Source organism: Nocardioides piscis (assembly GCF_011300215.1).
GTDB classification, from domain to species: Bacteria; Actinomycetota; Actinomycetes; order Propionibacteriales; family Nocardioidaceae; genus Nocardioides; species Nocardioides piscis.
The window spans coordinates 678,412-791,416 of sequence record NZ_CP049866.1 but is presented as its reverse complement, the minus strand read 5'-3'; the positions used below and the strand labels follow the sequence as shown (position 1 = coordinate 791,416).

108 protein-coding genes, 5 tRNA genes, 1 other RNA gene and 2 pseudogenes (2 of these 116 running past the window's edge) are annotated in these 113,005 nt (G+C 69.5%); 64 read left to right on the top strand and 52 right to left on the bottom strand.

Features of this window, described 5'->3' with window-relative positions; translation table 11 throughout:
* The gene (locus G7071_RS04000) for an IS3 family transposase (RefSeq protein ID WP_166315155.1) occupies positions 1-213 on the bottom strand; it reaches 980 nt to the left of the window's first position. Within the gene, positions 1-213 belong to an annotated coding region that runs on past the window's edge; the region does not span the whole gene.
* A gap of 224 nt (positions 214-437) precedes the next feature.
* On the opposite strand from G7071_RS04000, the gene G7071_RS03995 reads away from it, so the two are divergent.
* The 4 genes from G7071_RS03995 to G7071_RS03980 all read left to right on the top strand — a co-directional run bounded on the left by G7071_RS03995 (position 438) and on the right by G7071_RS03980 (position 3,856).
* The gene (locus tag G7071_RS03995) at positions 438-1,970 is read left to right on the top strand and encodes a PIN domain-containing protein (protein WP_166315152.1); all 1,533 of its coding nucleotides are present in this window, start codon (positions 438-440) and stop codon (positions 1,968-1,970) included.
* Positions 1,971-1,975: 5 nt separating this feature from the next.
* Positions 1,976-2,419 (top strand): ASCH domain-containing protein, encoded by a 444-nt coding sequence (locus G7071_RS03990; protein ID WP_206062897.1) that lies wholly within the window; start codon positions 1,976-1,978, stop codon positions 2,417-2,419.
* Positions 2,420-2,542: 123 nt separating this feature from the next.
* A complete protein-coding gene (locus tag G7071_RS03985; RefSeq protein WP_166315149.1) occupies positions 2,543-3,055 on the top strand; it encodes a hypothetical protein in 513 nt (170 codons plus the stop codon).
* 132 nt (positions 3,056-3,187) lie between these two features.
* Positions 3,188-3,856 carry a hypothetical protein gene (locus G7071_RS03980; RefSeq protein ID WP_166315146.1) on the top strand — a complete coding sequence of 223 codons (669 nt, stop codon included), beginning with the start codon at positions 3,188-3,190 and terminating at the stop codon, positions 3,854-3,856.
* Positions 3,857-4,220: 364 nt separating this feature from the next.
* On the opposite strand, the gene G7071_RS03975 is transcribed toward G7071_RS03980, so the two are convergent.
* From G7071_RS03975 to G7071_RS03940, 8 genes are all read right to left on the bottom strand, one after another.
* A complete protein-coding gene (locus tag G7071_RS03975; RefSeq protein ID WP_166315143.1) occupies positions 4,221-7,910 on the bottom strand; it encodes a hypothetical protein in 3,690 nt (1,229 codons plus the stop codon).
* Between the two features lie 1,143 nt (positions 7,911-9,053).
* Positions 9,054-9,386 (bottom strand): hypothetical protein, encoded by a 333-nt coding sequence (locus G7071_RS03970; protein ID WP_166315140.1) that lies wholly within the window; start codon positions 9,384-9,386, stop codon positions 9,054-9,056.
* Between the two features lie 261 nt (positions 9,387-9,647).
* Entirely contained in the window at positions 9,648-9,950 is a 303-nt protein-coding gene (locus G7071_RS03965) for a hypothetical protein (protein WP_166315137.1), read from the bottom strand.
* A 125-nt stretch (positions 9,951-10,075) separates the two neighbouring features.
* Positions 10,076-10,243 (bottom strand): hypothetical protein, encoded by a 168-nt coding sequence (locus G7071_RS03960; RefSeq protein WP_166315134.1) that lies wholly within the window; start codon positions 10,241-10,243, stop codon positions 10,076-10,078.
* 65 nt (positions 10,244-10,308) lie between these two features.
* Positions 10,309-10,779, bottom strand: a complete 471-nt coding sequence (locus tag G7071_RS03955; RefSeq protein ID WP_166315131.1) for a recombinase family protein — start codon at positions 10,777-10,779, stop codon at positions 10,309-10,311.
* The gene (locus G7071_RS03950; protein WP_166315128.1) at positions 10,776-12,119 is read right to left on the bottom strand and encodes a site-specific integrase; all 1,344 of its coding nucleotides are present in this window, start codon (positions 12,117-12,119) and stop codon (positions 10,776-10,778) included. Before G7071_RS03950 ends, G7071_RS03955 begins: the two co-directional genes overlap by 4 nt.
* Before the next feature lie 167 nt (positions 12,120-12,286).
* Positions 12,287-12,463, bottom strand: coding sequence for a helix-turn-helix domain-containing protein (locus G7071_RS03945; protein ID WP_166315125.1), 177 nt, complete (start codon positions 12,461-12,463; stop codon positions 12,287-12,289).
* 260 nt (positions 12,464-12,723) lie between these two features.
* Positions 12,724-12,796, bottom strand: a tRNA-Arg gene (locus G7071_RS03940).
* Positions 12,797-12,942: 146 nt separating this feature from the next.
* On the opposite strand from G7071_RS03940, the gene G7071_RS03935 reads away from it, so the two are divergent.
* The 6 genes from G7071_RS03935 to G7071_RS03910 all read left to right on the top strand — a co-directional run bounded on the left by G7071_RS03935 (position 12,943) and on the right by G7071_RS03910 (position 22,444).
* Positions 12,943-14,781 carry a phosphoenolpyruvate carboxykinase (GTP) gene (locus tag G7071_RS03935; protein ID WP_166315122.1) on the top strand — a complete coding sequence of 613 codons (1,839 nt, stop codon included), beginning with the start codon at positions 12,943-12,945 and terminating at the stop codon, positions 14,779-14,781.
* A 9-nt stretch (positions 14,782-14,790) separates the two neighbouring features.
* Positions 14,791-15,084: a hypothetical protein gene (locus tag G7071_RS03930; protein ID WP_166315119.1), complete on the top strand. Its 294-nt coding sequence runs from the start codon at positions 14,791-14,793 to the stop codon at positions 15,082-15,084.
* Positions 15,081-17,009, top strand: coding sequence for a putative bifunctional diguanylate cyclase/phosphodiesterase (locus G7071_RS03925; protein ID WP_166315116.1), 1,929 nt, complete (start codon positions 15,081-15,083; stop codon positions 17,007-17,009). Before G7071_RS03930 ends, G7071_RS03925 begins: the two co-directional genes overlap by 4 nt.
* Before the next feature lie 7 nt (positions 17,010-17,016).
* Positions 17,017-19,278, top strand: coding sequence for a putative bifunctional diguanylate cyclase/phosphodiesterase (locus tag G7071_RS03920; RefSeq protein ID WP_166315113.1), 2,262 nt, complete (start codon positions 17,017-17,019; stop codon positions 19,276-19,278).
* Positions 19,279-19,488: 210 nt separating this feature from the next.
* Positions 19,489-21,321, top strand: a complete 1,833-nt coding sequence (locus G7071_RS03915) for a phosphoenolpyruvate carboxykinase (GTP) (protein ID WP_166315110.1) — start codon at positions 19,489-19,491, stop codon at positions 21,319-21,321.
* A gap of 97 nt (positions 21,322-21,418) precedes the next feature.
* The gene (locus tag G7071_RS03910) at positions 21,419-22,444 is read left to right on the top strand and encodes a TrmB family transcriptional regulator (protein ID WP_166315107.1); all 1,026 of its coding nucleotides are present in this window, start codon (positions 21,419-21,421) and stop codon (positions 22,442-22,444) included.
* A gap of 4 nt (positions 22,445-22,448) precedes the next feature.
* Here G7071_RS03910 and G7071_RS03905 read toward each other — a convergent pair whose 3' ends face one another.
* Positions 22,449-22,601, bottom strand: a complete 153-nt coding sequence (locus G7071_RS03905; RefSeq protein ID WP_166315104.1) for a hypothetical protein — start codon at positions 22,599-22,601, stop codon at positions 22,449-22,451.
* Between the two features lie 162 nt (positions 22,602-22,763).
* Here G7071_RS03905 and G7071_RS03900 point away from each other — a divergent pair, with 162 nt between their 5' ends.
* Positions 22,764-23,600, top strand: coding sequence for a DUF3592 domain-containing protein (locus G7071_RS03900; RefSeq protein ID WP_166315101.1), 837 nt, complete (start codon positions 22,764-22,766; stop codon positions 23,598-23,600).
* A 79-nt stretch (positions 23,601-23,679) separates the two neighbouring features.
* On the opposite strand, the gene G7071_RS03895 is transcribed toward G7071_RS03900, so the two are convergent.
* Together G7071_RS03895 and G7071_RS03890 are read right to left on the bottom strand one after the other, a co-directional pair.
* Positions 23,680-23,773, bottom strand: a tRNA-Ser gene (locus G7071_RS03895).
* 89 nt (positions 23,774-23,862) lie between these two features.
* Positions 23,863-24,312 carry a hypothetical protein gene (locus tag G7071_RS03890; RefSeq protein WP_166315098.1) on the bottom strand — a complete coding sequence of 150 codons (450 nt, stop codon included), beginning with the start codon at positions 24,310-24,312 and terminating at the stop codon, positions 23,863-23,865.
* A gap of 124 nt (positions 24,313-24,436) precedes the next feature.
* Here G7071_RS03890 and G7071_RS03885 point away from each other — a divergent pair, with 124 nt between their 5' ends.
* From G7071_RS03885 to G7071_RS03870, 4 genes are all read left to right on the top strand, one after another.
* Positions 24,437-24,808, top strand: a complete 372-nt coding sequence (locus tag G7071_RS03885; protein ID WP_166315095.1) for a hypothetical protein — start codon at positions 24,437-24,439, stop codon at positions 24,806-24,808.
* A 46-nt stretch (positions 24,809-24,854) separates the two neighbouring features.
* A tRNA-Ser gene (locus G7071_RS03880) sits at positions 24,855-24,942 on the top strand.
* A 27-nt stretch (positions 24,943-24,969) separates the two neighbouring features.
* Complete coding sequence (locus G7071_RS03875; RefSeq protein WP_166315092.1) at positions 24,970-25,836, top strand: AAA family ATPase; 867 nt, start codon at positions 24,970-24,972, stop codon at positions 25,834-25,836.
* On the top strand, positions 25,833-27,266 hold the full coding sequence (locus G7071_RS03870; protein WP_166315089.1) for a vWA domain-containing protein: 1,434 nt from the start codon (positions 25,833-25,835) through the stop codon (positions 27,264-27,266). The genes G7071_RS03875 and G7071_RS03870 overlap by 4 nt, the downstream gene beginning before the upstream one ends.
* Here the strand turns inward: G7071_RS03870 and G7071_RS03865 are convergent.
* The 3 genes from G7071_RS03865 to G7071_RS03855 are packed head-to-tail and all read right to left on the bottom strand — an operon-like array spanning position 27,251 to position 29,857.
* On the bottom strand, positions 27,251-28,555 hold the full coding sequence (locus G7071_RS03865) for a hypothetical protein (protein WP_166315086.1): 1,305 nt from the start codon (positions 28,553-28,555) through the stop codon (positions 27,251-27,253). The genes G7071_RS03870 and G7071_RS03865 overlap by 16 nt on opposite strands.
* On the bottom strand, positions 28,552-29,484 hold the full coding sequence (locus tag G7071_RS03860) for a hypothetical protein (RefSeq protein ID WP_166315083.1): 933 nt from the start codon (positions 29,482-29,484) through the stop codon (positions 28,552-28,554). Before G7071_RS03860 ends, G7071_RS03865 begins: the two co-directional genes overlap by 4 nt.
* A gap of 1 nt (position 29,485) precedes the next feature.
* Positions 29,486-29,857: a hypothetical protein gene (locus tag G7071_RS03855; RefSeq protein ID WP_166315080.1), complete on the bottom strand. Its 372-nt coding sequence runs from the start codon at positions 29,855-29,857 to the stop codon at positions 29,486-29,488.
* A gap of 135 nt (positions 29,858-29,992) precedes the next feature.
* Between G7071_RS03855 and G7071_RS03850 the strand changes: the two genes are divergently transcribed.
* Positions 29,993-31,267, top strand: a complete 1,275-nt coding sequence (locus G7071_RS03850) for a YncE family protein (protein WP_166315077.1) — start codon at positions 29,993-29,995, stop codon at positions 31,265-31,267.
* Between the two features lie 7 nt (positions 31,268-31,274).
* Here the strand turns inward: G7071_RS03850 and G7071_RS03845 are convergent, their stop codons facing one another.
* Together G7071_RS03845 and G7071_RS03840 are read right to left on the bottom strand one after the other, a co-directional pair.
* Positions 31,275-32,405, bottom strand: coding sequence for a pyridoxal phosphate-dependent aminotransferase (locus tag G7071_RS03845; RefSeq protein WP_246210355.1), 1,131 nt, complete (start codon positions 32,403-32,405; stop codon positions 31,275-31,277).
* 74 nt (positions 32,406-32,479) lie between these two features.
* Positions 32,480-33,943, bottom strand: coding sequence for an FAD-binding protein (locus tag G7071_RS03840; protein WP_166315074.1), 1,464 nt, complete (start codon positions 33,941-33,943; stop codon positions 32,480-32,482).
* A 99-nt stretch (positions 33,944-34,042) separates the two neighbouring features.
* Here G7071_RS03840 and G7071_RS03835 point away from each other — a divergent pair, with 99 nt between their 5' ends.
* A complete protein-coding gene (locus G7071_RS03835) occupies positions 34,043-35,551 on the top strand; it encodes a potassium/proton antiporter (protein ID WP_166315071.1) in 1,509 nt (502 codons plus the stop codon).
* Here the strand turns inward: G7071_RS03835 and G7071_RS03830 are convergent, their stop codons facing one another.
* Together G7071_RS03830 and G7071_RS03825 are read right to left on the bottom strand one after the other, a co-directional pair.
* On the bottom strand, positions 35,552-36,052 hold the full coding sequence (locus tag G7071_RS03830; RefSeq protein ID WP_166315068.1) for a LytR C-terminal domain-containing protein: 501 nt from the start codon (positions 36,050-36,052) through the stop codon (positions 35,552-35,554).
* Positions 36,049-36,348, bottom strand: coding sequence for a type II toxin-antitoxin system VapB family antitoxin (locus G7071_RS03825; RefSeq protein WP_166315065.1), 300 nt, complete (start codon positions 36,346-36,348; stop codon positions 36,049-36,051). The genes G7071_RS03830 and G7071_RS03825 overlap by 4 nt, the downstream gene beginning before the upstream one ends.
* Positions 36,349-36,424: 76 nt before the next feature.
* Here G7071_RS03825 and G7071_RS03820 point away from each other — a divergent pair, with 76 nt between their 5' ends.
* The 4 genes from G7071_RS03820 to G7071_RS18645 all read left to right on the top strand — a co-directional run bounded on the left by G7071_RS03820 (position 36,425) and on the right by G7071_RS18645 (position 40,181).
* Positions 36,425-38,008, top strand: a complete 1,584-nt coding sequence (locus G7071_RS03820; RefSeq protein ID WP_166315062.1) for a helicase HerA-like domain-containing protein — start codon at positions 36,425-36,427, stop codon at positions 38,006-38,008.
* Between the two features lie 7 nt (positions 38,009-38,015).
* On the top strand, positions 38,016-38,486 hold the full coding sequence (locus G7071_RS03815; RefSeq protein ID WP_246210354.1) for a nuclear transport factor 2 family protein: 471 nt from the start codon (positions 38,016-38,018) through the stop codon (positions 38,484-38,486).
* 202 nt (positions 38,487-38,688) lie between these two features.
* Complete coding sequence (locus tag G7071_RS03810; protein WP_166313513.1) at positions 38,689-39,522, top strand: hypothetical protein; 834 nt, start codon at positions 38,689-38,691, stop codon at positions 39,520-39,522.
* A complete protein-coding gene (locus G7071_RS18645) occupies positions 39,522-40,181 on the top strand; it encodes a class F sortase (protein ID WP_206062896.1) in 660 nt (219 codons plus the stop codon). Before G7071_RS03810 ends, G7071_RS18645 begins: the two co-directional genes overlap by 1 nt.
* A gap of 69 nt (positions 40,182-40,250) precedes the next feature.
* On the opposite strand, the gene G7071_RS03800 is transcribed toward G7071_RS18645, so the two are convergent.
* Positions 40,251-41,825, bottom strand: a complete 1,575-nt coding sequence (locus tag G7071_RS03800; protein WP_166315059.1) for an LVIVD repeat-containing protein — start codon at positions 41,823-41,825, stop codon at positions 40,251-40,253.
* Positions 41,826-41,893: 68 nt separating this feature from the next.
* On the opposite strand from G7071_RS03800, the gene G7071_RS03795 reads away from it, so the two are divergent.
* Positions 41,894-42,601 (top strand): DUF305 domain-containing protein, encoded by a 708-nt coding sequence (locus tag G7071_RS03795; RefSeq protein ID WP_166315056.1) that lies wholly within the window; start codon positions 41,894-41,896, stop codon positions 42,599-42,601.
* 9 nt (positions 42,602-42,610) lie between these two features.
* On the opposite strand, the gene trhA is transcribed toward G7071_RS03795, so the two are convergent.
* The 3 genes from trhA to eccCa form a co-directional block, all read right to left on the bottom strand.
* Positions 42,611-43,339, bottom strand: a complete 729-nt coding sequence (gene trhA, locus G7071_RS03790; protein WP_166315053.1) for a PAQR family membrane homeostasis protein TrhA — start codon at positions 43,337-43,339, stop codon at positions 42,611-42,613.
* 64 nt (positions 43,340-43,403) lie between these two features.
* Positions 43,404-45,398: a type VII secretion protein EccCb gene (eccCb, locus tag G7071_RS18980; protein WP_246210353.1), complete on the bottom strand. Its 1,995-nt coding sequence runs from the start codon at positions 45,396-45,398 to the stop codon at positions 43,404-43,406.
* Positions 45,350-47,401: a type VII secretion protein EccCa gene (gene eccCa, locus G7071_RS18975; protein ID WP_246210352.1), complete on the bottom strand. Its 2,052-nt coding sequence runs from the start codon at positions 47,399-47,401 to the stop codon at positions 45,350-45,352. Before eccCa ends, eccCb begins: the two co-directional genes overlap by 49 nt.
* A 151-nt stretch (positions 47,402-47,552) precedes the next feature.
* On the opposite strand from eccCa, the gene G7071_RS03780 reads away from it, so the two are divergent.
* The 6 genes from G7071_RS03780 to G7071_RS03755 all read left to right on the top strand — a co-directional run bounded on the left by G7071_RS03780 (position 47,553) and on the right by G7071_RS03755 (position 53,950).
* On the top strand, positions 47,553-48,911 hold the full coding sequence (locus tag G7071_RS03780) for a hypothetical protein (RefSeq protein WP_166315050.1): 1,359 nt from the start codon (positions 47,553-47,555) through the stop codon (positions 48,909-48,911).
* Positions 48,912-49,077: 166 nt separating this feature from the next.
* Positions 49,078-49,386 carry a WXG100 family type VII secretion target gene (locus G7071_RS03775; RefSeq protein ID WP_166315046.1) on the top strand — a complete coding sequence of 103 codons (309 nt, stop codon included), beginning with the start codon at positions 49,078-49,080 and terminating at the stop codon, positions 49,384-49,386.
* 35 nt (positions 49,387-49,421) lie between these two features.
* Complete coding sequence (locus G7071_RS03770; protein ID WP_166315043.1) at positions 49,422-49,712, top strand: WXG100 family type VII secretion target; 291 nt, start codon at positions 49,422-49,424, stop codon at positions 49,710-49,712.
* Positions 49,713-49,868: 156 nt separating this feature from the next.
* Positions 49,869-51,251, top strand: coding sequence for a type VII secretion integral membrane protein EccD (gene eccD, locus G7071_RS03765; protein ID WP_166315040.1), 1,383 nt, complete (start codon positions 49,869-49,871; stop codon positions 51,249-51,251).
* Positions 51,252-51,254: 3 nt separating this feature from the next.
* On the top strand, positions 51,255-52,670 hold the full coding sequence (locus G7071_RS03760; RefSeq protein WP_166315037.1) for a type VII secretion protein EccB: 1,416 nt from the start codon (positions 51,255-51,257) through the stop codon (positions 52,668-52,670).
* Entirely contained in the window at positions 52,667-53,950 is a 1,284-nt protein-coding gene (locus G7071_RS03755) for a S8 family serine peptidase (protein WP_166315034.1), read from the top strand. Before G7071_RS03760 ends, G7071_RS03755 begins: the two co-directional genes overlap by 4 nt.
* A 43-nt stretch (positions 53,951-53,993) precedes the next feature.
* Here G7071_RS03755 and G7071_RS03750 read toward each other — a convergent pair.
* A tRNA-Ser gene (locus tag G7071_RS03750) sits at positions 53,994-54,081 on the bottom strand.
* Positions 54,082-54,205: 124 nt separating this feature from the next.
* On the opposite strand from G7071_RS03750, the gene ffs reads away from it, so the two are divergent.
* The 7 genes and pseudogenes from ffs to G7071_RS03715 all read left to right on the top strand — a co-directional run bounded on the left by ffs (position 54,206) and on the right by G7071_RS03715 (position 60,704).
* Positions 54,206-54,296: signal recognition particle sRNA small type (ffs, locus tag G7071_RS03745), an RNA gene on the top strand.
* 80 nt (positions 54,297-54,376) lie between these two features.
* Positions 54,377-56,539: a DNA polymerase III subunit gamma and tau gene (locus tag G7071_RS03740; RefSeq protein WP_206062895.1), complete on the top strand. Its 2,163-nt coding sequence runs from the start codon at positions 54,377-54,379 to the stop codon at positions 56,537-56,539.
* 38 nt (positions 56,540-56,577) lie between these two features.
* Positions 56,578-56,991, top strand: coding sequence for a YbaB/EbfC family nucleoid-associated protein (locus tag G7071_RS03735; protein ID WP_166315031.1), 414 nt, complete (start codon positions 56,578-56,580; stop codon positions 56,989-56,991).
* Between the two features lie 9 nt (positions 56,992-57,000).
* Positions 57,001-57,600 carry a recombination mediator RecR gene (gene recR, locus G7071_RS03730; protein WP_166315028.1) on the top strand — a complete coding sequence of 200 codons (600 nt, stop codon included), beginning with the start codon at positions 57,001-57,003 and terminating at the stop codon, positions 57,598-57,600.
* Entirely contained in the window at positions 57,593-58,186 is a 594-nt protein-coding gene (locus G7071_RS03725; protein ID WP_166315025.1) for a DUF5063 domain-containing protein, read from the top strand. The genes recR and G7071_RS03725 overlap by 8 nt, the downstream gene beginning before the upstream one ends.
* A gap of 142 nt (positions 58,187-58,328) precedes the next feature.
* A complete protein-coding gene (locus G7071_RS03720; RefSeq protein WP_166315022.1) occupies positions 58,329-59,600 on the top strand; it encodes an aspartate kinase in 1,272 nt (423 codons plus the stop codon).
* Between the two features lie 49 nt (positions 59,601-59,649).
* Positions 59,650-60,704 (top strand): annotated as a pseudogene (locus tag G7071_RS03715) (aspartate-semialdehyde dehydrogenase).
* On the opposite strand, the gene G7071_RS03710 reads toward G7071_RS03715, so the two are convergent.
* From G7071_RS03710 to G7071_RS03700, 3 genes and pseudogenes are all read right to left on the bottom strand, one after another.
* Entirely contained in the window at positions 60,701-61,537 is an 837-nt protein-coding gene (locus tag G7071_RS03710; RefSeq protein ID WP_166315019.1) for a hypothetical protein, read from the bottom strand. The pseudogene G7071_RS03715 and the gene G7071_RS03710 sit on opposite strands and share 4 nt — an antisense overlap.
* A 231-nt stretch (positions 61,538-61,768) precedes the next feature.
* Positions 61,769-61,845, bottom strand: a tRNA-Pro gene (locus tag G7071_RS03705).
* A 117-nt stretch (positions 61,846-61,962) separates the two neighbouring features.
* Positions 61,963-62,894 (bottom strand): annotated as a pseudogene (locus tag G7071_RS03700) (metallophosphoesterase).
* Between the two features lie 79 nt (positions 62,895-62,973).
* On the opposite strand from G7071_RS03700, the gene G7071_RS03695 reads away from it, so the two are divergent.
* Both G7071_RS03695 and G7071_RS03690 read left to right on the top strand, forming a co-directional pair.
* Positions 62,974-63,309 carry a hypothetical protein gene (locus G7071_RS03695; protein WP_166315016.1) on the top strand — a complete coding sequence of 112 codons (336 nt, stop codon included), beginning with the start codon at positions 62,974-62,976 and terminating at the stop codon, positions 63,307-63,309.
* 37 nt (positions 63,310-63,346) lie between these two features.
* On the top strand, positions 63,347-63,805 hold the full coding sequence (locus G7071_RS03690; protein WP_166315013.1) for a GatB/YqeY domain-containing protein: 459 nt from the start codon (positions 63,347-63,349) through the stop codon (positions 63,803-63,805).
* Here G7071_RS03690 and G7071_RS03685 read toward each other — a convergent pair whose 3' ends face one another.
* On the bottom strand, positions 63,806-66,127 hold the full coding sequence (locus G7071_RS03685) for a transglycosylase domain-containing protein (RefSeq protein WP_166315011.1): 2,322 nt from the start codon (positions 66,125-66,127) through the stop codon (positions 63,806-63,808).
* Between the two features lie 215 nt (positions 66,128-66,342).
* Between G7071_RS03685 and G7071_RS03680 the strand changes: the two genes are divergently transcribed.
* Complete coding sequence (locus G7071_RS03680; RefSeq protein ID WP_166320919.1) at positions 66,343-66,630, top strand: WhiB family transcriptional regulator; 288 nt, start codon at positions 66,343-66,345, stop codon at positions 66,628-66,630.
* A gap of 36 nt (positions 66,631-66,666) precedes the next feature.
* Here the strand turns inward: G7071_RS03680 and bagB are convergent, their stop codons facing one another.
* Both bagB and bagA read right to left on the bottom strand, forming a co-directional pair.
* Positions 66,667-67,851: an ArsA family ATPase gene (gene bagB, locus G7071_RS03675; RefSeq protein ID WP_166315008.1), complete on the bottom strand. Its 1,185-nt coding sequence runs from the start codon at positions 67,849-67,851 to the stop codon at positions 66,667-66,669.
* Complete coding sequence (gene bagA / locus G7071_RS03670; RefSeq protein WP_246210350.1) at positions 67,848-68,873, bottom strand: ATPase BagA; 1,026 nt, start codon at positions 68,871-68,873, stop codon at positions 67,848-67,850. Before bagA ends, bagB begins: the two co-directional genes overlap by 4 nt.
* A 107-nt stretch (positions 68,874-68,980) precedes the next feature.
* On the opposite strand from bagA, the gene G7071_RS03665 reads away from it, so the two are divergent.
* Positions 68,981-69,745, top strand: a complete 765-nt coding sequence (locus G7071_RS03665; protein WP_166315005.1) for a CoA transferase subunit A — start codon at positions 68,981-68,983, stop codon at positions 69,743-69,745.
* The gene (locus G7071_RS03660; protein ID WP_166315002.1) at positions 69,742-70,410 is read left to right on the top strand and encodes a 3-oxoacid CoA-transferase subunit B; all 669 of its coding nucleotides are present in this window, start codon (positions 69,742-69,744) and stop codon (positions 70,408-70,410) included. Before G7071_RS03665 ends, G7071_RS03660 begins: the two co-directional genes overlap by 4 nt.
* Here G7071_RS03660 and G7071_RS03655 read toward each other — a convergent pair.
* Positions 70,364-71,764, bottom strand: a complete 1,401-nt coding sequence (locus tag G7071_RS03655; protein WP_246210611.1) for an MFS transporter — start codon at positions 71,762-71,764, stop codon at positions 70,364-70,366. The two genes, G7071_RS03660 and G7071_RS03655, sit on opposite strands and share 47 nt — an antisense overlap.
* Positions 71,765-71,846: 82 nt before the next feature.
* Here G7071_RS03655 and G7071_RS03650 point away from each other — a divergent pair, with 82 nt between their 5' ends.
* The 5 genes from G7071_RS03650 to G7071_RS03630 are packed head-to-tail and all read left to right on the top strand — an operon-like array spanning position 71,847 to position 75,203.
* On the top strand, positions 71,847-72,884 hold the full coding sequence (locus G7071_RS03650) for an LLM class flavin-dependent oxidoreductase (protein WP_166314999.1): 1,038 nt from the start codon (positions 71,847-71,849) through the stop codon (positions 72,882-72,884).
* Positions 72,885-72,921: 37 nt separating this feature from the next.
* Positions 72,922-73,077 (top strand): Sp36 family protein, encoded by a 156-nt coding sequence (gene sp36, locus G7071_RS03645; protein WP_166314996.1) that lies wholly within the window; start codon positions 72,922-72,924, stop codon positions 73,075-73,077.
* Positions 73,077-73,538 carry a RidA family protein gene (locus G7071_RS03640; RefSeq protein ID WP_425489413.1) on the top strand — a complete coding sequence of 154 codons (462 nt, stop codon included), beginning with the start codon at positions 73,077-73,079 and terminating at the stop codon, positions 73,536-73,538. The genes sp36 and G7071_RS03640 overlap by 1 nt, the downstream gene beginning before the upstream one ends.
* Before the next feature lies 1 nt (position 73,539).
* Positions 73,540-74,406 (top strand): NUDIX hydrolase, encoded by an 867-nt coding sequence (locus G7071_RS03635; RefSeq protein ID WP_246210349.1) that lies wholly within the window; start codon positions 73,540-73,542, stop codon positions 74,404-74,406.
* A complete protein-coding gene (locus tag G7071_RS03630) occupies positions 74,403-75,203 on the top strand; it encodes an MBL fold metallo-hydrolase (protein ID WP_246210348.1) in 801 nt (266 codons plus the stop codon). Before G7071_RS03635 ends, G7071_RS03630 begins: the two co-directional genes overlap by 4 nt.
* 4 nt (positions 75,204-75,207) lie before the next feature.
* Here the strand turns inward: G7071_RS03630 and G7071_RS18805 are convergent, their stop codons facing one another.
* Positions 75,208-75,660, bottom strand: coding sequence for a hypothetical protein (locus G7071_RS18805; protein ID WP_215727635.1), 453 nt, complete (start codon positions 75,658-75,660; stop codon positions 75,208-75,210).
* A 120-nt stretch (positions 75,661-75,780) separates the two neighbouring features.
* On the opposite strand from G7071_RS18805, the gene G7071_RS18800 reads away from it, so the two are divergent.
* Positions 75,781-76,194: a hypothetical protein gene (locus G7071_RS18800; RefSeq protein WP_215727634.1), complete on the top strand. Its 414-nt coding sequence runs from the start codon at positions 75,781-75,783 to the stop codon at positions 76,192-76,194.
* 400 nt (positions 76,195-76,594) lie between these two features.
* Here the strand turns inward: G7071_RS18800 and G7071_RS03615 are convergent, their stop codons facing one another.
* Both G7071_RS03615 and G7071_RS03610 read right to left on the bottom strand, forming a co-directional pair.
* Complete coding sequence (locus G7071_RS03615) at positions 76,595-77,086, bottom strand: SigE family RNA polymerase sigma factor (protein WP_166314989.1); 492 nt, start codon at positions 77,084-77,086, stop codon at positions 76,595-76,597.
* Positions 77,087-77,154: 68 nt separating this feature from the next.
* Entirely contained in the window at positions 77,155-77,832 is a 678-nt protein-coding gene (locus G7071_RS03610; protein WP_166314987.1) for a Crp/Fnr family transcriptional regulator, read from the bottom strand.
* A 190-nt stretch (positions 77,833-78,022) separates the two neighbouring features.
* On the opposite strand from G7071_RS03610, the gene nth reads away from it, so the two are divergent.
* Genes nth through G7071_RS03590 form a run of 4 tightly spaced genes read left to right on the top strand, consistent with a single transcriptional unit; the run spans position 78,023 to position 81,134 of the window.
* Positions 78,023-78,748 (top strand): endonuclease III, encoded by a 726-nt coding sequence (nth, locus tag G7071_RS03605; protein WP_246210347.1) that lies wholly within the window; start codon positions 78,023-78,025, stop codon positions 78,746-78,748.
* The gene (locus G7071_RS03600) at positions 78,745-79,254 is read left to right on the top strand and encodes a TlpA family protein disulfide reductase (protein WP_166314985.1); all 510 of its coding nucleotides are present in this window, start codon (positions 78,745-78,747) and stop codon (positions 79,252-79,254) included. The genes nth and G7071_RS03600 overlap by 4 nt, the downstream gene beginning before the upstream one ends.
* On the top strand, positions 79,251-79,952 hold the full coding sequence (locus tag G7071_RS03595) for an NUDIX hydrolase (RefSeq protein WP_246210346.1): 702 nt from the start codon (positions 79,251-79,253) through the stop codon (positions 79,950-79,952). Before G7071_RS03600 ends, G7071_RS03595 begins: the two co-directional genes overlap by 4 nt.
* Positions 79,953-79,958: 6 nt before the next feature.
* Positions 79,959-81,134 carry a MarP family serine protease gene (locus G7071_RS03590; protein ID WP_166314983.1) on the top strand — a complete coding sequence of 392 codons (1,176 nt, stop codon included), beginning with the start codon at positions 79,959-79,961 and terminating at the stop codon, positions 81,132-81,134.
* 25 nt (positions 81,135-81,159) lie between these two features.
* Here G7071_RS03590 and G7071_RS03585 read toward each other — a convergent pair whose 3' ends face one another.
* Positions 81,160-81,558 carry a phage holin family protein gene (locus G7071_RS03585; protein ID WP_166314981.1) on the bottom strand — a complete coding sequence of 133 codons (399 nt, stop codon included), beginning with the start codon at positions 81,556-81,558 and terminating at the stop codon, positions 81,160-81,162.
* Between the two features lie 169 nt (positions 81,559-81,727).
* Here G7071_RS03585 and nhaA point away from each other — a divergent pair, with 169 nt between their 5' ends.
* Complete coding sequence (nhaA, locus tag G7071_RS03580; RefSeq protein WP_166314979.1) at positions 81,728-83,098, top strand: Na+/H+ antiporter NhaA; 1,371 nt, start codon at positions 81,728-81,730, stop codon at positions 83,096-83,098.
* Positions 83,099-83,210: 112 nt separating this feature from the next.
* Here nhaA and acs read toward each other — a convergent pair whose 3' ends face one another.
* From acs to G7071_RS03560, 5 genes are all read right to left on the bottom strand, one after another.
* Positions 83,211-85,190, bottom strand: a complete 1,980-nt coding sequence (gene acs / locus G7071_RS03575) for an acetate--CoA ligase (protein WP_166314977.1) — start codon at positions 85,188-85,190, stop codon at positions 83,211-83,213.
* 91 nt (positions 85,191-85,281) lie between these two features.
* A complete protein-coding gene (locus tag G7071_RS19930; protein ID WP_425489412.1) occupies positions 85,282-85,827 on the bottom strand; it encodes a solute symporter family protein in 546 nt (181 codons plus the stop codon).
* 35 nt (positions 85,828-85,862) lie between these two features.
* Positions 85,863-86,888, bottom strand: coding sequence for a solute symporter family protein (locus tag G7071_RS19925; protein ID WP_425489411.1), 1,026 nt, complete (start codon positions 86,886-86,888; stop codon positions 85,863-85,865).
* Complete coding sequence (locus tag G7071_RS03565; protein WP_166314975.1) at positions 86,885-87,253, bottom strand: DUF485 domain-containing protein; 369 nt, start codon at positions 87,251-87,253, stop codon at positions 86,885-86,887. Before G7071_RS03565 ends, G7071_RS19925 begins: the two co-directional genes overlap by 4 nt.
* Positions 87,254-87,414: 161 nt before the next feature.
* Positions 87,415-88,143 (bottom strand): hypothetical protein, encoded by a 729-nt coding sequence (locus tag G7071_RS03560; RefSeq protein WP_166314972.1) that lies wholly within the window; start codon positions 88,141-88,143, stop codon positions 87,415-87,417.
* A 163-nt stretch (positions 88,144-88,306) separates the two neighbouring features.
* On the opposite strand from G7071_RS03560, the gene G7071_RS03555 reads away from it, so the two are divergent.
* Entirely contained in the window at positions 88,307-89,557 is a 1,251-nt protein-coding gene (locus G7071_RS03555) for an HNH endonuclease signature motif containing protein (RefSeq protein WP_166314969.1), read from the top strand.
* A 200-nt stretch (positions 89,558-89,757) separates the two neighbouring features.
* On the opposite strand, the gene G7071_RS03550 is transcribed toward G7071_RS03555, so the two are convergent.
* The 3 genes from G7071_RS03550 to G7071_RS03540 all read right to left on the bottom strand — a co-directional run bounded on the left by G7071_RS03550 (position 89,758) and on the right by G7071_RS03540 (position 92,875).
* Complete coding sequence (locus G7071_RS03550; protein ID WP_166314966.1) at positions 89,758-90,234, bottom strand: cupin domain-containing protein; 477 nt, start codon at positions 90,232-90,234, stop codon at positions 89,758-89,760.
* A gap of 297 nt (positions 90,235-90,531) precedes the next feature.
* Positions 90,532-91,143: a DUF1294 domain-containing protein gene (locus G7071_RS03545; protein ID WP_166314963.1), complete on the bottom strand. Its 612-nt coding sequence runs from the start codon at positions 91,141-91,143 to the stop codon at positions 90,532-90,534.
* 130 nt (positions 91,144-91,273) lie between these two features.
* A complete protein-coding gene (locus tag G7071_RS03540) occupies positions 91,274-92,875 on the bottom strand; it encodes a fused MFS/spermidine synthase (protein WP_206062893.1) in 1,602 nt (533 codons plus the stop codon).
* A 321-nt stretch (positions 92,876-93,196) separates the two neighbouring features.
* Here G7071_RS03540 and G7071_RS03535 point away from each other — a divergent pair, with 321 nt between their 5' ends.
* Positions 93,197-94,414 carry an IS110 family RNA-guided transposase gene (locus G7071_RS03535; protein WP_206062790.1) on the top strand — a complete coding sequence of 406 codons (1,218 nt, stop codon included), beginning with the start codon at positions 93,197-93,199 and terminating at the stop codon, positions 94,412-94,414.
* A gap of 153 nt (positions 94,415-94,567) precedes the next feature.
* Positions 94,568-94,777: a hypothetical protein gene (locus G7071_RS03530; protein WP_166314960.1), complete on the top strand. Its 210-nt coding sequence runs from the start codon at positions 94,568-94,570 to the stop codon at positions 94,775-94,777.
* 149 nt (positions 94,778-94,926) lie between these two features.
* Here G7071_RS03530 and G7071_RS03525 read toward each other — a convergent pair whose 3' ends face one another.
* Genes G7071_RS03525 through G7071_RS03500 form a run of 6 tightly spaced genes read right to left on the bottom strand, consistent with a single transcriptional unit; the run spans position 94,927 to position 101,086 of the window.
* Positions 94,927-96,480, bottom strand: coding sequence for a sodium/solute symporter (locus tag G7071_RS03525; RefSeq protein ID WP_246210345.1), 1,554 nt, complete (start codon positions 96,478-96,480; stop codon positions 94,927-94,929).
* Positions 96,477-96,851, bottom strand: a complete 375-nt coding sequence (locus G7071_RS03520) for a DUF485 domain-containing protein (RefSeq protein ID WP_166314957.1) — start codon at positions 96,849-96,851, stop codon at positions 96,477-96,479. Before G7071_RS03520 ends, G7071_RS03525 begins: the two co-directional genes overlap by 4 nt.
* A gap of 7 nt (positions 96,852-96,858) precedes the next feature.
* On the bottom strand, positions 96,859-97,569 hold the full coding sequence (locus tag G7071_RS03515; protein ID WP_166314954.1) for a LytR/AlgR family response regulator transcription factor: 711 nt from the start codon (positions 97,567-97,569) through the stop codon (positions 96,859-96,861).
* On the bottom strand, positions 97,566-98,696 hold the full coding sequence (locus tag G7071_RS03510) for a sensor histidine kinase (protein ID WP_166314951.1): 1,131 nt from the start codon (positions 98,694-98,696) through the stop codon (positions 97,566-97,568). Before G7071_RS03510 ends, G7071_RS03515 begins: the two co-directional genes overlap by 4 nt.
* A 36-nt stretch (positions 98,697-98,732) precedes the next feature.
* Positions 98,733-100,196, bottom strand: a complete 1,464-nt coding sequence (locus tag G7071_RS03505; RefSeq protein WP_166314948.1) for a calcium-binding protein — start codon at positions 100,194-100,196, stop codon at positions 98,733-98,735.
* A 23-nt stretch (positions 100,197-100,219) separates the two neighbouring features.
* Positions 100,220-101,086, bottom strand: a complete 867-nt coding sequence (locus tag G7071_RS03500) for a class I SAM-dependent methyltransferase (RefSeq protein WP_166314945.1) — start codon at positions 101,084-101,086, stop codon at positions 100,220-100,222.
* 272 nt (positions 101,087-101,358) lie between these two features.
* Here G7071_RS03500 and G7071_RS03495 point away from each other — a divergent pair, with 272 nt between their 5' ends.
* A complete protein-coding gene (locus G7071_RS03495; protein ID WP_246210344.1) occupies positions 101,359-101,850 on the top strand; it encodes a Fic family protein in 492 nt (163 codons plus the stop codon).
* 24 nt (positions 101,851-101,874) lie between these two features.
* On the opposite strand, the gene G7071_RS03490 is transcribed toward G7071_RS03495, so the two are convergent.
* The gene (locus G7071_RS03490; RefSeq protein ID WP_166314942.1) at positions 101,875-102,570 is read right to left on the bottom strand and encodes a response regulator; all 696 of its coding nucleotides are present in this window, start codon (positions 102,568-102,570) and stop codon (positions 101,875-101,877) included.
* The gene (locus tag G7071_RS03485) at positions 102,570-104,198 is read right to left on the bottom strand and encodes an ATP-binding protein (protein ID WP_166314939.1); all 1,629 of its coding nucleotides are present in this window, start codon (positions 104,196-104,198) and stop codon (positions 102,570-102,572) included. Before G7071_RS03485 ends, G7071_RS03490 begins: the two co-directional genes overlap by 1 nt.
* A 168-nt stretch (positions 104,199-104,366) precedes the next feature.
* On the opposite strand from G7071_RS03485, the gene G7071_RS03480 reads away from it, so the two are divergent.
* Genes G7071_RS03480 through G7071_RS03465 form a run of 4 tightly spaced genes read left to right on the top strand, consistent with a single transcriptional unit; the run spans position 104,367 to position 107,866 of the window.
* Positions 104,367-105,377 carry a Bug family tripartite tricarboxylate transporter substrate binding protein gene (locus G7071_RS03480; RefSeq protein WP_166314936.1) on the top strand — a complete coding sequence of 337 codons (1,011 nt, stop codon included), beginning with the start codon at positions 104,367-104,369 and terminating at the stop codon, positions 105,375-105,377.
* 2 nt (positions 105,378-105,379) lie between these two features.
* Entirely contained in the window at positions 105,380-105,910 is a 531-nt protein-coding gene (locus G7071_RS03475) for a tripartite tricarboxylate transporter TctB family protein (protein WP_166314933.1), read from the top strand.
* Positions 105,903-107,471 (top strand): tripartite tricarboxylate transporter permease, encoded by a 1,569-nt coding sequence (locus G7071_RS03470; protein ID WP_166314930.1) that lies wholly within the window; start codon positions 105,903-105,905, stop codon positions 107,469-107,471. Before G7071_RS03475 ends, G7071_RS03470 begins: the two co-directional genes overlap by 8 nt.
* Positions 107,468-107,866 carry a universal stress protein gene (locus G7071_RS03465; RefSeq protein ID WP_166314927.1) on the top strand — a complete coding sequence of 133 codons (399 nt, stop codon included), beginning with the start codon at positions 107,468-107,470 and terminating at the stop codon, positions 107,864-107,866. The genes G7071_RS03470 and G7071_RS03465 overlap by 4 nt, the downstream gene beginning before the upstream one ends.
* Positions 107,867-108,133: 267 nt before the next feature.
* On the opposite strand, the gene G7071_RS03460 is transcribed toward G7071_RS03465, so the two are convergent.
* Entirely contained in the window at positions 108,134-108,928 is a 795-nt protein-coding gene (locus G7071_RS03460) for an HAD family hydrolase (protein WP_166314924.1), read from the bottom strand.
* A gap of 132 nt (positions 108,929-109,060) precedes the next feature.
* Between G7071_RS03460 and ssd the strand changes: the two genes are divergently transcribed.
* From ssd to G7071_RS03435, 5 genes are all read left to right on the top strand, one after another.
* Positions 109,061-110,080, top strand: coding sequence for a septum site-determining protein Ssd (gene ssd / locus G7071_RS03455; protein WP_166314921.1), 1,020 nt, complete (start codon positions 109,061-109,063; stop codon positions 110,078-110,080).
* A 106-nt stretch (positions 110,081-110,186) separates the two neighbouring features.
* Positions 110,187-111,248, top strand: a complete 1,062-nt coding sequence (locus tag G7071_RS03450) for a TadA family conjugal transfer-associated ATPase (protein ID WP_166314918.1) — start codon at positions 110,187-110,189, stop codon at positions 111,246-111,248.
* Positions 111,245-112,012: a type II secretion system F family protein gene (locus G7071_RS03445; protein WP_166314916.1), complete on the top strand. Its 768-nt coding sequence runs from the start codon at positions 111,245-111,247 to the stop codon at positions 112,010-112,012. Before G7071_RS03450 ends, G7071_RS03445 begins: the two co-directional genes overlap by 4 nt.
* On the top strand, positions 112,009-112,722 hold the full coding sequence (locus tag G7071_RS03440; protein WP_246210343.1) for a type II secretion system F family protein: 714 nt from the start codon (positions 112,009-112,011) through the stop codon (positions 112,720-112,722). Before G7071_RS03445 ends, G7071_RS03440 begins: the two co-directional genes overlap by 4 nt.
* Before the next feature lie 149 nt (positions 112,723-112,871).
* Positions 112,872-113,005 carry the 5' portion of a DUF4244 domain-containing protein gene (locus G7071_RS03435; protein ID WP_166314914.1) on the top strand. It continues 58 nt past the right edge of the window, so the window shows 134 of its 192 coding nt (coding positions 1-134); the start codon lies at positions 112,872-112,874; the stop codon falls past the right edge of the window.

Genomic DNA, 113,005 nt, shown 5'->3' with positions numbered 1-113,005 from the left:
CCGCGTGTTCGCCTCACGCAGCGCATCGGACTCAGCCGCCGCGCTCGTGCGACCTGATGATCGTGACGAGTTCCGCTCGTCGATCGAAAGCCACCGCTTCAGGCACGACGGCGAGATGCCGAAGTCCTTCGCGACCTGGGCCATCGAGGCATCCGAGTCCTTGAAGACCCGGATCACGTCCTCGCGGAACTCCTTGGGGAACGCCTTTGGCATGGTGCACATCCTTCCAGCGCCGACACATCGACGCAGATTCAGATGTCACCTATCCGTGCAGCAGTCCCGCGTGTTCATTGCCAAAGACATCCGCGCTGCAACTCGAAGTAATGCCCGAATTACCAAGGGTCCGTGAGTTGCGTCTGACGTCGGCGGCACATTCGGCGTGACATTAGCGCGCGATGTCCACCTACCGGCGTCCAAGATCGCGCACTATGAGTTTCATGACTGGTGCCCCCGGACGGCCACCGCGCCTAAGGCTGCTCCTGGACTCCAACGTCGTCATTGCGGCTGAGCCATACTCTGGCTTTCTGGAACCGGGGATGCGGAGCGGGGCGAGGCTGCTGCGGTTGGCCAACGAGCAAGGGCACCTGGTCTGCGTTGCCCGGGCGACGCAAGACGAAATCCTGGGGGCGAAGGACCCCGCCAAGCGATCACAACGCCTCGCGGAGCTCGAGAAGTTTCACCTCCTAGAGGAAGTCCCGATCCCAGATGTTCTCGTTGAGCTCGCCGGTGAGAGCGCTGAGGGAACCAACGACCATCGGGACTTGCGCATCATCGCGGCTCTCTATGCCGGGGCCGCAACTCACTTGGTCAGTGACGACTACCGACTGCGACGCCGTGCCGAACGCGCAGGTCTCGCGGAGCGAGTCATGGCTCTTGAAGACGCCGTTGCTTTAGTTGCACAGTTCGAGCCGACGGAGGTTCCACCTCCACCGCGCGTGAGCAAGCCAGCTACCTACACTCTTCGCACCGATGACCCAATCTTCGACAGTCTTCGCGCTGACTACAACGCTGCGGATTTCGATGCTTGGTTCGCCAAGGTACGAGCCGAGAGCGAGACCCGCTCGTGCTATCTAATCGATGAGGGTGACAGGCATGCAGCGCTGGCGATCCTGAAGCCTGAGCCCGACTGCGAATACGAACTGGCACAGCCGGTTGTCAAGATCTGTACCTTCAAGGTGTCCGCCGAACATCCCGACGTGAAGTTCGGCGAGCTACTCCTCAAGGCAATCCTTATGGACGCTGCTGAGTCGACTACGGCGACCATGTACGTCGAAGTTCTTCCAAGCCATCCCGAAGTCCTTGGCTTTCTCGAGAACTTCGGCTTCGTCGACACCGGCGAGACCAATGCCCGGGGTGAACTCGTACTGGCGAAGTCTCTAATCCCTTACGGCGCAGCCGACGAGCTGCTCCCCGACCTCGACTTCCATATCCGCTACGGACCCCCGGCCCTGCGGTGTCGCCAACAGGTGTTCGTGATCCCCATCGAACCTCGATGGCACGACCAACTGTTCCCCGAGAAGGCGCCCGAGCGTCGATCGGAACAGCTGGAGCTGTTCGCCACCGGCACACCTGTCACACAACCGTGGGGCAATGCGCTACGCAAGGCGTACCTGTGTAACAGCCCTACCAGCCAGATCAAGCCGGGCGACGTCCTGCTCTTTTACAGGTCGAGGGACGAGCAAAGCATCAGCGCCGTTGGCATAGTTGAGGAGACGCTACGGTCCGCCGACCCGGACGAGGTCGTCAGGTTCGTAGGCAGACGGACGGTCTACTCGCCGCAGGAGATCACATGGATGGCACGGAGTGTCCGGGGCATCCTGGCCCTCCGATTCAGGCAAGATCGCTTCCAGGAACCGCCCTGGACGTACGAAGAGTTGCGAGCAGCTCAGGTGTTGCGTGGACGTCCGCAGTCGATCACCAAGTTGGATGGAGCTAGAGCCGAATGGGTGAGGGAACGACTGGTCGAGTAGCCCTCATGGCGATCCAGCCTCCCTACGCACACGCCATCCTCGCGGGCGTGAAGACGGTTGAGTTCCGCAAGCGTGCACTCGCGTCCGACGTCGTCACGGTCCTTATCTACGAGACCGCACCGACGCAACGGATCGTCGGCATGTTCACGGTCGCAGATACGGTCCGGCTGACCCCGAGCGGACTCTGGCGGCGTTTCGGTTCTGTCGGGTCGATCACACGGCCCGACTTCATGAACTACTACGCGGCACACGAGAGAGCGGTCGGCCTCGTAGTGGGGTCCGTCGTCAGGTTCGCGGTTCCGGTGGTGCTCGGAGACCTGAGCCCGCGGCCGGCAGTTCCGCAGAGCTTCAGCTACCTACCAGCCGGCGTTCTCAAACAGATCACCTCGCTCCAGGAAGCCGCAATGGCTGAGGATGCAGACGCGTCAACTCAGTTGGTCTCTGCGTAGCCACCGCCGTCGCTTGGAGTCTCAGGGACAACAGCTGCGCAGCCCAGGCAGGTGGGGCCGTCCGACTTGCGGCGGAATGTCGCACAGTCCCGTCTCCGAGTAGCTCGTACGAAAGTCGCTGACATGCGCCGTCTGACTGTGCAAGATGTGCGGATGGCTTCGGAATGGGTGGGACCGACCGGTACCGCGATCGTTGGCTTCGCCGGCATCTTCTTCACATGGTGGAGCGGAGCGCAGGGACGGGCCCACGCGGAGCAAGTCGTTCGGTTAAACCAGAAGGCGCAGGACCATGCACGCATACTCCAAGAGAAGCGTGACGCCTACATCGCAGCGCTCGAAACCGGCGAGCTTGAGTCGCACCGGCGGCGCTATGCGCAGAAGGGACGGCAAGACAAGCTCGACAAGCTCGAAGAGACCTTCCCCAAGGGGGAACGCGTGCGAATGAGCATCAAGGCGCGGGCGGGCCTCGAGGCGTTCGGAAGCGAGGAGGTACGAGGGCTCGTGGAGCATTGGCGTGAGGCCGGTAGCGCTGGAGATCACGCTGAGCTGGACAAGATCTACGGCCGCCTTCGCGATCAGATGAGAACCGAGCTTGGCGAGTCCGTCGATCTGCCTAAGCCCCACCGGTCACGCTGACACGCGGCGGTATGACGCACCGCGCGAAGCGTCGACATCGGTCGGCCCACGACGGGGACGTCCCGGGTGCGACCATGCGGCATGCATATATGGAACATCGCAGCGTCCGCATCGTCTTCTGGGGCGAGCTGGGTGACCGTAGCGATCACGGCTGGCGGGATTCTCTTGGGTGTAATCCTGACGGTTTTTGGATCTTTATACGTGGCGAACAAGCGCATCACAGAACTAGAGATAACTCACGCTCAGAAGCTACAAGAGGTGTTCTTGTCGAACGCTCGGGACTACCTGGAATCCGTATATCTCCCGCTGCACCTGGCCCAGGCACATCTTGCCTCGGCGTATCGGCTCTTCCAACTGGACGACGCTCGAAGCTCTCAGTCATCCGATGACGCTCCTGATGGGGCCCGGCTTGCCGTGGACATTCAGGAGTATCTCGAACTCGTGGACGGCTTGATGGATCGGGCAGCAGGCGCGTTCCTGTCGCCCCAACTCGAGGACGAACTGGGAGACCTGAACTCATTCCTACGAGCCTCGCTTACTGCACGGGCCGTCAAGCGACGGATCACCTTCACAATCCGACTTTACGGAACGCGGATGAGTCGGGTCGTGGAGTCGACCGCCAGGGTCTGGCCAACCAACATCGGCCTCTTGGGTGTCGGGTCGTCAGTAGAGATCACAAAGGTCTTGGCGGCGCCGCTCGCGAGCAAAGAGTTTGAGGAGCAGTTCGTCGTCTCCACGGCCCGGGTGAGGGGGCTGATCAAGGAGGTGACTCTCGGAGCGCACGCGCGTGTCCGGGGCTAGAGCGGCGGGTGACCAGTTTGGCGTCCAGTTTGCGGCGAAGAGGCGCAAGCTCTCATCGGGCTGTGGGGCGGAATGATCGTTGGCGAGTCGTCCGGCAAGAACCCAATCTGCGTTTCACTGCGATGGCAGACTGCCGGGATGCCACGCGAGATTCTGGTCGTCGCCGGTCCGGCTCGGCCGTCGACTTCGTCGAGGTAACGACGGCGATGCTGCGATGGCTGCCGCGGTTGACGCCAACGCGGCGAGCCAAGAACCTGAATCTACGTCCGTACATCCTCTACGCCAGGCTGTTGTACGACGCGTCGAGGCATCCGATCCGGTCAGGATCTCTCGAACCACGTAAACGCTTACAGGTTGGGCGCGATCAGTGGAGTCCGCGCCTGAACCGTTCGGCGTCACCCTCGTTGCGCCGCGCATCGCTTTCGTACGAGGCGGCGAGTCGTCGAAACAAAGCGGCCATTCGAGGTGCGCTATCCGCCAGCACCTCGGCCTTGGCCCGGTAGTCAGCGGCCAGCTTGAGTTCTTGATCGCCGCCATCCTCGAGGCCGCGGCTGGTGATGCCGCGGCCATTCACGATATGCAGGTAGAGGCCTGTCTCGATGTGCTCGAGCTGCACGTCTTCCAGAAGGTCCCGCACCACGACGCCGGGCCAAGTGCCGTCCGGGTCCGGTGGCGTGTGGCCAAGGACCTGCCCGAACTGTTGCAGGCCGACTTCTGTCCGGCCACGTTCCGATAGGAGCTCCACTGCCCTGTCGAGCCAGGCTCGAAGCACCCCGGCGTCCATAGCGCCATCGACGAGCCCGGGCGGCGAATCCCATGCATTGAGGAGGCGGTAGGCATTGGTTGCCATCGATGCATCGCGCTGCTCGTCGTCCGCCTGATCCTCGGCTTCCTCCTCGTCCTCCGACTCGGGTCGAGCCCGAAACACAAGGCACACCATGCCGACGAACTCCGCAGGGTCATTGGCCAGACTTTCGGACAGCGCCGGGATCTTTGCGTCGTAGCCCAGCGCAGGAAGGTATGCCCACTGGAGTCGAACAAGGTCGCCGGGCTCAAGATGGTCGCGCATGGCTTCGAGGTAGGCGAACAACCGCTGAAAGTCGTAGGTCTGCAAGCCGCCCGCGGCGGCAGATTGGGCTTGGTTCGCTAAAAGTCCGTCCAGCGCTCGCACGATGAGTCTTGCTGCCTCCGGGCGTGGCCCGTCCTCCGTATGGGAGTACATGCTCAAGAGGTGCAGGACGTCGGCATGGCGGCCGGCAAGGATCAATCGATCGGCAACTTCGTCGAGCTTGTCGAAATCGTGACCCAGGCCGAGCGGCTGAAACGCCGTCCAGTAACGAGTGTCAAGCTCCTGGTCCGCAGCAGCTAGGGCCCACACTTCCGGAAGGTTGTCTCGTGCAACCAGCAGGAGTCGTGCCCTCTGCTCGATAGTTAGGTCGACCTGTGCGAGGAGGCTTGTTATGAGGTCGAACCCTTCGAGCGCGTAGCGGGCTGAAAAGTAGGACATCGCGGTCCCGGCGAGATCATCTGGACCCTCGATCGCCAACCAAGCAAGTAGTTCTGCGTCATGCGACGAGCCAACGTTCGCGAGGGCGACGCCAACGGCCCCATACACGGTCGCGTCGCGTGCCAACTTCGTGATGGCGTCCAAGCCGCCTTCGGCTTCGATCTCCTTAATCGCTTCGACGCGTTGGCGCCCAAGCTCGCGTTCGAAGCCTTCGTGGTCATCGAATCGACGAGCGCCGATGTACGGCCTGTATGACTGGAACAGTCCCACCAGTCGGAGATAGGCAGACACGGGCTGATAGCCCGTCGCAAGTGCGTCGAGCTTGGCCAGCTCATCATCGGGCAGTGACCAGGCGGCATCTGGGAACTCTCGATGGCGGCCGATGACGTCGACCAACCTTCGCCACACTGAATCCCTGAAGGCAGGTGAAACCCCGGGCTGGTCGGCGAGCGCATGCAGTGCCGCGACCACAAGCTCACGATCCGCTGGCGGCATCGCTGAGGTGTGATCAAGGATCGTTGCCCACCGCTCAGCGTCTGTATCCGCATCCTCGATGCAGCGCTCGACTGCGGCCGTCGTCATCTTCCATATCTCGCCGTACGTCACTGACTGCTGGTCCGGCTTCCAGGTCCGGAAGGTCGGCGCGCTTACCGGAAAGTGAGTCCCCCCGTGGGTCTCGGGAAGCATGCTGCACTCCAGCTTCCACGCAGCGTCAGGATGCCTGCGACGCAACGCATCGAGCACAGCGAGGCGTCGATCGGGATCGACAGACGAGTCGGGATGCCACGGTCGATAGATCGCAGCGAGCGACGCGGCCGGGCGGTTCGACATTCGGCCACCGGGATCGATCTCGTCGAGGCGTGCAAGAAGAGCGACCGCACGTCCGAAGTAATCGGGGCACCAGGACAGGCACTCGAGCGCCCAGAGCAGATTGGTATGAGGAGTGCCGCCAGAGAAGAGACCGGATTCGTCGGCGCTGTCTTGAAACATGGTTGCCAACACCGGTTCGTCGCCCGCGGCTGCCGCGCTCACGGCATCGAGGAACGCCTCTGGCCCAGCCTCAGCCAGAAGCGGCAAGATGTCGGCCAGAGATTGCCAGGCTTGTCCTGTGGAGTCTGCCGATGCCCACTCCAGCAGTTTTCTAACTAGGTAGTTGGCGAACACTGAGCCCGATGCTCCGCCAGACCAGGTGACGGTCCCGCCGTACACGCCCAACAGGGCCAGCGACTGAGCGAGGCCGCGACGGAGATCGCCCGTATAACGTCGCGTCCTGCCGTCGATCGATGCTCGCCAGCGCTGGTCACGCGGCAGGTCCAGGGCCGGGTCCCCCTCGGCCAAGACCATCTCAACAACGGTCTCGAATCGCTGCATGTCGTCGTACGTCAGCTTTGACACCAGCAGCATCCAGGCATCTACGGCTGAGACGAGATGCCATGCTCCGTCGGTACGGATCGCCAGGGGGTCGGTGGGATGATCGACGATCCCCGTGATCGACTCCCTGAACGTCTCGTAGTCGCCACCGGCTAGTGCCTCAACTATCGAACGATCGCCCGCTGCGTTGTCTCCCCACGAGCCAGCCAACAGGATCGATCGGACGTTTCGTGTCGGAGTTGTGTCCGCCCACGTCGGTCGATGGAGGGCGGCCTTCACGGCAACGTTTCGACGCAGCGCGGTCAAGCTACTACGTCCGAGTCTTCCGAGAGCGTCGGCCTTTTCCCTGTCCGCAATCCCCCCGGCCTGCAGCGCGGCCGCCAACTCGGAGGCGTCCAACGAGGGGAGAATGACGTCCGCGCCCTCCTCGGCGAGGACCGGCACGCAGAAGCTGTGGATTGTTCCCGTCGGAATCTCGCTCGCCAACTCGGGCGTGCGAGGGACCAGGACGAGCGGCTGAGACGAGGCGGTCAGCTGCCTCCATGTGGATATGTCGTCGACGAATGCGAGTCGAGCGAGCATCTTTCCCTTGCCCTGTTCGTCGCGGTTCACGGCGACCGCAGCGACGAAGGCGCAGACCTCTTCCATCGACGCGCCGGCCACCGTCGTGATCGAACCGGACGACGCCAGTCGGTCCTCGAAGTCCTGCACAGCATCTGCTCGGCCCGCGAGTACGACTTCCGGTGTCAATGCCGGATTCGTTTGGGCTGCCCAGTCGCGCCACCACGTCAAACCGGTTCGAAGGCCGTACGGCGAAAGCCCTAATTCCTCGGAAAGCCAGGCCCAAGTGATTGGCGCTGCTTCTAGCCACGTCTCGATGTCATCCAGGCCCAGTGCCCTAACGTCTCTCCAAACCTTTGCATCACGCTTACCCGTCGCCCAAGAAGCGCGGGCTGTCCACGGCCGCAAGATCGCTTCGACGTAGGTGCAGTCTCCGGTTGCCGTGCCATCGGGGGTGTCGGCGCGCTTGGCGTAATCCTCGTCCGCCTTTTTGTTCGGGCTCGAATTGACGGACAGCTCCCAGACGGACAGGCCTTCAGGAACCCATGCTGTCGCTTCCGTTGTCCGTATGGAACCGTCCCAATCGCCAGCAGCTACGCCCTCGCCAGCGGGCATACCAAGCTCCACCAAGCCAGGTGTGGTCTCGAGAACCAGGCGCCGCACAAGACGCGGAAACTCCGACTGCGATGGGCGTGTGTCGGCCCAGTTCTGGAGCTTGCTGCGATCGACGTATCCAGGTCGAGTCACCGTCGGCCCAGCAACTCAAGTTGAAGTTCGTCAGCAGTCACACAAATGATGCTAGTTAATGTTGGCGCCCGGGCCTAGGAACTGCGCGCTTGATCGTGCACCGCTCAGGAGACCGCGGGTACCGGCGCCTTTGAGATGCGGCCCCCACGTGGTCGAGGTCGAGCGCATATCTCATCCGGAAGAACCTCCGTGGGGAACCGGTACGTGCCCCATTCTGGGCGGAGTGAGCGTCTCGACCTTGCGGTGCAACACTCATGACTGACCTTCGGTGCGATCACGCGCGTTCTGGCGCTGACGTCTGCTTCGTCGCTCGCTGTTGGTGCGCCATGATCCCCATGCAAACGGTATGCAGAGCATGGGCCCTCCGGGGCATAGTTGTGGGCCCCCCTCCCAAATACCCGGAAGCACCCAGGGCCCCCGGGCAGCGTTCAGCGGCCGGCGACGTTTGACGTGGTCGGCTGTGTCGCTCACCCGAGGCGCGTTGATCACACACGACCTCGAGGGCCCCGCCCGGTTGCAGGGCCTGGCTTCCAGGTACACCGGCCCATCCTGATTAGCGGCGGGGGTGGGGTGAGAAACGCCGTCGTGCAGGCTCCTGCAGGGAACCTGAATGGTCTATCGGCATCTTCTGGGACCGCTTGAACCCATCCGGGTGGATTCTTGGCGACTGTCGATGGGTGGAGGCCGACGAGCGTTTGACAGCACACGCGGAACGATCACAACGGCAACAACGGCAACAGCGGAGGGGACGTTCGGGAACTGGCCGCGGGGTCCACGACTCTTGGAACCGCCTGCCGAACGTTGAGCTCTCCGGTCCCGTCCGCTCGCCAGCGAGCAATGGACCCGGCGGCCTCGTCCCGGCAGTCCTCGCAGTCGCAGTCGTAGACGTTCTAGGCGCTGGGTGGGGTCGGATTGATCTCAGCCTCACGCGGCGTGTGGCTGACGAACTGCTCACCGCCTGACACGCCGGCGGCGGTGCGGGTGGGAGCTCATGGCTGGTAGGTCCCCGGATCAGCCCAACTCGGCACGTCGCCGGATCAGGATGGCGAAGTGGTTGGCGAGCGCGTCCTGCTCGGTAGCCGCCAAAACGACTTCACCGTCTACTGGGGCCGCGCTGTGGTCGGTGCGCGTGATGGTGCTGAAGATGAGCGGCTCCTCGCCACCTACGCCTCCGGTTCGCTGGTCAGTGCCGCGCCATGCAGTGACAACCTGCTGCTCGCCAGCTTGATCACGACCCACCAGCGGGTAGTCGGCGTGTGCCTGTAACCGTGCGTGACCGTCAGCGTCGATGGGCTGACCGTTGCGGTCGTAGTAGGTCTGATCGTGGGCGGGAACGCTGGTCATGACGTGATTGTGCCTGCCCACCCGGACAGGTCGGTGGTGTGAGGTAGGGGCGGTAAGGAACGCGCTGCTGCCTCACCGTGTCTATCACTGGTCCTCGTCTGGTGCGTCAGCGTTTCCCTTGAGCATCGTCACGCACACGCCCGAGGTTCTCAGTCGTCGGACTGGCGTCGCAGATTGAACCACCCCCGCCAGGTAATTGGTCCGCGCTGCTCGTTCAACGGCGCGGAAGATCACGCGTAATTCGGGCGGGGTTCCGACCGGCTAGGCGGGGACGTTTTCGGGCGGGTTCGGGTGGGTCGCTCCATTGGCTTGGAGGGCGGCCGCCTCGATGCCTCGCGCGACTCCGGCGATGAAGTCGCGGAGGAGTTCAGGATCGGTGATATCGGACAGAGCGTTCAGGTACTGGTCACCGACGTCGATGGCGTCGCGCGGAGTGTGACGCTGTCCGCGGAGGGCCTCGACGGCGCAGTAGGCGTACTGACGGCCGAGACGGTATTCAGGCAACTCGCCGTGGGGTGTTGCTGCGTCGATGTGTTCGTGGATCAGGGGCTGGGGTTGGTTCATGACGTGGTCCTTCGTGAGGTTGGCTGGGCATGAAGTCGAAGGCTGACCCTTGGGTCGCGGGGCATGGCCGGGTCCGTTGGCGAGCAGGCCGTTTGCGGCTGGGTGGGTCTCCCGAGGGGCCATCTTCAATGGGATGAGCCGGTGGGTGGTGCGCTGGCCAGGGCGAGGAACCGATCGAGGAAACCGGGCACGTGGAGAACGCGGGTCCCGGCAGCGTCGGCGACGGCGCCGGCGGGCGCGGTGAGGGTCGCGGACTCGGGGGGTGTGAGCGAGGAAATGGTGGTGTTGGTCATGAGGTGTCTCCTGTGGTGTGAACGGATGTGTTGGTGGCTGAGGGCGTCGTGTGGATGGGCTCGGTTCATGGGCTCTGGTGTGGCCGATTGACGGGGCCCTCGCAGGTATCGACCGGTCGCTCCTTTGGCTTGACGCTGACGCTGAGGAAGTCGATGCCGTGGCTGCGGTGCAGGGACAACAGGACGGCCATGTCAACCCACCGGCGGGTGATCCGCGTGATGTCGGTGCTCATCACCAAGTCGACGGCGTCGGCGCGGATCAGGGAGGCCACCCGATCCCAGCCCGGGCGCGAGCTGCTTAGGTCGCCCAACGCCCCGACGTCGCTCGCCTCCGCAACGACGGTGATTGCCCGCCGTTGTGCTTCTCGCCGGCACTCGTCGATCTGCGATTTCACGGCATGGAGAGACGGGCCGCGCGCGTAGATGACGGCACGGCGGACTCTCTCGGGACCGTCGGGGGTGCGGTCGGGGGCGTGCTCGAGTTGGCGGCTGGATACCGCTGCAGCGGCCTCGTCGCGAGGATCGGGGGTCGTCATGAGGCTTGCCGCCCTTCAGTGATCCGGGGGACCTCCCCGGCAAGCGGGGGCCGGCCGGCGGATGTCGCTTCTCGCGCCAAACGGAGCAGGTCCGCCTCCACAGCCCATGTCGCTGACGCTCGACTGGCGTAGTACAACCTCATGACCTCCTCGGTGTGACCGGCCCAGTCCGCAGCCACGGTCGGAGCGACACCGCTCTCGAGCCACCAGGTGATGGCGGTCTTGCGCAAGATCTTTGGCGTCGCGCTGACGAGCGCATCCTTGGCGGTGCCAGCGAAGACGCGCTCCAGTGCCGGACGCCAATGGGTGTCGCGAATGTTGTGCCAGTCGAGGTGCCCGCGTCCCGTACGGCTCAACCAGGTCCTTTCCACGCTGCCGTAGCCACGTTCCAGGTGCAGGTGTAGCGCCTCGAGCACCTCCGGGAGCGCCGGGACATCTCGGTGCTCGTCCTCGTCTCGGTGTTTGAGTCCCTTCTCGCGCCGCCCTGGGGATCCTTCCTTCGCGTTGTAGACGGCTGCCTCGGTCTTGGCGAAACGCACCAGGGGTGGGCCGGCACACCACACCCACTCGGGGCGGTGGGCAACGAGTTCGCCGGGTCGCGCTCCGAGCGTCCCGCCAGCCAGGACGAGGCTGCGGAATCGCTCGCCGGTCCGTCTGCCGTCGGGCATGAGTGCTCCCAGTTCCGCGAACGCGTCTGCCAGGTCGAACAACTCGTCGATGGTCGGTACGAGACGGGCGCCTACCTTGGAGGGTTTGGGCTTGGGGGCGAGCGCCATCACGCCACGCATCGGATCGCTGTGCACGTATTCGCTGGCGGTGGCGGCCTTGATGATCATGCCGACGGTGACGGCAAAGGCACGGACAGTTCCGACGGATGCCACCTCGGGGATCAGGGCGATATCCACCACCTCGGCATCGTCAGCGGGCGCTGCGCTGAGGAGTCGGGCGTTCGCGGCTGCCGTGCGCCCGTTGATGGAGCGCCGCTGCACGACGGCCCACCTGAGGTCGTCGGAGACCAGGTCTGCGAGGGCGATGGACTGACCGGCCACGCGGGTTGAGTCAATCCGCAGGTCCCCTCGCCGTGCGCCGTAGCGGAGCAGGGCGACGGCCACCTCGGCATTGCGTCGATGGCCCAGTCGGTTCTTGTCCTCGAAGGTGTCCTTGAGGGTCGGCCACCACACATCCCAGACGTACGACTCGAAGGTGTGGGTGCGGGCGACCGCGGCGGTGGCAGGCCCGTTGCCGAAGTCTGCCAGCGGCTCGGGTGCGGTCAGGGGAGTGGACGGATCCACCGGCCAGCCGCGATCGTCTGCCGGCCACGCGAACAATCGTGCCTTCATCAGTTCGTCGTGGAAGGTCTTGGCGTAACCCTTCTGCCGGAACGTTCGACGGTGTTCCGCACCGTCGACTCGCCACCGGACGAACCAAGCCTGAGCGGCGCGGTCGCCGGCTGTGGTGTGCGTCCCGTCGGGGAGTCGGCCCTGCACGCTGTACACGCCCCAAGTGCTCATTCGACGGCCTTGCCTTCCAGCCACGCGCGCACGTCCATGGGACGGAAGCGGATCTGGCCGTTGACTCGGTAGAAGCGCGGCAAGCGGCCAGAGGCCGGGCCTGCCTGCGCCCACTTCTTGACCGACGACGTCGACACCTTCAACCACAGGGCTAGGTCACTGACGTCGATCATGGGCTCGCCGAGGACAGACTCGGGGTTCGTGGGGTGGCGGTTCATAACGTCGCTATCGGCACCTTTGTGCCGCTGTGGAACGGTCACGATCTGACCGCGCAATGCGGGTACCGGTGGTAGGGACCGGCCAGACGCGTGTGTCCACTCCGTGTCCAGCCCCTCGTAGCTCTGGGGGTTCGTCATCGGGTCGACCCGCCCGAAGGGCTCCCAAATGCACGAAACCGCAGGTCAGCGGTGCTGACCTGCGGTTCCGTGTCTTGTGCGCCTGTAGGGATTCGAACCCCAAACCTTCTGATCCGTAGTCAGATGCTCTATCCGTTGAGCTACAGGCGCTCGTCGGCTGCACGCAGCGCGACCGGACGAGAATAGCCGACTGTGGGACCCAGGCCGAATCCGGCCCCGCGCGCGGCTATGGTGACGACCACTCACCGGTCGATGGCACACGATCGCCTCGACACCTCACGAGAGGCAGTTTGCGAATGAACGATGTCGAGGCGGCGCTGGATGCGGCAGGACTCACGAACCCGGAGGTTCGGGCGTTCGTCAAGGAATACGCCGAGCTGACCGGGGCGGCGCGGGTCGAGGTGGTCAATGCCTCCGACGACGCGCGGTTGCTGGAGGAGGCAGTCGAGGCGGGTGAGCTCGAGCGGGCCGGCGAGGGGCGCTACTACTCCCGCAGCTATCACAAGGACACCGCCCGCTCGGAGGAGCGGACGATCGTCGCGACCAACAACGAGTCCGACCGCGGGGTCTACAACAACTGGCGCCCGGCCTCGGAGATGAAGCCGATGCTCCACGACCGGATGCGTGGTGCCAGCGAGGGCAAGACGATGTATGTCGTCCCCTACCTGATGGCGCCGGCGGGCAACACGCTCGCTCCGTGGGCGACCGGCGTCGAGCTGACCGACGCGCGCACCGTGGTGCTGCACATGATCCGGATGGCTCGTGTCGGCGTGCAGTTCGTCAACGAGCTCGACGACCCGGCCTCGTTCGTGCGCGCCGTCCACGTCACCGGCGACCTGGAGCACCTCGGCCAGGGCACCGACGCCGACCAGCGCTACTTCGTGACCGTCGCCGACGAGCGCACGATCCTGCACTTCGGGTCGTCCTACGGCGGCAACGCCCTGCTCGGCAAGATCGCCCACGGCCTGCGCCAGGGCGCCTACGACGGCTGGGCGAGCAAGAAGTTCCTCGCGGAGCAATACATGCTGATCGGGATCCACGACAAGGAGACCGGCAAGGACTACCACATCTGCGGCGGCTTCCCGAGCGCCTCGGGCAAGACCAACCTCGCGATGATGGCGGCCCCCGACGCACTGGGCGATCGCTACCACGTGTCCTTCTACGGCGACGACATCGCGTGGCTGTGGGTGGACGAGGAGTCCGGCCGTCTCTACGGCATGAACCCCGAGTACGGGGTCTTCGGCGTCGCCAAGGACACCAACGAGAACACCAACCCCAACGCGCTCGCCTCGGTCGCCGAGGGCACCGACTGCATCTTCACCAACATCGCGTTCAACCCGTCGACCGGTGAGGTCTGGTGGGAGGGGCGCACCAAGGAACCGCCGGCGGACCGGCACGGCTGGCTCGACTGGACCGGCGCGCCGATCGCTGACCGCAAGGACAACGACACCGCACCGTGGGCCCACCCCAACAGCCGCTTCACCACGACGCTCGACAACGTCCCCAACATCGCCGACGACTACGACGCTCCGGCCGGCGTGCCGATCGACGCGATCATCTTCGGTGGTCGCACCCGCGACCGCGAGCCGCTGATCCGCGCCATCACCGACCTCGCCGAAGGCGTCTACGACGGGCTGACCCTGGGTGCCGAGGCCACCTCCGCGGCCGAGGGCAAGGAGGGCGTGCTGCGCTACGACCCGATGTCCAACCGCCCCTTCATGGCGTACGGCGAGGGCGACTATGCCCAGCACTACCTCGACGTCGTGGGTGCTGCGAGCGAGCAGCCGATCTTCGCGCACGTCAACTGGTTCCAGCGCGACGCCGAGGACGGCCACTTCCTGTGGCCCGGATATCGCGACAACCTGCGTCCGCTCCTGTGGCTGCTGCAGCTCAAGAACGGCGAGGTGAAGGGCCGTTCGACCGCGGTGGGCATCATCCCGACCGAGGAGGAGCTCAACCTCGAGGGGATGGACATCCCGGCAGCGGACCTGGAGCGGATCCTGTCGATCGACAAGCCGCGCTGGCAGCAGGAGATGGGCTTCCGCGAGGAGCACCTGGGGCAGTTCGAGCGGATGCCGGAGGCGATCTGGGAGGCCCACAGGCGGGTGGCGTCTGCTCTCGACGACGAGGCCTGAGAGCAGCTGATGCCACGCCCGCGGATACCCGGCTTCACCTCGGTCGAGCGGCGCGCTGCCGCGATCGCCCTGCCGTGGGCGATCATGACCGCGATCGGCCTCGTGTCCGTCTGGGTGCCGCCCTATCCGCAGGGCTGGATCGTGCCTGTTCTGGCGACCCTGATCGCGATCGGCGCAGGGCTCATGTATGTCCTGAGCCAGCGATTCGCCGAGGGCGGCTGGCTCGAGCTCGTCACCGCCTTCGTGCCCTTCCTCTACGTCGCGGTCGTGCGCCACGGCACGGGGGCGGCGACTCACCGATGACGGCTCTGCTGCTGTTGCAGATCCTGGGGTTCGCCCTGACCGGGACGCGCCTTCAGCTGTGGGCGTGCACCGCGGCTGTCCTGGCGACGCTGACCTTCCCCGTCCTGGTGTTCGGCGCGCCGCTCTATGAGTGGGACTGGCGGACCCTGTTGCTGTGGACCGGCATCTCCCTTGTCGTCGCCCCCGTCGTCCAGAGGATGGTGGAACGCCTCGACGAGGAGCGCCGGCTGGTGCACACCGCCAACACCCGCGTCGAGCGTCTCTTCGACGACGCGCCCCACGGCGTCGCGCTGCTCAACTCCAAGGGTCGGATCCTTCGGGCCAACACCGCGCTGGCCGCCCTGGTCGGGGTGACCCCGGACGACATGGTCCGGCACCCGTTCACTGCCTATCAGCCCCCGGAGAACGACGAGATCGCCGACCACCTCGAGCGGCTCGTCCACGAACCCGATGCGATAGCGATCTCCGAGTGCACACTGCGCGACGCGACCGGCAACGACGTCGACGTCGCCCTGAGCAGCCGGATCCTGCCGGACGAGTCGCTCGGCAACATCGTGATGGTCAACGTCCTCGACATCTCCGAGCAGCGGCGCTACCAGGACCGGTTGGCCCACCTGGTCGACCACGACGTGCTGACGGGTCTGGCCAACCGGCGGCTGTTCGACCTGGAGTTGCAGCGTCACCTGGAGCGGTGTCGGCGTTATGAGCCGACGGGGGCGGTGCTGCTGCTGGACCTGGACAACTTCAAGCAGGTCAATGACTCGCTGGGCCACAACGCGGGCGATGAGCTGTTGGTGAACATCGGCAGTGTGTTGCGTCGTGCGGTTCGCAGCACCGATGTGGTGGCCAGGTTGGGCGGTGACGAGTTCGGGGTGATCGTCACCGACGGTGACCAGCCGGCTGCTGCGGTGGTGGCCCAGAACATCGTGGATCGGATCCGGGAGCATGCCGCGACGTTGGACGGTGTGAGTCGTCGGGTCACGGCCAGTGTCGGTGCGGTCACGTTCAAGGCGGCGAGTGACCACTCGGTCGACATCCTCGCGCTGGCCGACATGACGATGTATGACGCGAAGGAGGCCGGGCGCAACCAGGTGGCCCTGCTGCCCGAGGGCGAGGCGCGGCCGCCCAAGATGTCGGCCCGGTTGCAGTGGCAGGACCGGATCGAGGCAGCCCTCGAGGACGACCGCTTCGAGCTCCTCCTCCAGCCGGTGATGGACATGCGGTCGGGTCGCGTCGGGATGGCCGAAGCCCTGTTGAGGTTGCGCGGAGAGAACGGCGAGCTGGTCCCGCCGGCTCGGTTCCTCTACATCGCCGAACGAGCTGGCTTGATGCCGCAGGTGGATGCCTGGGTGATCGAGCGGAGCATCGCCATACTCGCCGAGGTCCGCCACGAGGTTCCCGACTTCTGCCTCGAGGTCAACCTGTCCGGCCACTCCATCGGCGACGAGGCAGTGGAGCGGGCCATCCACCAGGCCCTGTCCCAGCACCAGGTGGACCCGCACGCGCTGATCCTGGAGATCACCGAGACCGCCGCCGTGGCTGACGTCGCCCTGGCGCGGGACTTCGCGATGCGACTGGCGGAGGTGGGGTGCCGCTTCGCCCTGGATGACTTCGGTGCCGGGTTCGGGTCGTTCTACTACCTCAAGCACCTCATCTTCGACTACGTGAAGATCGACGGTGAGTTCGTCGCGAACGTCCACACCTCCCAGGTGGATCGCACGATCCTGCGCTCGATCGTCGGGATCGCGCGCGACCTCGGCAAGCAGACGGTGGCGGAGTTCGTCTCGGCGCCCGAGATCCTCGAGGTGATCCGTGAGGAGGGCGTCGACTACGCCCAGGGCTACCTCATCGGCAAGCCGATCCCGTTGGCCGACTTCCGTCAGGAGTTCCTGCTCACCGACGCGCCTCGGATCCTCGAGGGCTGACGCTCACATGTCAGCTCTCGAGAGAGCGCTCGAGAGAGTGCTGGCAGTCCGCGCCGAGTTCGATCGGACCCGCCCGTCGCTGCGCCTCATGCGACCGTTCGGCATCGCCCTCGGCGTCGCTCTCGTCGCGGTCCTGATCCCGCCTCACGACACGTCCGGCGCGCTCATCGTGGTGCTGTCGGTCATCTACGCGACGATCCTGTTCGCCTTCATCTACAGCAGCCTGAGCGAGGAACGCACCTGGGTCGCACCGGCGGCGGTGTTCCTGGTCATCCCCTACCTCGCTCTCCTGCGCGAGGCGGGCGGTGGCCATGGGTCAGGCTACGAGCCCCTGTTCGTCGCGCCCGTCGTGTGGCTGGCCATCACCGGGTCGAAGCGTGAGATGTATGCCGCGAGCCTGCTCATCGCCGCTGCCATCCTTGCCCCGGTGTGGCTGATCGGCGGCCCCCGCTACCCCGTGGACGACCTGCGGCTGCTCCTGGTGTTCGCCGTCAGCGCGTTCGTCATCGGGCGGGTGGTGCAGCGGATCATGGTCCGCCTCGAGCGCGAGACCCGCACAGCAAGGGCAGCCAACGAGCGCAGCGCCCGCCTCTTCCTGGACGCGCCGCACGGGGTGGCAGTCCTTGACCTCCACGGCACCATCGTGCTCGCAAACGGTGCCCTGGGCGCCATCGTCGGCATCCGCGGCAGGGACATGATCGGTCAGTCGCTGGCCGCCTTCAGTGCTCCCGGTGACGACTCGGTCGAGGCCCACGTGACCCGGGCGCTCGAGTCCGAAGCCGACTCCGGTGTCTCCGAGTGCGTCCTGCGCAACGACCTCGGGCAGGACGTGCACGTCTCGCTCAGCAGCCGAGTGCTGCGGCACGGGGACGTGGAGGAGCCCGACATCCTCCTGGTCAACGTCGTCGACGTCTCCGAGCAGCGCCGCTATCACGACCGGTTGGCCCACCTGGTCGACCACGACGTGCTGACGGGTCTGGCCAACCGGCGGTTGTTCGACCTGGAGCTGCAGCGTCACCTGGAGCGGTGTCGGCGTTATGGGCCGACGGGGGCGGTGCTGCTGCTGGACCTGGACAACTTCAAGCAGGTCAACGACTCGCTGGGCCACAACGCGGGCGATGAGCTGTTGGTGAACATCGGCAGTGTGTTGCGTCGTGCGGTTCGCAGCACCGATGTGGTGGCCAGGTTGGGCGGTGACGAGTTCGGGGTGATCGTCACCGACGGTGACCAGCCGGCTGCTGCGGTGGTGGCCCAGAACATCGTGGATCGGATCCGGGAGCATGCCGCGACGTTGGACGGTGTGAGTCGTCGGGTCACGGCCAGTGTCGGTGCGGTCACGTTCAAGGCGGCGAGTGACCACTCGGTCGACATCCTCGCGCTGGCCGACATGACGATGTATGACGCGAAGGAGGCCGGGCGCAACCAGGTGGCCCTGCTGCCCGAGGGCGAGGCCCGGCAGCCGCGGTTGTCGGCCCGGTTGCAGTGGCAGGACCGGATCGAGGCAGCCCTCGCCGACGACCGCTTCGAGCTGATGCTCCAACCCATCATGCATGTGGAGACAGGGCTGGTGGACTCGGCCGAGGCCCTGCTGAGGCTGAGGAGCGAGGACGGCGAGCTGGTCCCGCCCGGGCGTTTCGTCTACATCGCCGAGCGAGCTGGCCTGATGCCGCAGGTGGACGCCTGGGTGGTCGAGCGGAGCATCGCGATGCTGGCCGAGATCCGCCGGGACGTCCCGGGCTTCTGCCTCGAGGTCAACCTGTCGGGTCACTCCATCGGCGACGCCATGGTCGAGCAGACGATCCGCGATTCGCTCGCTCGCCACGACGTCGAGGCGCGCGCGCTGATCCTGGAGATCACCGAGACCGCCGCGGTCGCTGACGTCGCCCTGGCGCGAGAGTTCGCGATGCGACTAGCGGAGCTGGGGTGCCGCTTCGCCCTGGACGACTTCGGTGCCGGGTTCGGGTCGTTCTACTACCTCAAGCACCTGATCTTCGACTACGTGAAGATCGACGGCGAGTTCGTCGCCAACGTCCACACCTCCCAGGTGGATCGCACGATCCTGCGCTCGATCGTCGGGATCGCGCGCGACCTCGGCAAGGAGACGGTGGCGGAGTTCGTCTCGGCGCCCGAGATCCTCGAGGTGATCCGTGAGGAGGGCGTCGACTACGCCCAGGGCTATCTCATCGGCAGGCCGATCCCGCTCGAGGAGTTCCGCCAGGAGTTCCTCCTGCCCAGACCGGCCGACGCGCCCGGTGCCCTCGAGCCCTGACCCGCTCCACCGCAAGCCTGAGCCCAAACTGGATCGATCCAATATGAGGGGTCCGGGCCGGAGGCTAGCCTCGGCGCCAACCGTCGCCGCAACGATGCCGGACGGGGTCCACTCAACTCCACGACTCACCGTCGATGCGCTCGACGGCCGGTGGCTCCTTCGCAAGTCTTCGAAGTGACCACCGCGAATGCGCGAGAGGGAAACGCAGGCATGACCGCTACCACTGAAACTTCGGCCGCGACGACACACCAGGGGATCCTGGCCTGGGTCAACGAGATCGCAGAGCTCACCCAGCCCGACTCCATCCACTGGTGCACCGGCTCTGACGAGGAGTGGGAGCAGCTCACCTCGGCCCTCGAGGGCACCGGCACGTTCACGCGCCTCAACCCCGAGATCAAGCCCAACTCGTTCTATGCGGCCTCCGACCCCACCGACGTGGCGCGCGTCGAGGACCGCACCTACATCTGCAGCGTGGACGAGAAGGACTGCGGGCCCACCAACAACTGGATGGACCCCGAGGAGATGAAGACCCTCATGCGCGGCCTCTACGCCGGGTGCATGAAGGGCCGCACGATGTACGTCATCCCGTTCGTCATGGGTCACCTCGACGCGGAGAAGCCGATGTTCGGCATCGAGCTCACCGACTCGGCATACGTCACCGTCTCGATGCGCGTCATGGCCCGCATGGGCACCGAGGTCCTTCGCCGGATCGAGGAGCTCGCCGCCAATGGGACCGAAGACGTCCAGTGGGTCCCCGCGCTGCACTCGGTGGGCAAGCCGCTCGCCGACGGCGAGGCCGACGTGGCCTGGCCGTGCAACGACACCAAGTACATCGTCCAGTTCCCCGAGGAGCGGATGATCTGGTCCTTCGGCTCCGGGTACGGCGGCAACGCCCTGCTGGGCAAGAAGTGCTACGCGCTCCGCATCGCCAGCGTGATGGCACGTGACGAGGGCTGGATGGCCGAGCACATGCTCATCCTCAAGCTCACCTCGCCGCACGGCGTGACCAAGTACATCGCCGCGGCCTTCCCCAGCGCCTGCGGCAAGACCAATCTGGCCATGCTCAAGCCCACCATCCCCGGCTGGAAGGTCGAGGCGATCGGTGACGACATCGCGTGGATGCGCATCGGTGAGGACGGCCGGCTGTGGGCGGTCAACCCTGAGTTCGGGTTCTTCGGTGTCGCCCCCGGCACCAACGAGCACACCAACCCCAACGCGATGGCGACGATCAACAAGGGCAACTCGGTCTTCACCAACGTCGCGCTCACCGAGGACGGTGACGTGTGGTGGGAAGGCCTCGAGAACACCCCAGCCAGGGCCACCTCCTGGAAGGGCCAGCCGTGGACGCCGGACAGCGAGGAGCTGTCCAGCCACCCCAACAGCCGTTACTGCACCCCGATCAAGCAGTGCGACATGCTGGCCGCCGAATACGACGACCCGCGCGGCGTGCCGATCGACGCGATCCTGTTCGGCGGTCGCCGCAAGACGACCATCCCGCTGGTCACCGAGGCCCGCGACTGGACGCACGGCACCTTCATGGGCGCCACCCTCTCCTCGGAGACGACCGCTGCCGCGGTCGGCGCGGTGGGCATCGTGCGCCGCGACCCGATGGCGATGCTGCCGTTCATCGGCTACAACGCCGGTGACTACTTCACCCACTGGATCAACATGGGCAAGGACAACGACGAGTCCAAGATGCCCCGCATCTTCTACGTCAACTGGTTCCGCCGCGACGAGGACGGGGGCTTCCTGTGGCCCGGCTTCGGCGAGAACTCGCGCGTCCTCAAGTGGGTCATCGAGCGCCTCGAGGGCCAGGCTGCCGCCGTCGAGACCCCGATCGGTCACGTGCCGGCCCCGGGTGCGCTCGACGTCGACGGGCTCGACATGACGCCTGCGGCCATCGAGGCCGCGCTGGCGGTCGACGTCGAGGAGTGGAAGGCCGAGATCCCGCAGATCACCGAGTGGTTCGAGAAGTTCGGCGACGACCTGCCCGCCGTGTTCTGGACCGAGCTCGACGGTCTCAAGGAGCGCCTGGGCGCCTGAGCCCCGCCAGTCTCTCGTCGGCCCACCAGGACGCGGTCCCGGTGGGCCGACGGCGTCCGTGTGCGAGGATCTGGCGGGAGCAGCGGGAGGTGCAGCAATGACGTACGGCCCGGAGGAACGCAAGGTCTTCGAGGCCGCGGCCAGCGATCTGTACGACGAGCTCGTGGCCCAGGGCGGGCTCGCGGCCGACGATGCGCGGATCACTGACGCCGGTGTCGTCGCAGACGCGTTCGCCCTGCTCACGGAGATCGGCCTGGTCACCTTCGACCGTGCCGAGAAGCGCTGGCTGCCGGTCGATCCATCGATCGTGCAGTCGCGGGTGGTGTCCCCGCTCGGCCAGCGCGGAGCCGAGCTGCTCGCCGAGTCGGCAAGCTGGGCGGAGACCTTCCAGCGTCTCTCGCAGTCCTGGCGCCGCTCACCCGACGCGCTGCGGGGCCCCTTCTCCGAGCTCCGGGGCCATGCCCTGACAGGCTTCATCAGCTCGGTCGTCGCGGATGCGAGCGAAGAGCTGCTGACCGCACAGCCGCAGACCAACCGGGCCACCAAGCAGCTGCCCGAGGCCATCGAGCGCGAGGTCGCGGCGCTGCGGCGGGGTGTCACCATGCGCACCCTCTACCAGCACGCGGCCCGCCGCTCGGCAGCCACGAGCAAGTACGTCGCAGCCGTCACGGCCGAGGGCGCGCAGGTCCGTACGCTCGATGAGTTCTTCAACCGGCTGATCGTGGTCGATCGGCGGATCGCCATCATCCCCGGGCACGAACCACGGACGGCGGTCGTCGTGCGCGAGCCGTCGTTGATCGCCTATCTCAGCGACATCTTCGAACGGTCGTGGGAACGGGGACGGCCCTTCACCAACAAGGACACCTCGGTCGTGCGCGACATCGCCGCCGAGCAGCGGGCGATGACGATCCGCATGCTGATCGGCGGTCATGCCGACCCGAGCGGCGCGGCGAGGCTCGGCGTCAGCCCCCGTACGTATGCGGCCTACGTCTCTGAGCTCAAGCAGGAGTTCGAGGTGGAGACGCGGTTCCAGCTCGGCTACGAGATGGGGCGACGGGCCATCACCGGCCGGGACCACCCCCCTGGCGAGGGTGTGGGCCCGGCACCGGATGCCGGCTTCTAGGACATCAGCGGGTCGAGGGCGCCGGCTTGACCTTGGTCGTGTCCACGAAGGTCGGCCAGGTGGTGTCCTTGGCCTCGGCCGGTCCGGCGATGAGGCCGATCGAGCCGAGGGACATGGTGGCGGTCAGCAGGGCAGCAGCAATACGACGTCCGGTCATGGTTCTCCACCTTCGGGTCAGGGGCCCGATCAGGGTCGGGTGCACACAGTGTCTCCTGCACCCGCGCGCGCGTCATCACTGCGGAGGTGCAAGAACCTGCAGTGCAGCAACCTGCAAAGACGGCGCTGATCTCCGACCGGGCTCCACAGTAGGCTCGCCGCCGTGCTCCTCGCCAGAGGTGGAGCTGACCTGTCTGGGGGCGACATGACCTTGCTGTGGATCGTCGTGGGGCTGTGCCTCCTCCTCCCGAGCCTCTGGCTCGCGGGGCGCATCCTGTGGCGGTGGCGGACCTGGACCCGGGTCGAGGCCAAGGTCTTTCGCATCACCAAGGACAAGGCGGCCAAGATGACCTACCTCGTCGATGGGCGCCAGCGGACCGCCGTGACCAAGTGGGCCTTCGGGGCCGAGGTCGCAGATGTGTTCGTCGTCCGGTACGACCCCGAGCAACCTCTTCGTCACGAGATCGACCGGCCCGTATGGCGAGCGGTGCGCCTGGTCGCTCTCGCGCTCGTGGCGAGCGCCGGTGTGGGCTTCATCATCGACGGCGCCCGGACCGGGTCGCTGTGGGACGACAGCCTCGACGTGCCGTGGTTCGTGTGGATCGGGCTGGGGCTGGTGTCACTCGCGATCGCGAGCACTCTCGCGACCCACCAGCGCGGACGCCGGGGGTGGCAGCAGGCAGACGGCGCCGTCACGGCCGTGCGCGAGCACAAGATCGAGGATCGCGACGGTTCGGTCTCCGTCACCTACCGGGTCGCCTACGAGTTCGTCGACACCACCGGGACCCCTCGCACGGCGACGGCCGAGACATGGTCGCGCAGCCACGAGAAGGGTCAGACCCTGCCGGTTCGGTATGACCCTGACAACCCGTCGCGCAGCGACATCTCCACGCCGCGCGTGCGGACGACCTGGTGGGCCGCGGCCGCGGCTCTCTCGCTGCTCGGCGTCGGGTCGGCCGCGCTGGGATGGCTCGCCGCCATCCGGCAGGACGCCTGGTGAGCGACGGCCGAGGGAGATGACAGCTCCCGGGCCCACGGTCGTGGGTCCGGGAGCTTCCGATGTCTGCCAGGACATCAGTTGGCGGAGGCGGAGGGATTTGAACCCTCGATGGGGTTGTAGCCCCAAACCCGCTTAGCAGGCGGGCGCCATAGACCGGACTAGGCGACGCCTCCACGCTCGTCCCGGGGGACGAGCGGGGTCAGGTTACTAGGCCGGTCGAGCCTTTGCCGAATCGCACCTGTCGGGGAGCGGCGGGCGTGCGTCAGAACGGGCGGAGGCCCTGCCCCTGCTGCAGGTGACGCTGCAGGTCGCGGACGAACTCCTCGCGGTCGCCGGCGATGAAGTCGACCGGGATCGTCGTGGTGTCGCCGTTGCGCAGGCGCAGCACCACCACGGGCGAGCCGGCCGACGTGGTCGTCACCGCGTCCTCGACCTCTGTCCAGCGGGCGGCCGGGACGCCGACTCCTCTGACCCACTGCACGCGATAGCCCTCGTCGGTCAGGCGCACCACCCAGCCGCGACGACTGAGCACGACGGCAGCGGCCACCAGCGCGGCCAGGCCGACCAGGGCCGGGACGAGCAGCAGCGAGGTGTGCAGGTCGAAGACCGCGACGACGCCGGTGGTGACCAGGACCAGCAGGGCGACGGCGATGGTGAGGAGTCCCACCAGTCGGGCAGCGATCTGGGGGGCTACTCGATATTCGGACGGCACGGGGTGATTGAACACAGCGGCCGCCGGTTGCGCCAATCCACCCCTTGTCGCCCGGGCCGTCGCGCGTCACACTCGGATCACCCCCAACCATCCAGCCCGAGACCGCGCTTCGCGGGAGGCCGTCATGACCAGTGCAGCTGATGCCCTCGCAGAGCTGCACCGAGCGTTGGAGGCCCCCCGCGACGGCGTGGTCTCCACCGGCAGCTGGCGGTGGAACGTCCGACAACGCATGACCCGGGTCCGCGACCTGTTGATCCGCGAGTCGGAGCACCCGGACGAGGCCTGGTTGAGTGCCCGTCGCGGCTCCGCGCTGCGCGAACGACAGGCTCTCCTCGCGCGCATGGGTGCACTCGGCCCCGAGGTCCTCGAGAACCCCGACCTGGAGCAGGTGCGCGAGCACGGTCTGCGGCTCCTCTCCGACATCGACCACCACCTGCAACGCCTGCGTGACCTGGCCTATGACGACGTGGCTCTGGAACTGGGCGGCTCGGAGTGATCGCCACCTCCTAGACTGTGTCCCGTGCCGTCCTCGGGCGGCGCAAGGAGGGGTGCCGGAGCGGCCGATCGGAACCGCCTTGAAAGCGGTCGTAGGGAGACCTACCGCGGGTTCGAATCCCGCCCCCTCTGCCAAGGTGAGCGAAGGACTAGGCTCCCACGGTGACTTGGTTCAGCAGCCCCGACGACGCGAGCTCCCGCCTCCATGGGGCGGGTTATCTCGCCGATGCAGCCACCGCGACCACGACCTTCCTGGCTGGGGCGCTGGAGAAGCCGCTGCTGATCGAGGGGCCAGCGGGGGTCGGCAAGACCGAGCTGGCCAAGGCGGTCGCTCGAGCCACGGGAGCCGACCTGATCCGCTTGCAGTGCTACGAAGGTCTCGACGAGGCTCGGGCGCTGTATGAGTGGAACTACAAGAAGCAGCTGCTCCGCATCCAGGCCAGCAGCGGCGACGAGGGGTGGAGCGAGACCCACGACGACATCTTCACCGACGAGTTCCTGCTGTCGCGGCCGCTCCTGACGGCGATCCGCCGCGACGAGCCGACCGTGCTCCTGATCGACGAGGTTGACAAGACCGACGTGGAGGTGGAGGGCCTGCTGCTCGAGGTCCTCTCGGACTTCCAGGTCACGATCCCCGAGCTCGGCACCGTGGCCGCCACCCGGCGACCGTTCGTCGTCCTCACCTCCAACGCCACGCGCGAGCTCTCCGAGGCGGTGAAGCGTCGCTGTCTCTATCTCCACCTCGACTATCCCGACGCCGCCCGCGAGCGCGAGATCGTCACCTCGCAGGTCCCGGGCCTCGACGACGCGGTCGCCGGCCAGCTCGTCGACGTGGTGGCACGCCTGCGGGAGCTGGAGCTGAAGAAGGCTCCGTCGATCGCGGAGTCGGTCGACTGGGCGCGCACCCTGATCGCCCTGGAGATCGACGACCTCGACGAGGCCGCTGTGCGCCAGACGTTGGGTGTGGTCCTCAAGCACGCCTCCGACCACGCCCGCGCGGTCAAAGAGCTGAGACTGGCGAGTCGGTGAGCCTCCTCGACCGCCACATCGGCTTCCTCGAGGCGTTGCGCTCGGCGGGGCTGTCGGTGTCGCTGGCCGAGGGGCTGGACGCGATCGAGGCGCTGCACCACATCGGCTGGGACGAACGGGAGGTCGTGCGCACGGCGTACGCCGCCACGCTGGTCAAGAAGCAGTCACAGCGCGTCACCTTCGACGCGATCTTCGATCTCTACTACCCACGCCTCGTCGGGGACGGCGATCGCCGACGCAGCGAGGAGTCGCTGGACCGCGCCCTGCAGGGCGACGCCGAGGAACCCGGTGTCCGGGACAACGGGGCGGCCCTCGCCGCGTTCACCGACGAGCTGGCCGAGGCGATGTCCGGGGCCGAGGGCGGCGAACAGGCAGAGCTGCTCGACCTTGCCGTCGAGGCGATCGCCCGGTTCGGAGCCATGCCGGGTCGTGGACCGGGGCTGTCGAGCTGGTCGGCATACACCGCACTGCAGCGGGTCGCGCCCCACCAGCTGATGTCTCAGCTCGTCGCGGGACTGATGGCCGACGGCCTGGTCGAGGAGGACGCCGAGCGCGTCGCGACGCGCAGGGTCGACCAGTTCTCACGGCTGGTGGAGGCCGAGGCGCGACGCCGGATCGCGGAGGAGAAGGGGGCCGAGCACGTCGCCGACATCGTCGTCCGTCCGACCATCGACCGGCTGGACTTCACCGCCGCCCGGCGAGCAGACATCGCCGAGATGCGACGCGAGATCTATCCGCTCGCCCGCCGGCTCGCGACCCGGCTGACCAAGCAGCAGCATGCGCGCCGCCGCGGGGCGCTCGACTTCCGGCGCACCGTCCGCGCGTCGCTCTCCACCGGTGGTGTGCCGCTCGAGACCCACCACCGCCCCAAGCGTCCGCACCGCACCGAGCTCGTCGTGCTGTGCGACGTCAGCGGCTCGGTGGCCAACTTCGCCCAGTTCACCCTGCTGCTCGTCTTCGCACTCCGCGAGCAGTTCCACAAGGTGCGCGCGTTCACCTTTGTCGACCAGGTGCACGAGGTGACCCATCACTTCACGCCCGGCGGTGACGTCGTGGAGGTGATGGAGAACCTCGCCGCCAGCACCGCCCACGCCGCGCTGTGGGGGCGGACCAACTATGGGCGGGCGTTCACCCGGTTCGCCGAGGAGCATCCGGATGCTCTGGGCCCGAAGACGTCGCTGCTGATCCTGGGTGATGCGCGGTCCAACTACAGCGACCTGTCGCTACCGGTGCTGCGTGAGCTCGCGGGCTCGGTCAAGCACGCGTGGTGGCTCAACCCCGAGCACCCGCGCCACTGGGGGACGGGCGACAGTGCGGCTCCCAGCTATGGCGAGATCGTGCCCATGGTGGAGTGTCGCAACCTCACCCAGCTCGAGGAGTTCGTCTCGCAGATATCCATGGGAGGAACCGGGCGTCAGCCCGCGAGGTAGCCGAGCTGCTGCATGCGCCTGATCTCGGCCCGCAGGCCTGGGTGGGGCGCCTCGTCGGCCGCGCGACCGCCGGTGACGTAGGGCTCGGTGTCGCTCCCGGACCCGTCATAGACGACCGTGACGCGGTTGGCCACGTCGGTGTTGATCAGTGATCCCAGCAGCGCGACGGGGTCGGCGCGGTCCTCGAGGGAGAGAACCCGGGTCTGCTCGGGAATGGGCGGCACCTGCGCCGACGGTGCTCCGGCCGTGATCACCTGGTCCACGACGAAGGCGTCCGACATGGTGACGGCGGCGATCTCCGCTGCGGCGTGGCCGCCGTACGACGACCCGACGAGCATCACCCGTGCGTCCGGCTCGCCCGCGACGGCGTTCTCGATCGCGCGCACGACCTGCTGGACGTAGGAGCTGTTGGTCGCCCCGACGAGCCGGAGCCGGCCACCCTCGTGGGTCTTGTTGCCCGGGAGATAGGCGATGAACCGGCCGGCGCCGATGCGCTGGACGCTGATCCGCCGGTCGGCGGTGACCAGGGTGGTCATCAGCTCCTCGATGGAGCTCGGCACCGTGGCCGAGCCGGCCGTCGGGGTGATGGGTGGCTCGTCGTCGGGCGCCTCGTCGAACCCTGCCGCAGCGTCGCGCAGCGCCGCCGTCGCGTCGACGGGGAAACCCGCGACGCCGATGGCTCGCAGTCCGCCGCGGGCTGCTGCTCCGCCCCGGCCCGTGGCCATGACGCCGGCCGTCAGGAGCGAGCGCATCTGCATGCCGTCGAGGAGTCCACCGCCGTCAGCCATGTGGTCCATCAGCTCGGGGTTGCTCTCGGCGAGCTCGTTGAGATAGGCGGCGACACCGTCGCGGTCGAGGGAGTCGGTCTCGATCAGGCCGGCCGAGACGATGGCGCCACCGAGGGCGACCTCCGGCGCGAGATAGCCGATGGCGCGCCCGGCGATGGAGCCGAGGGTCTTGAACGCCGCCTGCTGCAGCTCGTCGATCCAGCGATAGGTCAACACCGTGGCGCGGACGACGAGAGCATCGGCGTCGAGCTCGATGGATCGGGTGAGCAGGCCCTGCTTGCCGGTCGTCGCGGCGCGGATGTCCTCCTCTGCCTGGGCGAAGGTCGTCGGTGACAGCTCCGCGGACTCGACGAGGTCGTCGTCGGCCAGGATGTCGGTGCCGAGCCGCGCGCGCTCTCGCAGGTCGGCGGCGCACGCGTCGAACGAATCGGCGAGGGCCAGCATCTGGTGATACTTGTCGGCGTCCATGGCCGCGTCGGTCGCGGGTCGCTCGTTGATCATGCGTTCACCTGGGCCAGGACGGGCGCCAGCTCGGTGGCCAGCGCGTCGGGGTTCGTACGGCGGATGACGAGTCTCGACTCGTCCTCGAGCTGGTGTGGGACCAGGCTGTGCCAGCCGTCAGCCAGCAGCACCCAGGAGACCAGGCCGACGGCCCGGGTCGCCTCGTCGGCGACGCGGGCCGCCAGGACCCGGAGGCGACCCTGCCCCTCGGTGTGGATGCCGGCGATGGCGGTCGCAGCCTCCGCGCTGGTCAGGGAGTTGCCCCCGACGCCCGTCAGCCCAGCGCCGTGTCGCTCCAGCAGGACCGGGACCAGGTCCGAGCGCCCTGAGCGCAGGGCCTCGCCGACGGAGTCCACGAGATGGAAGGGGAGGTCGATCTCGTCGGGCAGCGCCGATGTGCTGAGACGGACGTCTTCGGGGATCGCCGCCACGCGGGCGAGCTCGGCGGGCCACTGGTCGACAGCGAACCAGGCCAGCTCGAAGACCACGCCGTCGCAGGTGGCCAGGGTGGCCACGGCGTTGGCGGCCTCGCGGTGCCATGCCTTGACGTGGGTGCCCCTGACCGACACGTCGATGTCCAGGGCCAGCTCGGGCGTCGCCAACAGGCCGATCGCGCCGGCCAGGCGGGCATCGACCCCGTCCTCGCCGATCAGGCCACGGCGGCGAAGGGTCTCCATCGGGTCGTGGAGCGACGACAGGGCCGCGGCATAGGCCTGGTCATCCGTGCTGGCTCCGGTGTGTCCCAGTCGTCCCTGGAGCCCGCTGCTGGTCGGTTCGGCGGGGTCGACCAGGTCGAAGGGGAGCGGCGCGTCGCCGGCGAGCTGCGCGACCTGGCGCAGCTCCGGGAGGGTGAGGGTGAGCCGTCGAGGCAGCCCCTCGAGGAAGCTCGTGGGCGGTGGTGGTGGAGTGGTCAGGTCGATGGTCACCATGTCAGGGCCCCGGTGTCTCGATGGTCAGCCAGTCCTTGTGACCGGACGGAGGAAGATCGAAGGTCGCGAGCTCGGCACGCTCGGCGACGAGCGCGGTCGTCCGGCGCTGGATGCCGTCGATGGCCTCCTTGCGCGCGTCGACCTCGTTGACGTGTCGAGCGAGCGAGTCGGCCGCGTTCTCGTGGTGCGCGGCAGCCGCCCTCAGGTGGTTGGCGCGCTCCTTGATCCGCGTCCGCATGGCATCAGCTGCCCGGCCGTGCCACGGGACGCTCTCGGCCTGGGCGACCAGTCGGTCGGCTGCGGCCCGGATGTCGCCGCCCTGCTCGCGCAGCTGGGCGGCGCGCTTGCGTGATGCGGCGGAGTCGCCGTACATCGTCGCTCCTTCGGTTCGGTCACTGGGTTCACAGATCAGCAGCGCCCTACCCACCATCGCGGCCGCCTAAACCAAACGATCGCGTAACCCTCGGGGACGTGATGTCGTTGGAACGGCGATGGAGGGAAGATCGACATGACAGCTCTACTGCGTGTGAGCGCCACGGCGCTGGCGTCCGTGCTGGTGACGGCCCTGCTGGGGACGGCACCGGCGAGCGCCGGCGGCGACAAGCAGCAGCCCGTGGGCGACGTGCGCAAGGCCGTGTTCGTCGGCAACAACTGGGACGGCACAGCCAGCGTCCTCGGCCCGCGCAGGCTCGCCTCGCTGGGGCGGATCAACATCATCCCGGACAAGGACGCCCGGATGGCAGAGATCATGCTCAACCCCTATCGCGCTGCCTACTTCCTCGCCATCCGCGAGCTCGTCGGCGAGGGCCACGACCAGTTCGTCGACGACCTCTACACCTCCAACGACGGATCGCTCCTCATCGTGAGCAGGCCGTCGTTCGCCGACGTGGTGGGGATCAGCCTCAAGACGCACGAGATCGTCTGGCGCTTCCCTGTCGCCGGTGTGCGCTCTGACCACATGGCCATGTCGCCCGACGGCAAGCGGGTCGTCGTCAGTGCCTCCACCGCCAACCTCGTCCACGTCCTCGACGTGGCGACCGGCAAGGAGGTCGGGACCTTCCCCTCGGGTGGATCACCGCACGAGAGCATCTTCTTCGACAACGGCAAGAAGATCCTGCACGCCTCGATCGGCATGGTCTACAGCCCGCTCGACGACCCCGCCCTGGACGAGACCAAGGACGACCGGGTGCTGCAGATCGTGGACGCGCGCACCTTCGAGGTGCTTCGACGCATCGACGTCCGCAAGGCCCTCGACGAGCGTGGGATGACCAAGGTGTCCACCGCCGTGCGACCGCTGACGATGTCCCCGGACAGCAAGTCGCTCTACTTCCAGCTCTCCTTCTTCCACGGCTTCGTGGAGATGGAGCGCCGCAGCGGCCGCATCACCCGGGTCAGGGAGCTGCCCAACCTCGTCCCGGACACGCCGCGGGAGGCCTATCTCCTCGACTCCGCCCACCACGGGATCGCGATCAACCCGGACGGCACGAAGCTCTGCGTCGCCGGGACCATGTCGGACTACGCCACGGTCGTGCGGCGCGACAACTTCAAGCGAGGTCGGCTGATCAAGGGCGGGAAGAAGCCCTACTGGGTGACGCCCAGCTATGACGGTCGCTACTGCTACATCTCCTGGAGCGGGTCGGACACGGTCTCACGGATCTCCTACCGCACCCGCAAGCTCGACAAGACCGTCCCGGTGGGCTACCACCCCCAGCGCATCCGCAACGGCTTCGTCCGGCGCGACCTGGTCGCCGGGCTGCCGGACCACACGCCCCCGCCCGGCTGAGGCCTGGTCACGCCAACCAGTCGCCCAGGCGCTGCAGCCCGAGCTCGATGTCGGCCTGCGGCCCGGCGAAGCTCAGCCGCACGTGGTGCTGGCCGGCCTCGGTGTCGAAGTCGATGCCGGGGGCCAGGGCCACGCCGGTCTCCGCGAGCAGCCGTCGGGTGAACGCCATCGAGTCCTGGGTGAGGTGCCCGACGTCGGCATAGGCGTAGAACGCGCCGTCGGCCGGCGCGAGGCGGTCGATGCCGATGGCTGCCAGCCCGTCGAGGAGCAGCTGACGGTTGGTGGCGTAGCGCGCGACGTGTGAGTCGAGCTCGGCGTACGACGCATCGGTGAACGCCGCGACGCAGGCCCACTGGGCGATGACGGGTGGACAGATCGTGAAGTTGCCCGTGAGCACGTCGACCGCTCGCCGCAACCGCTCGGGGACCAGCATCCAGCCGATCCGCCACCCGGTCATGGAGAAGTACTTCGAGAACGAGCTGAAGACGATGGCCTCTCGCGACGTCTCCCAGGCGCTGCGGGCCAGGGTGGGGGAGGCGTACTCGATGCCGTGATAGATCTCGTCGGAGACGAGCTGGACGCCGCGGACCTCGCACCAGTCGGCGATTGCTGCAAGCTCGGCGGGCAGGAGCATGGTGCCGGTCGGGTTGGCAGGGCTGGCGATGACCAGGCCCTTGACGTCGCCGAGCTCCTCGAGCTGGTCGATGGTCGGCTGGAAGCGGTTCTCGGGGCCGCAGGGGATCTCCACGACCTCACAGCCGAGTGCGGTGAGCACGTTGCGGTAGCAGGGATATCCCGGTCGGGCCATGGCGACGCGGTCGCCGGGCTCGAAGGCTGCGAGGAAGGCGAGCAGGAAGCCGCCGCTCGATCCGGTGGTCACGATGACGTCGTCGGCCGTGACCTCGATGCCGTGCTGGCGCCGGTGGTGGGTGGCGATCGCAGTGCGCAGCTCCGGGACGCCCGCCGCGACCGTGTAGCCCAACGGATCGGTGCCCTGCAGCAGACGGATCGCCTCCTCCCGAACCGGGGCGGGGGCGCCGGTGCTGGGCTGGCCCGCGACGAGGTTGACCAGGTCGCCGTGCGTGCGCTGACGCTCCGCCGAAGCCGCCAGCAGGTCCATGACGTGGAACGGCGGCACGTTGGCCCGCTGGGCCACCGAGTAGCGAGCAGCGGGGTCTCGGGGGCGGCGGTCTCGTTGGGCACGTGACGAATCTAGGCGCGCGCCGCCCGTCGTCCCACCCGACGGCCGAAGTAGGAGCCCTCTCCGAGCTGGGTGCCGGAGGAGTAGCCGGCACCGTCCTGGGCGATGTTGGCAGCACAGGCGCCGGCGGCGAAGAGCCCCTCGATGACGGCACCCCCCTCGGAAAGCACCCGACCGTCGAGGTCGCACGCCATGCCGCCCAGGGTGAAGCCGGCATAGAGCGCCGTGCCGAGCGTCAGGTCGAAGGCACCCCATGGGCCCTGGTCCTGGGGAGCAAGGTAGTCGGGGTGCTTGTGGAAGTCGGGATCCTCGCCGGCCGCCGCGTGCTTGTTGTAGGCCGTGAGCGTTTCGACCAGTGCCCCCTCGGGCAACCCGAGCCCGGCCTCCATGTCCTCAGGCGTCTCCCAGCCGTCGATCAGCGGGCACAACGGCATCGACGGCTCGTCCATGTGGGCGCTGTCGAGGATCAGGTAGGCGGCCGAGTCGGTCTGCTTCATCACGTGATAGCTCGTGCGGGAATGGTAGGAGTCCTCGGCGACGAAGCGCTTGCCCTCCTTGTTGACCACGATCCCCTTGACGAAGTCGGACGGTGGATAGAACGGGGCGGTGATGAAGGCTTCGTCCATGTGATGCCACGCGGCACCGGCCGACTTGCCCAGACGCAGGCCCAGCCCGTCGTCAAAGGTCGAGCCGAGGGTGAACAGCTTCGAGCCGAGGGACGGAGTGTGCTCGGCGACCATGTCGGGGTTCATCACGAACCCACCAGCGGCGATCACGACCGACCGGGCGCGGACGAAGCCCGACGTGTCGAAGCTCTTCCAGGCGACGCCGACCACCGCCCCCGAGGCGTTGGCGACCAGGTTGGTCACTCCCGTCTCGAACCGCACCTCGGTGTCGGTCTCGGCGATGCGCTCGGCCAGCAGGTCGAGCACGATGCTGGCGCCACCTGTGTCACCGGGCTTGGGCACCTTGTGTCCACGAGGCGCTGGTGGGACCTGGTCGCGGAACGGCCAGACCTTCTCGTTGCCGGTGAACATCAGGCCCTCGGTGCCCGGCTGGATGACTGCCTTGTGGGGATAGAAGGACCGCTCGAACTCGAAGCCGAGGTCCTCGAGCCAGTCGAGGTGCGAGGCCGCGTCGTCGGCATACGCGCGGATCTTCGCCACGTCGGGCTGGGGGGTGACGGCCATCAGGTAGTCGAACATCGCGTCGGGGGTGTCGGCCTGACCCGTCGCGCGTTGTACGGCGGTGCCGCCACCGAGATAGAAGTGGCCCCCGGCCATGGACGAGGTGCCGCCGTGCACGGCCGCGCGTTCGAGCAGCAGCACCCGCGCGCCGGCCCTGCTCGCCTCGAGCGCTGCGCAGGCGCCCGCCATCCCGAAGCCGACGACCACGACATCGAAGCCTTCGGCGCCGTCGAGCACGGTGTCGTGGAGCAGGTCGGGCAGGGCGGTGCCCTTGGTCTCGTCGGCCATGCGGCCAGACTAGAACACGTTTCAGTTTGCTGCGAGCCCTGTGGTGGTCCCGGCCCCGGATAGGATCAGCCCCCAGCCGAGACGAAGAGCGAGGTGGCCGTGACCTTTGATGTCCACCAGCTCGACTCGTTCGTGCTCGTGGGCTCGCTGGTCACCCTTGTCGCGATCCTCGCCGTGCGGCTCTCGGCCACGGTCGGACTGCCCAGCCTGTTGTTCTACCTCTTCATGGGGGTGCTGCTCGGCGAGGCAGGCCTGGGGATCCAGTTCGAGGACGCCCAGATGGCGCACGCGCTGGGGTTCGGTGCGCTGGCGCTGATCCTCGCCGAGGGTGGACTGACCACGAGCTGGCGCGACATGCGTCCCTCGATCCGGCTGGGGGTCTCGCTGGCCACCCTCGGGGTGGCGGTCTCGGTCGCCGTCGTCGCCGTGGGTGCCCACTATCTCCTCGGTCTCCCGTGGGAGCTGGCCATCCTCCTCGGGGCGGTCTGCTCGCCCACCGATGCGGCAGCGGTGTTCTCGGTGCTGCGTATCGTTCCGCTGCCCAAACGACTGACCGGCGTGCTGGAGGCCGAGTCGGGTCTCAACGATGCGCCCACCGTCGTGCTCGTCTCGATCATCTCCACCGGGGTGGCGTTGGAGAGCGGGGTGCTGAGCGTCGCCGGCACGATCGTCTTCGAGCTCGCCGTCGGTGCCACCATCGGTGTCCTCGCCGGGATGGGTGGGGCGTGGATGCTGCGGCGGATAGCACTGCCGTCCTCGGGGCTCTATCCGCTGTCCGTTCTGTGCCTCGCCTTCCTCGGGTATGGCGCTGCGACGGCCGTCCACGCCTCCGGCTTCGCGGCGGTCTATGTCGCGGCCCTGATCCTCGGCAACCAGGAGCTTCCGCACCGGGCGGCGACGCGCTCCTTCGCCGAGGGCCTGGCCTCCCTGGCCCAGATCGGCCTCTTCGTCATGCTCGGGCTGCTGCTCTCGCCGGCCAGGATCAACCTCGACGTGGTCGTCCTGGCCATCGTCACCGGACTGATCCTCACCTTCGTCGCGCGACCGGTCTCGGTGCTGCTGAGCTCGCTCGCCCAGCCGATGCCCTGGCGTGAGCTGACCTTCATCTCATGGGCCGGGCTGCGCGGCGCCGTCCCGATCGTGCTGACGACGATCCCGCTGGCCGAAGGAGTCGAGGGAGCCGACCGGCTCTTCGACATCGTCTTCGTCATGGTGGTGATCTACACCCTCCTCACCGGACCCACGCTGCCGCTGGTGGCGCGGATCCTGCGGGTCGCGCGACGCTCCGAGCCACGTGGGCTGGACGTGGAGGCTGCCCCGCTCGAGCGCGTGGCGGCCGACATGCTGCAGGTCTCGATCGCGGAGACCTCACGCATGCACGGCGTCGAGGTCGGTGAGCTGCGGCTGCCGCCCGGAGCGTCGGTCTCCCTGGTGATCAGGCAGGGCGAGACGCTCGTCCCCGAGCGACGCACGGTGCTGCGCAGGGGCGACGACGTCCTGGTGGTCACGCCACGCAAGGTCCGGGTCGAGACGGAGGAGCGGCTGCGCCAGGTGTCAGCAGGTGGCCGGCTCGCGCAGTGGCGGTCGGATTCGCGCAAGCCCCGCTGATCAGCTGCCGCCGGGGCTGCAGAAGGTCGAGTCGGCGACGGCCGTCACCGACTCGACGTCCTTCTTCCTCAGGTCCTTGAAGGCCGCACCCACGACGACGTTCACGCCACGCCCGAGCTCCGGGCCGGAGACGATCTTGGCCCCCTTGAACTGTCGTGCCACGAGGCGTACGGCGGCGTTGCGTGGCTCGTCGGACCAGATCTCCACAGTCTTGACCTGCTTGGGCGCGTTGTCTGAGTCTGCGGCGACGAAACCTCGCGCCACCAGCTTCTCCAGGGTGGTGCCGGCCAGTCCGTTGCGGGTGCTGCCGTTGAAGACGCTGACCGCGACCTGGTCGGTGAACACCTTCTCGCCGGCGGGGATCGTCCTCTCCGTGCACAGCGGCGGCGGGTCCTCGCTCGGCAGCGGCTCGGTGGCGGCCTGCCATCCCCACATGACCGCGAGCAGGCAGATGGCGGACAGGGTCAGCAAGGTGAGAGCCGACCGGACGGAGTCGCTCATGGGGTGCTCACCTCGTGGACCCGGGCGTGCAGCACGTTTCGCTGGTGGAGCGCCGCTCGCAGCGCGCGGTGGAGCCCGTCCTCGAGATAGAGGTCCCCTTTCCACGACACCACGTGGGCGAAGAGGTCGCCATAGAAGGTGGAGTCCTCGTCGAGCAGGGCAGCCAGCTGCAGCGTGTCCTTGGTGGTGATCAGCTCGTCGAGGCGCACCTGCCGGGGCGGGACCCGCGCCCAGTCGCGCGGTTCCAGGCCGTGGGCGGGGTAGGGACGTCCCTCGCCCACACGCTTGAAGATCACGTCGCGACTATATAGAGCGCGTGCAGGGGGCCGGATCGAGCGTTGCGGGACCGGGACGCTGACTAGGCTCGGGTGCATGACGCAGACCCCTGACGCCGCCGACCCGGCTCCGGCCGACCCGATCTCGGCAGCCGTGGCGCCCGGCTACCAGTTCGAAGGGCCGGCGCTCGAGCTGGGTGGGTTGATGCTCAACGCCACCGACCTCTCGGACGTGCGCATCAAGATCCCGTTGGGGATGCTCAACCGCCACGGTCTCGTCGCCGGCGCCACCGGCACCGGGAAGACCAAGACCCTCCAGCTGCTGGCCGAGCAGCTCTCGGCCAACGGCGTGCCGGTCTTCGCCGCCGACATCAAGGGCGACCTGTCCGGGATCAGCGTCCCCGGCGAGTCGAGTGACAAGCTCGCCGAGCGCACCGCCAGCGTGGGTCAGGACTGGCAGCCCACCGGCTTCCCCGTCGAGTTCTATGCCATCGGCGGCGAGGGCATCGGCATACCTGTGCGGGTGACGATGTCGGCGTTCGGACCGACGCTGCTCGCCAAGGTCCTCGACCTCAACGACACCCAGGAGTCGTCCCTCGGCCTGGTCTTCTACTACTGCGACCAGAACGGGCTGCCGCTGCTCGACCTGGCAGACCTGCGCGCTGTGCTGTCGTTCCTCACCGGCGACGAGCAGGGGAAGGCGGAGCTGAAGAAGATCGGCGGACTGTCGTCCCAGACCGCGGGGGTGATCCTGCGCGAGCTCGTGGCCTTCGAGGCGCAGGGCGCCGGCGTGTTCTTCGGCGAGCCTGAGTTCGAGACCAGCGACTTCCTCCGGGTGGGCGAGGACGGGCGCGGCATCGTCAGCCTGCTCGAGCTGCCCAACCTGCAGGACCGGCCAGCGCTGTTCTCCACCTTCTTGATGTGGCTGCTCGCCGACCTCTTCCACGACCTCCCCGAGGAGGGTGACCTCGACAAGCCCAAGCTGGTCTTCTTCTTCGACGAGGCACACCTCCTCTTCAACGACGCCTCCGAGGCGTTCCTCGACCAGATCGCGCAGACGGTCCGGCTGATCCGGTCGAAGGGGGTCGGCGTCTTCTTCGTGACGCAGTCGCCCACCGACGTCCCGGACGAGGTGCTCGGACAGCTCGGGTCGCGCATCCAGCACCAGCTCCGCGCCCACACCCCCAACGACGCCAAGGCACTCAGGGCGACGGTCAACACCTATCCCAACAGTGCCTATGACGACCTCGGCGAGGTGATCACCAGTCTCGGCATCGGCGAGGCCGTGGTGACGGTGATGAACGAGCGCGGAGCGCCCACCCCGGTGGCCTGGACCCGGCTGCAGGCCCCCGAGTCGTTGATGGACCCCGCGCCCGCGACGGAGATGGAGGCAGCCGTCCGGGCCTCGCCGCTGCATGCCAAGTATGCCGAGGCCATCGACCGCGAGTCGGCCAGGGAGAAGCTGGCGGCCAAGCTCGAGGAGGGTGCCCGCAAGGCCGAGGAGGACGCTCGGGTCAAGGAGATGGCGCGCGAGCAGAAGAACGAGCGGGTCACCACGCGGGCGAAGAAGGAGGAGGAGGGCGTCGTCACGCAGGTCGTGAAGTCGGCGGCCTTCAAGGACTTCATGCGTACGGCTGCGCGCGAGGTCGCGCGCGGGATGTTCAAGTCCGGTCGGCGATGATGACCCGATGAGCGCCGAGACCGATCTGCGTCGCCTGCTCGACCTCGAAGCCATCCGCCAGCTGAAGTACGCCTACTTCCGGTGCCTGGACACCAAGGACTGGGAGGGCGTCGCCGCGTGCTTCGTGCCCGAGGCGACCGCCACCTATCCCCATCACGAGTGCGAGAGTCGCGTCGCGATCATCGACTTCCTGTCCACGGCGATGGTCCCCGACCTGATCACGATGCACCACGGACACCACCCCGAGATCGAGATCGACAACGATCGGGCCACCGGCACCTGGTATCTCCATGACCGGGTCCTTGCCCCCGCCTTCGAGTTCGCGCTGGAGGGCGCCGGGCTGTATGCCGATCGGTATGTCCGCACCGTCGACGGCTGGCGGATGGAGCACACGGGCTATGCACGGATCTTCGAGTCGACCTCGACGATCGACAGCGGCGTCAAGATCGAGCAGGGCAAGCGCTCGCGCGGCGAATGACCCACTCCGCGTGAGTTGGGGTGTCCGCTGCGCGGCTGTCCCGACGCACGCCGAGATGACTCCTTCGAGGCTGCGAACCACCCTTTCGAGGCATTGACTTCCGCACGATCCAATCTGACAGCTCGGTGGTTCCGAACGCTCAGTGTGCACATCTCCAGCCATCTGGTTGCGGAGACCGCCCACACTGACAGGAACCCCACAGATGAATAAGATCTCCACGGCAGTCGGCGCGACGATGTTCGTCGGCCTCAGCGCTCTCGCAGTCCCGGCTTTCTCCCTCGACCAGGGCACGCCCCAGAAGGTCTTCGTCTGCAAGTACGTCGGCACGCCCGACGTGGACGAGCGTCTGCAGACCGGCAACAACCCCATCGAGGTGAGCGTCAACGCGATCCCCGGCTACACCGGGCAGGATGCGAGCGCCCTGATCGGCACCGCGTTCGCAGACGCGCAGGGCCGCTCCATCGTCATCTCCGTCTCGGGCGGCCCCGGTGGCGGCCAGGGCGACGAGCCCACCATCACCGACTGCCCAGCACCTGATGGACCCGACGTGCCGCCGGTCGAGCCTCCGATCGAGCCCCCGGTGGCCCCGCCGGTCGAGCCGCCGGTCGCGCCGCCGGTGGCCCCGCCGGTGGCCCCGCCGGTGGCCCCGCCGGTTGCGCCGCCGGTTGCGCCGCCGGTTGCGCCGCCGGTTGCCCCGCCGGTGGTGCTCGGTGAGTCCGCCGGCAACGACGGGAACGACGGCAACAACAAGGCCGACGACAACGGGAACGACGGCGGGAACGTCGAGGTCCTCGGCGAGCAGACCGCCGCCGGCAACGCACCCGCCCCGGCCAACCAACCGGCCGCTGCCGCTGCCGCTGACACGGCCGCTCAGCAGGTGCCCACGTCGGTCAACGCCGGCCTCGCTGGTGGGGCCGTGTCGCAGGGCAGCACCCTGGGGTCCCCGGCCGGCCTCGTCCTGGTCGGCGCCCTGATGGGGCTGTTCGCGATCGGCATGCGCCGAAGCCTCGTCCACGTCGGCGGTGGCAAGGGCTGATGAAGAACCAGCGGTCGGGGGGCGGTCCAAGCTGGCTGCTCCCCGCCCTGCTGGCGGTGGTGGCGTTCGTCGCCGCGACCGTCCTCTGGCTCCAGGTCGACACGCCCGAGGCGCCGAAGCCGGCGACGAGGACCCTGTCGGCCCCAGCCGAGACAGCTCCAGCCGAGACGGCCCCAGCAGCCCCCCGATCCGTCACGCCCGCCCAGCCGGCGAAGGCGCTCGACGAGGCCGGTCCGCCGCGTGGCGTGGTGATCGACTCCCTGGGGATCGAGGCGCCTGTCGTGCCCATCGCGACAGATGGCACGTCGCTGGACCCGCCTGACGACCCCCAGGTCCTCGGCTGGTGGTCCGGGGGAGCGCAGACCGGCGCTGAGCAGGGCACGGCGCTGGTCACCGGGCACACCGTGAACGCGGGTGGCGGAGCGATGGACGACCTCGAGCTCGTCCGCGTGGGCGCCGAGATCCGCGTGACGACTGCGCAAGGGACGATCCGCTACCGGGCGGAATCGGTGCAGGTCCTGGACAAGGACACCCTCGCCCGGCAGGCGCAGCAGCTGTTCAGCCAGGAGGTCGCGGGGCGCCTGGTGCTGGTGACGTGTGAGGACTGGGACGGCCATGGCTACCGCAGCAATGTGGTGGTCACTGCCGTCCCCGCATGACGCGACCGCCCACCGCACGCACGAGCACCCCGCCGCGGCCTGCGACGGGGTGCCTGCGTGCAGCTGGACTCAGCCGTTGTAGGACGGCTGGGACTGCGGGTTGAAGATGTCCATCCGCACTCCCTTGGCCGGCGCGGTGCGCCGGTCGTTGATCTCCAGCACGTCGAAGCCGCGCTGGATCTCGTTGGAGTAGATGTAGCCGTTGTAGTAGTACGCCGACCACGAGCCGCCGAGGACCAGCTTGGTCTCGTCGACGGGACCGCGGTCCCACCAGCCGATCTCCTTCGGGTTCGCGGAGTCGGTGAAGTCGTAGACCGAGACGCCACCCTGGTACCAGGCCTGGACCATGATGTCCTTGCCCTTCACGGGGATGAGCGAGCCGTTGTGGGCCACGCAGTTCTCGGTGTTGGACTGGGTCCGCGAGATCTTGTAGTAGCTCTTGAAGACGAGCTCGCCCGCGACGATGTCGTAGATCCCGTTCGCACCGCGCTCGGGGCCGATGTCGGGGTTGCACGTGGCGCCACCGCCACCGCCGAGCTCGTCGGTGAAGACCACCTTGGTGCCGGTGTTGTTGAAGGTCGCCGAGTGCCAGAACGCGAAGTTCTCGCGGTCCTGGACCCGCTCGGTGACCACCGGGTTGGCCCGGTCGGAGATGTCCAGCAGGACGCCGTCACCCATGCACGCGCCGGCAGCGATGTCCTTCTCGGGGTAGGCCGTGATGTCGTGGCAGCCGGTGGTCTCGCGCGAGTAGTTGCCGGTCGGGTTGCCGCCGTCGGGGAAGAGGACCGGCGTTCCCGCCAGCGCGGCTGACGCCATGTCGTCGGTCGGGATCTTGACCACGCTGATCTTGTCGTGGGGCGGCTGGCAGTCGGGGAAGCTGGCGCTCGGGAAGTAGGAGGACACGTAGACGAAGAGGTCCTCGCCGTCCTTGCTCGGCGCGAGCGTGTGGGTGTGGGAACCGCAGTCGGTCTCGACCCCCGCGACATATTCCGGCGCGAGCGGGTCACTGATGTCGAAGACCCGGATGCCCTCCCAGGAGCTCTCGATGGTCGCGCTCTGGGCCGTGCTGTTGCACGAGGCGTCGTTGCGGCTCGAGTCGACGCTCATCACGAGGATGTCGCCCCAGACGGAGATGTCGTTCTGGGGGCCGGGACACACCACCTGGGTGACTGGCACGGGCGTCGTGGGCTCGCTGATGTCGTAGACCATGAACCCGTTGTAGTTGCCGGCGTAGGCGTACTTGCCCTGGAAGGCGAGGTCGCTGTTGTAGCGGTCGCCGCCGGTGCCGGCGAACTCACCCTGCTTGGGGATGTTGGCCCGCAAGCGCATGTTGGGGCTGCTGGCCACCTCGTCCTTGCTGAGGCTCGTGGAGTTCGGGCCCATGTCGGTCAGGTCGCGGCCGGGCTGACACGCCAGGGCGAAGTTGTCGCCGGCCGCGCGGAGCGCGGCTCGCTCCTTGTCCGTGCATCTCGGGTCGACGGTGCTCGCCGCCGCCTCCTCGTGCGCGTGGCCCTCGTCGGACGCCGCCACTGGGGCGGCGAGGAGAAGACTGGCCCCCAGCATCACGGCGACGGCGGTGGCCTGTCGGCGGTGCCGTGGTGGGCGTTGGGTGTGCGCCGTCGTGCGGCGTCGTTGCAGCGTCATGTTCCGCGACCTTCCCGAGAAAAAGCCGCCCCCTTGCGGGCGGTGTGTTCTCTTCGTACCGTGCGCGGGTGCCATACGTAAAGGATTTCCTGCCGACTCGTCGCAGGACGCGCGGCGCGGCCAGCGCTGCTGTTGTCGTCGCCCTCGTGACGGCTCTCGCCGGCTGTTCGCAGGAGTCGTCGGGGTCGGACCAGCCGGCCGAGGAGCGGCCCGATGGGGTCGTCACGGTGCAGCCGGGACTGCCGGGCGAGGCGGCGACGACCGGGTCGGCGGCGGCGGTGCCGGAGACGGAGGAGAACCACTCCGACATCGCCTTCATGCAGATGATGATCCCGCACCACGCGCAGGCGGTGGCCATGGCGAAGCTCGCACACAAGCACGCCGTCGATCCCGCCGTCCGGCGACTCGCCGGCCGGGTGAAGGCGGCCCAGGGCCCGGAGATCATGTTCATGGCAGCGTGGTTGGACGAACGCGGCCTCGACGTTCCTGCGGCGGCCGACGATCCGATGGACTTCGACCACTCCGCGCACGGTCACGACGAGATGGTCGGCATGCTGAGCCCCGCCGAGATGGCCCAGCTCAGCAAGGCACGCGGCAGGCAGTTCGACGAGATGTTCCTGCGCCGGATGATCCGGCACCACGCCGGAGCGGTCCAGATGGCCGGTGTGGTTGCAGCGGACGGTTCGGACCTGACCGTGAGCGGCGTCGCAGCTGACGTGTCGGTCGTCCAGAACAGCGAGATCGCTCGCATGCGCGACCTGTTGCGACGGTTCTGACGCGGTCGGTCAGCGCAGCGAACAGGTCGCCAGCGACACGGCGGCGTACTGCGCGACGAACGCCAGCACGGTGCAGAGGTGGAACACCTCGTGGAAGCCGAACCATGCCGGTGAGGGGTTGGGCCTCTTGGCGGCGTAGACGACGCCACCGATCGTGTAGATGAGCCCGCCCGCGGCGACGAGGCTGAGCACGCTCACGTTGACCCACGACGGGAACCGGTCTGCGCCGTCGAGGAGCTGCGGGATGAAGAAGACGATCACCCAGCCCAGTCCGATGTAGAGCGGCGTGAACAGCCAGCGGGGGGCGTTGATCCACGCCACCCTGAAGACCAGGCCGGCCACGGCGAGCCCCCAGACGGTGGCGAGCAGCCACAGCCGGGCCTCGTCGCGGAGGTAGAGGATGGCGAACGGGGTGTAGGTGCCGGCGATCAGGACATAGATGTTGGCGTGGTCGAACCGCCGCAGGGCAGCCCAGACCCGCGGTTCCCAGGTGCCGAGGTGATAGGCGGCGGAGACGCCGAACAGCAGCAGCGCGCTCGCCGCATAGATCGATGAGCCCACACGCAGGGGCGTCGTGGGCGACATCGCGATGAGTACGGCGAAGGCCACGACCATCGGCGGCAACGAGCCGGCGTGCATCCAGCCGCGGAGCCGGGGCTTGATCTCCGCCATCTTGTCGGCCATGACCGCCTTGGCTCTCTCCAGTGCGTCGTCGACACGGTCAGCGGGAGCAGTCATGGGGTGATCCTCTCCTTGTGCCCGTCGACGTCCGCCGTCGCCCTTCGCCGTCGACGGAGCCCTCTCACATGATCGGGTCGGTCCAGGCCAGCTGGGCCACCTCGACGCCCTTGTCACGGGTGACGACCCGCGCTCGGCCCGGGGCTGCCGGCTGGGGCCGGAGGTTGCCGATGAGGGCGCCCTCGTCACGCGGACCCGACAGCAGCACCCCCGGCATCGCCAGGTCGCGCATCGTCTGCAGGACCGGCTCGTAGGACGCCCGTGACGCGCCACCCACCCGGCGCGCGACCACCAGGTGGAGCCCGGTGTCCCGGGCCTGCGCCATCAGGGGCTGCAGTGACTGGACCGGCGATGACTGCTGGGTCGCGACCAGGTCGTAGTCGTCGACGACGACGAACACCTCGGCGCCGGTCCACCACGACCGGTTGCGCAGCTGTTCGGGAGTCACGTCGGGCCCGGGCACCCTGCCCTCCAGGTAGGTCGCGATGTCCTTGAGCGTCGGGGCGGCCTGGGTGGCGGAGGTCAGGTAGTTGAGCAGGTATTCCTCCGGCACCTCGCCCAGCAGCGAGCGCCGATAGTCGACGACGACGATCTGTGCCTCCTGGGGAGTCCGGGTGCGCATCACCTCCTGCAGGTAGGTGCGGAGCAGGGTGCTCTTGCCGGACTGGCCGTCGCCATAGATGAGGAGGTGTGGCTCCGCGGTGACGTCGATGCCGACCGGCGCCAGCTCACGCTCGTTGATGCCGATCAGGATGCGCTTCGCGTCGATCTTGCGGCGGACTGCGTCCTCGCGGATCGCGTCGAGGGCAACCAGGTCGGGCAGCAGGCGCAGCTTCGGTCCGGGGGCGCCCTTCCACGCCGCAGCGACCCGGGTGACCAGGTGGTCGACCCCGGCTCCGAGCGTCGTTGCGTCCCCGGTGCCGTCGATCCGCGGCAGCGCGCTGAGGAAGTGGAGCTTGCTCGGGACGAGTCCGCGACCGGGCCGGCCAGTGGGCACCAGAGCAGCGATCTTGCGGTCGATCTCGGAGTCGACCGTGTCGCCGAGGCGCAGCTCGAGCTTCGAGCCGAACACGTCGCGCATGGCAGCCCGGAAGTCCGCCCACCGCGTCGCCGCGGCGACGATGTGGAGACCGAAGGTGAGGCCGCGCCCGGCCAGCTGCTGCAGCTCGAGCTCAAGGTCGTCGAACTCGGCGCGCAGGGTACTCCAGCCGTCGACCACCAAGAAGACGTCGCCCCACCCGTCGTCGGCGTGCCCGGCCGAGCGGCGGCTGCGATAGGTCTCGATCGAGTCGATGCCCTGCTCCCGGAAATAGGCCTCACGCCGATCGACGATGCCCTGGATCTCGGCGACCACGCGGCGTACGACATCGGGTTCGGACCGCGAGGCGACACCGGACACGTGCGGGAGGCGGGCCAGCGGCGCGAACGTGCCGCCACCGAAGTCGAGCACGAAGAACTGTGACTCGGCGGGGGTCGTCACCAGGCCGATGCTGGTCACGACGGTGCGCAGCAGCGTGCTCTTGCCGCTGCGTGGGCCTCCCACCACCGCGACGTGACCTGACGCACCCGCGAGGTTGACGGTCATCGTGTCGCGCCGCTGCTCGCGAGGCCGGTCGACCGTCCCGAGCGGGATCACCAGACCGGGGAGGTTGCGCCACTGGTGCGAGACCAGGCCCAGGTCGGGGTCCTCGTCGAGGTCGGGCATCAGCTCGTCGAGGGTGTCGGGGACGTCGAGCGGCGGCAGCCAGACCTGGTGGGCGGGAGTGCCGACACCGACCATCCGTCCGACGGCGATGTCGAGCAGCGAGGGCTGCTCGCCGAGAGCGGGCGCCACGGCCGGCACCACGTCGTCCTCGGTGTCGAGCGGCTCCAAGGACAGGACCTCGGAGATGGTGAACGGCAAGATCCCGCGGACGTAGCCGCCCTCGTCGCGCGCGACCCGTGCGCGGCCGCTGGGCGGTCCGGAGACGTATGCCGCCTTGAACCGCACCAGCGTCGACTGGTCCGGCTTCAGATAGCCCAGGCCGGGCACGGCCGGCAGCTCGTAGGCGTCCGACACCCCGAGGACCGCGCGGGACTCGGGGCCGAGAAGGTGCGCAGCCCGACGCGGTAGGACAGGTGTGACTCCAGGCCCCGCAGCCGACCCTCCTCCAGGCGCTGGGAGGCGAGGAGCAGGTGGAGCCCCAGGGAACGCCCGAGGCGGCCGATGGCGACGAAGAGGTCGATGAACTCCGGCTTGGCCGAGAGCATCTCGGAGAACTCGTCGACGACGATGAGAAGCGACGGCATGGGGATGAGGTCCTCACCGTTGGCCCGCGCCTTCTCGTAGTCGCGGACGGAGGCGTAGTTGCCGGCGTCGCGGAGCAGCTCCTGTCGTCGCACCATCTCGCCCGACAGGGCGTCCTGCATGCGGTCGACCAGGGTCAGCTCGTCGGCCAGGTTGGTGATGACGGCCGAGACGTGGGGCATGTCCGCCATACCGGCGAAGGTGGCGCCACCCTTGAAGTCCACCAGGACGAGGTTGAGCTGCTCGGGCGAGTGGGTCATGGTCAGGCCCAGGACGAGGGTCCGCAGGAACTCCGACTTGCCCGACCCGGTGGCGCCGATGCACAGGCCGTGCGGCCCCATGCCCTGCTGGGCCGACTCCTTGAGGTCGAGGTGGACGAGGCCACCGGAGTCGCCGATCCCGATCGGCACTCGGAGCCGGTCGCGGGCCGGACGGGGTCGCCAGGACGCGGCCGGGTCGAAGGTGTGGATGTCTCCGAGACCGAGCAGCTCCATGTGGTCGGGACTGGCGGAGGTGATGTCGACCGCTGCGCCCGACGAGGCGTCGGCACTGATGGTCTTCAGGGGCGCGATCCGACGGGCGAACGCTTCGGCGGTCGCCAGGTCGCACTGGTCGATGAGCGCCTCGACCGGCTCCTCGCGGACCCGCAGCGCCAGCACGGGCAGCTTGTCGAGCTCGGGGCGACCTTGGGTGAACTGGAAGCGGAGACGGGTCGGGTCCTCGAGCTGGTCCCACCGTGACGGCAGGTCGAGGAGCGTCACGCCGTGGAGGCCGTCGGGTGGCACGACGTGGTTGTCGGGAGGAAGGTGGCCGCCGTCGATCACCAGCAGGATGTGGGGCGTCGGCGGTCGCTCGTCGACACCGAAGCGCGGACGATCGCCCAGGTCTGGCGGGAGCAGGGCGCCGAGGTCGTCGATCGAGGTCGCCACGAGCCGACGCGGGCCGACGGCGTCCGTCTCGCGGTTGCTGTGCGCATGGGGGAGCCACTTCACCCAGTCCCAGTGGGTCAGGTTGGCCTCGGAGCTCAGCACCGCGACGACCAGCTGGTCCGGGTTGTGGAAGGCGGTGGCCGAGCAGATCATCGAGCGCGCCGCCGCCCGGGCGTCTGCGTCGCGACCACACAGCTCGACCCGGTCGAAGGCCCGCAGGTCGATGGAGGCGGGGAGGTCGGGTTGCGACCGGTGCACGACGAGCAGTCGGTGCAGCGCCGAGGCGGCGGCCGGATCCACCTGGTCCACCGGCGGGCCCTCGGGCGGGACCAGCTCCAGTGACAGGGGTTGTGCGCTCAACCCGTAGCGGACGTGGAGGTAGTTGTCGTCGGCGGGCCCGTGCTCCCACAACCGCGTCCGCTCCTCGGCCAGGGCCGGCAGCGCGGACGGTTCGGGGTGGTGCCAGGTCAGGGCCCTGCGCTGCCTGGCGGCCGCGCCCCTCGCGACCTCGCGGACGTTGGCGAGATAGCGGAGGTATTCGGTCCGTGAACCAGTGACCTGCTGCGCCCGCTGCTTTCGCTGCCGGTCGACCTGGACGATGATGAAGCCGAGCGTCGTGAACAGGACCATGCCCGCAGCCAGGAGGCTTCGCGTCCGGTTGCCGTCGCCGCCCATGGTCGCCACGAGCACGATCGATCCCATGCTGCCGAGCATCGGGAACGCGTTCATCAAGACACCGCTGGCGGCCTCGCTCGCCTGGATCTTCGGCGGGGCCTGGAGGACGATCTGCCCGCTGGGCATCTCAGGCTCGTCCAGCCTGTGCCCGCCTCGCAGTGCAGTGCTCACCGTTCCCCCTGGCCATCGACGCTGAGTCGCGATGATGATAGGTGGCTCGCGGAGCGAGCGACTAGCCTGCACATCCGGGCGCGGGCGGCACGGGTCAGGGGGCCGGGCGGGAATGTCGACAGGGGGAGTCGTGGCAGGTGCGGAGGTGGGGGTGAGAGCCTCCTCGGGCCTCGCCGACACCTTGTCCCTCAGTGTCCACGGCCCTGGTGGTGTCCTCGACCTCGTGGTGCCGAGGGGTGCCACACCACTCGACGTCGCGCGGGCCTATGCCGACCAGGCGGGCCTGCCGGCGCTCCCGCTGCTGCAGACCCTCGTCGGCCAGCACCTCCGCGCCGACCAGGCGTTGCGCGACGTCGGCATCGAGTCGGGTGACGTCCTGGTCGCGACCACGGGTGTCCGCCGGGCCAGGGCGGCCGGTGCCGCAGACGCGACGACCGCGCGCGTCGACGACTCACCGGGGGTGGCTGCCCTGCTCCTGGGGCTCGCGTCGCTCGCTGCGTGCTTGTCGGGGTGGTATGCCGCGCTGTCGGCCACGGACTGGATGCGCGCCTTGGTCGTCGGACTCCTTCTCGGGTGCGCGGTCGCCTGCGCCATACCCAAGGGGCGACACGCTGCCCAGCGCGTCGCGACCGCCCCCGTCTTCGCTGCGGCCGCTGCCTTCGCCGCCGCCTTCGCGCCCGACGTGCACCTCACCGCCGCGGTCGTGGCCGTCAGCGGCCTCGCGGCGGCCGTCACCGCGGCTGTCTCGCGGATCTGGAGCGTCCAGCGCGACCAGGTCCTCACGGTGTGGATCGTCGCTGGTGTGCTGGTCTTCGTCCTCGGCGCGGTGAGTCCGTTGCTGGGCTGGGACGACCGCGTCTCCTGGGGGCTGCTGCTCCTGGTCGCGACGTTCGGCGCCAGGCTCGTGCCGCAGCTGGCCGTCGAGGTGCCGGACGACGCGCTGCTCGACCTCGACCGCCTCGCCGTCTCGGCGTGGTCGGCACGCGACCCCTCACCAGGTGGGCGGAGCCGGATCGTGACTCCGGAAGCGGCCATGCATCGGTTGGTCGACGACTCCTCCCGCACGGTGACGGCTGCCTGCGCAGCGATCCTCCTGACGGCTGTGATCTCGACTCCGCTGCTGCTGGCGAGCGCGACGATCGACCTGGACCGGATCGGAGCGTCCTGCTTGGCCTTCCTCTCCGGCAGTGTCATCTTGTTGGTCGCGCGCCAATACCGCCACCCGGCCGCCCGCCGGATGCTGCGAGGCGCTGGGCTGGCCTGCTGGGCCTGGCTGGTCGCGTTCGGGATCGGCGCCCTGCCCTCCACCTGGCTGCTCGCCGGCCTGGTCGGAGTCCTGGGCCTGGGACTCGTCGCCGTCGCTGTCGCGGTGGCGTCGGGCCGCGGTTGGCGATCCGTCTGGTGGGCCCGCAAGGCGGACCTGGCGGAGGGCCTGGCGGGTGCGTTCGCCCTCGCCTCGACGGTGGTTGCGTCGGGTCTCTTCCGGGCCCTGTGGGAAACCACGTCCTGACGTTTAGCGGCAAACCCCCCGGGTAGGCCGAATCCAGCGCGGGGTGTCGGGACGTCTCCCCGCTCAGGTCTCCTCCGGGGACCGGGTTCGACCGGTCGCAGCACCGCACCGAGCCGACACACTCATGAGCCCTGACGGTGCACCCGTCAGAGGGAGAAGGATCGAGATGACCAACCTCAGCCAGACAGAGAAGGCGCTCACCACGGGCGCCTCAGCGGTCAGGACCGCGCGTGGCGACGTCAAGCACAAGTGCAACACCCTCAGTGATCGGGTCACCGACATGATGAGCGGCTGGGGCGGCCAGGGCGCCTCTGCCTTCGGCAACCTGATGGTCGCCTGGCAGCAGAAGCAGGACTCCATCCTCCAGGCCCTCGACCAGCTGGCGCTCTCGATGGAGCAGACCGAGGCCGACAACGTCGCGACCGACGAGTCGCAGTCCGACCTGCACCTCACCCTCCAGAACCGCCTCGGCTGACGCCGACCGACCCCACGACACAGGAGAACTCACACATGACGATCGACGGAATCAACGTCCAGCACGGCAAGCTCGAGGCCGGCTCGGCCGACGTCCTGACCGCCGCCAACGACATCAGGGCTCGGCTCGACGTCCTCGAGGACGAGCTCAAGCCACTGGCCTGCGACTGGACCGGTGCCGCGAAGCAGTCCTACGAGCAGGCCAAGACCACCTGGGACAGGGCGATCGACGACATGGTCCAGCTCTTGCGGGCGGCCAGCAGCAACGTCGCCACGTCCAATGACGAGTACAGGGCTGCGGACGCGCGCGGCGCCGATCGGTTCTGACGTCTCCGCGGGCGCGACTCGAGGCCGGTTGCCCAAGGGCGGCCGACCTCGGTCGCGTCCCGGGGCGACCAGTCCGAGCACATATAGGCTGCAGCCCGATCGGGGGACCGGACGGGCAGGCCCGTCGAGGCGCACCGGACACGGGGGGAGACCAGGATGAGTCAGACGACGCCGATCGGCTCGGGACTGGTCCGCGTGACCGTCGCGTCCGGCACCCGTCGCGTCGATCTCGTGCTGCCGGGTGCGATCTCGGTGGCCGAGCTCATCCCGGAGCTTGCCCGCAGTGTCGGCATCCTCGACGCCAGCACGGTCTACGGCGGCTACCACCTGCTGACCCAGGATGGTCGACGGCTCGCGCACGACGCGGGGCTGTTGATCCAGGGGGTCGAGGACGGTGGGCTGATCACCGTGACCGCCGGCATCCACGAGCCGGTCCCGCGCGTCTATGACGACGTCGTCGAGGCGATGGCCGACGTCGTCGAGCAGGAGCTCGAGCCATGGCAACCGGCCGTCGGGCGCCGCACAGCGCTGGGCGCCGGCGGTCTGCTGCTGGGCCTGGGGGCCTTCGCCCTGCTCCTGCGGGGCGAGAGCACGCTGGGCGCTGCCGTCGCCGCGACCATCGCCGGCCTGCTCGTGGTCGGCGGGATCGTGGTCGCACGCAGCCAGGACGAAGCCGACGCAGGGGTGGCCATCTGTCTGCTCGCTGTCCTCTACGGCGGCGTCGCCGGGCTCCTGCTGGCACCGGGCGACATCGGCGAGTGGACCTGGCCGCTGCGCGACGAGTTCTTCGGGGCGCCGGTGGCGGCTGCCGGGGCGGCGATGCTGGCCGTCGGGATCGTCTCGGTGGTCGGGCTGCGCGAGGGTCGAGCACTGGTGATCCCGGCGATCGTGGTGGGCGCCCTGCTGGCCGCCACCGGCTCGTTGCTCCAGGCCGTCGATGTCGATCCGGCGGTGGTCCTGACCGTCCTGCTGACCCTGGTGGTCCTCGCCGGCAGTGTCTTTCCCTGGTTGGCCCTGGGAGTGACGGGGACGCAGGTCGACCAGATCTATTCGTTGGGCGACATCACGGCCGACCCCGACGACATCGACCTCGACCAGGTGGGCGCGGACGCACGGGTCGCCCACGAGATCCTGCTGGCGGTGTCTGCCACGGTCGGCGTCCTGCTGGTCCTGGTGGCGCCGCTCGCGGTGAGCCGCGGGGCCTTCGGCACGGTGCTGGCCACGCTCTGCTGCCTGGCCGTCATGTTCCGCACCCGCCAATATCGCGCCGGCACCGAGGTCCTGGCGGGCCTGGTCTCGGGGATTCTCGGGCTCGTCTCGGTCGCGGTGTCCATGTTGCTGATCCACGACGAGTGGCGTGCCGGTGCGGCCGTCGTGCTGGCGGTCGTCGGCGCCGTACTCCTCCTGGCCACGCTCGTCCCGGCCCCCACCTCGGTGCGGAGAGGTCGCCTGGGCGACGTCGTCGAGACGGCGACCCTGTTGTCCCTGCTGCCGCTGACCGTGGTCGCAGCGGGCTTCTTCGACATGGTCAAGGGCTGAGAGGTGGCGACCAAGAAGGATCTCGTCGAGGCCTACTCGTTCAGCAGACGACGCCTTGTCACAGCCTTCGTCAGTGGTGCGCCCGGCGGGCGTGAGGTCGAACCGGTGCGTCCGGGGCGTGTGCTGGCCGGGGGGGTCCTGCTCTCCGTCCTGCTCCTCGCCGGCGCAGCGATCGCGGGGTTCCTGGTCGGCCGCCCCAACTCGCAGTGGCTCGAGGCGGGAAGCTTCGTGACCAGCAAGGACACGGGCGAGCAGTACGTCGTCCTGGGGGGCGGCGCGGACCCGGTGATCCGGCGCGTGCCCAACTACATCTCGGCGCAGCTCCTCCTCGGCGAGTCCGAGCTGACCCCCTACCAGGTGCGCGACCGATACATCCGCGAGGTCACGCTCGGCGAGGACCTCGGCATCGACGATGCGCCGGCCGGGCTGCCCGATCCTCGAGGCCTGATCCAGGACGGTTGGACGGCGTGCACCTCGGCCTACACCGGGATCCAGCTGGCGCTCGAGCGTCGACCGTCCGTGGACGAGCTCACGGACACTGCCTTCCTCGTCCGCAGTGCCGGTGGCCTGCACCTGATCGCACCTGACACGGGCGGCGACGAGGGCCGGGTCCAGCGCTTCGAGCTGCCGAGCAACCCGACCGAGGCCGGGTTCCTGGCCGACCTGCTGGGGTTCGGTGCCGTGGAGCAGGCGCCCGCGGTCGGCCGGGACTGGCTCAACCTCTTCAGCCGCGGGGAGCCGCTGACCGAGCAGGCCTTCGAGGTGCAGCAGTCGGGCCAGCCGGTGGACTACGCAACCGACGTCGTGGACACCGACCTCTCGGGCTATCGCATCGGCGACATGGTGACGACCGACGACGGCAGCTACCTGCTCGCCGACGACGGACCCCAGCAGCTCACGGACTTCGCGGCGACGGTCTATGACGCCGTCGGGCCGGGAGAGCGGCTGATGGAGGGCGACCTGCGCTCCAGCCCGCAGTCCCCGGACTTCCCCGAGGCATGGCCCACCACTGTCCCGGCCGCCCACCTCGGCGCCGACATGTGTGCGGTGCTCCACCCGCGCAGCAGTGAGGCCGCCAGGGTCACCCTTGCCACTGCGGCGACGGGTGAGGCCTCGCCGGAGGGCCTGGGAGTGGGGCGTCACGCCGTGGAGGTGCAACCGTCCGGTGGCGCCTACGTCCAGTCCGGGGCAGACGCACAGGCGAGCGAGGGAACGCCCTACGTGATCGACTCGGCGGGCTACAAGTACGAGCTCGTCGGCCCCGACGTGCCCGACTACATCGGCTATGCCGACGTCGCCGCCCCGGTCGTGCCGAACGCATGGATGGACTTCTTCGACGACAAGGTCGCTCTCTCGGTCAACTCCGCGCGACGGGTGCCGGAGGACGCCGCGGCGGGGACCTCGGCCGGGGAGTCATGATCCGGCGGGCCGGTTGGCTGCTGTACGGCGCCGTCCCGCTGCTCGGGCTGGCGCTCGCGCCCGGTTGGGTGATGGGTCCTGCGGCGCATGCGGAGAGCGAGGCACCGTGCTCGGAGACCGTCCTGCGTGACACCGGGGATCTCGCTCCCAGCCGGGCGGTCGACAACCCACCCCTCGAGCGGATGCACGTGCCGGCTGCGCGGGAGATCGCCGACGGCACCGGCGTGCGGGTCGTCGTCATCGACAGCGGGATCGAACCACAGCCCGCGCCCGGCGTGGCACCTGCCAGCGCGACGAGTCTCCCGGGCCTCGACCCGGTTCGCCTGTCGGGACACGGCACCCTGGTCTCCGGTCTCATCGCCGGCGAGGAGGGAGTCGCTCCGGGCGCCGAGATCCTCGACGTGCGGGTCTTCGACACCGCCGAGGCAGACGTCGTGCAGGGGCACCGCGACGTCACAGCCCGGGGCATCGCCGACGGGATCCGGCAGGCGATCGCGCTGCACCGGGCCCACCCGGTCCACGTCGTCACCATCGCCCTGTCCGTCAGCACGGACGACCCGGTGCTGCGTCGCGCGATCAGGGACCTCCTGGTCCACGACGTGGTCGTCGTGGCCTCGGCCGGCGACGCGTCGGACGACGACGCATCGGCCGAGGGCCCCTCCGCCGACGAGGGCGCATCCTTCGAGGGGACACCCGACAGCGACGCGCCGGTCTATCCGGCCGACTATCCGGGAGTGCTCGCGGTGAGCGCTGTCGCGCCGCCGGGGGGTTCGGTGATCGGTTCGGTGGTGCCCAACCGCGACACCGACGTCGCCGCTCCGACCGTGGGGGCGATCTCGGTCAACGCCAACGGGCAGCGCTGCGACATCGAGCAGGTCGCGGCGTCGTGGGCGGCCGCGGAGGTCAGCGGCGTCGTCGCCCTGTTGCGCTCGCACTTCCGGGGAGAGTCGGCCGAGCAGGTGGTCGCGCGCCTGGTGGCCTCCGCGGAGGGGTCGGAACGGGTCCGCAGCCCCTGGACGGGCGCTGGCGTCGTCCAGGCCCATGACGCGCTCACGCGGTCCCTGGCGCCGGGCCGGAGCGGAGAGATCGTGCCCTCGGTCGCGCAGGATCGGGTGGACGCGACACCGCCGCTGCCGCAGCAGCGGCCTGACCTGCTGGGGCCGTCGAGGACCTTGCTGCTGTGGGCCGGGCTCGGCGGCGGCGCGCTCCTGGCGCTCGCGCTGCTGCTGCGGCCCCTGAACGCAGCCAGGCGCCCGAACGCGAAGGACGGCGGTGTCTGAGGGCCACCGTGTGACCTCCAGGCACCGCCGTCCTCGACGTGACTGGCGGAGGTAGGGGGATTCGAACCCCCGAGGGCGTTAACCCAACCCGCTTTCCAAGCGAGCGCCATAGGCCACTAGGCGATACCTCCGCGCAGGAGCGTACCGGTCGCCGTCCGGCCGGTGAAATCGAGTCGGAGCAGGCGACGTACGGCGAGGGGCGGCTGCGTCGGGTGCCGTGTTGGGTCGGTCCGCGTGCCTCCCCTAGACTCTGCGCAACCCCCACGTGGCGGCATCTCACCGAACTCCCCCAGGGCCGGAAGGCAGCAAGGGTAGGCGAGCTCTGTCGGGTACGTGGGGGGCCTTTTGCGCTCCCGACCCGGTCGCTGTGGACAGGGCGTGGCCGGGCTGTGGTCGGTGTCGGTCCCGGTGCGTACTGTTCGGGACGTGGAGTCACCCCAGTCACCGTTGGCGTTGTATCGCCGCTACCGGCCCGAGACGTTCGCCGAGGTCATCGGCCAGGACCACGTCACCGAGCCGCTGCGCAACGCGCTCGCAGGTGATCGGGTCAACCACGCCTACCTCTTCTCCGGCCCCCGCGGCTGCGGCAAGACCACGAGTGCCCGCATCCTCGCGCGAGCGCTCAACTGCCAGCAGGCCCCGGCCGCCGACCCGTGCGGCTCGTGCGACTCGTGTCGCGACCTCGCGCGTGGCGGTGGGGGGTCGATCGACGTGATCGAGATCGACGCCGCCTCCCACGGTGGCGTCGACGACGCGCGAGACCTGCGCGAGAAGGCGTTCTTCGCCCCCGTGCGCGACCGGTTCAAGATCTACATCATCGACGAGGCCCACATGGTCTCGACCCAGGGCTTCAACGCGCTGCTCAAGCTGGTCGAGGAGCCTCCGCCCCACCTGCGGTTCATCTTCGCCACCACCGAGCCGGAGAAGGTGCTGCCGACGATCCGTTCGCGCACCCACCACTACCCGTTCCGGCTGATCCCGCCGCGCCAGCTCTCGACCTACCTCAGCCAGCTCTGCGACGCCGAGGGCGTCACGATCGAGCCGGCCGCGCTGCCGCTGGTGGTGCGCGCCGGGGGCGGCTCGGCCCGCGACTCGCTGTCGGTCCTCGACCAGCTGATGGGCGGGGCCGGGCCCGACGGCGTCACCTATGACCTGGCCGCCGCGCTGCTGGGCTTCACCCCAGAGACACTGCTCGACGAGGTCGTCGACGCCTTCGCCGCCGTCGACGGTGCCGCCGTCTTCGGTGTCGTGGACAAGGTGGTCGAGACCGGACGCGACCCCCGGCGCTTCACCGAGGACCTGCTGCGGCGCCTGCGGGACCTGGTGATCGTCAGTGCCGTTCCCGACGCCCCGGCGACGGGACTGCTCGACCTGCCGCAGGACGCGGCGGAGCGGCTCGTCGCGCAGGCGGGTCGGTTCGGTGCGGTCGAGCTGAGCAGGGCCGCCGACATCGTGGCCGCAGGCCTCACCGAGATGCGAGGTGCGACCGCTCCCAGGCTCCTCCTCGAGCTGATCTGCGCCCGCGTGCTGCTGCCGGGCGCCGACGACACGAGTCAGGGCGTCATGGCGCGGCTCGACCGGATCGAGCGCCGCCTCGACGTCGCGGGTGAGGTCACCACCGGTCGTCCGCCGCGAGCGGCCGAGCGCCCGGCACCGGTCCAGGCCCCGGCCCCGGCTCCTGCCGAGCCGGCAGCACCGGCCGAGCCCCCGGTGCAGCCCCCCGCCCAGCCCGCCGCCCAGCCCGCCGCCCGGGCAGACTCACCACCCCCGGCCCAGGGTGCGCCCTCGGGCCAGCCGGAGCCCGATGGGGGTCCGCAGCCCCGTCGCGACGAGCACGAGCCGATGTTCGCCCCCGCCAGGTTCGACGACGACGACGACGATGCAGGTGGCCCGGCGGCGCAGCCCGCACCAGCAGCCTCGACAGGGAGTGCGGTGCCCGTCGAGGCCCCGACCGCCCCGGCCCCGGCCCCGGCCGGGGAGACGCCGGCCGGCAGCACGTTGACCCTCGTCGACGTACGCCGCCTGTGGCCCGACATCGTCGCGGCGACGATGAACCTGCGCCGGGTGACCTGGATGACGCTGCGCGACCACGCCCAGGTCGTCGGCGTGGAGGCCGGCAGCCTCACGGTGGGGATCAACAACCCGGGCGCCTTCAGCTCCTTCACCGCAGGCGGGTCGGAGGAGATCCTGCGCCAGGCTGCGATCAATGTCGCCGGCGTGGACTGGCGGATCAACGCGATCCTCGACCCCGGCGCGCAGCCCGAGGGTGACCGACCGGTCGTCCGCAAGCCAGCCACTGCCGGCGGGTCTGCTGCGCCGGAGCCTCCCGCCGAGCCGCCCGCGGAGTCGCCGCCCCCGGACTGGGCGTCAGAACAGACAGGCTCGTCCGGGCTCAGTGCCGCCCGTGAGGCGCTCGTCCGCTCGCGCACCGAGGGATCGGATCCGGGAACCCGCGTCGACCACCGGGCGTTGGCTGATGAGGCGGCCGACCCCGACGACCCTGCGCCCGACACCCAGGGGCTCGACAGCACCCAGCTCCTCCAGCAGGCACTCGGCGCCAAGGTCGTCGACGAGATCAAGCACACCTGAACGCCCCACCCAACGCCACACCTGAGCCAGGAGAACCCATGAGCCAGAACCCCTTCGACGCCCTCGGTGGCGGCGGCTTCGACATGAACGCGTTGCTCCAGCAGGCCCAACAGATGCAGGAGCAGCTCGCAGCCGCCCAGCACGAGCTCACCCAGCGGACCGTGACCGGCACCGTCGCCGGTGGAGCGGTCACCGTCACCGTCAACGGCGTCGGTGAGCTGCAGGCGGTCGCGATCACGGCCGGTCAGTTCGACGGCACCGACTCCGACGACCTCAGCGACCTCGGCGACCTGATCGTGGCGGCCTATCGCGACGCCAAGAGCCAGTCCGAGGCGATGGCGAGCGAGGCGATGGGTCCGCTCGCAGGTGGGCTCGAGGGCCTGGGTGGCCTTGGCGGACCGGGCGGCTCTGGTGCCCCCGGCGGCCCGCCCAGCGGCCAGCTCGGGTTCTAGGCGCCCTCGTTGTACGAAGGCATAGTCCAGGACCTGATCGACGAGCTCGGTCGGCTGCCCGGGGTCGGTCCCAAGAGCGCCCAGCGGATCGCGTTTCACCTGCTGCAGGCCGAGCCCGTCGACGTACGCCGCCTCGCGGACGTCCTGATCGAGGTCAAGGAGAAGGTCAAGTTCTGCTCGATCTGCTTCAACGTCTCCCAGGACGAGCAGTGCCGGATCTGTCGCGACCCCCGGCGCGAGGACGCCGTCCTGTGCGTCGTCGAGGAATACAAGGACGTCGTGGCGATCGAGCGGACCCGTGAGTTCCGCGGCCGCTACCACGTGCTGGGCGGGGCGATCTCGCCCATCGACGGCATCGGCCCCGAGCAGCTTCGGATCCGTGAGCTGATGGTGCGCCTGGCCGACGGCGTGGTCACCGAGGTCATCCTGGCGACCGATCCCAACCTCGAGGGCGAGGCGACGGCGACCTATCTCACGCGGATGCTTCGCCCGATGGGCTTGCGCGTGACCCGCCTGGCGAGTGGACTGCCGGTGGGTGGCGACCTGGAATATGCCGACGAAGTCACCCTCGGCCGGGCGTTCCTAGGAAGGCGATCAGCAGATGACTGAACACACGCAGGGACGCGACGGGCCGGAGCAGGAGGAGTTCGCGGCCCACATCGCCGACCAGATCGAGAGCTTCCTGCTGTCGTTGCGGGCCATCGCCCGCGAGGGCAACGGGGCGCAAGCCGTCTCCTTGTTGCTGCTCGAGATCAGCCAGGTGCTGCTCGCCGGTGCCCGGATGGGCGCCCAGCTCGACTTCGTGCCGCGCGAGGTCTTCCAGCCCGACGTCGGCCCCGAGGCGGACATCGACGAGATGCGGCTCCGGCTCGCCCGGATGCTCGACAGCGTCGACACCTACAGCTTCGTCTTCGACCCCTATCTCCCCGAGGTCGTGCAGAGCCAGCTCTCCGACGACCTGACCTCGATCGCCACCGACCTCGACAACGGGCTGCGCCACTACAAGCGCGGTGACGTCGCCGAGGCGCTGTGGTGGTGGCAGTTCTCCTACGTCAACAACTGGGGCAACCTGGCCGGCGCGGCGCTCAACGCGCTGCTCACCGTCGTGGCGCACGACCGCTTCGACACCGACATCGAGGAGACGGTCGAGGCGGCTGCGGTCACCAGCGAGATCCTCGGTGAGCCGTCGACCTGACCGGTCCTCCCGGGCATGAGATGACGGCAGGGGCGGCCCCCGGCCTTGCGTAGAATGACGTCTGGCCCAGCGTTCGCGCCCGGGTCGCACCCGCCATACATCCGCCGGCCAGCCGGCCCCATCCGATCTGGAGGCGTCTCCCGTGGGCATTGTCGTGCAGAAGTACGGCGGCTCCTCGCTCGCCGACGCCGACGCCATCAAGCGGGTCGCCCGCCGGATCGTGGAGAACAAGAAGGCCGGCCACGACGTCGTCGTCGCCGTCTCCGCGATGGGCGACTCCACCGACGAGCTGCTCGACCTCGCCGGCGCCGTCAGCCCGCTGCCGCCGGCTCGCGAGATGGACATGCTGCTCACCGCCGGTGAGCGGATCTCGATGGCGCTGGTCGCGATGGCCATCTCCGACCTCGGCTTCACCGCCCGCTCGTTCACCGGCTCCCAGGCCGGCGTCATCACCGACTCGGTGCACGGCAAGGCCAAGATCATCGACATCACGCCGGGCCGGATCACCAGCGCTCTGGCCGACGGCCACATCGTGATCGTGGCCGGCTTCCAGGGCGTCAGCGCCGACACCAAGGAGATCACCACCCTGGGCCGCGGCGGCACCGACACGACCGCTGTCGCGCTCGCTGCTGCCCTCGAAGCAGACGTGTGCGAGATCTACACCGACGTCGACGGCGTCTTCACCGCCGACCCGCGCATCGTCCCGGCCGCCCGCAAGCTCGCCTCGGTCTCCTATGAGGAGATGCTCGAGCTCGCCGCGTGCGGCGCCAAGATCCTGCATCTGCGGTGCGTGGAATACGGCCGCCGCTACGGCATCCCGATCCACGTCCGCTCCTCGTTCAGCCAGCTCGAAGGCACCTGGGTCGTCCAGGACCCCACCGATGGAGGCACCATGGAACAGGCCATCATCTCCGGCGTCGCACACGACCGGAGCGAAGCCAAGATCACCGTCGTCGGCGTCCCGGACAAGGTCGGTGAGGCCGCCCGGATCTTCGAGGCGCTCTCCGAGGCCCAGGTCAACCTCGACATGATCGTCCAGAACGTCTCGGCCGCGACGACCAGCCTGACCGACATCTCGTTCACGCTGCCGCGCACCGACGGCCAGGCGGCGATGAACGCGCTCGCCAAGATCCAGGCCGAGGTCGGCTACGACAAGCTCCTCTATGACGACAAGATCGGCAAGGTCTCGCTCATCGGTGCGGGCATGCGCTCCCACCCGGGGATCACCGCGAAGTTCTTCGCCGCCCTTGCGTCCGCGGGCGTCAACATCGGGATGATCTCCACTTCCGAGATCCGCATCTCCGTGGTCGTCACCGAGGACGAGGTCGACCAGGCGGTCCGCGCCACCCACAGCGCCTTCGACCTCGACGCAGAAGAGATCGAGGCCGTCGTGTATGGCGGGAGCGGTCGATGAATCACCCCACGAAATTGCTCGCTGCACTCGCACTTCCGCGGGGGCCCCGATGAACGGGGTGAACCTCGGCATCGTCGGCGCGACCGGTCAGGTCGGCGTCGCCGTACGCGAGATCCTGCTCGAGCGAGGCTTCCCGATCGAGCAGGTCCGGTTCTTCGCCTCGGCCCGCTCTGCCGGCACCGTGCTGCCGTTCGGGGACCGTGAGGTCACCGTCGAGGACGCCGCCACGGCCGACCCGGCCGGTCTCGACATCGCGATCTTCTCCGCCGGCGCGACCACCTCGCGGGCGCTGGCCCCGGCGTGGGCCGAGGCAGGCGTGATCGTGATCGACAACAGCTCGGCGTTCCGCCGCGATCCCGAGATCCCGTTGGTGGTCTCGGAGGTCAACCCGGCCGCCATCGACTCGGTCGTCGCAGCCGGTCAGGGCATCATCGCCAACCCCAACTGCACCACGATGGCCGCGATGCCGGTGCTCAAGCCGCTGCACGACGCGGCCGGGCTCCAGCGCCTCATCGTCTCCTCCTACCAAGCCGTCTCCGGCTCCGGCGTCGCCGGCGTCGAGGAGCTGCTCGGCGGCGTGGTCGCCGCAGGGGAGAAGGCGCGCGAGCTGGCCTATGACGGATCGGCCGTGGCCTTCCCGGAGCCCCACAAATATGTCGAGACCATCGCCTACAACGTCCTGCCGCTGGCCGGTTCGATCGTGGACGACGGACTCAACGAGACCGACGAGGAGCAGAAGCTCCGCAACGAGTCGCGCAAGATCCTCGACCTGCCCGACCTGCGGGTCTCGGGCATCTGCGTGCGGGTGCCGGTGTTCACCGGACACTCCCTGGCGATCAACGCGGAGTTCGGCTCCTCGATGACCCCGACCGCGCCCGCGAGCTGCTCGCCGGTGCTCCCGGGGTGGAGCTGCGCGAGGTCCCCACGCCGCTGCATGCCGCCGGCAAGGACCCGTCCTACGTCGGCCGGATCCGCCAGGACCCGGGAGTCGACGACGACCGCGGGCTCGCGCTGTTCATCAGCAACGACAACCTCCGCAAGGGTGCTGCGCTCAACACGGTGCAGATCGCGGAGCTCGTCGCGGCCGCTCGCTCGCAGTCCTAGGACGCGCCCGACTCCTCGGTGTCGACGATGCGTGTCGTGACCCACCACGACAGGGCGTAGGACGCCATCGACACCAGCGGGATCACCACGATCATCCACCGGCTGTAGATCACGTCGAGGAAGAACAGCATCCCCATCACGGCCAGCAGGCCGACGGCCAGGAAGCTGGTGCTCAGCGGGTCCTCGATCCTGAACCCCCGCAGCAGCCAGCCGCCGAGGTAGGTCAGCAGCACCAGGATCGCCACCAGCAGGAGCAGTCCGGAGCCACCGCACGAGTCGGTGCCGCCCACGACCTCGCAGAGCTTGAGCGAGGAGAACGTCAGCAGCACGGCGAGCATGCCGATGAGTGCACCCACGCCGAGCGCAGCCCAGAGCCCCGGCACGGTCGGGAAGCTGACGTCGCGCCTGGGCCGGGGCTCGCGCTTCGGCTTGGGTGCCTTCTGGGGCTTCGGTTCCCTGACCGGCTCCGGCGCCGGCTCAGCTGCCGATACGGATACGGATACGGATACGGGTGCGGGTGTCGGTGCGGGGGTGGGCTCGGGCTCGGGAGCGGCGGCCGGCTCGGGGGCGGCGGCTGGCTTCGATGTGGCAGCCGGCTCGGGGGCCGCGACCCGCGCAGGCGGCGCAGGCGGCGGGGTCGTCTCAGGCGTTGGCTCGGGTTGCGCGTCGGCATACGGCGTCGGAGACGGCTCGGCTGCGGTCTCGTCCGCGGGCTCGGCGACCGGTTCGGCGACCGGGTCGCTCTCCTTGGCCTTCTGCTTCTTCTTGCGGCCGAGCCCGAACGAGGGGAGCTCGAGCGAAGGACCGTCGTCCCCGGTGTCTTTCTCAGCCATGCGGCGAGTGTGCCAGATCGGCAGGGCCTGCACTTCCACGCACACGCGTGGAAATGCCGCCGATGGTGGACGCGGGCACGCGCAGATCCACTCACACGCGTGGAACTTCATCGCGGCGCACTCTCCGCCAGGCCGCCATCGGAGCCACCCGCGACGGCCGACTCCGAAATGACAAAGATCCGGACCCACACTCGTGGGTCCGGATCTTGCCGATGCCATCACGACATCACATGGTCGGGCTGACAGGATTTGAACCTGCGGCCTCCTCGTCCCGAACGAGGCGCGCTACCAAGCTGCGCCACAGCCCGATCCACCCGCAGCCGACGAGCGGCCGCGAAGCACGGCGAGCATACCCGAGCGCTGACGGGCCCTTGAAATCGCCTCGCCCTGCTGGGCGCAGGAGCCAGCTGGGTGAGCGTGTCCGCTCAGACGGTGACTCCGGCAGGGGGTGTCAGCGTCAACAGGGTCGCCTCCGGGCGGCAGGCCACGCGGAAGCGGACGTAGGGGTTGGTGCCCAAGCCGGCGGACACGTGGAGCCAGGCGGAGCCGGGATCGCCGGGAGAGGAGTCGGCGGGGTGTCGGTGCAGGCCACGGGCCCGAGCCGGCTCGAGGTCGCAGTTGGTGGTCAGTGCCCGGCCACCGGGAAGGCAGACCTGGCCGCCGTGCGTGTGACCCGCGATGACGGCGTCGTAGCCGTCAGCGGCGTACTGGTCGAGCACCCGCAGGTATGGCGCGTGCGTGAGCCCCAGCCGGACGTCGGCGCTGGGGTCGGCCGGCCCTGCCACGGCGGCGAGGTCGTCATGGCCGAGATGTGGGTCGTCGACGCCGGCCAGCGCGAATGTGGTCGCGCCCACGGTGAGCGTGCCGCGCTCGTTGCCGAGGTGGAGCCAACCCCGGTCGGCGAAGCGCTGCTTGAGCTCGCGCCACGGCAGCTCGGGGGTGTCGACGTGGCGCTTGCCGCTGTCGGGAAGAGGTAGCGCAGCGGGTTGCGGAACCCGGGCGAGAAGTAGTCGTTGGAGCCGAAGACCGAGATCCCCGGCCGGTCGAGCAGCGGACCGAGCGAGTCGAGCAGGACCGGCACCGAGTGCCGATGGGCCAGGTTGTCGCCGGTGTCGATCACCAGGTCGGGCTCGAGGTCCGCCAGCCTGCGCAGCCACGCCTGCTTGGCCTTCTGGTCGGGCGTCAGGTGGATGTCGCTGAGGTGGAGCACCCGCAGCGGCCGGTGGCCCGACGGCAGGAGCGGGACGGTGACCTCGCGCAGGGTGTATTGCCGGGCCTCCCACGCGGCGTACGTCGCCAGCAGCCCGCCGGCGCCGGCGCACGCCCCGAGGCCGATCGTGACGGGGCGGCTGAGCAGCGGAGGCGGGGACACCCCTCAAGGCTGCCACAGCAGAGATCCTGGAGCGCTGACGCCGGGACCTCCTAGGGTGGCGACCGTGAAGGCTCGGGTCGCCAGGCAGTGGTCTCTGCTCGTCCTGACCAACCTCGCCCTGGGAGTCCTGGGCGTCGTACCCATCTGGTTGCTCCACTACCTCGTCCGGCACAGCCTGCTCGCCGACATGGAGTGGGTCGAGCACAACCCGACCGAGAACGACGGGTGGTTGCCGCTGGTGCTGGTGATCGTCCCGGTGCTCTCGGTCTATGTGGTGCTGTGGTGGACGTTGAACGTGCAGGCCCGCCGTGCGCGACGAGCACGGACCTGGACCGTCGCGGTCCTGACCACGCTGCTGCCGACCGCGGGGCTCATCGTGGTGGGGGCCACCGGGAACTGAGATGTCGGGGAGTCCCGGGGCTGCCACAATGGCTCCCATGAGTGCTCTCAAGGACCGTCTGCGCGCCGACCTCACCGCCGCCATCAAGTCGCGCGACGAGATCACCTCGTCGACGCTGAGGATGGTGCTGACCGCGATCACCAACGCCGAGGTGGCCGGCAAGGAGCAGCGCGAGCTGAGCGACGACGACATCATCGGGGTGCTCTCCTCCGAGGCCAAGCGGCGCCGCGAGGCGGCCACCGCGTTCGCCGACGGCGGCCGCGCCGAGATGGCAGCCAAGGAGGCGGCGGAGGGCGAGGTCATCGCGGGCTACCTCCCGGCTCCGCTCGACGAGTCGGAGATCGCCGAGCTCGTCACCGCCGCGATCGCGCAGACCGGGGCAGCCGGCGAGGGCATGCGCGCGATGGGCAAGGTGATGGGCGTCCTGACCCCGCAGGTCAGGGGTCGTGCCGACGGTGGTGCAGTGTCGGCAGAGGTGCGCCGCCAGCTCGGCTGATCAGTCGTCGTTGCCGTTGCCGTTGCCGTTGCCGTTGCCGCGACCACGACCACGGTTGCCCTTGGGCTTCGGCGGCGTGACGCCGGTCGACTGGAGGATCGTCACCGTGTCCCCGCTCCCGAGCGCGGTCCCGGCATCGGGGGCGGTCGCGGCCACGAGGTCCTGGTCGAGCTCGGAGGTGGTGTAGCCACCGACCGAGGGTGTGAAGCCGGCAGCGGTCAGGGCCGCCTCCGCCTCCTCCAGCGTCATCCCGATGACGTCCGGGACCGGGTTGAGCACTCCTGCGACTGCGTCGCCGGCAGGCTCCTGGAAGTCCTCGTAGTCGAGCTCTGAGGAGATGGCGGCCATCGCCTCACCCCAGATCGGGCCGGCGACGGTGGAACCGAACGCCTCGCCGATGTAGGAGCCACCGACGGACTGGCCGTTGAGGCTCACCCAGTGGCCCAGCGAGTTGGCCCCGGCCACCATCGCGGCCGTGGCGATCTGGGGCGTGTAGCCGACGAACCACACCGACATGTTCTGCTGGTTGGTCCCGGTCTTGCCCGCGGAGACCTGAGGAGGGGCGATGTTCTGCCCGAAGCCACCGGGCTCCATCACTCCGCGCAGGATGTCGTTGACCGCGTCTGCCGTGGGACCGGGCATGACCTGCTCGCAGTCCGGGGCGTAGTCCTTGACGACGCTGGTGTCGGCGGCGCGGATCTGGGTGACCGGGAGTGCGTCGCAGTGCAGGCCGCGGGCCGCGAACGTGGCGTAGGCCTGTGCCATCGTCAGCGGGTCGGTGTCGGAGACCCCGAGCACCCACGAGGGGACCTGCTGGGCCTTGGGAACCTTGACCCCCATGTCCTTGGCGAGCTGCAGCGGCTCGCACATCCCGGTCTGTTCCTCGAGCTGGGCGAAGAAGGTGTTCACCGACTCCTGGGTGCCGGTGTAGAGGTTGTAGCTGCCCGACCCGGTGGAGTTGCCGACTGTCCACCCCTCGCCGTCGCCGGCGTAGGGCCCGTCGCAGGTCTCGAAGTTGGCGTCGGGGATGTTCATGCTCTCGGGCGAGCTGATGTAGGTGCTGAGCGGGATGCCCTGGTTGATGGCCGCAGCCAGGACGAACACCTTGAACGTCGAGCCGGCCTGGAAGCCGTTGGCGTCGCCATACTTCCGCGGGACGACGTAGTTGAGGTAGGTCTGGCCGGCCGCCTTGTCCTTGCCCATCGGGCGCGACTGGGCGAGCGCGCGGACGTGGCCTGTGCCGGGCTCGACCATCGCGAGGCCGCCGATCGCCTGGTCCTGCGGGAAGACGTGTGCGGCGACAGCTGCGTCTGCCCCCTCCTGGTGGCCCATGTCGAGCGTGGTGTGGATGGTCAGGCCACCCGACTGGAGCAGCCGTCGTCGGTCCTTGGTCGTCTCGCCGAGGGACGGGTCCTTCATCAGGTAGTTGACGACGTAGTCGCAGAAGAAGGGAGCGCGGGACTGCTGGCAGCCGTTGGGCGACTTCTCGATCTTGAGCCCCAACGGCCGCTCCTTCATCTTCTCGGCCTGCTCGGTCGGGATGACGTTGAGCTTGGCCATCCGGTCGAGCACCACGTTGCGGCGGGCCAGGGCGCGCTCGGGGGAGTTGGTCGGGTCGTAGCCGGTCGGGTTCTTGACCAGTCCGGCCAACGTCGCGGACTGCTGGTAGTTGAGGTTCTTGGCGTTCTTGGAGAAGTAGTGACGAGCAGCCGACTGCACGCCGTAGGCACCGTCGCCGAAGTAGGCGATGTTGAGGTAGCGCTCCAGGATCCAGTCCTTGGAGTAGTTCTTCTCGAACGCGATGGCATAGCGCAGCTCGCGGATCTTGCGGGCGTAGGTGTCGTCGGTGGCGGCGGCCGCCTCGGCCTTGGTGTCCGCCTGGTTGAGCAGGGTCTGCTTGACCATCTGCTGGGTGATCGAGGAGCCACCCTGCACAGAGCCGCTGGCCTGGTTGGTCACGAAGGCGCGGAGCGTGCCGCGGATGTCGAGGGCGCCGTGCTGGTAGAAGCGGTCGTCCTCGATCGAGACGATCGCCTCGACCATCTTGCGCGAGATCTGCTTGAGGCCGACGTTGATCCGGTTCTGGTCGTAGAGCGAGGCGATCAGGTCGCCGTCCACGTCATAGATGCGGGTCTTCTGGGCCAGCTCCTCGGCCTCCAGCTCATCGGGGAGCTTGACCACGCCCTCACTGACGTCCTTGGCGGCGACGCCCATGACGCCTGCGAACGGGATGGCCAGACCGGCCACCAGCATGCCCAGGATCGCGGCCACCCCGGCCATGACGGCAAGGTGCGAGAGCACGGAGGGACGAGCAGTCGACATGGGCCCAGACTACGGGAGCGCACCAGAGTGGCCGATTTCCCAGACAGCGCACCCTCAGGGGTGATAACCAGAGGTGGTCTAGTCACAATGGACCATCGAAGTTAGTCGGTTAGTGCCTTCATCAATCACTTTGCGAGATCTACGGTTCAGGTGTCGGAAAAAGAATGGGCGCTATGGGGGCGACCATCGATCTCACCGGCGAAATGGCGGACATCATGTGGGTTGAGGACTGGGCACCGCGAGCAGCGTGCCGACAGGACACTCCGGACGCGCTCTTCGTGCGCGGCGCCGAGCAGAACAAGGCCAAGCAGGTCTGTTCCTCCTGCCCCGTGCGCACCGAATGCCTGGCCGAGGCCCTCGACAACCAGATCGAGTGGGGTGTCTGGGGTGGCATGACCGAGCGTGAGCGCCGCGCGCTGATCCGTCGCAAGCCGGCCGCCTCCTGGCGCTCCGTGCTCGAGAACGCCCGCGTGCAGCACAACGAGAACAACGTGACCGTCTGAGCCGTCCGGCTCCCTGAGAGTCACCGCCGACGGGGTTCACCCCTCGGCGAGCAGCTCACCGATCCGTCGCAGGCCGTCGAGGTCGTGCACGTCGCTGGCCAGCGCCGGCACGACCACGCTCGGGACCTCGGGGTGCTCGGTGGCCCACCGTCGTCGCAGGTGCGCCTCGCGGGCGACGATCCTGGCCCGGTCGGCATGCAGCCGCAGCAGCCCGGCCGTCGTCGAGCCGGGCGCGAGCGCCTCGAGCCGGTCGGCTGCCGCTGTCGCCTCCTCCGCGGAGAGGTGGGCGCTCGGCGCCGGGCTGGCCCGGTTGATCACCAACCCGGCCAGCGGCATGGCGTCCTCGGTCAGCCGCTCCACGAAGTAGGACGCCTCGCGCATGGCGTCCGGCTCGGGGGCGGCGATCACGAGGAAGGCCGTGCCGTCGGCCTGCAGCAGCGAGAACGTCTTCTGCGCTCGCTGCCGGAAGCCGCCGAAGAGGGTGTCGAAGGCCGCCACGAACGTCTGCATGTCCCGCAGCACCTGGGCGCCGAGGATCTTGGTCAACGCGTTGGTGATCAGTCCCAGCCCTGCGCTCATCAGTCGCGCCGGACCCTTGGCGGGCGCGAGCAGCAGCTTGATGAACCTGCCGTCGAGGAAGCTGCTCAGCCGCTCCGGAGCGTCGAGGAAGTCGAGGGCCGAACGGCTCGGCGGGGTGTCGACGACGATCAGGTCGTAGCCTCCGTCGCGCTGCGCCTGGGCGTGGATCTGGCCCAGCTTCTCCATCGCCATGTATTCCTGCGTGCCCGAGAACGAGCTGGACAGGGCGATGTAGAAAGGGTTCTCCAGGATCGCGCGCGCCTTCTCCTCGCTCGCCTGGCTGAGCACCACCTCGTCGAAGGTGCGCTTCATGTCGAGCATCATCGCGTCGAGGGACCCGCCGTTGGCGGGGTCGACGGACGCGACCGGCCGGGGGGTGTTGTCCAGGGCCTCGATCCCCATGGACTGGGCGAGGCGTCGTGCCGGGTCGATGGTGAGCACCACGACACAGCGCCCCATCTCCGCGGCGCGCAGTGCCAGGGCGGCCGCCGTCGTCGTCTTGCCGACCCCACCCGAGCCGCAGCAGACGATGATCCCCGTGCTCCGGTCCGCGAGCAGCGCGTCGACGTCGAGCCGTGGCGCGCGGTCGGCGGTCGCCGTCAGGGGGCCGACACGGGGACGGGTGCGCTTCGACGAGGTCATGACAGGCCCTGCTCCTTCAGCGAGGCGGCCAGCTCGTAGAGGCCGCCGAGGTCGATCCCGCTGGCAAGCCGAGGGAGCTCGTAGGACGGCACGTCGAGGCTCTGGACGATCCGGCGTTGTGCGTCCTCGAGGGCCCTGCGCTCGGCGTGGTCGGACGCCTCGGCCAGCAGTGAGTCGACCAGCTCGTGCGTGACGTCGATCTTGGCGGCCTGCAGGTCGGCGGTGACCAGCTCGCGGTCGAGGTCGCCGGACCGCACCGCCTCCAGGTCGGCCACGCCCAGGTCACGCGGCCTGACCAGGTTGACGATCACCGCGCCGACCGGGAGATCGGCTCCGCGCAGCTCGGAGATGCCGTCCACGGTCTCCTGGACCGGCATCTCCTCGAGCACGGTGACCAGGTGCACGGCCGTCCGCGGGGAGCGGAACAACGTCATCACGGTGTCGGCCTGACCCTTGATCGGGCCCACCTTGGCCAGCCCGGCGAGCTCGCCGTTGACGTTGAGGAACTGGGTGATGCGGCCCGTCGGCGGAGCGTCGAGCACGATCGCGTCGTACTTGCGGGCGTTCTTGTTGCGCGCGTTGCGATGCGCTGCCTCATAGACCTTGCCGGTCAGCAGGACGTCACGCACGCCCGGGGCGATCGTGGTGGCGAAGTCGATCACCCCGAAGCGGTCCAGCGCCTTCCCGGCCCGCCCGAGCTTGTAGTACATCGCGAGATATTCGAGCAGCGCCGACTCCGCGTCGATGTGCAGGGCGTGTACGGCGCCGGGTGAGACACCGTGGGTCGGGAGCCCCCGGGCGATCCGCCGTTCCTCATAGGGCAGCGGCTCCACGTCGAACATCCGGGCGATGCCCTGACGGCCCTCGACCTCGCACAGCAGGACCTCCTTGCCCGTGGAGGCCAGGGCCAGCGCCAGCGCGGCGGCGACCGTGGACTTGCCCGTGCCGCCCTTGCCGGTGATGACGTGCAGCTGCACCTTCGACCAGTCGGCAGGACGGCTCTTGATGGAGTCGGCGGACACGTCGTGGAGCCTAGTGTGTGGCCGGGCGCCATGGCGGTCCGCGGCGTGTGCTGACTAGGGTGGCGGAGCCGGGTCGAGGGGCCCGTCGGTCATCGAGGAGGACGCGCGTGGACAAGGTCGTCGAGAGCGCCGCTGCTGCGGTCGCGGACATCCCCGACGGGGCGACGCTGTCGGTCGGCGGGTTCGGGTTGTGTGGCATCCCGTCGGTGCTGATCGAGGCCGTGCTGGAGGCCGGGACCGCCGACCTCGAGGTCGTGTCCAACAACTGTGGGGTCGACGACTGGGGCCTTGGCCGCCTCCTGATGGCCAAGCGGCTGCGGCGCATGGTGTCGTCCTACGTCGGTGAGAACAAGGAGTTCGCCCGGCAATATCTCTCCGGCGAGCTGGAGGTCGAGCTGACCCCGCAGGGCACCTTGGCCGAGCGCATGCGCGCCGGCGGTTCGGGCATCCCCGCGTTCTTCACCGCCACCGGCGTCGGCACCCAGGTCGCCGAGGGCGGCCTGCCGTGGAAGTACGACGACGCCGGCAACATCGAGGTCGCGTCACCGCCCAAGCAGACCCAGACCTTCGAGACCCCCGAGGGGGAGCGCGAGTTCGTCCTGGAGCGGGCGATCGTCTCCGACTTCGGGCTGGTGCGGGCCTGGAAGGGAGATCGCCACGGCAACCTCGTCTTCCGCGACTCCGCACGCAACTTCAACCCGCTGGCCGCGATGTGCGCCCGGGTGAGCATCGCCGAGGTCGAGGAGCTGGTCGAGCCGGGTGAGCTCGACCCCAACGACGTCCACACCCCAGGTGTCTACGTGCAGCGCGTGGTGGCGCTGACCCCCGAGCAGGCGGCCGACAAGCGGATCGAGAAGAGGACCGTTCGATGAGCTGGACGCGTGAAGAGATGGCGGCCCGCGCGGCCTCCGAGCTGAAGGACGGCTCCTACGTCAACCTCGGGATCGGCCTGCCGACGCTGGTCCCCAACTATGTCGCCGACGACGTCGAGCTGGTGCTCCAGTCGGAGAACGGCATCCTCGGCGTGGGCGCCTATCCGACCGAGGACGCGGTCGACCCCGACCTGATCAACGCCGGCAAGGAGACCGTCACGGTCCGTCGAGGCGCGTCGTTCTTCGACTCCGCGACGTCCTTCGGGATGATCCGCGGCGGCAAGATCGACGCCGCGATCCTCGGCGCGATGCAGGTCTCGGCGGTCGGTGACATCGCCAACTGGATGATCCCCGGCAAGATGGTCAAGGGCATGGGCGGGGCGATGGACCTCGTCCACGGCGCCAAGCGGGTGATCGTGCTGATGGAGCACACCGCCAAGGACGGCTCGCTGAAGATCCTCGACGAGTGCGACCTGCCCTACACCGGCAAGCGGGTCGTGCAGCGGATCATCACCGACCTGTGCGTGATCGACGTGATCGACCCGACCACGGGCGAGGTCGCCGCGTCCGGGACGCTGGGTGAGCGGGCGCTGCGCCTGGTCGAGCTCGCGCCCGGAGTCACCGAGGACGAGGTGCGGGAGAAGACGCAGCCGCCGCTGCAGTGAGGGTTGCCGGCGCCGTACGCCGAGCAGTCAGCACCCCGAGCACGCCGATCGTGGCGGCCAGGACGAAGACCGCGAGGAACGGGTCGGCGTCGCTGCGCTTGGCCACCGCGAACACGACCCCGGAGATCGAGAGCGCCAGCGCTGCGCCCAGGGAGTCGGCGATGGTCAGGGCTGCGGAGTTGGAGCCGCGGTCGCGGTCGGTGGAGACGTCGAGCATCGCCACGCTGGTGCGCGGATAGCCCAGCCCCATCCCGGCACCGGCGATGACGTAGGACGCGCCCACCACCACGGCCGGTGCGTGCAGCCACACCGACACGACCAGCGCGAGGGTGCCGGCCAGGACGAGGCCGGCGCCGATCATCATCGCCCGACGGTGGGAGATGCGGACCCCGAGCCGTGCCTGCACCTGGCTGGCGACCGCCCAGGTCACGCCGACCACGCTGAGCACGATCCCCGCGCGAGCCGGCGAGAGCTGCCAGTCCTCCTGGAGGACATAGACGATGTAGGCCTCGACGCAGAAGAAGCCGGAGCTCAACAGGCCGCGCGTGGCGATCACGGCGGGCAGTCCCCGGCGACCCACGAGCGAGCCGGCCGGCAGCAGCCGGACGAGGACGAGCACGACGACGAGCAGGGCGACCACCCCGCCGAGACCGGCGATGCCGCGGGCCGAGCCGAACAGCTCCAGGACGAGTACGGCGCCGGCGCCGACGATCGCCCAGGACAGCCGACCTGCGCCGGCCCCGGAGTCGGCCGGTTCGTCAGAGCCCGAGGAACGCCCACGCAGCGCGGGCGCGACCAGGACGGCGGCTGCGGCGACCAGGGCGACCGCGCCGAGGAAGACCCACCGCCACCCGATGGCGTCGGCCACGAAGGCTGCCAGGGCAGGTCCGAAGAGCGACGGCAGCACCCAGGCCGCGGCGAAGCCGGCGAACATCGCCGGCTGCAGAGTTGTCGGGACCACCTGCCCGACCAGGACGTAGAGGCCGACCACGAGCGCACCACCGCCCAGCCCCTGGACCAGCCGGCCGGCCACGAGGACCTCCATCGACGGCGAGAGGCCGCAGACGACCAGCCCGAGGGAGAACAGCGCCATGGACCAGAGCAGCGGGGCCACCGGCCCGCGCCGGTCGCTCCACATCCCGGCCGCGACCATGCCGATCACGCCGCTGGCGAGCGGTGCGGCGAAGCTCAGCGCATAGAGGTCTGTCCCGTCGAGCTCGCGGGCGACGGTCGGCATCACGGTGGTGACTGCCAGCGCCTCGAACGCCACGAAGCCGATCAGCGAGCACATGCCGATCGTGATGGCGGCATACGTCGGGCTCAGCAAGCGCGCCGGTGGGGTGGTCTCGGACATCGTGCTCACGTGCTGACGCTAAGCCCGGGCGCGGCACCGAGAGCAATCGGAATAGTGGCCGCTCCACGTGGTTGGCCTCAGTGTGACTCTTGCCCTCTCCGTCCTCGACCTCGTGCCCGTGCGCACCGACCAGACGACCGCCGACGCGGTGGCAGCCTCGCGGTCCCTGGCGGTGACGGCCGACGAGCTCGGCTATCGCCGCTACTGGGTCGCCGAGCACCACAACATGCCGGCCGTGGCAGCGACGAACCCGCCGGTGCTGATCGCGCTGCTGGCTGCTGCGACCACCCAGATCCGCGTCGGGTCGGGCGGGGTGATGCTGCCCAACCACGAGCCGCTCGTCATCGCCGAGCAGTTCGCGCTGCTGGAGGCGGCCTTCCCGGGCAGGATCGACCTAGGCATCGGCCGCGCCCCCGGCACCGACATGCTCACCCGCTACGTGCTCCGGGGCGGAGCGACGGCGGCCGCCGACGACGCGGTCGCGAAGTTCCCGCAATACGTCGAGGACGTGGCCACCCTGATGCACCCCGACGGCGTCGAGATGTCGGTCGGCGGGCGCCGCGAGCCGCTGCGGGCGACCCCGCAGGCAGCGAGCGTGCCGACGATCTGGCTGCTCGGCTCGTCCGACTACTCCGCCCGGCTCGCGGCGGCGCGCGGCCTGCCCTACGTCTTCGCCCACCACTTCGCCGGCCAGGGCACGGCGGAGGCGCTCGCGCTCTACAGGTCCTCCTACCAGCCCTCCGAGGCTCACCCCGAACCCCGGACGTTCCTCACCGTCAACGCAGCCGTCGCCGAGACCGCCGAGTCGGCAAGGCGCCTGGCGCTGCCGCAGGTCCAGGCGATGGTCGCGCTGCGAACGGGCGGTCGGCTCGCGTCGCAGCGCCTCGTCGAGGAGGCGGAGGCGGCGCCGGTGGCGCCGGCCCACGAGGGACTGGCGGCGGCCATGCTGCGCCGCTGGATCGTGGACGAGCCCGTCGCGGCCCGGCGCCGGATCGAGGAGCTCGCGTCCGAGTTCGAGGTCGACGAGGTGATGGTGCACCCCGTCGCCGGCGCCTTCACCGGCACGCCTGCCGGCTCCGGGCCCGCCCGCGAGGAGACGCTGCGCCTGCTGGTGGCCTGACGGAGGCTCCCGACCACGTCCGAGTAGGGTGCGGAACATGACCAAGTGGGACTACCAGGTGGCGCCGATTCCGCTCCACAACGAAGCACTGATGCTCAACAACTTCGGCGAGGACGGCTGGGAGCTGGTGGCGATCCACACCAACGCCCAGGGTGGCCTCGTCGCGTTCCTCAAGCGGCCGAAGGCCGCCTGATGGGTGCGGAGGCGCGGCTCGCGGAGCTCGGGATCACCGTACCGGAGGTCGTCCCCCCGCTCGCGGCCTACCAGCCGACCGCTCGCAGCGGCAACCTCGTCTTCACCGCCGGCCAGCTGCCGGCGCGTGACGGCGAGATGATCGCCGTCGGCAAGGTCGGGGGTGCGGTGACGGAGGAGCAGGCCTACGACTGTGCCCGGCAGAGCGCCCTCAACGCACTCGCCGCGATCAAGGCCGAGATCGGCTCGCTCGACGACATCACCCGGATCGTCAAGGCAGTCGTCTTCGTGGCGTCCACGACCGACTTCACCAACCAGGCCAAGGTCGCCAACGGGGCCTCGGAGCTGCTCGGTGAGGTGTTCGGCGACCGCGGGGTCCACGCCCGCTCGGCCGTCGGCGTCGCCGTGCTGCCCCTCGACGTACCCGTCGAGGTCGAGCTCGTCGTCGAGGTCGCAGGCTGACGTGCGGCTTCGACGTGCGCCGCTCCCACAGGCGCTGATCGACCAGGCGCGCGCCTTCGATTCCGGTATGGCGACGCCGGCCGAGCCGCGCAACGCCGCCACCGTCGTGCTGCTGCGCGACGGCGACAGCGGGCCCGAGGTCTATCTCCTCAGGCGCCAGACGTCGATGGCCTTCGCCGGCGGCATGTGTGTCTTTCCCGGCGGCGGAGTCGACCCGCGCGACTTCTCCGAGGACCTCGACGACGACCCCACGTGGTCGGGGCCGTCGGTCGCGGACTGGGCGACGACCCTGGGCTGCGAGCCGCACCTCGCCCGGGCGCTGGTGTGCGCGGCGGTCCGCGAGACCTTCGAGGAGTCGGGGGTGCTGCTGGCCGGTCCCACGGCCGACACGGTCGTCAGCGACACGACGGGCGACGACTGGGAGGCCGACCGGGTGGCGCTCGAGTCGCGCGAGCTGTCGATGTCCGACTTCCTGGACCGTCGCGGGCTGGTGCTGCGCACCGACCTGCTCGGTGCCTGGTCGGGCTGGCTCACGCCCGTCTTCGAGCCGAGGCGCTATCGCACCTGGTTCTTCGCGGCGCTGCTGCCCGAGGGCCAGCACGCGCGCGACGTGTCCAGCGAGTCGTCGTCGGTGACCTGGCTGCCGGCCATGGACGCGGTCGCTGCCGTCGAGGACGGCGAGATGCTGATGCTGCCGCCGACATACCTCACCTGCCTCGACGTCGGCCAGCACGCCAGCGTCGCCGAGGTGCTGGTCGAGGCCGGGCAGCGGACGGTCGAGATGTTCACCCCCGAGGTGGTCTCCACCGGCGAGGACTTCACCCTCTCCACGCCCCCGCTCTATGAAGCGCTGCTGGAGTCTCGGTGAGCTGGGCCGGCGGGACGTTCGGCGCCTCGGCGACCTGCGTGCTGGCCCCCAACGCCGACGTCATGACCCTCGACGGCACCAACACGTGGGTGCTCTCGTCGGGTGAGAAGTCGCTCGTGATCGACCCGGGACCGACGATCGATTCCCACCTCGACGCCGTCTCCGCCGTCGGGCAGGACGTCGTCGGGGTCCTGCTGACCCACCACCACGCCGACCACGCCGAGGCGGCGCGCGACTTCGCCGAGCGGCACGGCTGCGGGGTCCGCGCGCTCGACCCTGCCTATCGCCTGGGCTCGGAAGGACTTGCCGGCGGCGACGTCGTTCCCGTCGGAGACCTCGAGGTCCACGTCGTCGCCACCCCCGGCCACACGGCCGACTCGTTGTGCTTCGTGGTGCCGTCGGAGTCGGCGGTGCTGACCGGCGACACGGTGCTCGGCCGCGGCACCACCGTCGTCGCCCACCCCGACGGTGAGCTGGGGGCCTATCTCTCGTCGTTGGACCGCCTCCACGCGCTGTGCTCGTCCCGCGGGATCACCTCGGTCTGGCCGGGGCACGGGCCGGTGATCGACGACGCGCTGGGTGCGCTCGACTACTACATCGCCCACCGGCAGTCGCGCCTCGACCAGGTCCGCGACGCCATGTCGACGCTCGCCGCCCAGCCGCACCCCGAGGGCATCGCGACCGACGAGCTCCCGCGACGGGTGGTCGAGATGGTCTATTCCGACGTCGACCCGGTCCTGTGGGGCGCCGCCGAGCTGTCGGTGCGCGCGCAGCTGGCCTATCTGGCCTCCCACTGAGGGCTCACCCCGTCCGGCGACGCCACACCCACCGCAGGCCGTAGAGCACGCTCAGGGCGCCGGCCACGCCGAGGCCGATCAGCCACGAGATGTCGCGCCCCGCCCACTTCGGCTCGCCGAAGTCGTGCGTGAGCCGCTGCGCCGACCTTCCGTCGAGGTCGGGGATGAGGTCGACGGCGACGCTCAGCGACTGGGCGGCGCCGGGAGCCACTGTGCCGACGCTGCGGCGCCAGGTGCTGGTCTGGGTCTCGGTGGGCGTGGTGACGACGAACTCTGCGTCGTCGTCGAAGGACTCCTGGACGAGGAGCAGCTGCAGCCGGTCGTCGAGCCAGCCCATGGGTCTGACGGTGGCTGGCCCGATCGTGTCGTCCGGGAAGAGATGACGCAGCGACTTGACCGGGTCGACCTGCACCGACGACGAGAGCGGGCCAGGGATCCGGGTCTCGAGCGCGAGCACCTCGCCGTCGGGGAGAAAGCGCCGGGTGTTCCGTCAGCGCGGGGCAGCCTGCGAGGAGCGCGCGTCTCGGCGCCGAGGAGGAGCGCTCCGGACTGCAGACCGAGCGCCAGGCTGCCGTCGTTGGCGACCGCGACGGTGCCGACCGATCGGCGCGAGCTGGAGACAGGCACGTTCTCCTGGGTGTTCCCCCAGGGCTCCACGCGCCCGGCGACGGTGATCCCACCTCCGCTGCTGTGTGGCGTCCACGACGCCAGCTGGTCCCCCGACCACGCCAGCCACCTGGAGTCAGGCGACCAGGTGATCGTGCGGACGCGCACCCCGTTCCCGCCCGTGAGGGCGATGGTCTGGACAGCGCCAGTGGCAAGATCCACGACCCGGATGCCGGAGGGCATGGGTTCGTCGAGGGGAGCGGCTGGGTCCCACCACGCATACGCGAGGTGGCCGCCGTCGGGAGAGACAGCCAGGCCGGACGGGCCGCTCGAGTCGTTGATGGTCCCCGCTCCCATCCAGCCGGGCAGCGACAGTGGGTGGTAGGCGCCGTCGTCGGCCGTGATCGCAACGGGGAGCGACCCGATCTCCCCGGTCGAGAACGCCGCGGCAACGCGTCCGACAGCCAAGTTGCGCTCCACCACGTCTGCAGACCACGACACCGTGCCGTGCTCGGCCTCCGGGCCACTGACGAAGCGCGCCGGGAAGTCCTCGATCCGGCTCGGGATCGCTCCCCCGGGCACGGTGTCGTCGGCCGGCCCGACAGAGGGCTGCGGTCCGGTGACCAGCGCAACCAGTCCACCGATGGTCAGCACCATCACCAGCACGACGGCGGACGTCATGAGCCGGTCGCGGCGCCGCAGCGAGCGGCCGCGGTCCCACAGGGAGTGGTCGATGTCGGGTCGGGGCGCGTCGTCGGCGATCCGCTGGAGCTCGTCGTGCAGGCTCATGAGTCAACCCCTACGAGGTCGGCGAGGTCGGGGGCGAGGGTGCGGAGCCGGGCGAGGGCGTGGCGCGTCGTGGACTTCACGGTGCCGACGGAGACGCCGACGGCGTGGGCGGTCTGGACCTCGGTGAGGTCCTCGAAGAAGCGCAGCACGAGGATGGTGCGCTGCTTGGTCGTCAGCCGGGCGAGCGCGGCCTCCAGGGAGAGCCGGAGGTCGTTGTCGGCGGCCGGGATGGCGTCGTCATACGCACCCAGGGTGGTCTCGGTGAAGCGACGCTTGCGCCACCAGGAGATGTTCTGGTGATACATGATCCGGCGGGCGTAGGCCTCGGGCGAGGTGGCGATCCGTTCCCAGTGCCGCGCTGTCTGGAGCAGGGCGTGCTGGACGAGGTCCTCGGCGGTGTGGTGGTTGCCGGTGAGGAGATAGGCCGTGCGCGCGAGGGCGCCGCTGCGCGCGTGGACGAACTCGTCGAACGCGGACCGGTCGGTCATGGGCACCCCCTTCAAGGACACAGACGCAGCTGGGCGTCCGTTCGGGGGTCAGTCAGGCGGAAGTGATCTCAGCGCGCGCGCTTGGAGAGCCGCTCGACGTCCAAGATCACGACCGAGCGGGGCTCGAGGCGGAGCCAGCCGCGGGAGGCGAAGTCGGCGAGCGCCTTGTTGACCGTCTCGCGGGAGGCGCCGACCAGCTGGGCCAGCTCTTCCTGGGTCAGGTCGTGGTGGACGTGGACGCCGTCGTCGGCGGTGCGTCCGAAGCGGTCGGCAAGGTCGAGCAGCGCCTTGGCGACGCGGCCGGGCACGTCGGAGAAGACCAGGTCGGCCACGACGTCGTTGGACTTGCGCAGGCGGGCAGCGAGCTGGGAGAGCAGGCCACGGGCGACGATCGGGCGGCCGTCGAGCCACTTCAGCAGGTCTTCGTGGGAGAGCGAGGCGAAGGCGGCGTCGGTGACGGCCGTGACCGTGGCCGAGCGCGGACCCGGGTCGAAGAGGGACAGCTCGCCGAACATCTGGCCGGGGCCCATGATCGCCAGCAGGTTCTCGCGACCGTCGGAGGACGAGCGTCCGAGCTTCACCTTGCCCTCGAGGACGACGTAGAGCTTGTCGCCGGAGTCTCCCTCGTGGAAGAGCACGTCACCGCGGCGCAGCGTGGACTCGGTCATGGAGTTGCGCAGCGCGGTGGCTGCCTCGTCGTCGAGCGCGCTGAACAGCGGCGCCTGACGCAAAACGTCGTTGTCCACCGGGTCCTCCAACCTTCTTGGCGGCCCTCTGGGCCTGATTCACAAACGTCCCGAGTCACTTTCGGCACAGGTTTGTGCATCCTAGCCGTGGTGTGGGTCACACACCGCCAATTGGTGCCATGTCTCACCCCGCGGGGGCCCCTGGGCCCACCGCGAGGGGTGTGTGGGTGCCGGGTCGTAGGCTTCGCGCGTGCCCGCTCGCCCTGCCACGGTGGCTGTTCCGCCCCCCGACACCTCGCTGGTTCGCCGTGCCCGCAAGGTGAACAGGGTGCTTGCGCAGACCTATCCCGACGCACGCTGCGAGCTCGACTTCGACGACCCGTTCCAGCTCCTGGTCGTGACGGTCCTCAGCGCCCAGACGACCGATCGCCGGGTCAACGCCGTGCGCCCGACCCTGTTCGCGGCCTATCCCGACCCCACGAGCATGGCCGGCGCCCCTCGCGAGCACCTCGAGCAGATCGTCGGACCGCTCGGCTTCTTCCGGGCCAAGACCGACGCCCTGCTCAAGCTCAGCCAGGCGCTGGTGGAGCGTTACGACGCCCGCGTGCCGGGCCGGCTCGAGGACCTCGTCACGCTGCCGGGCGTGGGCCGCAAGACCGCCAACGTCGTGCTCGGCAACGCCTTCGACGTCCCCGGCATCACCGTCGACACCCACTTCGGCCGGCTCGTGCGCCGCCTCGGCTGGACCGAGGAGACCGACCCGGTCAAGGTCGAGCACGCGATCGCGGCGCTGTTCCCCAAGCGCGACTGGACGATGCTCAGCCACCACCTGATCTGGCACGGCCGGCGACGCTGCCACGCCAAGAAGCCGGCCTGTGGTGCCTGCCCCGTGGCGCGCCTGTGCCCGTCCTTCGGCGCTGGCCCCACCGACCCGGTCGAGGCCGAGAAGCTCGTCCGCACCCAGGGTCCGGCATGATCCGGCTGGCCGCGATCGTCGTGCTGGGTGCCCTCCTGGCGACCGGTTGCAGTGCTCCGGCTGACGAGCCCGGGGTTGCCCGGCTGCCCGACGTCACCCTGGCCGGCTTCGACGGCGGCGACGAGGTCGACCTCGGCGAGCTGTCCGGCCCGACGGTCATCTCGATCTGGGCGTCGTGGTGCGGTCCCTGCCGCGGGGAGATGCCGGTCCTGCAGGACTTCCACGAGTCGTACGGCGATCGCGTGCCCCTCCTCGGCATCGACTACCAGGACGCCAACACCGACGAGGCGCGCCAGCTCGTCCGCGACACGGGCGTCACCTATCGGTTGGTCCAGGACCCGGGCGGCGACATCAACGGACAGGCCGCGATCCCGTCGCTGCGCGGCCTGCCCTATCTCGCGTTCGTGGACGAGGACAAGACAGTGACCCACGTCGAGGCGGTGGTGATCGAGTCGGTCGACGAGCTGGTCGACATGGTCGAGAAGCACCTCGAGGTGCGGCTGTGAGCCTGCCCGACTGGCTGGCGCCGGTGGCACGCGGCGCCAACGACATCACCGTCCACGAGCTCACGCGCTTCATGCCGCCGGAGGGCAACACCGCGCGGCGGGGAGCGGTGCTGATGCTGTTCGCCGACACCGACGGTGACGGGCGCGGTGAGCTGTTGTTGACCGAGCGGGCGCACCACATGCGCTCTCACCCCGGCCAGGTGTCGTTCCCCGGCGGCATGATCGACGAGGGCGAGTCGCCGGTCGAGGCAGCGGTGCGCGAGGCCGAGGAGGAGATCGGGCTCGACCCCGCCGAGATCGAGGTCTTCGCCGAGCTCCCCGAGCTGTGGCTGCCGCCGTCCAACTTCGCGGTGACGCCGATCCTGGGCTACTGGCGACACCGGGGCGAGGTGAGCGTGGTCAGCCCCGACGAGGTCCACGAGATCCACCACGTCGAGATCGACGACCTGCTGGCGGCCGAGAACCGGATCAACGTCCGCCACCCCTCGGGCTGGCTCGGACCGGGGTTCCTGATCGGCCCCGACCGCGACGTCATCCTGTGGGGCTTCACGGCCGGCATCATCGCGAGGCTCTTCGACTTCGTCGGCTGGTCTCACGAGTGGGACACGGACCGGGTGCGTGACCTGCCGCCATACATGCTGCAGGGTGATGCCACCACCACGGCTGACTTCAAGCCCAACACCCGCTTCGAGGAGTAGCCGCGCATGAACATCCTCGACTGGTGCCTGGTCGCCCTGGTCGGCGTCTATTCGCTGTCGGGATATTGGCAGGGCTTCGTCACCGGCGCCTTTGCGACCGCGGGGTTGTTGCTGGGGGGCCTGTTCGGCGTCTGGGTCGCGCCCGTCGCGCTGGGTGACGCGGCGCCCTCGCTGTGGGTCTCGCTGGGCGCGCTCTTCGTCGTCATCGTGTCCGCGTCGCTCGGCCAGGCGCTGCTGCAGTTCGTCGGGGCCCGGCTGCGGGCGCGGATCAAGTGGCAGCCGGTCAGGGCGGTGGACGCGGTGGGCGGGGCCGCCCTGAGCGCCGTGGCCGTGCTGCTGGTCTCGTGGGCGCTCGGCGTCGCCGTCTCGGGCACCCGGATCGGCACGATCACCACCATCGTCCGCGAGTCAACGATCCTGGCGAAGGTCGACGCCACCCTCCCGGATCGCTCCGACCAGGTCCTGGGCGCGTTCAACGACGTCGTCGGCACCTCCTTCTTCCCGCGCTATCTCGAGCCGTTCGCCCCCGAGCGGATCGTGCGGGTCGGGCCCGGGCCGGCCCGGATGCTGAAGGATCCCGACGTGCTCGCCGCTGCGCCGAGCGTCCTCAAGGTGCGCGGCAGCAACAACTGCGGCAGCGGGGTGGAGGGGACCGGCTTCCTCTATTCGCCCGACCGGTTGATGACCAACGCCCACGTCGTCTCCGGCGTGGACGAGCCCGAGGTCGAGATCAACGGGTCGAGCGTGTCGGCCACCGTGGTCGTCTACGACCCCGAGATCGACATCGCCGTGCTCGCGCTCGACAGCGGAGACCTGCCCCACCTGGTGTTCGACAAGCAGGCGCAACCGCGCGACGCGATCGCGACCCTCGGCTATCCGCAGGATGGTCCCTATGACGTCCAGACCGGGCGGATCCGCTCGGAGCAGCGGCTCCGGTCGCCCGACATCTATGGCAACGGGACGGTGCTGCGCGACGTCTATTCGCTGCGCTCGCTGATCCGGCAGGGCAACTCCGGCGGGCCGATCGTCAACTCCGCCGGCGACGTCGTCGGAGTGGTCTTCGCCGCGTCGGTCACCGACCCCGACACCGGCTATGCCCTCACCGCCAGCCAGGTTGCGCAGAGCGCAGCGATCGGCGTGACGTCGTCGGACCAGGTCGACACCCAGACCTGCACGGGCTGAAGCCCGGCCGGCGGGGGCCCAGCGATCAGGCGCGTCCCTTGAACGCGGCCGGGATCTCCTTGCCCTGGTTGATGGCCCGCTCGGGGGCCTTGACCTGCTTGACCTGCTTGAGCCCGACGAACGCGAGCCCCGCAGCGATCAGGAGATAGAGGGCGAAGACGATCAGGAAGCACCATGCGAGGTGGAGGCCGGTCATCGAGAGGAAGTAGGCGATGGCGACCGACAGCATGATGATCGCCAGCACGCCGAGGAAGGCAGCCCCGGCGAAGAGGCCGATGCCGGTCCCGCCGTGCTTGATGCTGACCTTGAGCTCGGACTTGGCCAGCTCGATCTCCTTGGAGATCAGCGTCGAGATGTCACGACTGGCGTCCATGACGAGCCCACCGATGGTCGGCTCCGTGTCCTTCACCGGGATGTGGGCCATGAGTTGTCCTTCGCAGGTGATCGACGCTTGCTTCCGGCAGCGACCCTACACAAGGCAGGGCTGCCTCCCTCCGCCCGATAGGGTGGACGTCTGGTGTGCCGGGAAGTCTGGTCGGCTCGCGACAGGAGCTGTCGCGGAGACGACGCTCGCGACCCGAAAGGCAATTGCCTTGCCCATCAACCCGCACGGCCACAACGACCTGTCCGAGGACGACCTCTGGGTCAGCGGACCGTCCTACCTGGCCAGCGACAAGCCGCTGGCGCGACGGGTCGCCCGTCCGCTCCGCGAGTTCCTCCGGGTCGAGACGTCGGGGTCGATCCTGCTCCTCGCCGCTGCCGTGGTGGCGCTGCTGTGGGCCAACAGCCCGTGGGCGTCGTCCTACGACACCTTCTGGCACACCTCCATCGGCGTCGAGATCGGCGGTTGGCGGATCGAGGAGACGCTGCAGCACTGGGTCAACGACGCGCTGATGGTGATCTTCTTCTTCGTGGTGGGCCTGGAGATCAAGTACGAGATCGTCCACGGCGACCTGCGAGACCCCAGGACGGCGGCGCTCCCGATCGTCGCCGCGGTGGGCGGGATGCTGGTGCCGGCTGCCCTCTATGTGCTGGTCACCGGCGGCGGTGAGGCCGGCAAGGGGTGGGGGATCCCGATGGCCACCGACATCGCCTTCGCGGTGGGTGTCCTCGGCCTGCTCGGTCGGCGGATCCCGTCGGCGGCGCGGCTTTTCCTGCTGACGCTGGCGATCGTCGACGACATCGGCGCCATCCTGGTCATCGCCGTCTTCTACACCTCCGACCTGCACCTGTGGTGGCTCGCCGGCGCGCTGGGCCTGCTCGCCCTGATGGTCGGCCTGCGGCTCCTGCGGGTCTGGACCACCTGGGTCTATGCGGTGGTCGGCGTGGCTGTGTGGTTCACCCTGCTCGAGTCGGGCGTCCACGCGACGCTGGCCGGTGTCGCGATCGGGCTCATCGCCCCCGCCACGCCCCTGCTCAAGCAGGACGTCGCGCGCGACTTCGCTCGCCAGGCGCTGCGGGACCGCCGTCTTGATCCAGACGAGCTCAGCCGCATGCGGTTCCTGCTCGGGGAGTCCGTGGGGCGGGTCGAGCGCCTGCAGAGCGCCCTCCACCCGTTCTCGGCCTACGTCGTGCTGCCCGTCTTCGCCCTGGCCAACGCGGGTGTGTCGCTCGACGGCTTCGGCGAGGCCCTGACGTCACCGGTGAGCCTGGGGATCATGGCCGGGCTCGTGCTCGGCAAGCCGGTCGGCATCCTGCTGGCGTCGTTCCTTGCGGTCAAGGTGGGCCTGGGGCGGCTGCCCACCGACACCACCTGGTCGATGGTGGGTGGGCTCGGCGCGGTCGCCGGCATCGGCTTCACCGTCTCCCTGTTCATCGCCGGGCTCTCGTTCGACTCCGAGGTCCTGACGAGCGAGGCGAAGGTCGGGATCCTGGTCGCGTCGCTGCTCGCCGCCGTCGTCGGGGTGGTGACACTCCTCGCGGCAACCTCTCGCCGTACGGCGGAGGCCGACGCGGACGACTGACCGACCCCTCCGCGATATCCATGGGAGGAAACGGGGCGAAATCAGGCGGAGGACCCCGCAATCGCCCATGGATATCGCCCGGAGGGAGCAGCAACCACCGCGGAACAGGCGTTCAGCCCTCGTCGGAGGAGGCGCCGGCGCCCTCCTTGCCCTTGATCAGGTCCATCACGGTGGAGTCGGCCAGCGTGGTGACGTCGCCGACCTCGCGGTGCTCGGCGATGTCCTTGAGGAGACGGCGCATGATCTTGCCCGAGCGCGTCTTGGGCAGCTCTGGGACGACCATGATCTGCCGGGGCTTGGCGATCGCCCCGATCTCCTTCTGGACGTGCTTGCGCAGCTCCTCGACGATGTCGGCGCCACCGTCGCCGGCGGTCTCGCGCAGGATGACGAACGCGCAGACGGCCTGGCCGGTCGTGTCGTCGGACGCGCCGACCACGGCCGCCTCGGCGACCTTGGGGTGCGACACGAGCGCCGACTCGATCTCGGTGGTGGAGAGCCGGTGGCCCGAGACGTTCATGACGTCGTCGACGCGACCAAGCAGCCAGATGTCGCCGTCCTCGTCGAGCTTGGCGCCGTCGCCGGCGAAGTAGAGGCCCTCCCAGCGTGACCAGTAGGTGTCCTTGAACCGCTGGTCGTCGCCCCAGATCGTGCGGAGCATCGCGGGCCACGGCTCGCGGATGACGAGATAGCCACCGTTGCCGTTGCCGACCGACTCCGCCTCGTCGTTGACCACGTCGACCTCGATGCCGGGCAGCGCCTTCATCGCCGAGCCGGGCTTGCCCGCGGTCACGCCGGGCAGCGGGCTGATCATGATCTGGCCGGTCTCGGTCTGCCACCACGTGTCGACGACCGGCACCTCACGACCACCCGAGCCGGCGCCGCCAATGGTCTTTCGATACCAGACATAGGCCTCGGGGTTGATCGACTCACCGACCGAGCCGAGGACCCGGATCTTTGACAGGTCGAACTTCGCGGGGATGTCGTCGCCCCACTTCATGAACGTCCGGATCGCGGTCGGCGCGGTGTAGAAGATCGTGACGCCGTACTTCTCGCAGATCTCCCACCAGCGGCCCCGGTGCGGTGAGTCGGGCGTGCCTTCGTACATCACCTGCGTGGCTCCGTTGGCGAGCGGGCCGTAGACCATGTAGCTGTGCCCGGTGACCCAGCCGACGTCGGCGGTGCACCAGTAGACGTCGTCGTCCTTGAGGTCGAAGACCGACCAGTGGGTGTAGGACGTGCCGGTGAGATAGCCGCCGGTGGTGTGCAGGATGCCCTTGGGCTGCCCGGTCGTGCCGGAGGTGTACATGACGTAGAGCGGGTGCTCGGAGTCGTGCATCTCGGCCTCGTGCTCGGGGGAGGCGGCGCCGACCACGTCGTGCCACCAGACGTCGCGGGAGTCGTCCCACTCGACGTCCTGGCCCGTTCGGCGTACGACGACGACCTTCTCCACCAGGTCGCCGACCTTGGCGACGGCCTCGTCCACCGCGGGCTTGAGCGCGCTGGCGGATCCCCGGCGATAGCCGCCGTCGGCGGTGATGATCACCTTGGCGCCGCAGTCGGTGACCCGCGAGGCGAGCGCGTCGGCGGAGAAGCCGCCGAACACGACCGTGTGGGGTGCGCCGAGGCGGGCGCACGCCAGCATCGACACGACCACCTCGGGGATCATCGGCATGTAGATCGCGACCCGGTCACCCTTGGCGACGCCGAGGTCGGTCAGCGCGTTGGCGGCGCGGGACACCTCCGCCTGGAGGTCGGCATAGGTGATGTCGCGGGCGTCGCCCTCGGGCTCACCGACCCAGTGGATGGCGACCTTGTCGCCGTTGCCGGCGTCGACGTGACGGTCGACGCAGTTGACGGCCGCGTTGAGGGTGCCGCCGACGAACCACTTGGCGAAGGGGGCGTTCGACCAGTCGAGGACCTGGTCCCACTTGGTGCCCCAGTCGAGACGCTCGGCTGCCTCGGCCCAGAACGCCTCGCGGTCGGAGGCGGCGCGTTCATAGGCGTCCTCCTTGACGTTGGCGGCGGCAGCCAGGTCGGCGGGCGGCTCGAATCGGCGCTCTTCACGGGACAGGTTGGACAGGGTTTCGGACATGTCTCTCACTCTCTCAACGACAAGGTGCCGAGTCGAGTGATGAGGTGGCTGCAATCGCCACAGGACTCATCACTCGACTCGGCGAGGGTTTTCAGTGGTGTACGGCGCTCTCCGCACCGGCCCCGGTCAGGGCACGCACCTCGAGCTCGGTGAAGCGGTCCTCGGCCTCCGGCTCGCGGCTGGAGATCGTCCCGATGAAGCCGAGCAGGAAGCCCAGTGGGATGGACACGATGCCCGGGTTGTTGAGCGGGAAGATCGCCCAGTCCGAGTCGGGGAACATCGACGTCGGAGCTCCCGACATCACCGGGGACAGCAGCACCAGCCCGACGGCCGAGATCAGGCCGCCATAGATGCTCCACGTGGCGCCGCGGGTGTTGAAGCGCCGCCAGAACATGTTGTAGAGGATCGCGGGCAGGTTGGCCGATGCCGCGACGGCGAAGGCCAGGGCCACCAGGAAGGCGATGTTGAGCCGCTGTGCGGGGATCGACAGCGCGATCGCCACGGCACCGATCGCGAAGGCCGCGATCCGGGCGACCCGGACCTCGTCCTTCTCGGAGACCGGCTGGTCCTTCTTGATGACGCCCTTGTAGAGGTCGTGCGCCACCGACGAGGAGCTGGCCAGTGTCAGCCCGGCCACCACGGCGAGGATGGTCGCGAAGGCGACCGCCGCGATCAGCGCGAGCAGGATGGCGCCACCGGTCGACCCTTCGCCGCCACCGACGGCCTCGGCGAGCAGGGGGAGGCGAGGTTCTGGTTGCCGCCCTCCACCGGGTCGACCTGGTCACGGTCGAGCATGGCCGCGGCACCGAAGCCGAGGACCAGCGTCATCAGGTAGAAGGCGCCGATCAGGCCGATCGCCCACAGCACCGACTTCCGCGCGTCGCGGGCCGTCGGGACGGTGTAGAAGCGGATCAGGATGTGCGGCAGGCCGGCGGTGCCCAGGACCAGTGCGAGGCCGAGGGACAGGAAGTCGATCTGCGAGGTGAGGGTGCTGCCGTACTGCAGACCGGGCTGGAGGAACGCCTCGCCCTTGCCGGAGTTGTCAGCCGCCGCTCCGAGGAGCTCGGAGAGGTTGAAGTTGAACTCCGCCAGCACCAGCAGCACGATCAGCGCCGAGCCGACCATCAGCAGGACGGCCTTGACGATCTGGACGTAGGTCGTGCCCTTCATGCCGCCGACGACGACGTAGAAGATCATCAGCACGCCGACGCCGACGATGGTGATGTTCTTGATCGCCTCGCTGTCGACACCGAGGAGAAGCGCGACCAGCGTGCCGGCTCCGACCATCTGGGCCAGCAGGTAGAAGATCGACACGACGACCGTGGAGATGGATGCCGCCGTACGCACGGGGCGCTGCCTCATCCGGAAGGCGAGCTGGTCGGCCATCGTGTAGCGGCCGGCGTTGCGCAGCATCTCGGCGACGAGCAGCAGCGCCACCAGCCAGGCGACGAGGAAGCCGATGGAGTAGAGGAAGCCGTCGTAGCCATAGAGCGCGATCGCGCCCGAGATGCCGAGGAACGACGCGGCCGACATGTAGTCGCCACCGATGGCGAGACCGTTCTGGAAGCCGGAGAAGGACCGGCCGCCGGAATAGAAGTCCGTGGCGGTCTTGGTCTGCCGGCTCGCCCAGAAGGTGATGCCGACCGTCAGCGCGACGACGCTGAGGAAGAGGACTGTGGTCAGGACCTGGTCGCTCATCGCTGGCCTCGCTGTCCGCCGTGGCCGGCCTGGTCGATGTAGGACTGCTCGAGCTCACGCGCGAGCGGGTCGAGCTTGGCGTTGGAGAAGCGGCTGTAGACCCAGGCGAGACCGAAGGTGGTCACGAACTGGAGCAGGCCGAAGATGAGCGCGACGTTGATGTTGCCGATCACCTTGGTGTTCATGAACCCCGGCGCCCAGTTCGACAAGATGACGTAGAGGAGATACCAGGCGAGGAAGGCGGCGGTCGCAGGGATGACGAAGCCGCGGTAGCGACTGCGCAGCTGTTCGAACTCGGGCGTCGCGGCGAGCCGGTCATAGACCGGATCGTGGCGCGCAGCCTGGTCATGCGGTGTGTCGGGCACGGCTGTCTCCTTTGCACAGGATGTGATCGCCGTCACGCTGGCACGCTGGTGCGTCGTCGCGGGAGATGGACGGGTGAGTACGTCGCCGGGTGGCGACGCCGCGTCGGTGAACGGTCGGTCCGGCGCGACGAACGGTCGCGTGCCGGGCGGTCACGGGTCGGTCACGGGTCGGGGAGCCAGGGTGCGTGGAGCGGGCTGGCGCAGAAGACGACGAGCCACGGGTTGCAGCCCAGGCGGCTGCGCGACACCTCGTCCTTACGGCGGACGACGACCCAGGAGGAGCCGCGGGGCAGGCTCTGGGGGCGGTGTCCTTCGAGCTGCACGCTGCTCGGTGACGTCCTGATCCCTGTCGTGCAGGCCCGGACGCTGCGGGGGCCTGCTTGCAGCTGCTGACCGGTCGCCAGGTCGACGCTGATGCTGGCGGGAGGCTGTTGCAGGGTGGTGCCCGGGTCGTTCGGCCATCGATCGACGTCGGCGAAGAGGGGTCCGGTGGGGATGCTCTGGCAGTGACCCTGCGACCTTTCGGTGTGCTCCAGTGACGTGGGATAGAGGTCCACGTCGACCAGGTCGCACGCCTGCTCGAAGTCGACGGCGATCCAGCCCGAGTCGATCGAACGGATCTCACAGCGCAGCTCGCGCCACGAGTAGGACGGTGCATCCGCAGGTCGCGGATCGTATGGCGCCGCCGGCCCACCTTTCGTTGGCGACTGCATGGCGCCTCGGGTCTGTGCTCGTGCCTGGTCTGCTTCACGCTCGGCGGCCGGCAGCCCGTCTGACGCGTCATGCCTGGCGGACGCGGCTGCGATCAGCACGCCCGCGGTGCCGGCGAGGCCGACTGCGAGGTAGATCCCGAGAAGGCCCAGCAGCAGGCGCTTGAGCCAGGTCGTCACGGTCGATCTCTGAGGTTTCACCTCTGCACACTGCGTGGCTGAACGGTCGTGGGACATCGGCCCCGGTGCTCATCTTCGCGAAGTCGTCCGGGGTCGAAAGCCGCCTGTGGACAGGTGTTTCTCGACCCGATCCGTTGTCGGTGGGCTCTGGAAGAGTGCACTCATGACGGCGCTCCCTCACTCCTTCGACCACCAGGTCGCAGCTGCCGCGCGGCGGTGTGTCGACGCGGTCGAGTCGGTTGCCGCGACGCCGTTGTGGTCGATGTCGTCGGGTGAGGCGGGGGAGACGCTGGTGGTTCTGACCCGGGCGCGGGCCCAGCTCGACGAGCTGTTGATGCGGGTCCTGCGTCATGGTGAGACGGTCGAGACGGGCCTGGAGACTGGCGCGGTGTCGACGACGAGCTGGTGGTCCCACGAGACCCGGACGACGAGGGCGGAGGCGCACCGGACGCGTCGGTTGGCGGAGTCTCTCGAGCGACACGGCTCGGTGCGTGAGGCGTTGGCTGCGGGTGGGCTGCTGACTGATCAGGCGCGGGTCATCGTGGAGGCGGTCGATGCGCTGCCCGACGACGTCGCCGAGTGGGTGCCTCCGGCAGCGACGGACTTCTTGTTGGACAAGGCGCGTGACCATGACGCGAAGGCGTTGCGGATCCTGGGCAGGCGGCTCCTCGAGGTCATCGATCCCGAGGCCGCTGATGCGGAGGAGGCGCGTCGGCTGGAGGCGGAGGAGCGCGAGGCGCGGGCTGCGGCGTCGTTCACGATGAGCGACGACGGGGCGGGCAGGTGCCATGGCCGGTTCACGCTGCCGACCTTGCACGCGGAGATGTTGCGCAAGCACCTGATGGCGTTGGCCTCACCGGCCCGGGCAGGGATAACTGCGCCGACGCAGCCGGGGGAGCGCGCGTTGTCGCGTCACCGGATGGGTCGCGCGTTCATGGACTACATCGAGTCCCGGCAGGCCGACACGGTGCCCTCGGCCGGCGGGGTGCCCGCCACGGTCGTGGTGACGATGGAGCTGGAGACGCTGCTGGGCGGCCTCAAGGCCGCGTCGTTGGACACCGGTGCGCGGATCAGCGCCGGTGAGGCCCGCCGGCTCGCCTGCAAGGCCGGGGTCATCCCGGTCGTGCTGGGTGGGCGGAGCGTGGTCCTCGACGTCGGGCGCAAGCGACGCTTCCACTCCGAGGCCCAGCGTGTCGCGATGGGTGTGCGCGACGGCGGCTGCACCGCGTTTGGCTGTGATGCCCCGCCGGGTCTGTGTCACGCCCACCACGACGTCGCCTGGTCGAAGGGCGGTGGGACGAGTGTCGAGCAGGGGAGGTTGCTCTGCTCCAGGCACCACACGCTGATCCACGACCCCGCCTTCCAGCACTCCCTCGACAAGCACGGGAAGGTGCTCTTCAGTCGGCGGACCTGAGGGCGGCTCCGCCAGCCGGACCAGGAACCGCCAACCACGTGCTCGTTCTCGACATCGACCGAGGCCCAGGAGTCGTGCGCCCCATCAGGCGGAAGTGCCTGCCAACGGACCGACCCGCCGAGCTCACGCCTCGTCGGAACGCTTCCCATTCCCCGTGCCGACCAAGGAACTCTGGAGCCGCCTCGTACGGCCCTGACCCGTCAACAGTCGGCGGCTGGCTCGTCGATGCGGGTCGGCATGCCCGCCGGCATCAGGTGGGTGGCGTAGAAGACCAGCTCGACGGCGCCGTGGTTGAACGCGTTGTGCGTGTGGTTGCCATCGTCGACAAAGGCCGTGCCGGGCGGGTAGTGCGTCGACTCGCACGTCTCGCTGTCCAGGTATGTCAGGGTGCCCTGCTTGATGACGACGATCGTCGGGCCGGGGTGGGAGTGCCAGCCGAACGTGCCGCCCGGAGCGACCGTGTACTTCACGGTCCGCACGTCGGTGCTGCCCTTGATGTCGAGGCGGGCCTTCCAGCCGTCGGTCCTCGACTTGGCGTCGAGACCGTCGGGGACGTTGGAGGTGACGAGTGGCTCCGCCAGCACGCCGCTGCCGGGCGTCGCCCAGACGGTCGGGAGGGCGACGACGAGGGCGAGCGTGAGGACTGCCGCGGGCGTCAGGATTCGATGGTGTCGCATGGGAACTCCTCGTGTTCGGGTAGCCCCCGTTTCCCGCGACGCGCGGGATTCCCTCCGTTGGCCAAGTTACGGCTGGCAGTTGCAGCGCACATCGCCCGAACAAGGGAGAAACCCGTTCTACCCCTGGAGCGCCGCGATCCGCCTGCTAGATCGCAAGCTTCGGTCGGGCCCCCTCTTGCGCCACCCCGACCTGCCCCCATGCAGCCGACGTGCGGATCCGCCACTGGCGGGACGAAGATCGGCTCGTGCATGAGCAACGACTAGGACGACGCCTTCAGGCGGCAGGACTGCACCTTGTCAGGGCAGCGCCAAAGGCGCGTCGTGCACAAACCATGCGAGCGCCACGCAGTTCGCGATGACCGTGAGCCAGAAGATGGTGCGGAAGGGTTGCTTGGTCGTCTTGTGCCGGAAGACCCTGCGCGCGACCAGCGCACCTGGCCAACCCCCCATGAGGGCGATCGTGTGGAGGGTGGACTCCGAGGTTCGCCACCTGCCCTGTTCCGCTGCGGCCTTGTCGGCCCCGTAGACCAGGAACGCGACTGCGCTGAACAGGCCGTATGCAGCCAACAGCGTGAGCGGCAGCTCGTCCAGGACGAGGAGACCCACCAGGATGGCGAAGAACAGCGTCGAGGCCAAGAGCGCGAGGGGCAGCCCGCTTGCGCCTGCATGCCTGCTGGAGACAGCGCCCAGGTACTTCACATCCGAGGCACGCGCTCGGTTGCGCTCGTCTCGAAGCTCGGCGTAGGAGACCTCGCACCCGGTGACGGGTCGCCGAGAACGAGGGAACGCGCTCACGTGCACGAACACACGCGGGCCTCCAGAAGCGGGCGAGATGAAGCCGAAGCCCCGGTCGTCGTTCCAATCCGCCAGGACCCCCTGCTGGCGCCCGACGGAGTCGTCAGAAGTCACGTGGTCGGCTCCTTGGCTCGGATGACGCCAGGCGGGACACCCTGGGTCGCGGCACGTGGCTCGCGCCCATCAGATGAGCGAGAACCGGTGATCGGCATTGTGCGACGTTCGATTTCATCACGGCCGCTGATCAAGGCCGACCACGATCGTGCCGGGCGAGCTGCGCAAGCAGGCTGCCACCATCGTCTCCCTCGTCCTCCAGGGGAGCGGCCTGAGACTGGGTCGGATAGGGCGTCAACAGCTGGTCGACTGGCGCGTAGTCGTCGGTGAGCACACGCGCACCGTCGACCCACTCGACCAGGTCAGCCCCCGTGATGACGCGCCAGCCGGTCCCTCGCTCGTCCAGGCTCGCCTGCCAGGCCGCGGTGTCGAGCGCCTGGTCGGAGGCAAGCGCCACCAGGTTGCCGCCCGCGTCTGCGGTTCGCTCAATCGTGCCGACATCGGCCGCGAGCGCCACATGGTCGAAGACCGCTCCCAAGGTCGCGACCTCGGCGCGCGCGAACGCCAGCGCACCGTGGTCGATGAGGTTGGCGGCGTACACCCCGTCATCGCGCAGCACGCGGTCGACCTCGCTCACGGCTTCATGCGTCGCCAGGTGCCACGGCGCGCTCACGCCGCCGAACGCGTCGCCCACCACGAGGTCGCGACTGGCTCCGGGCAGTCGTGACAGACCGACGCGTCCGTCCTCGACCCGGACGTCGATCCTGTCGCCGCCCGTGGCGCCGAGCCACTCAGCACCAGCCCGCACGACCCCGCCGTCGATCTCCGAGACGAGGCTGCGGGTGCCTGGTCGGACGGCCTCCAGATAGCGCGGCACGGTGAGGGCACCGGCACCGAGGTGGTAGGCCTCCAGGACCTCGCTCGGCGCGAAGGCCGTGTCGAGTGCTGACGCAATCGCCTGGACGTAGACGAAGTCGAGGTAGGTCGGGTCGTCGAGGTCGACGTAGGAGTGCCGTAGACCGTCCAGCACCAGCGTGCGTCCGGACGACCGGTCCGGGTCCGTCTCGACCTCGACGCAGTGATAGGTCGTCTCGGCGTCGCAGCCACCTGGTCCAACCGTGCCGCCGACCGCTCCGGCTGCGACGAGCGCCAGCGCGAGACCGGTGGCAACGCGCACCACCCGCAGCCGAGCCTCGACCGCCAGCGCAGCCAGCACGAGACCCAACCCGAGTCCGACCATGATCGCGGTGACCGGCACCCGCGAGATCAGCACGAACCCCGTGACGACGGTGCCGAACACCGCGCCCGCCGTGCCGATCCCCGACAGGCGACCGACGACCGTACCGGTCTCGGCAAGGCTGGAGAGGCGCAACTTGGTCACCGCCGGCGTGACAGCGGCGAGCAGCGCGCCGGGGACGAAGAGCGACAGGCCGAGGGCCAGCACCAGCAACGAGCCGTCCGCGGCCTCGGCCGAAGCCCGCACCACGAACGGGGTGAGCGCCACGGCCACGCCCGACACCATCAATAGCGGTCCGATGAGGCGTTGCGCCGGCCGCACGTCCGCGAGCCAGCCACCCCACCAGGAACCCATCGCGATCGCCGTCAGGGCCAGCCCGATCACCAGCGTGCTGGTCTCGAGGGTCAGGCCGAGGTATGGCGCCAGCAACCGCAGCGCCACCAGCTCGACCACGAGGACGGCAGCGGAGGAGCCGAAGACCAGGGCCGACGCTGCCCGGGGTCCGAGCAGGGCGACGGGGGCCGGAGCACCGGATCCGGGATCAGCGTCCTTCATCGGCACATCATGACAACGTCACGAAGGCGGGTGTCGGTCACGGCAGGCGGTGACAGGCCCGTCAGGGCCACTCCTCGTCCATAGGTGTGAACGCGGCGCTGAGAGGCACTCATCGCGGCTACTTGTTTCATTGACGCAGGACCGACGTCTGGCAAGGCTCGGTCCAGGCGCCCGGTCCGTCGCTCTCATTGCGGCTGCCCACGCTGAGTCGTGTGGCTCTCATTTGGCCTGCGCGGACCGGGCGTCGCCAGGGTCCGGAGAGGCTCAAGAGGGGTTTGCTCGGCTCGAAGTAGCGTTGCCCTCCCGACTCGACATCCAGTGATGGGACGAGCATCGGAGGAGCAAGTGAAGAACACATCTACTACCCGCGTGGTGATCGGGATGGACCCGCACAAGAGGTCGGTCACGATCGAGGTGATGGCTGCCGACGAGACCGTCCTCGGCGGCGGCCGGTACGCCACCGATCAGGGCGGTTTCGCCGAGATGAGGCGCTATGTCAGCCAGTTCCCGGACCACATCTGGGCGATCGAGGGCTGCAATGGGATCGGTCACCACGTGGCGGTCCGACTCCTCGCCGCGGGCGAGGAAGTCGTCGACGTCCCACCGAAGCTGGCAGCACGCACGCGAGTCTTCGCCACCGGCCAAGGACGCAAGACCGACGCCACTGACGCCCACTCGGTTGCGCTGGTCGGGACCCGAATGGCCGGGCTACGACCCGTGGTGGACGACGAGCAGCTCGCGGTCCTACGACTCCTGGTAGATCGCCGCCGCTCGCTGGGCGACGAGCACACCCGTAAGACTTCCCAGCTGCACCAGCTGCTGCTCGAGCTGGTCCCGGGAGGTGCGAAGAAAGACTTGTCCGCCGCCCAGGCCAAGGCGCTGCTGGCCAAGGCTCGCCCACGAGACGTCGTGGGCAAGACCCGTCGCCGGGTCGCCGCCGAGCTGGTCGCAGACCTGGAACGGATCTACGCGCGGAAGAAGGCGGCGAACAAAGAACTGACTGAGTTGGTCAAGGCCACCGGCACCACCTTGCTGGACCTGCACGGCATCGGACCCTCTGGGGCAGCCCAGTTGCTGGTCGAGGTCGGCGACATCACCCGCTTCCCTGACCGTGACCACTTCGCCTCATGGAACGGCACCGCACCGATCGACGCGTCCTCGGGCGACCAGGTCCGCCATCGGCTGTCGCGTGCCGGGAACCGGCAGATCAACCGGGTCGTGCACATCATGGCGACTGTCCAACTACGCAACGCAACCGAGGGCCGGGCCTACTACGACCGCCGCAAAGCCGAGGGCAAGACGTCGATGGAAGCGATGCGTGCGCTGAAACGGCGACTGTCGAACATCGTCTACAAGACCATGCTCGACGACACGGTCGCCCACACCGCTACTGGTTCGAGGACGGGCCCGGGAGGGCAACGGGGCAACGACTCTGACTCCAGCGCGGCCGGCTCACAGCCCCAGACCAACTCTTCGGACAAGCCACTTCCCGGACCCGCCACCACAGATCCTAGGACCCCACTACCGACAGCTTCTTGACACAGAGGGGAGCCAGATCCGGGCGGGCATAGCCCCGTCAAGCGGGCAGATTCCGGCGGTTGTGCAGAGCGTCAGACGGCAGATCGCCAAGGAGACATGTCGGGGCCCGGAATAGCGTCGAGCCACTCCGGTGAGGTGCGATAGCCTCCGACGATGATGGACGTGGGGTTGGCGGGGCTGCTGTTCTTAGTGCTGCCGATGTGGGGTGTCGCTGGATTCGCCGCGTACTGGATCATCCGCTTGGGCGTACGGCACGGCAACCTGGACGCGTACCGAATCGACCGGGCCGACCGGCGCATCGCCACGATGAAGAACGACCTGCGCCCCCGCGAGCCCTCCTCCGAATGGGTCGACCGCGCCTGAGGGCTATTGGTTGGGTCCTTCGGGGCGGAACCGCTGACATGCCGGTCGCAAGCACGCTCCATTCAGCTACGGACATCGGCAGATCCGGATGTTCGGTCGCCGACAGGCGACGAAAGGGGCGTCTCGAATGTTGCCCGGCTGAGGCACCCTCACCGCCCCAGCCCACGGTCGAGATCAACAGACTCGGGCGTGTGCAGCCGGACCATGAAGCGCCCGGCATGCGCCGGAACCTGATCACGCGTCAACCGACTCACGACCACCATCGTGAGCATGGCGGACGGGACACTCCAGGCAGCCGGCTGACCCAGCAGCACGGCCACCCACCCGGTCGTCGACGAGCTGGCGAGGGTCCAGCCCACCGCCATACCGGATCCCAAACCGCCGACGACGAGGCCGGCGATCGCACCGGGTGCGGTGAGGCCACGCCACCAGATGCCGAGGAGCAGCAGCGGGCAGAACGTGGAGGCGGCGACGGCGAAGGCGAGCCCGACCGTCCGCGCGACGCCCACGTCGGCGGCCGCGACCGAGACGAGGGCGGGGACCACCACCGATATGACTGCCGCGACGCGGAAGGCGGTGACGCCGGGGAGCCGGTGGCGACCGAAGCGGCGTCCGGTCACGTCCTGGGAGAGCACTCCCGCGACGGCGATCGACAGGCCAGACGAGGTCGACAGGAAGGCGGCGAAGGCGCCGGCGGTGACGAGCGCGGTCAGGAGCTCGCCGAGCAGCCCGCCGACCATCAAGCGCGGCAGCTCGAGCACCAGCACGTCGGAGCCGCTGACGGCCAGGTCGGCGGCGTAGATGCGGCCGAGGGCGGCATACACCGGGGGGAGCAGGTAGAAGAGACCGAGCAGCGCCAGGACGATGAGGGTGGTCCGTCGCGCGGCGCGGCCGTCTGGGTTGGTGTAGAAGCGCACGACAACATGGGGCAGGCCCATGGTGCCGAGGAAGGTCGCGACGATCAGCGAGTAGGTGACGTAGAGGCCCTGCGCGCCGCCCTCCCCGAGCGGCAGCGACCAGAAGTCGGCACCCGCGCCGGGCCCGACGGTGGTCGGGTTGGGCGCTCCGTCACCCGCCCAGACGGCGAGCAGCACGCAGGCAGGGAGGAGCAGCGCGGTGAGCTTGAGCCAGTACTGGAAAGCCTGCACGAAGGTGATGCTCCGCATGCCGCCGGAGCCGACGTTGACCAGCACGACGATGCCCACGACCAGCGGCCCCACCCACTGCGGCGCGTCGATCGCCGCCTGCAGCGTCAGCCCCGCGCCCTGGAACTGCGGCAGGAGATAGAGCCAGCCGATGCCGACCACCAGCACCGAGCTCACAGACCGGACACCTCGCGACGCGAGCCTGGCCTCCGCGAAGTCGGGCAGCGTGTAGGCGCCGCTGCGGCGGAGGGGGGCAGCGACGAGCACCATCAGGACGAGGTAGCCCGCCGTCCAGCCGACGGGGTACCAGAGCATGTCGGCGCCGAAGGTCAGCACGAGGCCGGCGACGCCGAGGAAGGAGGCGGCCGAAAGATATTCGCCGCCGATCGCGCTGGCGTTGAGACCCGGCCGGACCGTCCGCGAGGCGACGAAGAAGTCGCTGGTGGTGCGCGAGAATCGCAGGCCCCAGGTGCCGATCGCGAGCGTCGCCACCGTCACCGTCACGACGGCGACGACCCCCGGGACGATGCTGGCGTCGACCACGAGGGGCACGGTCACCGGTCGACCTCCTCGACGAGGGATGCGAAGTCCCGCTCGTTGGCCTCCGAGCGGCGGACGTAGATCCAGCCCAGGAGCAGCAGCCAGGGATAGACCAGGAAGCCGAGCAGCAGCCACGACAGCGGCACCGGCCCGACCCGGACCTGGGCCAGGCCGGGAACCAGGTGAAAGGCCAGGGGGAGCGCGCCGACGGTGAGGCCGAGGACGGTCAGGATGCCCAGGGCGAGCCGTCTCTGCTCGCGCAGCAGCGACTGCATGAAGACCCGGCCGAGCTCGGTGTCGGCCTCGATCTCGCGCCGCCCCGACCGCCGTGTGGTGGCCGCCCTCTTGCGTGGCGGGCCGGTCACCCGGACCCGGGGGACGTCGTTCACGACCGCGTCACCGGGGCTGTCGGGTCAGGAGCTCGCGCAGCTCGCGGGTGTGTCGGCGACTGACCGGGAGCTCCTGGCCGGCCACCACCACGCTCGCCCGGCCGGCGTCGACGCGCAGCTCGGAGACGTGGGCCAGCGCGACGAGCAGCGAGCGGTGGATGCGGACGAACCCGGCGCCGGCCCAGTCCTCGGCCAGGGTCGACAGCGGCGTACGAACGAGGTGGGAGCCCTGTGCGGTGTGGAGCCTGGCGTAGTCACCCTGTGCCTCCACGTGCGTCACCTCGCTGCGCGCGATGAAGCGGGTGACGCCGCCGCGCTCGACCGGGATCTGGGTGTCGCCGCTCTCGGTGGTGCCGGCACCCGCGACCACCCGGCGGACGGCCTCGGCGAGCCGCTCCTCCCGCACCGGCTTGAGGACGTAGTCCACGGCGTGGAGGTCGAACGCCTCCACCGCGTGCTCCTCGTGGGCGGTCACGAAGACGATGGCCGGCGGGGCCTTGAAGCGCGACAACACCTGGGCGAGGTCGAGGCCGGTGAGGCCGGGCATCTGGATGTCGAGGAAGACCGCGTCGACCTCGGCTCCCTGCAGGATGCGCAGCGCCTCGGCGGCGGAGTCGCAGCCCTGCACGCTGGCCACCCGGGGGTCGCGCTCGAGCAGGAACCGCAGCTCGTCGAGGGCCGGCAGCTCGTCGTCGATGACGAGGACACGAAGGCTCATGCGTGCACCCCCGGCGCGAACTTCGGCACCCGCACGACCACCTTGGTGCCGGCGCCCGGGGCCGTCTCGACGACCAGGCCGTGGTCGTCGCCATAGGCGTTGCGCAGGCGTGCGTCGACGTTGCCGAGGCCGACGGAGTCCATCGTCGCGTCGCCGGCCAGCGCTCGGCGTACGCGCTCGGGGTCCTCGCCCGCGCCGTCGTCCTCGACCTCGATCACGCACTCCTGGCCGAGGTCGCGCGCCGTGATCGAGATCTGCCCGACGCCGTCGGCCTTGTCGACGCTGGCCTCCAGGCCATGACGCACCGCGTTCTCGACCAGCGGCTGGATGCACAGGAACGGTATGGCGACGGGCAGCACCTCCGGCGCGATCTTGAGCACCACCTTGAGCCGGTCGCCGAAGCGCGCCTGCTCGAGCAGGAGATAGCGCTCGACCGAGCGAAGCTCCTCGGCCAGCGTCGTGTAGGCGCCGTGGCTGCGGAAGGAGTAGCGGGTGAAGTCGGCGAACTCGAGCAGCAGCTCGCGGGCCCGGTCGGGGTCGGTGCGCACGAAGCTGGCGATGGCGCCCAGGGAGTTGTAGATGAAGTGGGGGCTGATCTGGGCCCTGAGCGCCCGCACCTCGGCCTCCATCAGCGCGGTCCTCGAGTCGTCGAGGCTGGCGAGCTCGAGCTGGCCCGAGACCCAGGCGGCGACTTCGTTGGCGGCGCGGACCAGGCTGCCGGTCGCGGTGGGCGCGCCCACCACCAGGGAGCCGACGAGCACCTCCTCGACGACGAGCGGGCTGATGACCAGCTCGCCGACGGGGCAGCCGCCGTCCTCGCAGGCGTCCGCCCGCACCATCCGGGTCGACGCATCGTCGGTCAGGTCGGCGATCGCCCGCTCGACCTCCGCGGCGTGGTGGTGGCCGAGGCCGGCCCAGGCGAGCACCCGGTCGGTGTCGGTCAGCGCCGCCGACGGTGTCCCGAGCAGCGTCCGGAGGTGCCGCAGGCTGCGCTCGGCGCTGGCCTCGGTCAGGCCCTCGCGGAGGGCGGGGGCGGCCAGGGACGCCGTGTGGAGGGTGCGGAAGGTGGCACGGTCGGCCTCGGTGCCCAGGTGGGTGCGCCGCCAGGGGCGCAGCCGACTGATCATGTCGGCCAACCTAGCCCCGCTCCGCGCTCCGTCAGGTCAGCGCTCGCAGGACTTCCGGATCTCACTGCGGCACAGGTCGCGACCCGGGCCACCGTTGGCGCCGTCCTTGCCCTTGCCGCCACGCAGCACGTCGGCCTTCCTGGAGGCGTCGAGCCGGTCGCTGCCTGCTCCGCCGATGAGCACGTCGCGGTCGCCCCCGCCGACGAGCTGGTCGTTGCCGCGCCCGCCCCAGACCCGGTTCTTGCCCTGGAGGGCGGGGCCGGCATCGACCTGGTCGTTGCCAGGGCCGCCGGAGATGAGGTCGGCGTGCTTGCTCCCGTCGACCCTGTCGTTGCCCGAGCCTCCACGCAGCGTGACCCGACCCCGGTCGCAGGAATAGCCCGTGTCGGTGCTGAAGTCGTAGTTGCCATGATCGAGATAGTCCTTGCCTCCGCGGCCGTCGACGTGCGCCACGCAGCCGGACGCGGAGAGGCTGTTGGCCTGGTCGTTGCCGGTCAAGGTGACCTCACGGGCGGAGACGTAGGCCTCTTCGATCCCGGCGAGCGGCGCCGCGAAGACGCCGTCCACGACGAGATCGCCCAGGGACAGATCCAGGTCGACGGAGCCGTCGCGGGAGCTGACGGCCACCCAGTCGGTTCCCGCCCCCAGGTCGAGGCGGCTGCCTGGCACGGTCTCGAACAGCCGGAGGTGATCGTCGCCCCCGCGCAGATCTGCGTGCACGATCGCGGCCCCGCTGACATCGACCGGGTCGACACCGTCGGTGCCGATGATCTCCACCGTTCCGAGGCCCGGCTCGGGCTTCACGCTCAATGCCTGGAACGAGCTGAACGCCGCTGTCGGCACTCCGTCCCGGGTGATGGTTTGTGCGCTGAGGTCGATGGTGAAGGTCTGTCCCGAGGCCAACGGCCGCAGCATGTCCGTGCCGTCACCGCCGTCGAGCATGCCTTGCGCTCCCATCGTGCCGGACCACGTCACGTAGTCATCACCACTGCCCGTCAGGATCGAGTCGTCGTTGGGCAGACCCGGTCCTCCGGACGTGACATCGTCCCCACCGGCGCCGGTCTCAATCACGTCGCGCTCGACCTCGCTGGGCACCTCGCCGTCGGGACCAGCCGCGGCCCCTGCCAGGACAGTCTCGTCCCCGGCACCACCCACGAAGGTGTCGGCACCGTCCCCGAGAATCGCGGTGAGGTAGTAGTGCCTGGCCATCGCGGTGCTGTCCACGACGTCGTTGCCGGCGCCGGCATCGACATCGACAAGATTGGAGTTCCAGCCCGGCCCTCGTACGCAGATCAGGTCGTCACCACCGAGCGACTCGATGATCTCGGCCCTGTCAGTCACCATGACGTCGCGACCTTCGGTGCCCACGAGCCGCTGCCCGGTCCCGACGATGGTCGCGGCCACACCGCGACAGGTCTCCTCGGCGGCACCGGCAAGTGGCGTGGTGAGGAGTGCGGCGCCCAAGAGCGTCGCAGCGATGATTGAGGTCGTACGGCGCATGGGATCCCCCGTGGATCGGCTGCCTAGCGGAAGTCGATGAGCAGCATGTCGGTGTCGGTGCCGTCCGAGATGATCGGACGCTCCTGTGACGCGCCAGAGCCCTCTTCGGTTGTCGTCTCGCTCGCGACCTCCACGCCCGTGTCGCGCTGGTCGACGACCTGGGCGCGGAAGCACTCGACGACATAGGGCAGCTGCATGCCGTCGTGGCCGCGGCCGTAGTCGTCGTACAGCGCACGCACGGCATCCAGCCGGGCCTCGCGCTCGTCCTCGGGCAGGGCGGCGACGTGGGAGTGGGAGGCGGCGATGTCGACGAGGGTGTCTCGGGTGATGTCCTGCCAGAAGGCGAACGTCTTCGACTCGACCTCGCCGAAGAGGTCGCTGTCGGCGAGGGCCTCGTGGGAGCTGGTGGTGACGTTGTCCTCGCCCATCGCCTGCACGAGCTTGCGCACCCAGGGGATGCGCTGGTCGAAGAGGTTCCACACCAGGGCGACGTGGCCGCCGGGCCGCAGCACGCGCGCGATCTCGGGCAGCGCCCGGTCGCGGTCGAACCAGTGGAAGGACTGCGCTGCGACCACGACGTCGACACTGCGGTCGTTGGCGGGGATCTCCTCGGCGGCCGCGACCTTCGCGCTGACCTCGGGCACGCGCTGCTTGAGGACCTCGAGCATCGCCGGGTCCTTGTCGGTGGCGAAGACTGCGTGACCCTGGTCGACCAGCTCGCGCGTCAGCTTGCCCGTCCCGGCGCCGAGCTCGAGCACGATCCTCGCCTCACCGGCCAGGAGCCACGCTGCTGCCTCAGCGGGATAGGCCGGGCGACCGCGGTCATAGGACTGCGCCACGGCGCCGAAGGAGTCGGCGAGGCGCTTGGCGTCGGGCTGCTCGTCACTCACCCGGAGCAGGCTACTAGCGTCGTGCTCGTGGCTGCCCCCCTCACCGACCCCCTCGCCTGGCTCGTCGACCTCGAGGGCGTGCCGTCGGCATACGCCGCTGTGCGCGACGGCATCGACGTGATGCTGCGAGACCGGGGACTGCGCCGGACCTCACCCGAGATGACCGGGGAGTCGCTGCTGCGGGGTGCGCACGCGTCGGCCGTGCTCGAAGGATCGACGTCGACGCTGAAGCAGGTCCGCGGGGGTCTGGCGACGCGATCGCGGAGGCCGCGGTGCGCCTCTCGGCGTCCCAGCTGGGTCTCGCGCCGCTGCTCAAGACCGCTCCGCTGCAGGCGATCGCGCGGCTGCACTCGCTGGTCGCCGCCGGGGCCGTGCCCGACGACGAGCTGGGCCGACCGCGCGACGCTGCGTCGGCCGACCGGCTGCGTGGCGTCGCCGAGCTCCTTCTTTCGGGCACGACGGCTCCGGCCCTGCTCGTGGCGGCGATCGCGCACGCCGACGTCGCGACCGCGGCCCCTTTCGCCTCCCACAACGGGATCGTCGCCCGGTCGCTCGAGCGGCTGGTGCTGGTCTCGCGGGGCGTCGACGCCAAGTCGCTCATGGTGCCGGAGGCCGGCCACCTGGCGCTGCGCGCGGAATATGAGTCCAACCTGCGCGCCTATGGCGCCGGCGAGGCCCGCGGGGTGCACGCCTGGGCGCTGTATGCCGCCGAGGCCTTCGCCGCCGGGGCCGAGGCGTCGCCGCTGCGGCGCGACGCGGAATAGCCCCGACCGCCGCGTCGGGCGGGCTCAGGGGAGCCAGAGATAGCGGTTCTCGGGGCGGCCGCTGGCGCCGTACTTCGGAGCGACCCGGGCGTGGCCCTCGGCGACGAGGTGCTCGAGATAGCGGCGGGCGCTGACCCGCGAGACGCCCACGCGGTCGCCGATCTCCTGGGCGGAGGCGGAGCCGGCACTCGCCGAGAGCGCTGCGCGGACAGCTTCCATGGTGGCGCGGGAGAGGCCCTTGGGCGGCGTGGCCGCAGCCTGTCCGCGTCGGGACGTGGCGAGCAGCCGGTCGACCTGGTCCTGGTCGAGCTCGGTCTCGCGTGCCTCGGTGCGCCGGATCTCGGCCCGGCGGCGGAGATAGTCGTCGAGCCGCTCGCGCAGCACCTGGGCGGTGAACGGCTTGACGAGGTAGTGGAGCACCCCACCTGCCATGGCGGTCCGCACGGTCTCGAGCTCGCGGGCAGCGGTGATCGCGATGACGTCGAACGGCCGGCCGGGGCGGGCGCGCAGCTGTCGCAGCACCTCCAGCCCGGACATGTCGGGCAGGTGGATGTCGAGCAGCACCAGGTCGGGGTCGGTCTCGTCGGCCAGGCGCAGCGCCTCGACGCCGTCGTGGGCCACGCCGACCACGGTGAACCCGCCGTGGAGCTCGACGAACCCCCGGTGCAGCGCGGCGACGGCGAAGTCGTCGTCGACGACGAGGACGCGGGGCTTCTCCATCAGCCGCTGCCTCCTGCGGGTGTCGGCTGCCGCGGTTGGGGTCGCGAAGCCTCCAGCGGGGAGTGTGGGAGGTCGTCTCGATGCGGGAGGCGTACGTCGAAGCGCGCACCACCCGCGGCGGAAGCGGAGACGACCACGTCGCCACCGCGGCGACGGGCGACGCGCCGCACCAGCGCAAGACCGATGCCACGGGTGCCGGAGGACCCCTTGGTGCTCCAGCCGGACTCGAAGATCCGGTCGCGGTCGGCCTCGGGGATGCCGACGCCGTCGTCCTGCACGGTGACGACCGTGGCGCTGTCGTCGCGACGGAGCGACACCTCCACCGTGTCGCCCGGGGCGCAGGCGTCGACCGCGTTGTCGACCAGGTTGCCGAGCACCGTGACCAGGTCGGTGCTCTCGTCCGCGCCGACCTCGGAGCCGGGGTCGACCACGAGGCGCACCCCGCGCTCCTCGCTCGTCGTGGTCTTGGCCAGCAGCAGGGCGACGACGTCGGGGTTGGCGATCCCGGGAGCGACCGGGGCATCGGTCAGCGACCCGCCCTGGCCGGCCCGGGCGATGAAGTCGACGGCCTCCTGGGTGCGCCCCATCTCGATCAGCCCGGAGACGACGTGCATCCGGTTGGAGAACTCGTGGGCCTGCGCACGCAGCGACTCGGTGAGGTCACGGGCGCCGTCGAGCTCTCGGAGCGTGCCGAGGAGCTCGGTCCGGTCGCGAAGGATCAGCACCGCGCCCACCGGCCGGCCGTCGACCTCTGCGTCGCTGCGGTGGCCGAGCAGGATCCGCTCGCCGGCCAGCAGCATCCGCTCGCTGCTCTCGCCGTCGGCGCCCAGCAACGCCAGCAGGCTGGGCTCGAGGACGTCGTCGGCCCGCTGCCCGACGACCTCCGGCCCGAGGTCGAGCAGCCGCATGGCCTGGTCGTTGACCAGCACGATCCGCTCGTGGTCGTCGACGGCCACGAGACCTTCGCCGATGCCGTGCAGCATCGCCTCCCGCGTCTCCAGCAGCGACGCGATCTCCTCCGGCTCGAGGCGATAGATCCGACGCCACACCAGCCGGGAGACCCACACGGCGCCGAGCGTGCCGACCAGCACGGCGCCGACCAGCCACAGCGCCAACCAGGGCAGGTTGTCGTAGAGGTCGGCGCGCAGCTCCGACTCGAGGATGCCGACCGAGGCGGTGCCGATCACGGTGCCGTCCTCGGCCTTGATGGGCAGCTTCACCCGCCACGACTCACCGAGCGTGCCCGTCTGCGTGCCGACATACGTCTCTCCCGAGAGCGGGACGGACGGGTCGGTGGAGACCCGCTCGCCGATCCGGTCGGGGTTGGGGTGGGAGAAGCGGATGCCCTCCTCGTCGGTCACCACGACATAGGTGACGCCCGACGCCTGCCGGATCAGCTCGGCGATCGGCTGGATGGTCGCCGACGGGTCCTCGGTGGAGAACGCGTCGACGACCGAGGGCAGCGTCGCGACGCTCTGGGCCACACCGACCATCTGCTGCTGGTAGGACTCCCGGATCTGTGCGGCCTGCATCAGCGACGCCACGACGCCGACCAGGCACACGGTCGTCAGCACGATCAGCAGCTGCAGCGCCAGCAGCTGGGTGCGCAGCGACACCTTCCGGACCATCACGCCATTGTGCCGCAGGTCACAGGATCGGCTGAGGGGTCGCAGCGCTCGACCAGAAGTTCCAATACGACCTATACCTCCGCAACGTTCCATCGGGGCCGCGTCCGCTCCTACCTTTCCGGGACCGCTGTGACGCTCGTCACGGCGTCCCCTGAAGGAGTGGACCCCATGATCAGCACCCCGAAGCACCGCCGCCGACTCTCCGCCTCCGCGGTCGCCCTCGTCGGAGCGCTCGCGCTCGCCAGCTGCGGCTCCCTCGGTGAGAGCGCCGACGACGCATCGGGCGAGGCCGGCATCGACGACCTGCAGATCATCGTCCCGGCCGACCCCGGCGGCGGGTGGGACGCGACCGGCCGCGCGATGCAGGCCGTGCTCCAGGACAACGACCTCGTCGGCAACGCCCAGGTGGAGAACGTCGGCGCCGCCGGCGGGACCATCGGCCTCGCCCAGCTCGCCAACGAGACCGAGGACGACACCCTCATGGTGATGGGCCTGGTCATGGTCGGCGCCGTCGAGACCAACCAGTCCGAGGCCACCCTGGAGGACGTCACCCCGATCGCCGGGCTCACCGAGGAGGCGCTGATCATCGTGGCGCCGGCGGACTCGCCGTACGAGGACGTCAACGACCTGATCGAGGACCAGGCCGAGCGTGGCCAGGGAGTCTCGGTCGCGGGCGGCTCGGCGGGCGGGGCCGACCACATCCTGGGCGGCTTGCTCCTGCAGGAGGCCGAGATCGCCCCCGACAGCCTCAACTACATCCCCTACGCCGGCGGCGGCGAGTCGCTCGCCGCGCTGCTCGGCGGCAAGGTGGATGCGGGCATCTCGGGTGTCGCCGAATACGCCTCCCAGGTCGAGGACGGCAAGCTCAAGGCACTCGGAGTCTCCGGCGAGGAACGGTCCGACCTGCTGCCCAACGTGCCCACCCTCTCCGAGCAGGGCATCGACGTGACGCTGACCAACTGGCGCGGCGTCGTGGCCCCCGGTGGGATCGACGAGGCCAAGACCGACGAGCTTGTCGAGCTGGTCACCGACATGCACGGGACCGAGGACTGGTCAGCCGTCCTCGAGGAGAACGCCTGGGCCGACGCCCTCATCACGGGTGACGACTTCGACGCCTTCCTCGACGAGGAGATCGTCCGCGTCCAGCAGGTGCTGCGTGACATCGGGCTGGTCGAGTGACCGTGTCCACCACACACCAGGAGCTCTCCGGTGAGCGCACCTTCCCCGTCGGCGAGCTCGTGTTCGCCGGCGGGGTGGTGGCCCTGGGCCTGTTCGCCCTGCTCCGGGCGGGCTCGATCAACGAGCCGATCTCCGCCGGTTCGATGGGCCCTCGGGTGCTGCCCTACCTCGTCGGCGGTGCGCTGGTGCTGTCCGGGCTGGCCGTCGTGGCCGCCGTGCTGCGGGGTCACCGTGGCGAGGCAGAGATCGGCGAGGACGTCGCCGCCGACGAGCACACCGACTGGGTCGTCGTGGGGATGCTCATCGCCCTGCTCCTCGCCCACGTCTTCCTGATCGTCCCTGCCGGCTGGCCGATCGCCGCCACGGTGCTGTTCGCCGGCTCCGCGATCGTGCTGGGCGCGAAGCCGTGGTGGCGGGCCGTCGCGATCGGCCTGCTGCTGGCCCTGGTGCTGCAGGTGGTCTTCGCCGGTGGCCTGGGCGTCTCGCTGCCGGCGGGCCCGCTGCTGGAGGGGGTGCGGTTCCTCGATGGATAGCTTCTTCGCCCTCATGGAGGGCTTCGGCACGGCACTGCAGCCGCAATACCTGCTCATGGCGCTGTTGGGGGTCTTCGTCGGCACCGCGGTCGGGGTGCTCCCCGGCATCGGCCCGGCGATGACCGTCGCGCTGCTGCTGCCGCTGACCTACAGCCTCGAACCGACCGGCGCCTTCATCCTGTTCGCCGGCATCTACTACGGCGGCATGTATGGCGGGTCGACGACGTCGATCCTCCTGAACACGCCGGGTGAGTCCGCGTCCATCATCACCGCCCTCGAGGGCAACCGGATGGCCAAGACTGGGCGGGGGACCGCGGCTCTGGCGACCGCCGCCATCGGCTCCTTCGTCGCCGGCACCGCGGCCACCGCGGCGCTGACCTTCATCGCTCCGCTCGCCGCGAAGTGGGCCGTGCAGCTGGGTCCGGTCGACTACGTCGCGCTGATGATCCTCGCGTTCCTGACGGTGGGCGCCCTGCTCGGCAGCTCCATCTCCCGGGGCCTGGCCTCGTTGTCGATGGGACTGTTCATCGGGTTGGTCGGCGTCGACCTGATCTCCGGCCAGCAGCGGTTCACCTTCGGGCTGCCCGTGCTCGGTGACGGGATCGACGTGGTCCTCGTCGCGGTGGGCCTCTTCGCCGTCGGTGAGGCGCTCTATGTCGGCTCGCGGCTGAGGAGGGGACCGGTCGAGGTCGTCCCCATCACCAAGGGCTGGCGCAACTGGATGACCCGGGACGAGCTGCGGCACTCGTGGAAACCGTGGTTGCGCGGGACCGCCATCGGCTTCCCGATCGGCACGATCCCGGCGGGTGGCGCAGACGTGGCGACGTTCGTGTCCTACGCGGCGGAGAAGAAGCTGGCGAAGGGCGAACGCAAGGACCAGTTCGGCCACGGCGCGATCGAGGGCGTGGCCGGTCCGGAGTCGGCCAACAACGCGGCAGCGGCCGGTGTGCTCGTCCCGCTGCTGACGCTCGGCCTGCCCACCACCGCGACCGCGGCGATCATGCTGGCGGCGTTCCAGCGCTACAACATCCAGCCGGGCTCGCAGCTCTTCGAGGGCAACGCGCCGTTGGTGTGGGCGCTGATCGCCAGCCTCTACATCGGCAACGTGATGCTGCTGGTGCTGAACCTCCCCCTGGTGGGGATGTGGGTGCGTGTGCTGCAGATCCCGCGCCACTACCTCTACGCCGGCATCCTGACCTTCGCGGCGATGGGCGCGTTCGCGGTGAACTTCATCCCCGCTGACGTGATGATCCTGCTGGTGATCGGGGTGATCGGGTTCTTCATGCGCCGCTTCGGCTATCCGGTCGCACCGATGGTCGTGGCGATGATCCTGGGACCGATGTTCGAGGCCCAGCTGCGACGGGCCCTGTCGATCTCCCAGGGTGACCCGATGACGCTGGTGCAGTCTCCGTTCGCGGTGTTCGTCTATCTCTCGCTGGCAGTGATCTTCGTGGTCTCGCTGTGGCTCAAGGGCAGGGAGCGGCAGACCGGGGACGAGCTCGAACACCTGGAGGACGACGAGAGGTCTGTCCCCACCGACGCAAGGAGCGAGCGGTCATGACCGTGGTCGTGGGCTATGTCCCCAACAAGCTGGGGGAGGCCACGCTGGCCGCCGCCATCGAGGAGGCGCAGCGGCGGGACACCGACCTGGTCGTCGTGAACACCACCCGGGCCGACCGGCTGGTCGACCCGCGCTACGCCCAGGACGCGCAGCTGGCGTCGCTGGAGTCAGCCCTCGAGGCGTCCGGGGTGTCGTACGGCGTGCGCCGGTTCACCTCGAGCGAGCTGGCTGCCGACGACCTGCTGGGCGTCGCGGAGGAGGTCGACGCCCAGGTGATCGTGATCGGTCTGCGCCACCGCACCCCGGTGGGCAAGCTGATCATGGGCTCCACGGCGCAGTCGATCCTGCTCGAGGCGGGCTGCTCGGTGCTGGCGGTGAAGCTGCCACGCCGATGAGCGGTGCGGGCATGCGAACGGCACCCGTCCGCGTGGGTCGGGTGCCGTCGCTGACACGTGATCGTCGATGGTTACCAAGCGTGCAAATTCTAAGTGCTGTCCCGGAGATCTCTCCGGTGACTCGCGCCCTCTTCGAGAGGGTAGATCGCCGCGTGGGTACCCGGCTTCACGTGCAAACCATGGAGTTGTTGTCTTCGTTTGTACGCCCTTGGCGCGTGACCTTCAAGGGCTGCAAGGGTTGACTTCTGGGCCCTTCGAGGGGCGGGATCAGGCGTCGAAGCGGCGCTTGCGGGCGTTGGACCACAGCACGCTCCCGACGACTGCACCGCCGACGGCCAGCGCCGCGAGAGTCGGTCTGGCGGGCGGCATCGTCACCCGCGACCGCAGCTCGACGGGCTTGTCGAAGAGCAGGATCGGCCAGCCCCGCTCGGTGGCGATCCGGCGCAGGTCCTTGTCGGGGTTGACGGCGTAGGGGTGGCCGACGGTCTCGAGCATGTGGACGTCGGTGACCGAGTCGCTGTAGGCGTAGCTGTTGGCGAGGTCGTAGTCGGCGACCCGCGCGAGCTCCTCGATGGCGCGCGCCTTCTCCTCGGCATAGGCGTAGTACTCGATCTCGCCGGAGTACTTCCCGTCGACGATCTCCATCCGCGTCGCCACCACCCGGTCGGCGCCGAGCAGCTGCCCGATGGGCTCGACGACCTCGGAGCCGCTCGTGGAGACGATGACGACGTCGCGGCCGGCGAGCTGGTGTTCCTCGATCAGGCTGACGGCCTCGTCATAGACGATCGGGTCGACGATGTTGTGCAGCGTGTCGGCCACGATCTCGCGGACGGTGGCGACGTCCCAGCCGGCGCACAGCGTCGACATGAACTGCCGCATCTTCTCCATTTGGTCGTGGTCGGCGCCACCGACCAGATAGACGAACTGGGCATAGGTGCTGCGGAGCATCGCCCGCCTGTTGATCAGCCCGCCCGCCTGGAACTCCTTGCTGAAGGCCAACGTGCTCGACTTGGCGATGATCGTCTTGTCGAGGTCGAAGAAGGCCGCGGTGGGGCGGGACATGCGCCCATCGTAGGCGCGGGACCTGCCGGATCCGGGTCGCAAGTCGCGCACAGGCGGTGTCGTCCCCGGTCTTCCACAGCGGGTACGGCGATGGGCCACCCACCGTCGGCCGGCTCGGTCAGGGTCGAGGGCATGCACCCACTCGTCCTCTCTCGCGATCCGGCCCTGCTCGACGACCTCGCCCGACTGGCTGCGGGAGCCGGCGTGGAGTGCGACGTCCGCGTCGACCCCGTGGCCGCGCTGGCGTCGTGGGGCTCGGCCCCGCTGGTCCTGGTCGGTGAAGACCTCCTGGGCGACCTCGTGGCGATCGCCCCGCCCCGTCGCAGTGGGGTGGTCGTCGTGTGCCGGGCGCCGCAGTCGTCGACCTTCCGGCTCGCCCTCGAGCTGGGTGCGGCCACCGTGGCAGAGCTCCCGGCCGCCGAGCACCACCTCGGCGCGCTGCTGGCCGACGTCGACGAGGGGGCCAGGGACGGGCTCGTCGTCGGCGTCATCGGCGGGGCAGGGGGCGCAGGGGCGTCCACGGTGGCGTGCGCCCTCGCGCAGGTCGGCGGCCGGGCCGGCCCGACCCTCCTGATCGACACCGATCCCGTCGGCCCCGGCCTCGACCGGCTGCTCGGCGTGGAGGGCGTCGACGGCGTGAGGTGGGCCGACCTGGCCGCCTCGTCGGGGAGGTTGGGCGCTCGGGCGCTGCGGGAGGCAGTGCCCGAGCGCGACGGCGTGGGCGTGCTGACGTGGTTGCCCGGGGTGGCGCAGCCACCGCCCCTGGGCGCGCTGCGCGACGTCCTCGCGGCTGCGCGCCGAGGCCACGAGGTCGTCGTCCTCGACCTCGCCCGGCAGCAGGGCGAGGTCACGGCCGAGCTCGTCGCCAGGTGCGACCAGGTGCTGGCGGTCACGCCGGCGACGATCAGCGGGGTGTCCTCCACCATCCGGCTGCTGACGCCGTTCGCCGACACGACCCACCTGCGCCTGGCCGTTCGGCGCGGTGGGGTGTCGGCTCGCGACGTCGCCGACGCGACGGGGCTCCCGGTGGCGATGGAGGTGCCGGAGCAGCGAGCCCTGACGGAGGCCGTCGACCTCGGACTCGGCCCGGTCCGCCATCGGCGCACACCCCTCGGTCGGGCGGCGGCCGCGTTCCTGGCCCAGGTCGCGTGATGGCCATCCTCGGTGGCAGCCTCTCCGAGCGTGGCCTGCTCGACGAGGTGCGCGAGCGGCTCGCCGCGTCCGCGGGGAGCTGTCGCCCCACCGGGTCGCGGAGGCGATGCGGGCGGCGGGGCGGCCCGTCGGCGACGCCACCGTCCTGGCCGTCCACGACGCTCTTCGACGAGATGTCCTCGGGGCGGGCCCGCTGGAGCCGCTGCTGCGACTTCCCGGCGTCACCGACGTCCTCGTCAACGGTGCCGACCAGGTCTGGGTCGACGACGGCGACGGGCTGCGACTGACCCCGGTGTGCTTCCCCGACGACGCGGCCGTGCGCCGTCTCGCCCAGCGCCTCGCCGCGACGGCGGGTCGGCGGCTCGACGATGCGACGCCCTACGCCGACGTCCGGCTCCCTGACGGCACGAGGCTGCACGCGGTGCTCGCGCCCACGTCGCGGCCGGGGACGACGATCTCGCTGCGGGTCCCGTCGGCGAGGACCTTCACCCTCGACGAGCTCATCGCCGCCGGGTCGGTCACCGCCGAGGGCGCCGAGGTGCTGGGTGCGATCGTCGGCGCCCGGTTGGCGTTCCTGGTCAGCGGCGGGACCGGCACGGGCAAGACGACCATGCTGGCCGCCCTGCTCTCGCTGGTCGACCCCGCCGAGCGGCTCGTGCTGGTCGAGGACGCCAGCGAGCTGCGGCCAGACCACCCCCACGTCCTCGGCCTGGAGGCCCGCCCGCCCAACATCGAAGGGGCGGGCGAGCTGACCCTGCGCACGCTGGTCCGCCAGGCCCTGCGGATGCGACCCGACCGGCTGATCGTGGGGGAGGTGCGTGGCGCAGAGGTGGTCGACATGCTGGCCGCGATGAACACCGGCCATGCCGGGGGCTGCGGGACCATCCACGCCAACTCCGCCGCCGACGTGCCGGCGCGGATCGAGGCTCTCGCAGCAACCGCAGGGCTGCCGCGCGAGGCCGCCCACAGCCAGCTCGCGGCGGCCCTCGACGTGGTGGTCCACCTGGCCAGGGCCAGCGACGGTCGCCGTCACCTCGCCCAGATCGGGATGCTCGTGCGCCGTGACGACGGGACGGTGACCATCGCCTCCGCGCTCGAGGTCGCCCCCGAGGGTCAGCTGGTCCGCGGGCCTGCGGCCGCAGCGCTCGCCGAGCGGCTCGGGACGTGACGCTGGTCGCGGTGCTGCTCGCGGGGGCGGCCGGCTGGTTGCTGGTGCCCTCGACTCGACTGTCTCGGGCACCGTCGATGACTCGACCGGGAGTCATGGTCGCAGCGGGCCTGGCCGGGTGGGCGCTGGCCGCCGGGTGGCTCCCGGTCAGGGTCGGCGCCGTCGCCGCGATCGTCGGCCTGGCAGCCGCCGGCGCTTGGTTCGTATGGCGACGCCGGGTGCTCCGCCGAGGCCGCGACCTGACGGGGCAGGGGGTTCGCGAGGCGTGCCAGGTGATGGCCGCGGAGCTGCGGGCCGGCCGGCCTCCGGACGATGCCCTGACCGAGGCAGCGCGCCGCTGGCCGGGCCTCCTGCCGGTGCTCGACGCCTCGCGGCTGGGCTCGGACGTGCCGAGTGCGCTGCGCCGGGCCGCGGACCGGCCGGGAGCCGGTGACCTGCGGATCGTCGCCGCTGCCTGGCAGGTCGCCCACCACTCGGGCCAGGGTCTCGCCCACGCCGTCACCCGGATCGCCGGCCGCATCCAGGCCCAGCAGCAGACCCAACGAGTCGTGGCCTCCGAGCTGGCCTCCGCCCGGGCCACCGCTCGTCTTGTCGCGGCCCTCCCCGTGGTGGCGCTCGGGATGGGCTCCGGAGCCGGTGGCGACCCGTGGCGGTTCCTGCTCGAGACCCCGGTCGGGTGGGGCTGTCTTGCGGTCGGACTCGCCTTCGCGGTCGGTGGCCTGTGGTGGATCGAGGTCATCGCCGACCAGGTGGAGGCGCAGTGATCCTGCTCGCCGCCGTCCTGGCCGCGATGGCCGCGCTGCTGGCAGGGGGTCCCCGTCCGCGGGTGCGGTCTCCGGCATCGGTCGCGTCGGCACCGGTCGGGTCGGCGCCGGCGCGGCTCCCGGTCCGGCCCGTGCTGTGCCTGCTGTGTGGTGCCGGCGCGGCCGTCTTCCTGGGCGGGGTGCTCGGGGTCGTGGCTGCGCCTGCCGCGGCTCTCGCCGCCTGGGTCGCGCTGGCCCGATCGGTTCCAGGCGCCATACGACGAGAGCGGCTGGCGGCCCAGCGGGAGCTGCCCCACGTCGTCGACCTGTTCGCCTGCGCGCTGCGCTCCGGCGCCTCGCCGATCGGCGCGCTGGCTGCGGTCGCCTCGGCGTGCCCGGGACCGACGGCGACCAGGGTGGAGGGGGTGCTGGCCCGCCTCCGGATGGGTGTGGACCCGGCGGTCGTGTGGGGAGGCCTGGCCGACGACGACATCCTGGCGCCCCTGGGGCGGGTGCTGGAGCGCGCGGAGAGCCGCGGGACGTCGGTGGCCGACGCGGTCGAGGCACTGGCCGACGACCTCGAGTCGGCGAGCCTGGCAGCGGTCGAGGACCGGGCCCGTGCGGTCGGAGTCAAGGCCGCAGTGCCGCTCGGGCTGTGCCTGCTGCCCTCGTTCCTCGTGCTCGGCATCGTCCCCGTCGTGGCCGGACTGCTCTCGTCGCTGGCCCCATGACCGACCGCAGCGGGCCGCCATCGACGCACAGCCGACGTCGGCATGCCCCTTTCCACAGCCGGGATCGTCGGGGCCGCCGCGGTGTCGCCGTGGCGACGCAGAGTCGACCCACCGGTTCGCGCACGGCGAGCCACGACGAGAGGGTCACCATGGCTTCAACCACTCACCCCACGCGCGAGCGAGGCGACGAGCGAGGGATCACGACGGCCGAATACGCCGTGGGCACGGCTGCCGGGGCGGGCTTCGCCGGCCTGCTCTACAAGCTGCTGAGCGGCGGTTTCGG

Coding starts and splice junctions, on each gene's coding strand:
- G7071_RS03995 (WP_166315152.1), top strand. CDS start 438: ATGACTGGTGCCCCCGGACGGCCACCGCGCCTAAGGCTGCTCCTGGAC.
- G7071_RS03990 (WP_206062897.1), top strand. CDS start 1,976: ATGGCGATCCAGCCTCCCTACGCACACGCCATCCTCGCGGGCGTGAAG.
- G7071_RS03985 (WP_166315149.1), top strand. CDS start 2,543: ATGCGCCGTCTGACTGTGCAAGATGTGCGGATGGCTTCGGAATGGGTG.
- G7071_RS03975 (WP_166315143.1), bottom strand. CDS start 7,910: ATGCCCGCTGGCGAGGGCGTAGCTGCTGGCGATTGGGACGGTTCCATA.
- G7071_RS03970 (WP_166315140.1), bottom strand. CDS start 9,386: ATGACCAGCGTTCCCGCCCACGATCAGACCTACTACGACCGCAACGGT.
- G7071_RS03965 (WP_166315137.1), bottom strand. CDS start 9,950: ATGAACCAACCCCAGCCCCTGATCCACGAACACATCGACGCAGCAACA.
- G7071_RS03960 (WP_166315134.1), bottom strand. CDS start 10,243: ATGACCAACACCACCATTTCCTCGCTCACACCCCCCGAGTCCGCGACC.
- G7071_RS03955 (WP_166315131.1), bottom strand. CDS start 10,779: ATGACGACCCCCGATCCTCGCGACGAGGCCGCTGCAGCGGTATCCAGC.
- G7071_RS03950 (WP_166315128.1), bottom strand. CDS start 12,119: ATGAAGGCACGATTGTTCGCGTGGCCGGCAGACGATCGCGGCTGGCCG.
- G7071_RS03945 (WP_166315125.1), bottom strand. CDS start 12,463: ATGATCGACGTCAGTGACCTAGCCCTGTGGTTGAAGGTGTCGACGTCG.
- G7071_RS03935 (WP_166315122.1), top strand. CDS start 12,943: ATGAACGATGTCGAGGCGGCGCTGGATGCGGCAGGACTCACGAACCCG.
- G7071_RS03930 (WP_166315119.1), top strand. CDS start 14,791: ATGCCACGCCCGCGGATACCCGGCTTCACCTCGGTCGAGCGGCGCGCT.
- G7071_RS03925 (WP_166315116.1), top strand. CDS start 15,081: ATGACGGCTCTGCTGCTGTTGCAGATCCTGGGGTTCGCCCTGACCGGG.
- G7071_RS03920 (WP_166315113.1), top strand. CDS start 17,017: ATGTCAGCTCTCGAGAGAGCGCTCGAGAGAGTGCTGGCAGTCCGCGCC.
- G7071_RS03915 (WP_166315110.1), top strand. CDS start 19,489: ATGACCGCTACCACTGAAACTTCGGCCGCGACGACACACCAGGGGATC.
- G7071_RS03910 (WP_166315107.1), top strand. CDS start 21,419: ATGACGTACGGCCCGGAGGAACGCAAGGTCTTCGAGGCCGCGGCCAGC.
- G7071_RS03905 (WP_166315104.1), bottom strand. CDS start 22,601: ATGACCGGACGTCGTATTGCTGCTGCCCTGCTGACCGCCACCATGTCC.
- G7071_RS03885 (WP_166315095.1), top strand. CDS start 24,437: ATGACCAGTGCAGCTGATGCCCTCGCAGAGCTGCACCGAGCGTTGGAG.
- G7071_RS03865 (WP_166315086.1), bottom strand. CDS start 28,555: ATGATCAACGAGCGACCCGCGACCGACGCGGCCATGGACGCCGACAAG.
- G7071_RS03860 (WP_166315083.1), bottom strand. CDS start 29,484: ATGGTGACCATCGACCTGACCACTCCACCACCACCGCCCACGAGCTTC.
- G7071_RS03855 (WP_166315080.1), bottom strand. CDS start 29,857: ATGTACGGCGACTCCGCCGCATCACGCAAGCGCGCCGCCCAGCTGCGC.
- G7071_RS03850 (WP_166315077.1), top strand. CDS start 29,993: ATGACAGCTCTACTGCGTGTGAGCGCCACGGCGCTGGCGTCCGTGCTG.
- G7071_RS03840 (WP_166315074.1), bottom strand. CDS start 33,943: ATGGCCGACGAGACCAAGGGCACCGCCCTGCCCGACCTGCTCCACGAC.
- G7071_RS03830 (WP_166315068.1), bottom strand. CDS start 36,052: ATGAGCGACTCCGTCCGGTCGGCTCTCACCTTGCTGACCCTGTCCGCC.
- G7071_RS03820 (WP_166315062.1), top strand. CDS start 36,425: ATGACGCAGACCCCTGACGCCGCCGACCCGGCTCCGGCCGACCCGATC.
- G7071_RS03815 (WP_246210354.1), top strand. CDS start 38,016: ATGAGCGCCGAGACCGATCTGCGTCGCCTGCTCGACCTCGAAGCCATC.
- G7071_RS03810 (WP_166313513.1), top strand. CDS start 38,689: ATGAATAAGATCTCCACGGCAGTCGGCGCGACGATGTTCGTCGGCCTC.
- G7071_RS18645 (WP_206062896.1), top strand. CDS start 39,522: ATGAAGAACCAGCGGTCGGGGGGCGGTCCAAGCTGGCTGCTCCCCGCC.
- G7071_RS03800 (WP_166315059.1), bottom strand. CDS start 41,825: ATGACGCTGCAACGACGCCGCACGACGGCGCACACCCAACGCCCACCA.
- trhA (WP_166315053.1), bottom strand. CDS start 43,339: ATGACTGCTCCCGCTGACCGTGTCGACGACGCACTGGAGAGAGCCAAG.
- G7071_RS03775 (WP_166315046.1), top strand. CDS start 49,078: ATGACCAACCTCAGCCAGACAGAGAAGGCGCTCACCACGGGCGCCTCA.
- G7071_RS03770 (WP_166315043.1), top strand. CDS start 49,422: ATGACGATCGACGGAATCAACGTCCAGCACGGCAAGCTCGAGGCCGGC.
- eccD (WP_166315040.1), top strand. CDS start 49,869: ATGAGTCAGACGACGCCGATCGGCTCGGGACTGGTCCGCGTGACCGTC.
- G7071_RS03755 (WP_166315034.1), top strand. CDS start 52,667: ATGATCCGGCGGGCCGGTTGGCTGCTGTACGGCGCCGTCCCGCTGCTC.
- G7071_RS03735 (WP_166315031.1), top strand. CDS start 56,578: ATGAGCCAGAACCCCTTCGACGCCCTCGGTGGCGGCGGCTTCGACATG.
- G7071_RS03725 (WP_166315025.1), top strand. CDS start 57,593: ATGACTGAACACACGCAGGGACGCGACGGGCCGGAGCAGGAGGAGTTC.
- G7071_RS03710 (WP_166315019.1), bottom strand. CDS start 61,537: ATGGCTGAGAAAGACACCGGGGACGACGGTCCTTCGCTCGAGCTCCCC.
- G7071_RS03690 (WP_166315013.1), top strand. CDS start 63,347: ATGAGTGCTCTCAAGGACCGTCTGCGCGCCGACCTCACCGCCGCCATC.
- G7071_RS03685 (WP_166315011.1), bottom strand. CDS start 66,127: ATGTCGACTGCTCGTCCCTCCGTGCTCTCGCACCTTGCCGTCATGGCC.
- G7071_RS03680 (WP_166320919.1), top strand. CDS start 66,343: ATGTGGGTTGAGGACTGGGCACCGCGAGCAGCGTGCCGACAGGACACT.
- bagB (WP_166315008.1), bottom strand. CDS start 67,851: ATGACCTCGTCGAAGCGCACCCGTCCCCGTGTCGGCCCCCTGACGGCG.
- G7071_RS03660 (WP_166315002.1), top strand. CDS start 69,742: ATGAGCTGGACGCGTGAAGAGATGGCGGCCCGCGCGGCCTCCGAGCTG.
- G7071_RS03655 (WP_246210611.1), bottom strand. CDS start 71,764: ATGTCCGAGACCACCCCACCGGCGCGCTTGCTGAGCCCGACGTATGCC.
- sp36 (WP_166314996.1), top strand. CDS start 72,922: ATGACCAAGTGGGACTACCAGGTGGCGCCGATTCCGCTCCACAACGAA.
- G7071_RS03640 (WP_425489413.1), top strand. CDS start 73,077: ATGGGTGCGGAGGCGCGGCTCGCGGAGCTCGGGATCACCGTACCGGAG.
- G7071_RS03615 (WP_166314989.1), bottom strand. CDS start 77,086: ATGACCGACCGGTCCGCGTTCGACGAGTTCGTCCACGCGCGCAGCGGC.
- G7071_RS03600 (WP_166314985.1), top strand. CDS start 78,745: ATGATCCGGCTGGCCGCGATCGTCGTGCTGGGTGCCCTCCTGGCGACC.
- G7071_RS03590 (WP_166314983.1), top strand. CDS start 79,959: ATGAACATCCTCGACTGGTGCCTGGTCGCCCTGGTCGGCGTCTATTCG.
- G7071_RS03585 (WP_166314981.1), bottom strand. CDS start 81,558: ATGGCCCACATCCCGGTGAAGGACACGGAGCCGACCATCGGTGGGCTC.
- acs (WP_166314977.1), bottom strand. CDS start 85,190: ATGTCCGAAACCCTGTCCAACCTGTCCCGTGAAGAGCGCCGATTCGAG.
- G7071_RS19925 (WP_425489411.1), bottom strand. CDS start 86,888: ATGAGCGACCAGGTCCTGACCACAGTCCTCTTCCTCAGCGTCGTCGCG.
- G7071_RS03555 (WP_166314969.1), top strand. CDS start 88,307: ATGACGGCGCTCCCTCACTCCTTCGACCACCAGGTCGCAGCTGCCGCG.
- G7071_RS03550 (WP_166314966.1), bottom strand. CDS start 90,234: ATGCGACACCATCGAATCCTGACGCCCGCGGCAGTCCTCACGCTCGCC.
- G7071_RS03540 (WP_206062893.1), bottom strand. CDS start 92,875: ATGAAGGACGCTGATCCCGGATCCGGTGCTCCGGCCCCCGTCGCCCTG.
- G7071_RS03535 (WP_206062790.1), top strand. CDS start 93,197: ATGGGACGAGCATCGGAGGAGCAAGTGAAGAACACATCTACTACCCGC.
- G7071_RS03530 (WP_166314960.1), top strand. CDS start 94,568: ATGATGGACGTGGGGTTGGCGGGGCTGCTGTTCTTAGTGCTGCCGATG.
- G7071_RS03515 (WP_166314954.1), bottom strand. CDS start 97,569: ATGAGCCTTCGTGTCCTCGTCATCGACGACGAGCTGCCGGCCCTCGAC.
- G7071_RS03510 (WP_166314951.1), bottom strand. CDS start 98,696: ATGATCAGTCGGCTGCGCCCCTGGCGGCGCACCCACCTGGGCACCGAG.
- G7071_RS03505 (WP_166314948.1), bottom strand. CDS start 100,196: ATGCGCCGTACGACCTCAATCATCGCTGCGACGCTCTTGGGCGCCGCA.
- G7071_RS03490 (WP_166314942.1), bottom strand. CDS start 102,570: ATGGAGAAGCCCCGCGTCCTCGTCGTCGACGACGACTTCGCCGTCGCC.
- G7071_RS03485 (WP_166314939.1), bottom strand. CDS start 104,198: ATGGTCCGGAAGGTGTCGCTGCGCACCCAGCTGCTGGCGCTGCAGCTG.
- G7071_RS03480 (WP_166314936.1), top strand. CDS start 104,367: ATGATCAGCACCCCGAAGCACCGCCGCCGACTCTCCGCCTCCGCGGTC.
- G7071_RS03470 (WP_166314930.1), top strand. CDS start 105,903: ATGGATAGCTTCTTCGCCCTCATGGAGGGCTTCGGCACGGCACTGCAG.
- G7071_RS03465 (WP_166314927.1), top strand. CDS start 107,468: ATGACCGTGGTCGTGGGCTATGTCCCCAACAAGCTGGGGGAGGCCACG.
- G7071_RS03460 (WP_166314924.1), bottom strand. CDS start 108,928: ATGTCCCGCCCCACCGCGGCCTTCTTCGACCTCGACAAGACGATCATC.
- ssd (WP_166314921.1), top strand. CDS start 109,061: ATGCACCCACTCGTCCTCTCTCGCGATCCGGCCCTGCTCGACGACCTC.
- G7071_RS03450 (WP_166314918.1), top strand. CDS start 110,187: ATGCGGGCGGCGGGGCGGCCCGTCGGCGACGCCACCGTCCTGGCCGTC.